Raw genomic sequence first — 110,835 nt, 5'->3', positions numbered from 1 at the left:
CGCGCCGCTCAGGTCGAAACCGAAGCCCTGCCCGAGGTCGAAGACGAATGGGACCCGTTCGAAGAAGACTGACCAACTAGCACACGGGCACCTTGTCCAAATGCTCCCGCACCCGCCACGGGCCATCGGCTGACGCCGATACCCCTGAGCGGCTTTGGGTCCGGCAGCGCGCCTTGCGCGCTGCCGGGCCCAACGGGAAGAAAGGTCTTGCCAAAGACCTTAACGACGAGCGGGAGTATCCTGACCTCTTGTGCCGCACGGTTACGCTTCGTATCTAGGCCACAAATCGAGTGACAGGAGATTACCGATGCTAAAAGGTTTAGGCGGCCTGGGTGACATGGCCAAGATGATGAAATCCGCGCAGGATCTGCAGACCAAGATGACAGACATGCAGGAAGAGCTGAACACCATCATGGTTGTCGGCGAATCCGGTGCCGGGCTGGTCAAGGCCACCGCGACCGCCAAGGGCGAGTTGAAAGGTCTGGATATCGACCCGTCGATCTTTAACGGTGACGATAAGGAAGTAGTCGAAGACCTCATCCTCGCCGCGATCAAGGACGCCCAAACCAAGGCGCAGGAACGTTCGCAGGCAGAAATGGCCAAGCTGACCGAAAGCATGGGCCTGCCCGCAGACATCAAGCTGCCGTTCTGATACACCCTCCTGACGGATCTATGGCCGGGGCGTGTTTCCCTGGCCCAATTGCGAGGGTCTCACGGTGAGTTCGAATAGCGACATCGACAATCTGATTGACCTTATGGCCAAGCTGCCCGGCCTCGGCCCTCGCTCGGCCCGCCGCGCAGTCCTGCACCTGATCCGCAAACGCGCCCTGCTGCTGACGCCGCTTTCAGACGCGATGCAGCAGGTGGCCGTCACCGCCCGTGAATGTCTGAACTGCGGCAATGTGGGCACCACCGATATCTGCGACATCTGCAATGATGAGGCCCGCGCAACCGGAGAACTGTGCGTAGTCGAAGACGTCGCAGATCTTTGGGCGATGGAGCGCGCCGGGGTCTTCAAGGGCCGCTATCACGTTCTGGGCGGCACGTTGTCGGCTTTGGACGGAGTCGGCCCGGATGAATTGCGCATCCCCCGGTTGAAGGACCGGGTTGTGGCCGAGGGTATCACCGAGATCATCCTCGCCCTGAACGCCACCGTCGATGGTCAGACCACCGCCCACTACATCGCGGATCAGTTGGAGGGGCAGGTGCGCCTGACCTCGCTGGCACAAGGTGTGCCGATTGGGGGCGAGTTGGACTATCTGGATGATGGGACGATTACGGCGGCTTTGCGGGCGAGGAAGGAAATCTGACAAAGTGTGTTCGGCATGCACTGTCAATCTACACTAGAAATTAGCTTGTGGGTAATTCAGGAAACCGCATTGACCAAGTACCCCGATCTTTTTGTCCTAAGACATGGCGAAACCGAGTGGAATACCTTGGGCAAGTTTCAAGGCCGCAAGAACTCTCCGCTAACGGAAACCGGTATCTATCAGGCGCGGCAGCAGCGGGAGATACTTGGCCGTATCCCCAACCACCCTAAACGCGTGTTCGTCAGCCCGCAGGAGCGGGCGCAACACACCGCAAGGCTGGCGATTGCACCCCAGTTTGATTTCGCAAACGATGACCGGTTAACGGAAATCGCATTTGGCCAATGGGAAGGCGCGACGCGGGAATTCATTCGGACTCAAATCGATTGCCCATACGAGTCCTATCATTGGTATTTTCGCAGCCCGGATGGCGAAAGCTTTGACGAGATCTATGAGAGGGTACAATCGTTCTTAGACGAGCAAGACGAATCCGCAATCGTGGTGACGCACGGGGTTACGTCACTGATATTGCGCGGGATTTGGCTGGGCCTTGGCATCAACGATCTGTTAAAACTTCCCAGGACCCAAGGATGTGTTTTTCGCCTGTCAAACGGCACCGAGACGATCTTGACCAAGACGGGTAGTTTGCAATGATCTTGGCGGATAAGTGTTTTTGGTGTCCTTTAGATTCAAATCTCAAATTAGCTTGAAAAACGAACAGAGTTAAATTCCACTGAGCGAAAGACTTGGAGCACATAATGACCCGCCTTCTCGCACTCACCTTAGCCGCCTTCGCCGCCACTGCCGCCCTGTCGCAGGAACTTATCGACAAAGGTTTTGTCGAAGGCTGGAACATCATGATGGACCCCAATCTTGGCAATGGGTGCCTGATACAAACCGTGTATCAGGACCTCTCGGTGGTGCGGCTAGGCTATGACGCGTTGGATAATCGCGGGTATTTCACAGTTTACAACAAGGCTTGGGGCGACATTAAACCGGGGGAACAATACCCAATCCGGTTTGAGCTGGACGGCAAGAGCTTTGATGCCACCGCCATCGGGTTCAAGCAGGATCGCGTGCCCGGCGCGACGGTGTTCTTTACGGACCGGAGTTTCGTCACCTCGATTGCGCAGAACAAGACCATGACCGTCTACAATCCAGAAGGTCAGACCGTCATGGCGATTGATCTGAAAGGCACCGCCAAAGCGCTGGATTATGCGCGCGACTGCCAGAACAAAAAACTCTAACGAATCGGATCAAACACCGCGTCTTTAGCGGTGCAATCACGGATCACGTCGCGGCCACAGGGCACCGGGTCAAGATCGCGGGACAAGCACAGGCGGACCTCTTCGATATAGCCTTGCTTGCAGGTGATGGTGATCATGTCGGGTTCAAGCGTGGGATTGGCCTTGAGAAAGGCCTCTTCCACCACCGAAGCGGGCAGTTTGACCGTCGCGTCCAGCTTGCGGAACACTTCGGGGCGCGCGACTCCTGCATAAGCCTGCCGCGACAGGGCGAAATAGTCGGGTGCACTGAGGCCCGAACAGGTGCCGTGCTTTTTCCATTGATGCCAGGCCAACCCGGATGAGCCCTGAATATCCTCCATTTCCCGCGTCATGCGGCGTGTGGGTGGCGCTTCGGACGTGCGACAGTACGAAGGCCAACCCTGATGGAATTGCGGCCAGAGACCATGCAATATCCATCCGTGATCGTGTCGTGCGTTGCACTGATCCGATCCGCGCGCATCGCCTTCGCGGGCGCACCAATTGGGCGACCAGCTGAGCGACAGGACGTAGTAGTCAAAATCGCCCGCCTTTTCGCCCTCGGCCATCGCAGCCATGGCACTTAGCACCCACAAAATCGCCCAGCGCATTCGCCTCTTCCCTTCTTTAGCTGTCGCGACTATATAGGCCCCAAGTTCCCCGACAACGGAAACCTGCCCCATAGCTTCGGGGCCGCCGAATTCCGGCGACGGGACAGATGTATTTATAGGAGACGGGCTGATGGCAAAACCGCTTATGGCCAAGGCAACCGCCGTATGGCTGGTGGACAACACCACGATCAGCTTCAAGCAGATCGCGGATTTCGTAGGCATGCACGAGCTGGAAGTGCAGGGTATTGCGGATGGTGATGTGGCTGCAGGTGTCAAAGGGTTTGACCCGATTGCCAACAACCAGCTGACTCAGGAAGAAATTGACACAGCGCAAAACAACCCGCTGCACAAGCTGAAGCTGAAATTCAATCCGGCGGCATCAGGCGAAGAGAAACGCCGTGGTCCGCGCTACACCCCGCTGTCCAAGCGTCAGGACCGTCCGAACTCGATCCTGTGGCTGGTCAAGTTCCACCCGGAACTCAGCGACGGCCAGATTGCCAAGCTGGTCGGCACCACCAAGCCGACCATCCAGTCGATCCGCGAGCGGACGCACTGGAACATCTCGAACATGCAGCCGATCGATCCGGTTGCCCTGGGTCTGTGCAAACAATCCGAACTGGATGCCATCGTGCAAAAGGCCGCGGCCAAGAAAGCAGCCGAAGGTGGCGTGATGAGCGATGATGAGCGTCGCAAACTGGTCTCGACCGAACAGTCGCTTGAGATGGATTCAGCGCCCAAGATCCCGACCGCGATCGAAGGTCTCGAGACATTCTCGTTGTCCGAGGACACCAACGAGAAGGAAGACGAAGAGCCCATCGTCGATGCGGATAGCTTCTTCAACCTGCCCAAGGGTGGTGGTGATGAAGAAGACGAAGACGATCTGCGCCCCTGAGATGCGCATGGTCCCGGCCTCGAATAGCCGGGACCCGATTTTTTGGGTGATTTGATGCTAAAGGTTCTATCCTTATTCTTCGACGCGCATCGTGCCGTTTCAATCTATGTGTTCCTGAAATCCTGGTGGTTGGCCATTACAGGTGCCGTAGTGATGATTGCAATAGTCGCTGGCTTGCTATTGCTGAATGACGACGGCAAGCACGAGCACGAGGCGTTTCTCACCGTCGCGGTTTTGTCGGCGACACCGATCAATGGCGATCTCAAGAACGGGGTCATTGCTTCGGTGCGCTTGCCGGATGGCTCAGCAGCATCAATCACCTCGACCGAAGGGCCGATTGCTCAGACAGTTGGAACCCAAGCCTGTATCGAGAAACGGGTTTTCGTTGAAAGTGGAGAGCCAAGGTATCGGTTCAAACTGCCACGATATTGCGAAGCGAGCTAGAAAAGCAAAACCGCCCGATGGCTCAACCGAGCGGTTTTTTGTTCAGATCATCTGAAACAGGATGCCTGCTACGATAGCGCCGCTGATGCCCAATCCCAGATAGGTGGCAAAGACGCGCGGTTTCACCAGTGACCACACGGCCGCCATCGCAGGTATCGAACTGACGGCGCCGGCCACCATGAACGACATCGCAGCACCCGCACTCATACCCTGCTCCATCAGACCCGCAAGAAGCGGTGGTGCGACGTAAGAGTTCAGATAGGCAGGCATTCCGACCAAGGCTGCGATGACGATTGGTACAACACCCTCACCACCAACAACGCGGGCGATCAGGTCTGCCGGAACATAGCTGACCAGCAATGCTTCGAGCACGTAGGCAAATGCCAGCCATTTGAGCAAGAACAGACCGTTATGAACGAACTCAACCCGAAAGCGCGTCCGACGGTCAGGGTCTTGCCAGAACTTCCAGACGGGTTTGTCATCTTGCTTTGGTCCGCAACCGCAGCAACCAGCGGGTTTGTATTCACGCAACGGCTGCGCAAAGGCACCTCCCTGCATCAGGGTGCGCACGGCAAACCCGCCGAACAAACCCAACGCGACAGCGGCAACCGCTTTACCAATTGCAAACGGCCAACCCAGCGCACCCGCAGTAATCAGCAACGTCGGGGGGTCGATCAACGGTGAACTGAGCCAGAATGCCATCACGGCCGACAATGGCGCACCCAGAGCCAGCAAGCCTGCGATGAATGGGATCACTTCGCAGGAACAAAATGGGGCCAGCCCGCCAAACAACGCGGCCAGAAAGATCATCCGTGTCTCGCGACCCTCAAATGCACGGGCGACCATCACTTCGGCCCCGGTTGCCTTCAGGTATGATAGCAGCAGAACAGCAAACAGGATGTACTGGCCCGTATGCGCAAGCGCTTTGGCTGCAAAACTCACAACCTCGGTCCAGTTGCCCGGATCAAGAACGGCCACCAGCGCCAGTATGACCACGATCAGAGCCCAGGGCGTTTTGATCAGGTCGATCAGGTTTCTGGCAAGTGGCTTGGGGTTTTGTGTTAGTTCAGCCATCGTTTGCGGCCTTTCCGATTTCGTCTGCGCAGCATTCACTAAGGATGAACTGCGCCAGGTTTCTCAATTCGTCAAAGCACGCGCGGTTGATCGTGCTACGCCCGATCTTCTCTTGCTCAACTACTCCGCCAGCAGCCAGAAACCGCAGATGATGCGCCAGAGTCGAGGGCGCGATTCCTGTCCTCGTCTGAATTTCTCCAACGGTCAGGCCTGCTTCCCCAGCACGAACCAAGGTCTTAAGAACCTTCAATCGGGCTTCCGAGCCCATGGCAGAGAAACCTGCGGCAGCTTCTTCCCACATCCTTTATCTCCATTAAACTAGATTTCTGGTTATTTAGTTTAATTCATATCCTGCGTCAACCGCGCATGTGCGGAAAACTCCCAACATGGTTCGCAGGGCCATAAGTCCAGATTGCCACCGCCTTAGGTCCAACCTATAACGATGCAATGGGTATTTCGGTCGACACATTCTTTTTGGAACGCAATGGGCAAGGCACCTTACAGGCGCAGCTGCAACAGCTGATCGCCGAAGGCATTCTGTCAGGACGCTTCCACGTCGGGGAAAAGCTGCCCTCGTCCCGTAAACTTGCTGCCCATTTGGGTGTCAGCCGGATTACGGTCACGCTTGCCTATACTGAACTGCTGGCCAATGATTACCTGACCGCCAAAGGCCGGTCGGGATACTATGTTTCAGAAAATGCGCCAGTGCCGCCGACCTACACGCCAGTGCGGCGCGACACCGAAGTGGTTGACTGGGATCAGGCGTTTGCCCGCCGTTTCTCGGGCGGTGATGTGCTGACAAAACCCAGCAACTGGCGTGACTACCGCTATCCCTTCATTTATGGCCAAGTCGACAGAAAGCTGTTCGATCATGCAAACTGGCGTCTCTGCGCGGTTCGGGCGTTGGGACATAAGGACTTTGATTCTCTGACCGGGGACTATGTCGATCAGGACGACCCGCTGCTGCTTGAATTCATCGCCCGGCATACTCTTCCCCGCCGTGGAATTGTAGCCCGGCCCGAAGAAATCTTGATCACCCTGGGCGCTCAGAACGCCCTTTGGCTGGCGTCTCGCATATTGCTGAACCGGAACCGTAGGGCAGCGATCGAGGACCCCTGCTATTACGCCCTGCGCGATCTTCTGATTCACTCGGAATGCAAGCTGTCTTATCTGAAGGTCGACCGGGACGGGTTGCCCCCGGAAACAATCCCTGACGATACCGACGTCATATTCACCACCCCCAGCCACCAGAGCCCGACAACCGCGACCATGCCGGTGGACCGCCGACATGCACTGCTGCGTCGTGCCCGCGAATTGGATGCCATGATCGTCGAGGATGACTATGAATTCGAAATGTCATTTCTCGGGGCCCCGTCACCGGCGCTCAGGTCAATGGATCGCGATGGGCGGGTGATCTACGTAGGCAGCTTTTCCAAGTCGCTGTTTCCGGGGCTTCGATTGGGCTACATGGTCGGGTCCGAACCCTTTATCCGTGAAGCGCGCGCCCTGCGATCTCTGGTCTTGCGTCACCCTCCTGGCCACATGCAGCGAACCGCAGCCTACTTCCTATCGCTCGGCCACTATGATGCTCAGATCCGGCGCATGTCTAAAACGCTGCAACGCCGTCGCGAAGCGATTGAGGAGGCGATTGGACAATATGGTCTGACTGTTGCTGGGCGCGGGATGCTGGGCGGATCATCGATCTGGATGCAAGCGCCGCTGCATGTAGACACCAGCAAACTGGCCCGAGACCTGCAGCGCCAAAGCGTCCATATCGAACCGGGTGAGGCATTTTTTTCAAGCCAGAACAGGCCAAAGAACTTTTATCGGCTGGGCTACTCTTCAATCTCGTCGGATCGTATCGAACCGGGAATCCAACAGATTGCTGAAGCGATCCGGCGTTCTTAAGCGCTCTGGACTTAAACCGCTACCGGTTCTGGCCCTAACGCCACAGACACCCGTACGCCAAAACCGATCAGAAAACTGGGTGCAAAACCCCCGTTCCATCCTTCTATGATCGGAGATTACGCAGATGAAGATGACCACCGAAGAAGCCTTTGTAAAAACCCTGCAGATGCATGGCATCGAACATGCGTTCGGTATCATCGGCTCGGCCATGATGCCGATCTCCGACATCTTTGGCAAAGCAGGCATCACTTTCTGGGATTGTGCCCACGAAGGGTCCGGCGGCATGATGGCCGACGGCTATACCCGCGCAACCGGCAAGATGTCGATGATGATCGCCCAGAACGGCCCCGGCATCACCAACTTTGTGACCGCCGTCAAAACTGCCTATTGGAACCACACTCCGCTGCTGCTGGTCACTCCGCAGGCCGCAAACAAGACCATGGGTCAAGGTGGTTTCCAGGAAATGGAGCAGATGCGCATGTTCGCAGACTGCGTTTGCTACCAGGAAGAGGTGCGTGACCCCAGCCGTATGGCCGAGGTTCTGAGCCGGGTGATCATGAACGCCAAGCGCGCTTCGGCACCTGCGCAGATCAACGTTCCGCGCGACTTCTTCACTCAGGTGATCGACATCGAGCTGCCTGCTGTTGTTGAGTTTGAACTGCCTTCGGGTGGTGCATCGGCCGTATCCGAAGCTGCCGCTCTGCTGTCGAACGCAAAGAACCCCGTTATCCTGAACGGTGCAGGCACCGTTCTGTCGAAAGGCGGCATCGAAGCGTCGAAAGCACTGGCCGAGCGTCTGGATGCCCCGGTCTGCGTTGGCTACCAGCACAATGACGCTTTCCCCGGTTCGCACCCACTGTTCGCTGGCCCGCTGGGCTATAACGGCTCAAAAGCCGGTATGCAGCTGATCAAGGAAGCAGACGTTGTTCTGTGCCTCGGCACCCGCCTGAACCCGTTCTCGACCCTTCCAGGTTACGGCATGGAGTACTGGCCTGCAGATGCAAAGATCATTCAGGTCGACATCAACCCCGACCGCATTGGCCTGACCAAGAAGGTCTCGGTTGGTATCGTGGGCGATGCGGCGACCGTTGCCACCAGCATCCTGAACCAACTGTCCGACACAGCCGGTGACGAAGGCCGCGACGCGCGCAAGGCGAAAATCGCCGAAACCAAATCGCGTTGGGCGCAAGAACTGACCTCGATGGATCACGAGCAGGACGATCCGGGCACCACCTGGAACGAGCGCGCTCGCGCTGCCAAGCCGGACTGGCTGAGCCCGCGCAAAGCATGGCGCGCGATCCAGTCCGCGCTGCCGAAAGAGGCGATCATCTCGTCCGACATCGGCAACAACTGCGCCATCGGCAACGCCTATCCTTCGTTTGAAGAAGGCCGCAAGTATCTGGCCCCCGGCCTGTTCGGCCCCTGTGGCTATGGTCTGCCTTCGGTCATTGGCGCGAAGATCGGCTGCCCGGATGTACCGGTTGTCGGCTTCTCTGGCGACGGTGCCTTCGGCATTGCAGTCACCGAACTGACCGCCATCGGTCGCGAAGAATGGCCCGCCATCACTCAGGTTGTGTTCCGCAACTACCAGTGGGGTGCGGAAAAGCGCAACTCGACCCTGTGGTTCGATGACAACTTCGTCGGCACCGAGCTGGACACAAAAGTGTCCTATGCCGGCATCGCCAACGCCTGTGGCCTGAAAGGCGTCATCGCGCGCACTCAGGATGAACTGACAGCGGCGCTGAGCCAGGCGATCGAGGACCAGAAGAACGGCATCACCACCCTGATCGAAGCAATGATCAACCAGGAACTGGGTGAACCCTTCCGTCGCGACGCGATGAAGAAGCCGGTTGAGGTTGCAGGTATCGACGCAAGCGACATGCGTCTGCAGCAGGTTTGAATGCTGTCAAAAACATAAGTCGGACCGGGTTCAACCGTTCCGCTTAAAGAAAAGCAGAGGAAGGGGGTGCCTGCACTCTCTTCCTCTATATGGTTGAGCCCGGTGTGCTTACGCTCCAGTGTGTTCAACACGTACAGGTACCAAGGCGATCCGCCACAGGGAGAGACAGCGTGAATCAACAACCGAACCTCAACCTATCCCCACCCGTGTCAGACGAGATCCGCCGGACTACATGCTACATGTGTGCCTGCCGCTGCGGTATCAACGTGCACATGAAGGATGGGAAGGTCGCCTATATCGAAGGCAATCGGGATCATCCGGTAAACAAGGGCGTTCTCTGCGCCAAAGGCAGCGCAGGAATCATGCAGGTGAACGCCCCGTCGCGCCTACGCGCACCGCTCAAACGCGTCGGCCCGCGTGGGTCTGGCGAGTTCGAAGAGATCAGTTGGGACGAGGCGCTCGAGATCGCTGTCGGTTGGCTAAAACCGATCCGCGAAGACAACCCTGAGAAACTGGCCTTTTTCACCGGCCGTGATCAGAGCCAGAGCTTCACCAGTTTCTGGGCACAGAATTTCGGCACCTGTAACTATGCGGCCCATGGCGGGTTCTGTTCGGTCAACATGGCAGCCGGTGGCATCTACACGATGGGCGGTGCATTCTGGGAATTCGGTCAGCCCGACTGGGATCACACCAAGCTGTTCATGCTGTTCGGCGTGGCAGAAGACCACGACAGCAACCCGATTAAAATGGGCATCGGCAAGATCAAGGCGCGCGGTGCCCGGGTGATTGGGGTAAATCCGATCCGCTCGGGCTATAACGCCGTGGCAGATGATTGGGTCGGCATCACCCCCGGTACCGATGGCCTGTTCATCTTGTCGATGATCCATGTGCTGATGAAGGCAGGCAAAATCGATCTGGATTACCTAAGTCGCTACACCAACGCGCCGGTCCTGATCAACGCATCCGACGGTCCGGAAAAGGGTCTGTTCCTGAAAGACGATGACGGCAAGCCATTGGTCATCGACCGCAATACCGGCAAGCTGACTGCTTTCGACACCCCCGGCGTCCGCCCTGACCTATCAGCGACCTACGAAAAGGACGGTGTCACTCACCGCCCCGTCTTCCACCAAATGGCAGAACGGTATCTGGCGGATGAATACGCCCCCGAGGCAATCGCAGATAAATGCGGCGTGCCGGCGACCCGCATTCGCGCGATTGCTGGCGAGTTGGCCCGTGTGGCCTTTGATGAAGCGTTCGAACTGGACCATGAATGGATCGATTTCCGGGGCGAGAAACACTCGAAGATGATTGGTCGCCCCGTCGCGATGCACTCGATGCGCGGCGTTTCAGCCCATGCCAACGGTTTCCAGACCTGCCGCGCCCTGCATGTGCTGCAGATCCTGCTTGGAACGGTCGAAGTCCCCGGCGGCTTCCGCTTCAAGCCGCCCTACCCCAAGCCAGTTGAGGCGCATCCGACTCCGCATTGTAAGGTGACGCCGAATACGCCGCTGGACGGGCCGCATCTGGGGTTTGTTCGCGGCCCCGAGCATCTGGCGCTGAAAGAAGACGGCAGCCCGGCGCGGATCGACAAAGCGTTTACATGGGAAAACCCGATGTCCAGCCACGGGCTGATGCATATGGTGATCTCGAACGCACATGCGGGCGATCCCTACAAGATCGACACGTTGTTCATGTACATGGCGAACATGTCCTGGAACTCGACCATGAACACCAAGGGTGTCATGGAGATGCTGACGGACAAGGATGAGAACGGCGACTACGTGATCCCGCATATCATCTATTCCGATGCTTATTCCTCGGAAATGGTGGCCTATGCCGACCTTATCCTGCCCGATACAACTTATCTGGAACGACACGACTGTATCTCGCTACTGGACCGCCCGATCTGCGAGGCCGAGGCAGCGGCAGACGCGATCCGCTGGCCGGTGATTGAACCCGACCGCGACGTACGCGGCTTCCAGTCGGTTCTGATTGATCTGGCCAACCGCATGGGCCTGCCCGGCTTTACCAACGATGATGGCAGCGCCAAGTGGACGGATTACGCCGACTATATCGTCAACCACGAACGCAAGCCGGGGATTGGACCGCTTGCCGGTTTCCGGGGCGAAAACGGCGACAAGGAAGGTCGTGGCGAGGTTAACCCCAACCAATTGAACCAATACATCGAGAATGGTGGCTTCTATGTCGCGCATATTCCCGAAGGTGCGGATTACTACAAACCTTGGAACACTGCCTATCAAAAATGGGCTGTGGGCATGGGTATCTATGACAGCCCACAGCCCTATCTATTCCAGCTCTATTCCGAGCCGATGCGTAAATTCCAACTGGCCGCCGAAGGCTACGGGGAACGCCAGCCCCCAGATCACCTGCGCGCGCAGATCCAAGATACAATGGACCCCTTGCCCATTTGGTACGAAATCGATCAGACCGGCAATGAAGGTTTCACCGTCAACGCTCTGACCCAGCGGCCAATGGCGATGTATCATAGTTGGGGCACACAAAACGCCTGGTTGCGTCAGCTGCATGGGCGCAACCCGCTATACGTCCCGACCAAGCTGATGCGTGAACACGGTCTGCAAGACGGCGATTGGGCCAAAGTCAGCTCTCCACATGGCGAGATCACGGTACCCGTCATGGAGATGGCTGCGCTGAACAACAATACCGTGTGGACTTGGAATGCCATCGGAAAGCGCAAAGGGGCCTGGGCCTTGCAGAAAGGCGCCCCCGAGGCCACCAAGGGTTTCCTGCTCAACCACCTGATCCACGAACTGCTGCCCCCCAAAGGTGACGGCCTGCGCTGGGCAAACTCTGATCCGATCACCGGTCAGGCCGCCTGGTTCGATCTGAAGGTAAAAATCGAAAAGGCCGCCGCTCCAAGCGATGCTGAAAGCCAGCCAGAATTCGCTCCAATCAAATCGCCGGTCGGGCAGGGGCCAAAGGATTTGGCCTGGAAGGTGGGCAAATGACCCGATCCGTTCTTCATCTGGCTATAAATATCTCGGGGTCTGGGGCAGAGCCCCAGCCCGCCCTGACCACAATCGCAGAGGCAAGGCAGTCATGACCCAGCTCCCCCAATCAACCGAACGCAAGATGGGTCTGGTCATTGATCTGGACACCTGCGTTGGCTGCCATGCCTGCGTCATTTCATGCAAAGGCTGGAACACCGAAAACTACGGCGCGCCACTGTCGGATCAGGATGCTTATGGTGCTGACCCTTCAGGCACCTTCCTGAACCGGGTGCACTCTTACGAGGTGCAACCCGCCGAAGGGCATGCCCAATTGATCCACTTCCCAAAATCCTGCCTGCATTGTGAAGACGCACCCTGCGTGACCGTCTGCCCCACTGGTGCCAGCTACAAGCGGGTTGAGGACGGAATCGTTCTGGTCAACGAAAGTGACTGCATCGGCTGCGGCCTGTGCGCGTGGTCCTGCCCCTATGGCGCACGCGAGCTGGATCAGGCCGAAGGCGTTATGAAGAAATGCACGCTTTGCGTCGATCGAATTTACAACGAGAACCTACCCGAGGTGGATCGTGTGCCCTCTTGTGTGCGCACCTGCCCGGCAGGTGCCCGGCATTTTGGCGATCTCGGCGACCCTGGCAGTGATGTCAGCAGGTTGGTCGCCGAACGTGACGGCATGGATCTAATGCCTGAAATGGGCACCAAGCCCGTCAACAAGTACCTGCCGCCCCGACCCAAGGACAAAATTGAGGAGCAGATTGACATCCTGGCCCCTCTGCTGGCCCCGGTCGCCGAAGAGCCCAAGGGTTTCCTCGGCTGGCTCGACAAGACCCTGGAGAAGCTCTGATGCACCCGGCACCTTCCGTTATCATCTTTACCACCCTGTCCGGCCTCGGATTTGGACTCTTGTTCTTCCTGGGGCTCGGCATACCTGACGTCTCGGGCTGGGTCGCGTTTGTGTTTTTCGCAATTGCCTATGGCTTGTCCGTCGGCGGTTTGCTCGCGTCGACCTTCCACCTCGGCCACCCAGAGCGCGCCTGGAAAGCCTTCACACAGTGGCGCTCAAGCTGGCTCAGCCGCGAGGGCTGGTGCGCGGTCATCGCGCTGCTCGTCATGGGGCTCTATGCAATTGGTGCGGTCTTTCTAGGCCAACGCTGGGGTGTGCTGGGCTTGATCGGGGCGGCATTCTCGCTGGCCACGGTCTTCACCACATCGATGATCTACACGCAGCTCAAGACCATCCCTCGCTGGAACATGAACCTGACACCGGCCATGTTCTTGTCGTTCAGCCTTGCAGGCGGTGCTTTGTTGGCCGGAGCGGAAGCGCTTGCCCCTTGGTTGCTGGCTATTGCCGGCGCTGTACAGCTTGCCTATTGGGCCAAGGGCGACGATGCGTTGTCCCGATCGGGAACCACGCTGGCAACCGCGACAGGGCTTGGTGAGCGAGGCGCTGTCCGCGCATTCGAACCACCTCATACAGGTACAAACTATCTGCTGCGTGAGTTTGTGCATGTGGTCGGTCGGAAGCATGCGCAGAAACTACGGATGATATCTTTTGGTCTGGCTTTTGTGCTGCCTTTACTGCTGCTTCTGATCCCCTTTGGCGGCGTTCTGATCAAGCATGTCTTTGCGCTTGTGGCGGTGTTGTCGCATCTCACCGGCGTTGCTGTTTCACGCTGGTTGTTCTTCGCGCAAGCAGAGCATGTGGTTGGGTTGTACTACGGCAAGCGTTGATGGGGGCTCTGCCCCCGTCGCGGCAAGCCGCGCCTCCCCCGAGGTATTTCTAGCCAGATGAAATTTGGATCCCGAATTAAAAAAGGGCGGCGCTCGATCTTCGAGGCCGCCCTTACGAGTCCGTATATTGATTTCAGGTTAATCCAGCATGCGCCATTGCTGCTTCGATATCGGCTTTGGTGCTGTCTTCCAGCTCGGTCAGAGGCGAGCGCACTTCGGTGCTACACAGGCCAAGTTTGCTGAGCGCGTATTTTGCGCCAACCAGACCGGGCTCGATGAAGATCGCTTCGTGCAGGGGCATCAGGCGGTCCTGATACTCCAGCGCCATTTTGTAGTCGCCATTCAGCGTTGCCTGCTGGAATTCAGCACAGAGCTTCGGAGCCACGTTTGCGGTGACCGAGATGCAGCCCACTCCGCCATGAGCATTGAAGCCCAGTGCAGTCGCGTCTTCCCCGGACAGCTGGTAGAAATCCGCACCACAGCTTGCACGCTGCTGGCTGACGCGCGCCAGATCTCCGGTCGCGTCCTTGACTCCGATGATGCGCGGCAGTTTCGCCAGCTCACCCATCGTTGCAGGAGTCATGTCGATGACCGAACGACCCGGGATATTGTAGATGATGATCGGGATATCGGCACTGTCATGCAGAGTTTGGAAATGCGCCAGCAGCCCCTTCTGGGTCGGCTTGTTGTAATAGGGGGTTACGACCAGCGCCGCATCCGCACCGATTTTTTGCGCAAACTGAACAAACCGAATTGCCTCGACAGTATTGTTGGAGCCCGCGCCTGCGATGACAGGCACGCGACCTGCTGCAGCCTTCACCACTTCGGCGATAACCGTTTCATGTTCTTCATGGCTGAGGGTCGGGCTTTCGCCGGTCGTACCAACCGGAACCAGACCGGTCGAACCTTGCTGTATTTGCCATTCCACCAGGTGTTTGAGCGTTTCCAGGTCCAACGCGCCGTTGCTGAACGGGGTGACCAGGGCTGGCATTGAGCCTTTAAACATGGAACGCTCCTTAGGTGTTTTTTGCGCACCGGTCTGTCACGATTAAGGGTTTGTGAGTTGATCCCGGCGGCGCAAGGTTTATCCTGCATGGCTGTATCCTTGGTTTGTTGGGGAATGCAAGGGATGAGACGTATTCTGTCGCTTGGAATAGCGATGATTCTGGCGCTGATGCTACAGCCGCATGCCACTCGTGCGGATGCGACGCAGGATTTGCGCGCGGGACTCTATGAGATGCGCAAGGGCGATTGGAATGCCGCGCTGCGCGTTGCAGGCCAGCGTGGATCGGTGGCGCGTGACATTATTGTCTGGCATTGGCTACGCGAAGGTTTTGGCAGCTCGGGCGATGTGCTGGTGTTTCTTGAGCGGCGCCCGGATTGGCCCGGTTTGGCCTGGCTGCGCCGTAAAAGCGAGACATCATTCACCGGGGCCGATCCGAATCGAGTTCTGAAATTCTACGAAGGGATGCCTCCGCAAACAGCAGAAGGTGCTTTGAATTATGCCGTGGCTTTGAAAAGCCAAGGCCGCAATGGTGAAGCAGAAGCCGACGTCGTAACCGCTTGGCGGACCATGCCGATGGGGTCGGGCCTGCAAAAGGATTATCTTGAGAACTTCGGGAAACTTCTGAGACCACATCACGAGGCCAGGTTGGATCGGATGTTGTGGGATGGGCATCTGGTCAGCGCCGGGCGGATGCTGCCCCTGGTCAACTCTGATCAGCGCAAACTGGCCGAGGCGCGCATTGCCCTGCAAAAGCGCGAAAACGGAGTGGACGGCAAAGTCGCCGCAGTGCCGGAATCACTGGCCAAAGACCCTGGCCTGGCATTTGATCGTTTCGTGTGGCGGGATCGCAAAGAACTGGACGACAGCGCCATTGATCTGATGTTGGCACGCTCGACCGGACCAAAATCGCTGGGTGAACCCGACAAATGGGCGGAAGGGCGACGCAGACTGGCACGTCTTGAGATGCGCACGGGAGATGCCGAACGCGCCTATGCGATTGCCGCCAATCACCACATGACCCCCGAAATGGGCTATGGCTACGCTGATTTAGAGTGGCTCTCGGGATTTCTGGCGCTGCGCAAGCTGAATGATCCGGCCACGGCGGTGCGGCATTTCCAGAATTTCTCGGAGGCGGTGCAATCGCCAATTTCGAAGGGTCGAGGTGGATATTGGCTGGGCCGCGCCTATGCGGCGCAGGGGGATGCTGACAAGGCGCACGAGGCTTATGCCGAAGGCGCGAACTATCAGACCTCGTTCTACGGGTTGCTGGCGGCGGAACAAATCGGCCGTCCGTTTGACAGCGAATTGGCCAACCCACGCCGCGCGCCGCATTGGAAACAAGCCGCATTCGCTGACTCAAGCGTGTTGGAGGCTGGATTGCTGTTGCAGCGCGCAGGAGAGGGAAACCTTTCAGAACGGTTTCTGACCCATTTGGTGGAAGGTCTCGATCAAACCCAAGCCGCTCAGCTGGGGGACCTGGTGATCGAACTGAACGAACCGCATCTGGCCGTCATGATCGCCAAGCGCGCGGCAACAACCGGTGTTGTTTTGCCTGCCGCTTATTACCCAGTGCACCCGGTCGCAGATATGGGACTTCCCATGGCGAAGGAAATGACGCTGGCAATTGCCCGACGCGAAAGTGAGTTCGATCCGGTAGTCATCAGTGGCGCAGGCGCGCGCGGTTTGATGCAGGTCATGCCCGCTACCGCCAAACTTGTGGCTCAGGATTTGGGTATTCTGGGTGGCCATAAAACCGCGCGCCTAACCTCGGACTGGCAATATAACGCAAAGCTGGGGGCGAATTATCTTGCAACGCTTGCAGAGGACTTCAACGGCAATGTCGTGATGATGGCCGCTGGATATAACGCGGGGCCAAGACGGCCGATTTCGTGGATGGAACGCTATGGCGACCCGCGCCGGGGCCAGGTGGACGTGATCGACTGGATTGAGACCATTCCTTTCAAGGAGACGCGCAACTATGTCATGCGTGTCGCCGAAAGCCTGCCGGTCTATCGCGCTCGGCTTGGGCGGCCAGCTTTACCAGTGCCATTCTCAAAGGAACTAACCGGTTCAACCCTTTCGTCGTTCGCGCCATAAGGTGAACAGGCCCGCCGCGATCACCAAAGCTGCGCCCAGAACAACCTCGGGGCGCAGGGTCTCGTGGAAGATCGTGATGCCGAGAATTGCGCTCCACATCAGATGGAAATAGGCAAAGGGTTGCACGGCGCTGGCCTCAGCCATTTCGTAGCACTTAATCAATAGCCAGTGTCCCAGAGCGCCTGCGATGCAAAGCAACCCCATCCAAAACCAATCGCTGCTGGCCATGGCTTCCCAAAACCAGACACCAACAGCAGTCATTGCGACTGCACCAGCCACCCCAGTCCAGAAAAAACTGGTCGCAGTACTGTCCCGCCGAGCCGCATACCGTGTCAGCAGGCCATAAATCGCGAACATAAACGCCGAGATCAGCGGGATCACAGCCCAAGGGTTGAACACACCGGCACCGGGCTGCAGGATGATCAACACCCCGATGCAGCCGACCCCGATGGCAGCCCAGCGACGCCAGCCGACTTTCTCACCCAGAACCGGGCCGCTGAGGGCAGCGATCAGCAGCGGATAGCTGATGAAAACGGCCTGGCTTTCAATCAAGCCCAGAATGGTAAAGCTGAAAACGGCGACACAAATTTCTGCGGCCAGTAACACACCCCGGAATATCTGGAGTCCCAACTGGCTGGTTTGCGCCGCCGCCCGCAAACCTCCGCTGGATCTCGCAGCCAGAGCAATCACGAATGCGGCAAAGAACCAGTACCGGATCATCACCACCATATACGTATTGTAGGTACCGGCCAGATGGCGCGAAATCCCATCCTGCAAAGCAAACACGATCGTCGCGCTGACCATAAGCGCTATACCGGCGTTGACGTTGTTCTTCTGGCTCATTGCTTCACCGCCCGGGTCATGTGCCGTTTACGGCCAAAGCCGGGGCTGCGGGTAACATCAAAACCTGCATCGGATAGACCCCGACGCACGAAACCCGCGGCAGTATAGGTTGCCGCTGTACCGCCTTGGATCGTGTGCTCCGCCACCTGCTGCATCAGGTCAGCCTCCCACAGCTCGGGGTTTTTTGCGGGTGAGAAGCCATCCAGAAACCACGCATCTGCCTCACCTGCCCATGTGGGCAAGGTCTGGCGCGCGTCTCCGACCATGACCTCAAGATGCAACGTGTCCAGCACGCATTTCTGCCCATTCCATGTTTCCAATAAGCGATCGGCCCACGGTGCCACCTCGGGAAAGGCCGCCAAAGCACGCGACATATCGTCAGGCGCCATCGGAAAGGCCTCGAAGCTGGTGAACCGTAAAGGTGTAGTCTGCCCTGCTGCTTCCCACGCCGACCACGCGGTCAACAGATTCAGGCCGGTGCCAAAGCCTAGTTCAGCGATGTGAAACCCCGGTACAAAGCGCGTTGGCAGATCGTTGCCTGCCAGAAACACATGCCGCGTTTCCTCTAACCCGTTCTGCAACGAGTAATAGGGGTCATCGAACCGATCCGAGACCGGGATCTGGTCTTCCGTCCAAGTAAGTTCGGCGCGCTGGTCTGCCATCGGGGAATCCTGTAGCTAAGCGGCGCGACACTGAACAACGAAAAGGGGATTGGCAATGGTCGATGTGACGGTGCGGGGCGCAGGAATATTTGGCCTCTCCATCGCCTGGACCTGCGCACGGCGCGGCGCGAAGGTTCAGATCGTCGACCCATTTGGTCCGGGCGCGGGGTCCAGTGGAGGGCTTGTTGGCGCGCTGGCCCCACATGTACCCGAAAACTGGAACACCAAAAAGGCGTTCCAGTTTGAAAGTTTAATCATGGCTGAACCGTTCTGGAAACAGGTCGAGGCCACCGGTGGTGTGTCGCCCGGCTACGCACGTCTTGGGCGTCTGCAACCCATACCAGACGCACGCGGTTTGGAGCTGGCCCAAGCGCGTGAACAAACAGCTGCAACACTCTGGCAGGGTCAGGCTAATTGGCGCGTCCGGTTTATAGATCAGATTGGTGCCTGGTGCCCACCCAGCCCGACGGGATATGTCGTCCACGATACGCTAAGCGCGCGCATGCACCCAAGGCGTGCCTGCGCAGCGCTGGTGGCCGCGCTTGCCGTAATGGGAGTAGAAGTTACCGCCGAAGCGCCCGACAAGGGACAAGTCGTACACGCCACTGGACTTGCGGGTCTGCAAGAGCTCAGCAAGGCGTTTGGCAAGACAATCGGTAACGGCGTGAAAGGACAGGCGGCGTTGCTGCGATTTGATGCGGGTGACGTACCACAGTTGTTTGCCGATGCCGTTCACATCGTGCCCCATGCCGATGGTACGTTGGCCATTGGCTCGACATCAGAACGTGAATACGACGATCCGACCAGCACAGATTCCGCTCTGGACGATGTACTGGACCGCGCCATGCGTGCCGTGCCGGTCCTGCACGGGGCGGAAGTGATCGAACGCTGGGCCGGTGTCCGCCCCCGCAGCAAAAGCCGCGCGCCGATGCTGGGCGCGCATCCCCTGCACAAAGGGCAGTTTATCGCCAATGGGGGATTCAAGATCGGTTTTGGTATGGCACCGAAGGTGGCCGAGGTCATAGCCGACTTGATGCTGGAAGGGCGCGATAGAATCCCGCAGGATTTTCTCCCCGAAGCTTCACTCTGATTGCGGTATTGCCTTGGCTGACATGCATTGTCGGCCTCCGGGTCCACGCACCCAAAACTCCTGACCGTTCCGACACAGGGTCGCCGTTTCGAAATGCATCAGCGGCGACGATGCGCGAAACGTAAACTCCGCCAGAGGCCCCATCAGATCGGTTGCGAACAACATGAGGAATTGGGCCAGCAGAGGCCCATGGACAACCAGCCCGGCATAGCCTTCCACGTCGCGTGCATAGTCAAGATCGTAATGGATCCGGTGTCCGTTAAACGTCAGCGCCGAATAGCGGAACAACAGGGTTGTATCAAATTCAACAATGCGGTGATCCAACTCATCCGTTCGAGCCATCGGAACTTTTGGAGCCGGTGCGTTTGATGAGGGATCTTCACGATAAACCAGATCCTGCCATTCGGTCACGCTCAGCGCGCCCTTTTGCCAAATCTCGTGACGTAGGGTGACAAATGCCAACGGTCCGCTACGTCCTGTCTTTGCCAAGGCGCTTTCTCTGACCGTCCGACGCTCGGCTGCGACCCCTGCCACAAAGGGCTGATGAAACTGCAGTCGCCCACCTGCCCACATGCGCCTTGGTAGTCCCATATCGGGGATCAGACCTTGGCCTACCCGAGGATGTCCATCACGCCCCAGATCGCTCGGCACATGCGGCGACCAGAAATAGAGCTGATGAAAGAAGGGAGGTAGTACTAAGCCTGCCTCAATCGTCGGTTCCCGCCCCAATGCTACCTGCAGTGCAGCCGCTCGGGCAGAATCTACGACATCGGCCTGAGTCTCTATCTGGTCTTGATCCTTCATCCGCATAACCTAGAAGTTGCGGTACAGACCGGCAAGCAAGGGGGATTAAAACCCGGCCTCTGCCCGCAGCTTCTGCATCAGGTTATGCAGCGTATGCTCGTAGCGGTCGTTAGACAGCCGCCCTTCTGCATCAAATTCATTCGAACTGTCAGCTAAATGAAGCTCGGGGCCTTGCAGAATGCGCGGCTGAAAGGGGACCATGAAGGATCGCAAGATCATTTGCGCCCGTTCCCCCCCGGCCCGGCCCGCAGCGGCGGACATGACGGCGAGCGGTTTATCCATCCATGGCTTGCCTTTCGTCCGGCTGACCCAGTCCAGCGCGTTCTTTAGAACACCCGAAGGCCCTTTGTTGTATTCCGGCGTTGATATGATCACCGCGTGGGCCTGGGCAATCTGATCGGCCAAAACCTGCACGGCTTCAGGTATGCCTTCGCCAACTTCGAGATCGCCGTCATAAAGCGGCAGATTGAGATCTGCCTCAATGAACATGCCGGGTTCGAACAGGCGTGCAGCTTCGCGCAGCAATTTACGGTTGGTCGCATCCTGCCGTAGCGAGCCGGAAAGGCCAAGAAGGATCGGTTGGGACATGGGGAAACTCCGCTTTGGTGTTTCCCCTTAGTTATCCCGAGACACCTTCGAACCAAAGGCCCGATGACGCGCAGTCATTGTGCGCGAGACGCGTGATCAGGTGTTGTCGCTGGGAACTACCACAATCTCGACCCGCCGGTTCTGGGCTTTCCCCTCGGGTGTCAGGTTCGATGCGATCGGGTTGTTTTCACCTTGCCCGACAGTAGTGATACGGGCGTAGCTGACACCATTGGCCTGCAGAATATCAGCCACCGCATTGGCGCGGCGTTCAGACAGTCCGAGGTTGTAGGACGCCTCTCCGTCACTGTCAGTATGACCGATAATCTGGACATTCGAATTCGGGTAGTTAACCAAATTCTGCCCCACCTTCACCAAATCGGCACGCAAGGCCGGGCGCACGGTGGAACTGTCGGTGTCAAAAGTGATGTCATTCGGAACCGTGACGATCAGGCGATCCCCGGCGTTGACGATCGTTATGCCGTCATTGGCCAGTTGCTGCCGCAGCTCTGCCGCCTGCCGGTCAAGCTGGTTGCCGATCACGCCACCGCCTGCAGCACCGATGGCCCCACCGGCCAACGCCCCCAACAGTGGGTCAGAGTCATTGGCAATTGCGCCCACACCAGCGCCGATCAGACCACCCAGCAACGCGCCTTGCTTGGCATTCTGGTTGGGATCGTTCTGCACGCTGAGAGTGCCCGGGTCGGTACACGCCCCCAAAAACAGGGCTGAACACAGTCCAACCGTCAGTACACATTTGGAAATCGTCATTGAATCACCTTCTGCTCACGTACCCGTTCACCGGGTTTGTTTCGTTCCGCTTAGTATAACACAGTGAGAACAAAGAGCCTCAAGCAACAATTGAGTGAAATCGGCGAATACCTGCCATTCAGGCGACCCCTTTGGAGCTATCCCAGCTGTTCTGCTCCTGCCAGATCGCGCGCAGAGGTTCCCCTTGCCCGCAGAAATGATCCTCGGTCAGTTCGCATGCCCAGATCCGATCTGTGCGGAAATGGCGAAACCCATTTCGCAGCTCGCACCACGCGGCCAGCATAGTGCATTCTATGTGGTAGATCAGGGCGACGGGCCGCACCGTGCGTTCGGTACGTTCGCCTTCCGAATTCACGTAGGTGATGCGTATTTTGCGTTCAGCCCGGATCGCTTCGCGGTAGTTTACGACCGGCACACAGCCCTTTTCCGGATCATCCATCGGCGCGCCCCAAGGCGCAACCTGAAGCCAGTCAGCTGGCGCGCGCAGGGCTTCGATCTTACGACACACCCGATCAGCGGCCTGTTGCAGGGTACTGTCACCAGTGCGGGCCAGCATCGACAGGCCCACCCACAGAGCCTCAACCTCTTCCGCATCGAAATTCAATGGCGGCAGATCATAGCCGCGCCGCATCAAGTAGCCAACACCCGCTTCGCCTTCGATTGGCGTACGCTGGGCCTGCAACGCGGCAATATCGCGGTAGACGGTGCGCACCGAAACCTCGAGCTTGGAGGCCAACGCATCGGCCGTCACGGGCGCTTCAGCAGCACGCAAGATCTGAATGATTTCGAACAGACGTGTCGATCGGCGCATCCGGGTCTCCTAAAGATCTGCTGACAACTTAGCACACCCCCCTGACAAGGTGGTGTCAGGAGTGTTGGGCGAAGATTGGGCAATTGCAATTCAGGAGAGTGACCATGCCCTACCTCGACAATCACGTCATGATGACCTTGAAACTGGATCGCTGGTCCCAAGATCACGTTTTGCGCGGATTCGAAATCGAACGTGAAATTGCTGCCGCACGGGAACGCCAAGTTATACGCCCGGTCAAACGCACCAGGCGGTTTTCGCTGGGAAACCTGAAGATGCTTTGGACCAGTAACGCTTAGAATCAGAACTCGGCTGGCGCGCGAAATTTCATCGACACCCCGCCTTCGGGATTTTTGAGGCGCAGTTCTTCCGAATGAAGCATCAACCGCGGGAAGTCGCGTGCCGCGCCATCGGCATAAAACGGATCACCCAAGATAGGATGCCCCAGCGCCTGCATATGAACCCGCAACTGGTGCGATCGTCCGGTCTTGGGAGACAGGCGAACACGCGTTGTCTCGCCCTCGAATTTAACCACGCGCCAATCCGTAACAGCAGGCTTGCCGGTGTCGTGACAGACCATCTGACGGGGGCGATTGGGCCAATCGACGATCAGCGGTAGGTCAACCGTTCCCGTTTTTGGTTCTACCCGCCCCCATACGCGCGCGACATAAGTTTTGCGGGTCTGGCGATTTTCGAACTGTAGCCCCAGATGCCGCTGGGCATGCGGCGTCTGTGCAAACACCATTACACCGGATGTATCCCGATCCAACCGATGCACCAGCAACGCTTGTGGAAACGCAACTTGCACGCGGGTTAGCAGACAATCAGCAAGATGCGCGCCCCGCCCCGGCACCGATAACAAACCCGCCGGCTTGTTAACCACGATCAATTGCGTGTCTTCAAACAGCACATCCAGAGGAGAGTTTGGGGGATCATAGGTTTCGCTCATGCGCGCTTGCCTATCTCAGGCGGCCCCCTCCCGCAACGTCGTCCTTGCGTGAGTGAAAAGGTTCAGCAACTCTTTGGTCAACAAGAGGGAAGACGGTATGCACCCGACGATCAAACGAATGCAAGAAGTGGTGGCCAAAGGCGATGAAGGCCTGATCCAAGAGTTGCTGGCCGAAGATGTGCGGTTTTCACCACCCACTTACTACAGCACCTGGACCGGGCGTGAACCTGTTGCAGCGGTTCTGGGTCATGTGGGTCAGGTGTTTTCCGAATTTCAATATCGTCGGATCATGGGCGACGGCGACGATTGGGCATTGGAGTTTCAATGCAAAGTCGGTGCCTTGGACGCCGTGGGTGTAGACTTGATCACGCTAAACGCAGACGGGCTTATTCAGGAATTTGAGGTCGTCATGCGTCCTTACAAGACCGTCGGAGCCTTGCGCGAAGCCATGATGGCACGAGTCATGAAAGATGCGCGCTTTCTAAAGTTCAAAGATGCACTGAGCTAACGGTTCCTTTGCCTGTTGCCGCCGATCAGATTCTCAGAATTCCGCTTTTGCCTGTTCTCGCCATTCAGGGGATCGCGGTAAGACGCAATGCGCAATTTCTGCCAGAACCGACTGGTCCCCGCCAAGGGCGTGCAGGGCGCGGGCCCAGACTGCGCTTGTTGATCACTGGGGACAGCTCGGCCGCTGGCGTTGGGGCGGGCACACAAGGCCAGGCACTATCCGGGCAACTGGTCGGCCAATTGGCAAAGCGTTATACTGTGGAATGGCGGCTTGAGGCGGCCACCGGGAATACCACTCAAAACACAATTGAGCAGCTGCAAGGGCTTTCCGAACAGTTTGATGTAGCCATAACGGCGCTGGGTGTGAACGACGTGACCCGAGCGGTAAGTAGACAGAGCTTTGAGGACCACCAAGCACGCCTATTGGACCTTCTGACCGGGCCGATGAAAGCCCGGCAGGTGATCGTGTCTGCGGTTCCTCAGATGGCGCGTTTTCCCGCTCTGCCTCAGCCGCTCGCCTGGTTTTTGGGGCAACAGGCTGCAAGGCTGGATCACGGCTTGCAGACGGTGGCTGCAGCATATCCGCAAGTTTCACATCTGGCGCTGAACCTGCCCGATGACCCGGCGCTCGCCGCGCCGGACGGATATCATCCAAGCCCCAAGGCCTATGCAATCTGGGCGGAACAGCTTGCCCAGCTCATTCGCTAGGCCTGAGACCGTATTTGCCGGATCATCGGGATCGAATACACAATCAACCCGGCCCAGATCAGGGGGAACGCGATCAATCTTGCCTGATCAATACGCTCTCCGAACAACGTGATCGCGGTGATAAAAATCATCGTGGGCGCGATGTACTGCAGGATACCCATCGTCGACAGACGCACCAGTTTGGCCCCATTGGCATAAAGCAGCAACGGAATTGCAGTCACCAGCCCCGCGCCCGCAAGCAGCGCAGTGTCTGACACGGCTGCTCCAAAATGCCCGGCACCACTTGTTCCAAGCCAGGTGACGTAGGCCAGGGCGGGTATCAGTAGAATCAGGACTTCCAACAAAAACCCTTGGTTGGGCCCAATTGGGAGTGAGCGCTTGAAGAACGCATAAAACCCCCAGCTGAACATTAAGCCCAAAGCCGCCCAGGGTAAGCTTCCCGCCTGAAACACTAGTACCAACACCCCCAAAGCGGCCAGCCCGACCGCAACCAACTGTGTTCGGTTCAGAGGTTCACGCAGCAATATCGCACCCAACGCAATGCTGAACAAAGGGTTGATATAATAGCCCAAAGCCGCGTCCAGCGCATGCCCCGATGAAATCGCCCAGACATAAATCGCCCAGTTGACTGAGATCAGCGCCGCTGTAATTGCCGCCATACCCAACATTTTGGGATTGCGAAGTGCAGTTTTCAGATCGCCGGTCCGCCCGAGCGCTATCAGCAGCAGCCCGGCCACCGGCACCGACCAGATCACCCGATGCGCGACTACCTCGATCGGGCCGATATGTTCCATTGCTTTCATGTAAAGCGGCAGGAAGCCCCAAAGCACATAGGCCATCACAGCCAACGCCAGCCCTTTGGGCGTATCGGTATTGTTTGGTGGTACGCGGGTGTCTGCCACAGAGAGTCTCCGACTGATACCGTGTTTCTCTACGGCAAATCAGATGGGCTTGGGAACTATCAAAACTGTGAAGCAGGGCATCAAAGTTTCTGATAGGTCGCGCGTTCTGCAGCCAACCTACATGCGAAGCGCTGTCTCACGCTCATGGATATTGTTGGCCAGATGAGCAGGTGATCCCTTGTTGATCTGGCCAAAAATACTCTCGCGCGCGTCGCCCGTTACGGACGGTGGGGCAGAGCCTACCCCTGTCGATGTTTTCTAGACTTTGACCCGCTCGGATTTCGCATCGTACATCGGTTTCAACGACGCCTCTGCCTGGACTTTCACACCACAGACATCGATCTCATAGGTCGAGGCCAGCACGTCTGCAGGCTTTTCGCCCTCGCAGGGCACATAGCCCAGACCAATGGCACCACCCAGCGTGTGACCATAATTGCCCGAGCTAAGGTAACCTACATATTCACCATCGCGCACGATTGGTTCGTTGTGGAACAACAGTGGTTCGGGATCAGTCAGTCTAAACTGGACAAGCCGGTTCTTGGGCCCGCTTTCCTTTCGGGCCATCACCGCCTCGCGACCGATGAAATCGCTGCCTTTGTCCACTTTGACGGCAAATCCCAATCCCGCGTCGACCACGTGATCCTCGCAGGTGACGTCATGACCGAAATGGCGAAAACCCTTCTCGATCCGGCAACTGTCCATCATGTGCATGCCGCAGAGTTTCAGGCCCATATCTTGTCCGGCTTCGTGCAGCGCCTCAAAAACATGACCTGCCATGTCGGACGACACATAGATCTCCCACCCAAGCTCACCCACATAGGTCACCCTGTGGGCGCGAGCGAGACCCATACCGATCTCAATCTGTTGCGCCGTGCCAAAGGGGTTGGTCCTGTTCGAGAAATCAGCGGGCGAAACCTTTTCAAGCAATGCACGTGCATTCGGCCCCATGACGGCCAAAACGCCCTCGCCAGCGGTGACATCGGTGATAACCACATTGAAGCCGCCTGCATGACGCATCATCCAGGTCTGATCCGCCAATCGGGTCGCCGCGGGGGTGACGACCAGGTAGGCGGTCTCAGTCAACCGTGTGACCGTGACATCTGCTTCGATCCCACCGCTACGGTTTAGGAATTGGGTGTAGACGATCTTGTCATTGGGCACTGAATAATCGCCGCCGCCGATATAGTTCATGAATTTCTCGGCATCCGGCCCTTCGACGCGGATTTTGCCGAAGGACGACATGTCATACATGCCTACATTTTCGCGCACGGCACGGTGTTCGGTAGCCGAATTCTCGAACCAGTTCTGCCGTTTCCAGCTGTATTGATACTCCCGTTCCTGCCCTTCGTGGGCAAACCAATTGGCGCGCTCCCACCCAGCCAATTCGCCCATCACGGCACCCTGCTCGATCAAGTGGTGGTGAAACGGTGTCCGGCGCACACCGCGCGCGGTGGCCTTTTGGCGATAGGGATAGTGGTCGGCATAAAGCAGGCCGAGCGTCTCTTTCGAACGCTCAAAGAGGTACTGCTTGTTGCCCTGAAACGGCTGCATGCGACTGATGTCAACATCGCCCAGATCGAACGGTTTCTCGCCCGAGTCCATCCACTCGGCCAGTGCCATACCAGCACCACCCGCCGACTGAATACCGATCGAGTTGAACCCCGCAGCGACCCAAACGTTATCCATCTCGGGGGCGAGTCCCAAGTGATAGGCATCATCCGGCGTAAAGGATTCGGGGCCGTTAAAGAAGGTGTGAATCCCCGCCTCGGCCAACATCGGCATCCGATTGCAGGCCGCTTCGAGTATTGGTTCAAAGTGATCGAAATCCTCTGGCAACTGGTCGAATTCGAAACTGTCGGGGATGCCGTTCATCGCCCAGGGTTTTGCATTTGGCTCAAACGCGCCCAGCAGGATTTTTCCGGCATCCTCTTTGTAGTAGGCACATTCATCCGGTACGCGCAGCACCGGCAGTTGGGTCAGCCCGTCGATCCCTTCGGTCACGATATAGAAATGTTCGCAGGCGTGAAGCGGCACGTTCACACCTGCCATCTTACCAACCTCGTGGCCCCACATGCCCGCACAGTTCACCACCATGTCGCATTCGATATGGCCCGAGGAACTGCCATCGTCCGCAATCCAGTCCACGCCGGTGACTTTACGACCCTGCTTGACGATGTCGGTGACTTTCACACGTTCTTTGACGACGCCACCGCGCTGACGCGCACCTTTAGCCAAAGCCAGAGCGATATTCGCTGGATCACCCTGCCCGTCCAAAGGCAAATAAACCGCCCCCTTGACCCCTTCGAGGTTGAGATGGGGATACAGCTCTTGCACACGATCATTGCCGATCTCTTCGACCTCAACCCCGAAAGCACGTGCCATGGCGGCCTGACGATAGATCTCTTCCTTGCGCTCTTCAGTCAGCGCCACCGTGATCGATCCGCAACGCTTGAACCCTGTGGCAACGCCAGTTTCTTCCTCAAGTGCGCCATATAGTTCCTGACTGTACTTAGCCAGCTTGGTCATGTTTGCGGTCGCGCGCAGCTGCGCAATCAGACCTGCAGCATGCCATGTGGTGCCGCTGGTCAGTTGCTTGCGCTCAAGCAGCACAACATCGGTCCACCCTTTCTTGGTAAGGTGATACGCGACCGAGCATCCGATGACGCCGCCGCCGATGATGACCACACGGGCCTTGGTGGGAAGATCAACCATCCTGATGTCTCCGCTGTCTCAGGTTTTTTGCAAAATGCCATGAAGGATCGACAAAAAAAGCGTCAAAAACGTCATCTCAATCGCGAAAATCACCTATATTCTGCACGTCTTTTTTGACGTCTCAGAACAAACGGAGTGACGCCAAAGACGCTTTTGTAAACGGATGAGAATCCGTTTGGAAAGCCGCACACCAAGCCGATTTCCCGTACGCTCATCGTTGTGTTCAAAAGCAGGTTGTTGGCTTTGGCCAAGCGCATTTCTCGGTAGAATCCGTTTGGAGTGGTTGCGAAAGTTGCCTTGAACTTGCGCTCAAGCGATCTGTTCGACACGTGTAACATGTCAACGATCTGATTGATCGGTAACGGTTCTTCGATATTCGCCTGCATCAGCTTGATACATTGATCCAGCTTTGCGTCACCTGTGGCTGTATTCCGAGCGCCCGAAAACGGCTGCATGGATGAGAAATCGCGGATGTTCTCGTGCAGCATGATATCCGCAACTGTCATCTTGGCGGCACCCGAAATGTGCCGCCCAATCACCGCCAGTGCCACATCCGTCGTTGCCTCCATTCCTGCGCAGGTGACCACTGAACCCTGTTCGGTCGCAATTGAAAGCTTGGCCTCAAACCGCGCGCCACGTTCGCGCAAGAAAGAAGCGTTTTCCCAATGGGTTGCCATATGATCAGCGCCGTTTTCGTCGATGTACCTGCTTGCCGCTTCGGCCAGCAAAAAGACCTGCGCTCCCCGGTACGTATAGTCGGGCACGACGCGACCTAAAGAAAGCTCTGGCTGATCCGGATCCGAGTTTCCGATCACAAACAGATAATCCGCATCGGGCTGCGCAGGTATGGTTTCGGTCGACACCGTCGCGCAACTGCTGCTTTCAACAGGTCCCCCCTTTCGGGACCGGTATGTGAATGTGAACGGAGGATGCGCGCATACCCGGTTGGCCAGGCGCAACACATCGACCAGCGACGCGAGCTCCAGCAACACAAAACCGGGTGCAACCAGAATATCGAAATGCTGCTGATCCCGATCTTTTCGCCGTTCAGGTTTGTTGCGGATCGACATGAGGCACACTCAAACAATTGTGTGCCCGGCCGCGCATAAACTGTCGGCAAGGGTTTTAATGTGATCGGGTCCAACTTCGCAGCAACCGCCAACAATCGTCGCGCCCTGCGCCACCCAGCCCAAGGCATGCTGCGCATAGGCGTCAGGGTCTAGGTCATGACGGCTTTCCAGAGAGTCAACCGTCGGGGCATCCTTCAAAAAACCGTCTTTGATACCAGTAAAGCCATTGGCATAAGCGCCGAACGGGCGACCCAGCTTTGCGATGATCTCCAGTGCAGCCGGAATCGCTTCCGGGCGCGCGCAGTTGATCAAAACGGCCTCGGGGGCGTAACGCGCAACAAGCGGGGCGATGTCCTCCAGCGCTTCGCCTGACCGCAATCGCGTGCCGTCATCATCCATAACCGACATTGCCAGCCAGACGGGTTTGCCGCAATTCTCGGTACCGCGAAGCGCACCTTCGGCTTCCAGAACCGAGGACACGGTTTCGATCAGGAACAGATCAACCCGGTCTGCCATCAGTTGAGCCAGCTCGGCAAATTTTTCAGCCGCATCGTCTGGGTCGGGGTTCAGATCGGGCCGGTAGCTGGCCAAAAGCGGACCAAGCGCACCAGCGATACGACCGTCAGTTCCCGCGCAAGCCTGCTCGGCCCGCGAAAGAGCAGCCTCGATCAGACGTGGCATCTGGTCTTCGATCCCCTCACGCACCAGCCGCGAGCGGTGAATGGCATAGGTATTCGTGGTGGCAATCGTCGCGCCACTGCGGAAATAGGCCTCGTGAACTTCGGTCAGCAAGTCAGGTTTGTCGATCATCACCCGCGTTGACCACAAAGGCGTGGGCTGGTCACCGCTGCGTTTCACCAGTTCCTGCCCGATCGAACCATCTAAAAGCGTAATGTCAGCCATCTACCCCCCTTTCACGGTATTAATACCAGTTTCCCGGGCAAGGTCTTGGACAGAAAATCCTCTTGCGCCTGAACAATGTCACGCAACGGGTAGGTTTTTGAGACCAAAGGCCTGATCCGACCTGCATTCACCAGCACAACAAGTCGGCCAAAGACTTCGGGAGGCTGATGGGTGCAGCCATGGATTGTGATGTCGCGCAGATAGATGTCTCGCAAATCGGTGCTGACGATGGGGCCAGCGATTGCACCTGACACCGCATAGTGCCCGCCGGGTTTCAGCGCCAGTATGAGATCGGGCCAAGCCGAGCCGCCCACCACATCGATGACGACATCGAACATATCCTTCGGCAGTTGCGCATCCCGGTCAAAGGTTGCCGACGCCCCCTGCGCTTTGACCACATCCGCCTTGGCAGCACTTGTCACCCCCCAGACCGTCGCTCCTCGTAGCGCCGCGAGCTGGACCGCGGCGAGGCCCACACCGCCTGAAGCCCCTGTAATCAGCACTGTGTGGCCTGCCGATACTCCAGCGCGAGTCAGCAGGTTTTCTGCGGTCCCAAACGCGCAGGGAATAGCGGCGATTTCCACGTCTGATAGGGGCGAGGCGGTCACATCATAGAGATCATTGCTCTCGACCAGACAGTATTGGGCAAACGCTCCGTCGATTTCTGAACCAAGCGCAATAAAACCATGCGGTCTACCTGGCCCCGGGCGTGGCAAGTTGATAGGACAAGTCACGCGTTGTCCGGGCTTGAACGCTGCCCCCGGTCCAGCCTCTTCGACAATCCCACACAGATCACCGCCTTGGATGCGGGGAAAGTGCAGCGCACCTCCCCACCCGCCGGCCTCAACCTGCTGATCTACCGCATCCGTCGATTCTGTAACATCCGACGAGTACCAGCCGATCCGCGTGTTGATGTCGGTGTTGTTCACCCCGGCAGCGGCGACGCGCACCAGAACCTGCCCTGGACCGGGGGTCGGAACGGGGACGTCTTCCCGCCATTCCAACACCTCAGGACCTCCATGGCCAGTCAGATATACGCCTTCCATCTGCCGGGTCATATCAGCGCCTTTCTGTCGTAGGGGTCAGGCCCTCAACCGTTCATTTGCAGGATCCCAGAGCGGCTGATCCTCCTGAACAACAGCACGACATTTCTGACCGTAGATTTCAACCTCTAGCTCAGTTCCCGGGACAGCCAGATCTGCGCGCACCATGCCCAGCGCGACCGAGGCACCAATGCGATACCCCCACGCACCCGATGTGGTTTCACCCACGATCTCATCACCGCTCCAGATGCAGGACATGTAAGGCGCATCGACCTCACCTGCGTCCACGATCAGAGTGACAAAGGACTTTTTAACGCCTTGCTGTTTTTCGTTCTGAATGGCTGCTTTGCCAACAAAATCCTGTGGTTTATCGAGCTTGACAAAGCGCCCCAAACCACCTTCCAGCAGAGAGTAATCTGTGCTTAGGTCGCCTTTCCACGCGCGATAGCCTTTCTCGATCCGCAGCGAATTCAACGCATACATGCCAAAGGGTTTCGCTCCGGCAGCCAGCACAGCTTCGTAGATGGCGGGCATCGCATCATTTTCAGCATGGATTTCCCAACCCAACTCACCCGCGAAAGATACACGGATCAAGAAGGCATCCTGCCCGGCCACTTTGGCGAATTGGTGGGTCAGCCACCCTTGCTGCAAATCTGCATCGGTGATGCCGGACAATACATTCCGCGTCATCGGTCCGGTCACGATCAGTGTGTCGCGCTCGGTTGTGGTTTCCCGAACGGTCACACCTTCGGGCACCGAATTGCGGATCAAATCACCATCGTGCCACTGTGCCGTGGCAGCAGTGATTAGGACGAAATTGTTCTCAGCCAGACGGATACAGGACAGCTCGGTCAAAATGCGCCCTCTTTCATCCGAGACATAGATCAGATTCATGCGCCCTGCTTTAGGGATACCTCCGGTACAGAAGCCACGCAGCCAGTCATCCGCCCCCTCGCCTTGTATCCAGAACCGCGAGAAGCCCGGCAGATCCAGCACCCCGCAGTGATCGCGCACGGCTTCGCATTCTTCTTTGACCCGTTGCTCCCAGGGGCCCGAACGTCCCCAGGTATGGGTGGCTTCCAGTGACGTGTCATCGCCGGTTTGCGCAAACCAGTTTGCGCGTTCCCAGCCGTTGTACGCGCCCATGACACCGCCCAATTCCTTGACCTTGGCGTGCACAGGCGAGACCTTCTTGTCGCGTGCGGCAGGCCATTCGTGATGTGGGAAATGCATGGCGTATTCGTTGCCGTAAACTTCCATCCCTTTCTGATTGCAATAATCCTGATCGGTGTAGTCGGTGTAACGACGCGGATCGACGGCCCACATATCCCATTCGGTGTGACCATCGACGATCCATTCGGCCAGAACTTTGCCTGCACCACCACCTTGGGCGATACCGAAAGTGAAAGTATGAGCCTCGAACGCGTTTGTCACACCCGGCATCGGGCCAATCAACGGCAGACCATCTGGCGCATAGGGGATCGGGCCATTGATGACGCGACCAACGCCCGAGGTTGCCATCAGCGGAACCCGTTCCATCGCATCGGTCACGATATCCTCGATCCGGTCCAGATCATCGTTCCACAGTTGGAAGCTGAAATCCTCGGGCATCGGGTCATCCTCGGTCATCCAGTGGCCCTTGCAATTGGGCTCATACGGGCCAAGGTTGAAGCCGTTCTTCTCCTGCCGCAGGTAGTACGAGATATCGACATCGCGCAGCAGCGGCAGCTTCTTGCCACCATTTTCTTTCGACCACGCTTCGATTTCGGGAACTTCGTCAGTCAGCAGATACTGATGGCTCATGACCATGGCCGGGACGGTTCGGCCGCCAAAGGGTTTGAACCATTCCCCTACGCGCTGCGCATAGTAACCGGCGGCGTTCACCACATAATCGCAGGCAATATCACCCTTTTCGGTATGCACGGTCCATGTGCCGTCGTCCTGCTGTGTCACACCGGTTGCCGGGCAGAATCGGATGATCTTTTGCCCCATATCCCGCGCTCCCTTGGCCAGAGCCTGAGTCAGCTGCGCCGGGTCAATGTCACCATCGGTCGGGTCATACAGAACGCCTTCAAGATCATGGGTCTCCAGGAAAGGATAGCGTTCCTTGGCCTCTTCCGGAGTCCACATCTCCATCGGGATGCCTTGATAGCGGCCCATAGACATGGCCCGTTCGAATTCCTGCATCCGCTCCTTGCTGTGCGCCAGACGAATTGACCCGGAAACGTGGTAGTTCATCGGATAGTCGACCTCGTCCGCGAGGCGCGAATACAGTTCGGTCGAATAGCGCTGCATGTTCATGATCGCCCACGAAGTCGAAAACGTCGGAACGTTACCCGCCGCGTGCCATGTCGAGCCTGCGGTCAGTTCGTTCTTTTCCAGCAGAACACAATCCGTCCAGCCCTTCTTGGCCAGATGATACAGCGATGAACAGCCCACAACGCCGCCGCCGATGATGACCACACGGGCCTTGGTTGGAAAATCACTCATGTGTTTGGTTCCCTATTAGTGTGCCCGCTGGGGCAGGTCGTCTTTGATGTCATAGTAATCGCCCTTGTCCGCAACGAAGATGTGCTGGGCGAGTTTCAACCCGGTCGGCTCATCCAATGAGCCCACGGAAATTGCGATCGTGTCCTCGTCATTGTGCTGCCAGAAGAGGAACGAGCCACAAGCGCGGCAAAATCCGCGCTTGGCAATGTCAGAGGCGCGATACCAGCCCAGCGTTTCGCTGGTGGTAAAGCTGAGATTGTCCTGTTGCGTAACGGTCGAGGCCCACAGGTGACCCGACTGTTTGCGACACTGCCCGCAATGGCAGGCATTTGGTGGCGTGAGGTCTCCGTCAACAACAAAAGCGACCGCGCCGCACAGACATGATCCGGCATGCATATCCTTACCCCCTCGCTGTCGGCGTCGAACTGGCACCCAGCAAAACGCCATAAATGATGAAACAGGTCGCCATCACGCGGCGTACCCAGATATTGAACACCGCCCCCAACGCAGCCTTGCCCATCAGCGCCCCCAGCAAGGTGAACCCGGTATAGCTGAGCGTCGTGATGACCAGTGCCGTCGGCATGATCACCGCCATCTGCTGCCAGATGGGTACATCCGGCTGCACAAATTGCGAAAACGCCGCAAGGTATCCGGCGACGCTTTTGGGGTTGATCGTGGCAACAGCCAACGCGTGAAAGTAAACATGTCTTGCCGGACGCTCTGATGCCGGAGCGGGTTTCGCTGCGTTCATCCAACCGCGAATGCCCATCCAGATCAGAAACCCGGCCCCGATCAGCTTGGCGACAAAGAAACCTGTTGGCGACGCGGCAATCAACGCAGTGATCCCCACTGCCGAGAGGATCAGGAACGCACTTGCCTGCGTTAGAATAGCCAGCACTCCCAGCATAGCTTTTGGGAATGGCAGGCTCATCCCATTTGAGATGCAATTGACCGCATTAGGCCCCGGGGTGGTAACGAACACCACCCAGAACAGGGCGAATATGGTCCAGGCCTCGAAACTCATCAGTACACCGGTGGGGCGATAACCCAGATGGCCACAGCGGGCTCATCAAAGGGGTTGGACCAAGTGTAGGGCTCGTGCTTGATCCGGAAGCTATCGCCGGGGCCGACCTGAAAGCTGCGCGAGCCGATCGTCAGTTCCAGACGGCCTGAAACCATATAGCCGACTTCCTGCGTCGGCCGGTTTGCCGGGGTCTGCATCTGAGAATGCGGCTCAAAGGTCGAATGCACCATCTCGAAATCGTCGGTCAGGTCAGGCGAAAGCAGTTCTTCGATCAACCCTTCTTCGCCAGAGCCCATCGGGCGACGGGACCCTGCCCGCACAATATACCCTTGCTCATCCACCGGCGCAGCGGAATGGGCAAACAGCATCGACATCGGCACACCCAGACATTCGGCAATCTGGCGTAGATCCGAAATCGACGGCTCGGACATGTCACGCTCGACTTGGCTGAGCCAGCCAACGGACCGATCCAATCGGTTGGCGATCTCGGTCAGAGTCAGCCCACGCGCCTTGCGCAGTGCGCGCAGATCGGCACCGAGGGATGCGCTATGAGGGGCTTGCGAATTCAAGTTGCGCTCCGAGTCTGCGTGAAATTTTCTGTTACTTTTTCACGGTGCCTCGAATCGGTGAAATTTCCAAGCATTTTTTCACTTGGTTCTGCAATTTTAGTTGGCTATGCACGGTCCATGTGGATTGCCGTAATCTATCTTTGGGTCATTAATGCCCTGACTTTGATGGCGTTTGGCTGGGATAAGCTGCGCGCGCGCCGTAGAAGGCGACGCATCCCCGAGCGGCGCTTGTTATGGTTGGCGGCACTAGGAGGCAGCTTGGCCGCGCTACTGGGGCGCTGGATCTTCGGGCACAAGACCCGCAAGCGCGGTTTCTCGGCTTGGCTATACACGATCACAGCGTTTCAGGCCGGGCTTTGCTATCTGATTATGTCCCGAGATCTTGGCGCATTTTTGCGATAGCTCGGAACCCTCTAACGCGCAAATACATCCGTTAGAATAGCACCAAGTGCAGTCGCATCATCTTTGGTAAACGCGTCGGGCTGGTCGCTGTCGATATCAAAGACAGCGATCACGTTACCATTCGCATCCCGCACTGGTAGAACCAACTCGGACCGAGTGGATGACGCACAAGCGATATGGCCGGGGAAAGCATCTACATCCGAAACCAATTGCACTTGCCCTGTACGGGCAGCCGCACCACACACACCGCGTTCAAAAGGGATTACTAGGCAGCCATGCCCCCCCTGATAAGGCCCGATCTTTAGCACTTCGGGCTCAGTTACGCGGTAAAATCCCGTCCAGTCGAATCGGTCGTCCGAGTGATGCACTTCGCATGCCACCGTAGCCATCAATGCAACCTCGTCGGTTTCACCTTCGGTCAAGGCGGCAATGGTTTTGGCGAGTGTGTCGTAGTCGGCTTTCATGTTGGTAGACCTTGCATCCGAGGAACTGCGGGCGCTGCCGCCAATTCCCCGGAGTATTTGCAAAAAGACAAAGCGTCAAACGCGTTCTATTGCTATGGCCGTCCCTTCTCCGCCGCCGATGCAGATTGCCGCGACACCGCGCTTGAGGTTCCGCTTTTCTAACGCATTCAGCAGCGTGACCATGATCCGGGCCCCAGAAGCGCCAATCGGATGGCCAAGCGCACATGCGCCGCCATTCACATTCACGATCTCACGCGACAAGCCCATTTCGTGCATGAAAGCCATGGGCACAACGGCGAAGGCTTCGTTGACCTCCCACAGATCGACATCTTCTTTTTTCCAACCGATACGATCCAACAATTTCTGCGCTGCCGGAACCGGAGCAGTTGTGAACAGCCCCGGTGCCTGCGCGTGACTGGCGTGGCCAAGAATTCGTGCGCGCACGGTCAGGCCCTGCTGTTCTGCTGCCTTTGCCGAGGCAAGCACAAGGGCGGCTGCGCCATCCGAGATCGAAGAAGAATTGGCTGCCGTAACCGTTCCATCCTTGCGAAAGGCTGGTTTCAGTGTGGGTATCTTCTCGGGCCGCGCCGATTTGGGTTGCTCATCCGCGTCCAGCACAACCTCGCCTTTACGAGTCTGAATCTTGACCTGTGTAATTTCCTGGTCGAACGCATTATTTTCCTGCGCGGACAGCGCGTTCGAAAGCGATCGCAGGGCGTATTCGTCCTGCGCCTCGCGCGTGAACTGATAGGATTCGGCACAGTCCTCGGCAAACGTGCCCATAAGCCGACCTTTGTCATAGGCGTCTTCGAGCCCGTCCAGAAACATGTGATCGACGACCTGCCCATGTCCGATCCGGGCGCCACCGCGCATCTTGGGCAGCAGATAGGGCGCGTTGGTCATGCTCTCCATCCCGCCAGCGACCATGGTCTGAGTATGGCCCAAAGCGATCTGATCAAACGCGATCATTGCGGCCTTCATGCCTGAACCGCACATTTTGTTGAGCGTTGTGGCAGGTACATCTTCTCCCAGACCGGCGGCAAACCCAGCCTGACGCGCCGGGGCCTGTCCCTGGCCGGCAGGCAGGACGCAGCCCATCAGCACCTCATCCACGGTCCGAATGCCAGCACCCTCCAGCGCTGCGCGGATAGCAGCACCGCCCAGATCAGCAGCGGCGACGCCGTCAAACATGCCCTGAAAGCCGCCCATTGGTGTACGCGCGGCACCTGCTATCACAACCTCGTTCATCCGAAATCTCCTTGAACTTTCCAGCCTATGGATACCGAATGGTAAGAATTACCGTCTAGCGTATTTCTACCATCATTTTGCATTGCCAAAGGCGGACGAACATGGGGCTCAGCAGCGAGATCACCGGCGAGACACAGATAATATCCGTTCATTGTGATCGAATTGATGCCGCAATGGCGATTCAATTCAAGGAAGATATGCGCGCGGAAACCCAAACCCATGCCAAACGGGTGGTGTTGGATTTGTCTTCTGTTGAATTCATCGATTCCAGCGGTCTGGGCGCCATTGTCGCCTCGATGAAACAATTGGAAAAAGGGCGCAGATTGGATCTGGCCGGCTTGCGCCCGATCGTTGAAAAAGTGTTCCGCCTGACCCGCATGGACACCGTGTTCAGACTGTTCAAATCGCTGGATGAGGCGATCGGCGCTGGTGCAGACTGACGATCGGCAGAGGTGGAACAGCGTGTGCTCGAATTGCAAACAAAACTGCCTGGAGGTGAGCTTTCCCGCGACACAAGTGCAGGCCAGCGCAGGGATCGCGGCGTTAAGCGCACGGCTGGCGGCGCAGGGATTGCCGGAAAGCAAAGCAGATGACGTAAGAATCGCGCTGACGGAAGCGATCAACAACGTGGTCGAACATGCCTATGCCGGGGTGGCCGCCGCTGACGTTCAAATCGATTGCTCATTATGTGCAAAGAAGCTGGTGATTCAGATCACCGATACCGGCGACCCGATGCCTGAATTGCGGATACCGAGCGGCACTCCACCATCTGTCGACACTGCTTTGCAGGACCTGCCCGAGGGCGGCTTTGGCTGGCACCTGATTCATCAACTTGCCAGCGACATACAATATGAACGCAAAAGCGGCGGGAACCTGCTCTGCTTGCGGTTCGACTTTGACGAGATGCCCTAGCAGGCATCAAATGGCCACAATAAGGCCTAGATCGAACCATTGTCGCGCCGCAAACAAAGGTCATAAGTAAGGGGTAGCTCAGATAGCTTCCCTCGGCGCCTAGCGTCACAGCCCCCACCCAGTGAGCGGCGCCGAGGACCTCCTTCCTCTGATAGCATTGGACAATTCCCAGCTGCGGCTTAGTGTCTGCGTGTTTGCAGAAGGAAAGACCCATGCGCGATTTTCACAAGACAGGACGTTCTGAAGTTTTGGCAACCGAAGGGATGTGCGCAACGTCCCATCCGTTGGCCGCCAAAATCGCGCTAGATATTCTGCAGCAGGGCGGCAATGCCATGGACGCAGCCATTGCAGGCGCGGTGCTTCTGGGAATTTGCGAGCCGCAAATGACCGGCTTGGGCGGAGATTGCTTTGTTCTGTACAATCGCGCAGGCGAGCAGACTGTTCGCGCACTAAACGGTTCGGGTCGGGCCGCGGCAGCAGCGGATGCACAGGCATTGCGGGATCGCGGTTCAAATTCGGTTCCCGAGACCAGCCCGGATGCCGTGACAATTCCCGGAGCGGTTGAGGCATTCTGCCGTTTAGCAAAAACCGAAGGTCGGCTGGGCCTGGAAGCAATCCTACAACCCGCAATCCATTATGCCGAGTCAGGTGTTCCGGTGGCTCCACGCGTTGCCTTTGATTGGAAGAACGGCGCATCCACCCTGCAAGGCGCGGCCCGTGATCATTACCTGATTGACGGCAAACCCCTGCAAACCGGGCAGGTTTTTCGCGCCCCCGGTCAGGCAGAAGTTCTTCGGCGCGTGGCCCAACACGGTCAAAAGGCATTTTATTCTGGTGAGATTGCCGATGACATGCTTGCGGCCCTTTCCGATCTAGGTGGAGTACAGACTGCGCAGGATTTCGCGGCCGTGCAAAGCGATGAAACTGTGCCCGTCAGCGGAGATTATGGCGGTGTCGAACTGGTCGAGCACCCACCGAATGGTCAGGGCGCGACGGCAATCCTGTTGCTGAATATCTTGAAGCACTTCGATCTGGCCGCAATGGACCCTTGGGGGGCTGAACGCGTACATATCGAAGCCGAGGCCAGCAAACTGGCCTACGACGCACGCAATCGTTTCATCGCCGATCCCGACCACAGCACGCGGATGGCTCATTTTCTTGCACCTGAGACAGCCGCCCAACTTGCCGCGCTGATCAATCCGAAACGCGCCATGGCTGCCGCCGCTCCCTTGACCGAGTCTGTTCACAAAGACACCGTCTATATCACCGTGGTTGACCGGGATCGCATGGCCGTTTCACTTATTTATTCGATCTACCACGGGTTCGGGTCGGGCATCGCTTCGGAAAAGTTCGGCATTTTGCTGCAGAATCGGGGTGCTGGTTTCAACCTCGAACCCGGTCATCCAAATGAGCTTGCCGGTGGAAAGCGACCAATGCACACAATCATACCGGGAATGTTGCGCGCCCAAGGCCGCATCGCGATGCCCTTTGGTGTCATGGGAGGTGCCTATCAACCAACCGGACACGCGCGGTTAGTGTCAAATCTCACGGATTTCGACATAGAGCTGCAGGAAGCCATCGATGCGCCTCGGGCATTTGCAGATGGGGGTGTTCTGAAAATTGAGCGAGGCTATTCCGATGCCGTTCTGCAACAATTATCAGATATGGGGCACACTGTCCAAATACCGGAAACGTCTCTGGGTGGTGCGCAAGCCATTCGAATCTGTTCAAACGGAGTTCTGGAAGGTGCTAGCGATCCCCGTAAAGATGGTTGCGCATTAGGCTACTGACACACGCCATTATGACGGACATATTCAGTTCAACTGAAAGTGCAGCGGATAAGATCCATCCTGAAACGGGCCGAACATGTTGGGGATATCGGGATGGTCTACCGGCTCACCCGATTGGTCCTCAACCAGATTTTGTTCTGAAACATAAGCGACATAGAAGGATTGATCATTCTCAGCCAGCAAATGATAGAACGGCTGATCCTTCAGCGGGCGACTGTCTTCAGGAATGGCCTGATACCATTCCTCCGAGTTCGAGAATTCCGGATCGACATCAAAAATAACCCCTCGAAAAGGGTGTCTACGGTGTCGAACCACCTGTCCCAGGCGGTACTTGGCTTGTGTCTTTAGCATTGTTTCGGCCCCCAAAGCATTTAGTACATCTTTTCGGGCAGAAAAGCCAACCAATGAGCTGAAATTCGGGGAAACAGTCTGTGAACCTACTCCTAACAGTGTTCGAAATCGTTGCCCCAGTGTTCCTTCTGGCCGGGATCGGGTTTGCGTGGGTCAAGCTCGGGTTCGAGTATCGGCTGCAATTTGTCACGCGGTTTGCGGTGACGCTTGCAGTGCCCAGCCTGATCTTCGTAGCTTTGACGCAAACCGACATTCCTGGCGATGAATTGACCGTTTTCACGCTCGCTGCGATTGCATCACATGTTGCTTTGGCGGTGGTTTTCTGGGTCTTTGTACGTGCCTCAGGGCTTGAGCAGCGGACCTATCTGTCACCTCTTATCTTCGGTAACACTGGGAATCTGGGCCTGCCTTTGTGCATCTTTGCCTTTGGGCAGGCTGGGTTGGGTTTCGCGGTGATCTTTTTGGCCGTTACCGCTCTGCTTTCTTTTACCTACGGTATCTATCTGGTCGCGGGGCGCGGCGCCTTTGGCAAGGTTCTGCGCGAGCCGATGGTCTGGGCCACGCTGCTGGGGGCATTGTTTCTGTGGCGTGGATGGCAGACGCCACTGTTTCTAACCAACACGCTGGAACTGTTGGGCCAGATGGCGGTGCCTATGATGCTGATCACCCTTGGGGTCGCGATTGCACGCCTGACAACACAGAAGCTGCAACAGGCTATATGGTTGTCCTTGCTGAAACTCGCGGTGTGCTTCGGGTTGGGCTGGGCTCTTGCCATCAGTTTTGGACTGGGTCCTGTAGCCTTCGGAGTTCTGGTTTTGCAAATGTGTGCGCCGGTCGCCGTCACCTCATACCTGCTGGCAGAGCGGTTTGATGTGGATTCCGACGCGGTTGCAGGCATGGTCATGGTCTCGACAGTATTGTCGGTCGCCGCATTACCGATAATTCTCGCTATTATTCTGTAACGATTGTGATTTCCTCAGAGCTCAATCTGCGCTAGAATAAAGAAAAAAGGCACGAGGCACATGAGCAGAATTCTTTTCGTACTCTTCGGGGTGCTGCTTTTGGCATCCTGTGGTGGCGGGTCCAAACAGCCACCGAGCAGACTGAATGACGCGTGCAGCATTGCGCGCGAAAAACCCGATTATATCAAGGCTTTCAAAAGCACCGAGCGCAAATGGGGTGTCCCCGTTCACGTTCAGATGGCCACGATTTACCAAGAAAGCCGTTATCGCGCAGATGCGCGCACACCGCACAAATACGTGCTGGGCGTCATCCCGATGGGTCGCCAAAGCAGTGCTTACGGCTATGGTCAGGCACTTGATGGCACGTGGGAGCAGTATCAACGCGAAACCGGCAAACGCCGCGCCAAGCGGGATCGCATCCGTGATGCGTCGGATTTCATTGGCTGGTACATGAACAAAAGCTATGAGCGGAACGGGATTCATCCCACCGACGCGCGTAACCAATACCTGGCCTATCACGAAGGGCAAACCGGCTACGCGCGCGGCAGCTACAACAGCAAATCTTGGCTGTTGAACGTTGCGAATGATGTAGACGCCCGAGCGCAACTGTATCAGGCGCAGCTGGCGAACTGCCGTTACTAAACAAACCCTGTCAGGTCAGCGATCGTCTGACCTGATACGGGTTTTGCTTGAAAACACGCTGGAATCGAGGTTTCCGCCTTCAGTCAACGGCCCCAGCAGTACGGTCGTTTGACTTCCAGCGTTATCGTGGATCACCCATTTGCGCAGCTCAACCGGATTGGATGTAAACATTAACTCGATCCGCCCGCTTTCCGGGTTCTTGGGGTCCTGAGCCGTCACAACCGTGGCGGTCCCGTCAAAATCGTGCCCAACAACCATATTGGCTTGCCCCAGATTGACATTCCGCGCCAACACCAGTGACAGCGGTGTGCGTTTCAGCGGGTACTGTTCGGGCGGCTGATTGGATTTCGGGTCAAAGATCTGCACCGTCCCCGACCGCGCCAGAACTACCGCGCTGTTGGGCGGATCATATTCGAACCGCATTTTTCCGGGCCGCTCGAGCCACAGCTTACCGGTGCTAAGCGATCCGTCATCATTCACCTGCGTGAATGTGGTCTGAACCGTCTTCATCTGGTTCAGGTAGTTAGAGATTTGCGACAGTGGCAGCTTTTCAGCCGCCCACGCGGCGGGCGCAGCCAGTGTCAGAGCAAGGGCAAAAGCAATCTGTTTCATAGGACCCAGATAGGCGTTCTGCCCTTGTTATTAAATATCTTACTGCTCGGGGACGAGGATTTCGCGTTTTCCAACGTGATTTGCCCCGGAAACAACGCCTTCGTCCTCCATCTGCTCAACAAGCCGCGCAGCTTTGTTGTAGCCAATGGCAAGTTTTCGCTGAATGTAGGACGTCGAGCATTTGCGATCTTTGATCACAATCGCCACTGCCTGGTCGTAAAGGGCGTCTTCTCCGTTCGTGTTGCCACCCGTGTTCAGGCCCAGAACAGCGTCGATATTGTCAGCCTTTTCCTCGGCCGGGCCATCTACCACGCCACTCATGTAGGCCGGCGGACCGAACTGTTTCAGGTGGTTGACGATTTCTTCGACCTCTTCATCCGAGACAAACGGACCGTGACAACGGGTGATCTTCGCCCCGCCCGCCATATACAGCATGTCGCCCTGCCCCAGAAGTTGTTCGGCACCCATCTCGCCCAAAATGGTGCGACTGTCGACTTTCGAAGTCACCTGGAACGAAATCCGGGTCGGGAAGTTCGCCTTGATCGTCCCGGTGATCACATCAACAGAGGGGCGCTGAGTGGCCATGATCAGGTGAATGCCCGAAGCCCGCGCCATCTGCGCCAGACGCTGGATGCAGGCCTCGATCTCCTTGCCCGCGACCATCATCAGGTCGGCCATTTCGTCGACGATCACAACGATATAAGGCATTGCTTCGGGCGCGAATTCTTCGGTCTCGAACATTGGCTCGCCGGTTTCATCGTCAAAGCCGGTCTGGACCGTGCGGCTGAACATCTCGCCCTTGGACAGCGCATCCTTCACGCGGCCATTGTAGCCCGCGATATTGCGCACGCCCATTTTGGACATTTTGCGATAGCGATCCTCCATCTCGCCCACGACCCATTTCAGGGCCACAACCGCCTTTTTCGGGTCGGTCACAACGGGCGAGAGCAGGTGCGGGATACCGTCATAGACCGACAGTTCCAACATCTTGGGGTCGATCATGATCAGGCGGCACTCATCCGGCGTTAGCTTATAAAGCAGCGACAGGATCATCGTATTGATTGCCACCGACTTACCGGAACCAGTCGTACCAGCGATCAAGAGGTGAGGCATTTTTGCCAAGTTCGCCACCACGGACTCACCGCCGATATCCTTGCCCAACGCCAAGGGCAGCGCATGATTACCATCGCCGAAATCGCGACTGGCGAGGATTTCGCGCAGCACCACCATCTCACGGTTTTCATTGGGCAGTTCAATGCCAATAACCGAGCGCCCCGGTAGAGTTGAAACCCGCGCGGACAAAGCCGACATTGAGCGCGCGATATCGTCGGCCAAACCAATCACACGGCTGGCTTTTAAACCCGGTGCAGGCTCCAATTCGTACATGGTCACAACCGGACCGGGGCGGACGCTGACGATCTCACCCTTGACGCCGTAGTCATCCAGCACGTTTTCCAGCATCCGCGCATTTTCCTCGAGCGCCTCATCGCTTAGGTGATGGCGTTGGATGCTTGCAGGGTTGGACAGAAGGCCCAGCGGTGGCAGTTCGAAGTCGGAATGCCGTTCCTCGAAAGAAAGTGTCGGCTGTGCTTCGGCTTGCGCCCTGCGCGAAGGCGGAGGAGTGCGTCGGACCGGTTGAGCTACTACAGGTTTACGCGGCTCAGCAACGGGAATCTTGACAGCCTGTCGCGGTTGGAGCGCGGGTTCGGAGGCATCATCAAACACGGCCTCATCATCATAGGCCGGTTCGGAAACATAGTCCTGCTGCATCCAATTATCAGCCTCGGAGTGAGCCGCCAGCGTCTCAACATCAGATCCTGCTGTCAGCGGTGGTTCGGGTGGCAAACCTGCAGAGGTCATCGGGGGTTCGGGCGGCAACTCGTCTGCCGCGCCAGAGTTCAAAATCAACGGGTCCGGTCCCCTGCCCCGCCCTTTGGTCAATGGCAAGTTGGGATCGGGTTCGGGCGTTAGCACACCAGCGGCCACTTTACGATTGCGCACAGCGGCGGAAATCTTGGACCGGATGCGATCCTCACCCGGCATGTCGTAATACCCTTCGACCGCAACGTTTTCGACCAACTCAGGCTCGGGCATTGGGTCAGGACGACGGATCAGGGAAGGCATTCGAGCCAGAAGGCCTGTCTTGGCGACAGGTTCCTGCGCTTCAATCTCAGGGTCTTCAAAGACCGGATCAGCGTAGGCCAGGTCGTCGTCAAAATCCGCCTGAACCGGAACTGCACGTTCGGCCTTGCGCTCGGCCCATTGGGCCTTCCGGTCCCGTGCTGCCCGCGCTGTCGCCGATGCCCCGCGTCCCAGCGCGTTCATCAACAGATCATAGGCCATGACCAGTCCCAACAGAAACGCCCGGAAGCCATTGCGAACGTCCGCTTTGCCGAAACCCAACACAAATACACCCAGAGCCAGCATACCGACCGCCATCGCCAGCGACATCAGCTTGACCAGGAAATGCGATGAGATCGGCAACAACGTCAAAATCGCGCCCATCACTGTATCGCCGAATAGACCGCCCAAGCCATAGCTGTGCGTCGCCCGCCATTCGGCACCCGGCACCAGAGTCGCTGCATAGACAGCCAGAACGGCGATCCAGATCGGCGCAAAAATCAGGCGGGCAATGGCACGGTCTTCACCTAAATGACCTGCAAATCGAACGCCCCAAGTGATCAGCACCAAGGCGACACCCAAGCTGCCCCAACCCACGATCATAAACAACGGCGCGGCAATCGAGGCCCCAATGCGCCCCATCCAGTTTTGCACGGGCGCATCGGTCGAAACCATCCAGTTTGGATCATCGGGCGTATAGGACCAGATCATCGCTGCAGCGGCCAACCCCAACAGGATCAAAGCGATCCCGATCAGTTCTTTGCTACGCCGTTCAATGGCGGCTTGCGTGTTGCTGTCCAGCAGCGGGTCACGGTTTCGCGCGTTATATGATGCCATTTTGCCCTCGTACCTCACGAATAGATGCAGTCGCGGAGTGTAATCAGCCCGCGCTTCATCTCTGTTTTTGGGGCCACCATCGCGACCCGGATAAATTGCTCGCCCGGGTTTTGCCCCGGATCACCTTGAGAAAGATATGCACCCGGCAGAACCCGTACGCCGGTTTCCTGCCAAAGCTTCAATGCGGTTTCTTCGCCGTTTTCGACGGGTAGCCACAGGAAGAACCCGGCCTCGGGCGGCATGTAGCCTTGTACGCCTGCGAAAACCTCATCCGCGACGGCGTATTTCTCCTGATACAGCGCGCGGTTTTCCTGCACATGCGCTTCATCCGCCCAAACCTTGGCGGCGGCAGCCTGCAGCGGGGCGGGCAAAGGGGCACCCGCATAGCTGCGCAACAGTTTGACACGGCTGATTGTTTCAGGTCCACCTGCGATCAGCCCCGACCGCAACCCGGCCAAGTTCGACCGCTTGGACAGAGAGTTGAACAGCGTGACACGTTCGGGGTCAGCACCCAGTTCCTGCGCACCGGTCAGCGCGCCAACCGGCGCAGCGTCGCGGTAGATTTCGGAATAGCATTCATCGGCAAAGATGCGGAAATCGTACTTTTCAGCCAATTGAATCAGCTCAACCCAGTAATCGCGCGAGGCGACCGCCCCCTGAGGGTTCGCGGGCGAGCAGATATAGGCTACAGCAGTACGGTTCAGAACCTCTTCGGGCAGGCCTGCATAGTCTGGCAAATGACCAGTGGCAGCGGTTGCCGGCACGAAATATGGCTGCGCACCGACCGAAATCGAGGCAACCATGTAGACTTGATAGAAGGGGTTCGGGCACAGAATGATCGGTTGCTGCCCATTTTTCTGTTCGGGGCAGAGCGCCATTGCAGCGTTATAAAGACCCTCGCGCGTACCGTTCAGTGCCATCACATTGGCATCTGCATCCATCGACACACCATAGCGGCGGTTGATCCAACCCGTGATCGCTGCGCGCAATTCAGGTGAGCCTTCGTTCGGGGGATAGCCCTGAAACCCGGCGGCGTTTTCCATGATCACGTCAGTCACCCAAGAAGGGAAATCATGCTTGGGCTCGCCAATGGTCATGTGAACGACTTCACCACCCGGCTGATGATGATCCAACAGGGCGCGTAGACGCGGAAATGCGTATTCCGGTAGGTTCGAAAACCGCTCGGGGAAATTCATGATACTGCCTCAATTTCGGGGTCATTTTGCGCCCCGTTTTATGGCAGATTACAGATCGACCCGGGCTTCGTCCAGACAAAGAGGTGCCGAATCAGGGGATTGTGGCATTCAGGTCAAAGCGCTTTCGGCTGCTGACCCGAGCCGTAACAAGGCCTCTTCCGACCCCGGATAGCCCAACATCATCAGCCCGCAACCGGGTGTTCCCGTGGGCAAAGTCAGTGCCGCAAGCCCCATCAGATTGCCGATCCGGGTGTTGCGGAGAGCCAAGAGATTTTCGGTAACATAGTAGTCATGATCATTCATCAACCGGTCGAGATTGGGCGGTAGGATCGGGGCCGTCGGCGCAAGCACGGCGTCAAAGCCCGCAGTGGCCGCATCCCAAGCCTGTCGACAAGCGGTTAGTTTCGACCAAGCGGCCACGTAATCGGGGCCGGAATAGGCCTTGCCCATTCGGAACCGTTCAAGGATTTCGGGATACATCGCCTCGGGGTTCGCTTCGATCACATCACGCCACAAGCCGTAGGCTTCGGTTGTATAAAGCACGCCCGACAGGCTCATCGCTTCGTTCAGCTCAGGCACGTCAAGCGGAACGATCTCGGCCCCGGCCTCTTTCAGGCGCGCCAGCGCATCATCATAGGCGTTGGCTGGAGCTTCGCGCAGATCGTCCTTGGCGACGTTCTGTAAATCAGCAAAGCGGCGACCGCTCAATGACGCCCCGCGCAGGTCAGCCGGGGCGGTGCCCTCAAGCGCGGCAAGCATATGTGCGGCGTCCTCAACTGATCGCGCCAGCGGCCCAACGGTATCGAATTTCAGACACAGCGGCACGACGCCCTCAAGGCTAACGCGCCCCGCCGTGGTTTTCAGCCCCACCAGATCGTTCCAGGCCGAGGGAATCCGCACCGATCCACCCGTGTCCGAGCCAACGCCGCCTGCAGCAAGCCCCCAAGCCACCGAAGCTCCTGCACCTGAAGATGAGCCGCCCGGCACTGCGTCTTCGTCATTCACGCATGGAGGCGTAGCCGTCACAGGGTTTAGACCCAAACCCGAGAACGCCAATTCGCTCATATGCGTTTTACCCAGACAGACCGTACCCATCGCGGTCGCGTTCCGCACCACCTGCGCATCGGATTCGGGCACGCGGCCTTCCAACAGGGCCGAACCGGCCTCGGTCCCTACGCCTGCCGTGTCAAACAGGTCTTTCCAGCTGATCGGGACGCCATCCAACAAAGACCGCCGCAGGCCAAGCTTGGCCCGCTCTTGCGCCGCAAGGGCCTCGGCGCGGGCGCGATCGTGGGTCACCCGGGCATAGATCCGATCGCGATGTGGATGGGCGTCAATCGCGCTGAGATAAGTTTCTGTCAGTTCAACCGGATCGATCTGCCCCATTCCGATACCACGGCCCAAATCACATGCCGTCATGGTCAGCCAGTCTTGCATCCGGTCCCCTCCCGAGTAATTCCGTGATCGGACGGTAGCGACAGGACCGCACATGGACAATCCCGAAAGGGCGCGCATATTGCAGCACATGGAACACAGATCCGATATCCTGATCGTTGGTGGTGGCCTGAACGGCCCTGCCCTTGCGCTGGCGCTGGCCCAGACCGGGCATTCAGTCGTGGTTGTTGACGCTCTGGCAGAGAAAGTGCGCAAGAATGCGGCCTTCGACGGGCGCGCTTATGCGCTTGCATTGGCGTCGCAACGTCTGCTCGACGCGATAGGCGTTTGGAAAAAGGTGGAAAAGCACGCCCAGCCTATGCTGGAGATCAAAGTAACGGATGGTCATGCCGGTGCCGGACCTTCCCCGTTCTTTATGCATTTCGACCATGCCGAGATCGAAGAAGGCCCGATGGGCTATATGGTCGAAGATCGCCACCTGCGGCGGGCTTTTCTGGAGGCCATGACCGAACAAGACGGGATTACCGAAATCAGCGGCAAAACGGTCGTGTCTCAGGACATCTCGGCAAACGGGGCAACACTTACACTGGATGACGGGTCCACCTTGTCCGGCAGCCTTCTGGTGGGTTGCGATGGCCGCCGCAGCGGGACCGCTATGCGCGCCGGAATCAAGCGAACCGGCTGGGACTATGGCCAGACCGCTCTGGTCTGCGCCATTGAACACGAGCTACCGCATCACGGTATCGCCCATCAGTTCTTCATGCCCCCCGGCCCGTTGGCGATTCTGCCGCTGACCGGGAACCGCAGTTCCATCGTCTGGAGCGAACGCACTGATACGTCCGCGCAGATCAATGCGCTGCCCGAGGCAGATTACCTACAAGTTCTGCGCCCGCGCTTTGGTGATTTCCTGGGGGATATCCGCCTGCAGGGTGACCGGTTCACATACCCGTTGAACCTGACCATCGCCAATTCCTTCATCTCGGACCGGTTGGCTTTGGTCGGAGACGCCGCCCATGGCATGCACCCCATCGCCGGGCAAGGCCTGAACGCAGGTCTGCGTGATGTAGGTGCATTGGCCGAGGTTCTGACCCTTGCGGGACGACGTGGCGAGGATATCGGATCAACGCTTGTGCTGGAGCGCTATCAAGAGTGGCGCCGGTTCGACACAGCCTCGCTTGCGATGGCGACTGATGTGTTCAACAAGCTGTTTTCGAACGATAATCCCCTGCTCCGCATAGGTCGGGATATTGGAATGGGTATCGTCGGATCGCTGCCCGGGCTGCGCCGAGGTTTCGTGCGCGAGGCTGCAGGTCTGACCGGAGACCTGCCGAAACTGCTGCAGGGACACCCGATCTAGTCCAGCTCTCGGGCCTCATCCACTAGCATCACTGGAATACCGTTGCGGATTGGAAAGGCCAGAGCGGCGGCTTTTGACACCAGCTCTTGCCGTTCGGCATCATAGTGCAGCGTCGTGTGGGTCTGCGGACAAATCAACGCCTCAAGCATATGGCGGTCAAAGGCGTGTTCGGTATCGCTCATTGCAGTTTTTCCTCATTCGATCCGCCGCGCATGGCGAATTCAATTAATGTCACCAAAGTTTCGCGCCGGGTGCGTAAGCAAGGGGCCTCAAGCAAAGCCTGCTTTTCCTCCGGGTCAAATTCCAGCATCATGGACAGGGAATTGACCAAAAGCTCATCATCGGCATCTTTCATTGTGTCCCAATCGGTGGACAACTGACGGGACGAAAAAAACCGTTCCAACAGCCGCAGGAACCTGTTCCGATCAAAACCGTCATCTACCTCGGCCTTGCCCAGATCACGGTCAAACCCGTCCCAAGACACCGAAACCCGGCGATACGGGGTGAAACTGTCCAACTCTGATTTGACCCTGAACCGAGAGATTCCCGTCAGCGTAATCAGATACCTGCCGTCTTCGGTCTCGGAAAACTGGGTGACCCGTCCAGCGCATCCAATCTGGTGCAACTTAGTTTCGTCCCCCTGACAGGTATTCGGTTGCACCATCCCGATCAGGCGTTCTTGCGTTTTCAGCGCGTCGTCCAGCATCTGTAGGTAGCGCGGCTCAAAAATATGCAGCGGCAGGCGAGACCGTGGCAGCAGCAGCGCTCCGGGCAAAGGGAAAACGGATACCGTTTCCGGCAAATCGGCAGGATGCATCATGTACCCGAGTTTAGTTCTGATCGGGGATTAGGCAAATATCATCGAGCTGAGCTTGCGCCGCCCGTTCAGAACAATCGGGTCATTGGGCTTGAGCGCATCGAAAATTGTGAAGAGCTGCGCCTTTGCTGCCCCATCATTCCACTCGCGATCGCGGCGGAACAATTCCAACAGTTGAGCCACTGCCTCTTCGACATCGCCATTGGCATGCAGGGCCTGCGCCAGATCGAAACGGGCTTGATGGTTGTCTGGCTCGGCCTCAACTGTTGCAGTCAACTCACCTACCGGACCAGCATCTGCAGCCTGCTTGGCCAATTCCAGTTGCGCATGGGCCGCTTCAACCTCGGGTGAAGTGGAAATCTCGGCAGGCGCACCATTGAGGATCGCCTCAGCCTGATCCAGATCCCCCGATGCGATATGCGCGCGCACCAACCCGCCATAAGCGGCGGCGTGATTGGGGTCTTCACCCAGTATGGCGGCAAAAGTCTGTGCCGCGTCTACAGCGGCCCCCTCGGTCAACATTTCTTCGGCAGCCTGCACAGCATCATCCAGTTGACCACCCGGGCTTTCACCGCCCGCAGCTTCGATCACACGATCGATAAAGGCCTTGATCTCGGACCCTGGCAAAGCGCCCTGAAACCCGTCGATCGGTTGGCCTTTGTGAAATGCATAGACCATCGGAATCGACTGGATGCGCAGTTGTCCTGCAATCATCTGCGCTTCGTCCACGTTGATCTTGACCATCTTGACCGCACCCTTGGCAGCGGTCACGGCCTCTTCCAACGCCGGGCCCAGCGTTTTGCAGGGGCCGCACCAAGGCGCCCAGAAGTCAACGATGATCGGCGTCTCTTGTGAGGCTTCGACCACATCGGCCATGAAGGTGGCCTCGGTCCCGTCTTTAATCAGATCAGTGGCTTGGGGGCTGCCTGCGCCGTTCAGAAGGTCCATGGCTTATACTCTCTGGTTCGAACTTGCGCCCTATATGCAGCCCAATGCGGCAGAAACCAAGGGGAGAGTTCGGCGAATTTGCTTCGGTCAGACGTCAAACGTGGCAAATACCGGGGCGTGATCACTGGGTTTTTCCCATCCGCGCGCGTCGCGCAGAATGCGGCTGGAATGACCCGCGTTCGAGATATCGGGCGTAGCCCACACATGATCCAGCCTGCGTCCCTTGTCGGCGGCATCCCAATCTCGTGCCCGATAAGACCACCAGCTGTATAGCTGGCCCTCGGGAATATCCTGCCGGGTGATATCGACCCAGCCACCTGCATCCTGAGTCTCGGCCAGCGTTTCAACCTCGATCGGCGTATGTGAAACCACCTTCAGCAACTGCTTGTGCGACCAGACATCATCTTCGCGGGGCGCAATATTCAGATCGCCCACCAGAATGGACTTTTTCGGCTTTTCCGCACGGAACCAATCGCGCATGTCAGCGAGGTAATCCAGCTTTTGGCCAAACTTTTCGTTCACTTCGCGATCCGGCACATCGCCCCCGGCGGGGACATAGAAATTATGAATGGTCACGCCATTCTCCAACCGCCCCGCAATGTGTCGCGCATGACCCAGACCCGCGAAATCCTTATCCCCTACTTCCTCAAGCGGAAGGCGCGACAGTATGGCGACGCCGTTATACCCCTTCTGGCCCCGCGCAATCATATGCGTATAGCCCAGCTCGGCGAACCCTTCGGTCGGGATTTTGTCGACCGGCGATTTGCATTCCTGTAGACACAGCACATCCGGTGCCTCTTCCTGCAGCAATTTCAGAACGATAGGCTCGCGCAGGCGGACCGAATTGATGTTCCATGTGGCAAGGGTGAAGGGCATATCCGGGGGTTCCTTTGTCGAAGTTGCCGCAGGTTAGCGCGGCGCTAAGCGAGGTGCCATCGAAAAACAAAGCAATGTTGCCTGACCCGGCGGTTACGGAAACTTGCAAAGTTTCCGGTCCGATTTCATTGAATGAAATCGGATGCCCGGTGCCGATATCGCCCTGCACGATACAGTTGCACCTTACAAAAAAAGCCGGGCCATCAGGCCCGGCAGTCCAACAGGGAGGTGCATGTCATAACCCGGACATGCGCGGGTTGGGAGTAATCTAAAGATACCTACAGAGTATCACTTTGATCCAAGTCAATCCACCATTAGTCAAGCAACAAGGCGATATCCGCCCGATTCTGTGACCAAAAGGCGCGCATTCGACGGGTCGGGTTCAATCTTCTGACGCAGACGATAGATATGGGTTTCAAGCGTGTGCGTTGTAACGCCTGCGTTGTAACCCCAGACCTCATGCAAAAGAACATCACGTGCAACGACGCCGTCAGTTGATCGATAGAGGAACTTGAGAATGTTAGTCTCTTTCTCGGTCAGGCGGATCTTGCGATCATCTTCGGTCATCAGCATCTTCATGGCCGGTTTGAAGGTGTAGGGCCCCAGAACAAAGACCGCATCCTCGGATTGTTCATGCTGGCGCAGTTGGGCCCGAATCCGGGCCAGAAGAACCGGAAATTTAAAAGGCTTGCTGACATAATCATTAGCGCCAGCATCAAGGCCCAGGATCGTGTCAGCATCGCTGTCGTGCCCAGTCAGCATCAGCACCGGGCTTTTGACGCCCTGCTTGCGCATCAGGCGACACAGCTCACGGCCATCGGTATCCGGCAGGCCGACATCCAGAATCACCAGATCGTAAATTGCTTCGCGCGCGCGTTCCATTGCCGACGCGCCATCGGACGCCTCGAACACGTCAAAGTCTTCGGTCATGACAAGTTGCTCGCTGAGCGCTTCGCGCAGGTCTTCGTCGTCATCCACCAGCAGGATTTTCTTGAGCTGAGCCATGTACGGTCCTCCTAAGCCTTTTCCATCACTTGCGTATGAAGAATGCAATCAGCAAGATTTACTGCAGTCGTCTCACGCCCTCGTGTCTGACGCCGAGGAAATGTTTCACATTTTCCAGTGATCGGGGTAGGACAGGGTCTGATCGTTTCAAGGTAAACTGCATGAGTCTCACTCCCGACATCACCGAATTGCTGGCACGGGCGCGGGCTGACCTGCGTATGGGTGTTCCCGTTGTTCTGACCGACGAACTGGGATTTGGAGTACTCGCATTTGCCACCGAGACCCTGAGCCCGCAAAGGTTGGCCGATTTGCGCGGCTTGGGCGGGGATCCCGTTGTCGCCATAACGGTTCGGCGCGCTGAAACACTTAAAGCGCGCGCATATGACGGCGATCTTGCTCGCGTCATGATCCCGGCGGATGCTGGGCTGAGCTGGGTGCAGGCGGTGGCCGACCCGTCCGATGATCTAAACGCCCCGATGAAGGGCCCGCTGATGACCGAACGGCAAGGCAGCGCAAATCTGCACCGGATCGCTATTGCGCTGGCCAAGTCGGCGCACTTGCTTCCGGCCGCCGTCGTCGCCCCAATTCAAGACGGGCGCGAATTTGCGGCAGATCATGGTCTGACCTGCATTGACCATGCCCGGGCCGCGCCACATCTGACAGATCGCAGCGCTCTGCACCCTGTCGTCGCCGCACGCCTGCCGATGGAAGTGTCGGAGGCCGGGCGCCTACATGTATTCCGCCCCGAAGATGGTGGAGAGGAACACTATGCGGTTGAAATCGGTCGCCCCGACCGCGACAAGCCCGTCCTCGCGCGGCTGCATTCGGCCTGTTTCACGGGCGATCTCATGGGCAGCCTGAAATGTGACTGTGGCCCGCAACTGCGCGGGGCCTTGGCCCAGATGGGGGACGAGGGTGCAGGTGTCCTGCTCTATCTGAATCAGGAAGGACGTGGGATCGGGCTCGCCAACAAAATGCGCGCCTATTTTCTTCAGGATCAGGGATTTGACACAGTCGAGGCCAATCACCGGCTTGGATTCGAAGACGATGAACGGGATTTCAGGCTCGGCTCGGATATCCTGAAATCGCTGGGCTTCAATTCGGTCCGTCTACTGACCAACAACCCTGCAAAAATCGCGATGATGGAACGCACAGGTATCGCCGTCACCGAACGGGTTCCGTTGAAAGTAGGTGAAACAGATTTCAACCGCGCGTATCTGGCGACCAAAGCTGCAAAGTCAGGCCACCTGCTGTGACACCAAGCGATCTGGTTCTTACACCACGTGGCATTCGGTTTCTCGGGCAGCTGTTCCCCTGCGCGATCGGCAAAGGGGGCTTGAGCCCAACCAAGCAGGAAGGTGACGGAACAACACCAACAGGTGTGCATCACATTGTGGGTATGCTCTATCGCTCAGACCGAATGCCACGGCCGGCGCATTGGGCACGACCGATCGGACCGCGCGATTTATGGTCAGACGACGTAGAGGACGATGCGTATAACCATTTGGTGCGGGCGCCTCATGATTTCAGTCACGAAAAACTGCGTCGCCCAGATCCGCTTTATGACCTGATCTTGATAACCGATTGGAACTATCCCAATTCAGAACCCAGTCGGGGATCGGCCATCTTCCTGCATCAATGGCGACGCCCACGGTTTCCGACCGAAGGCTGCATCGCATTCAGGCGCGATCACCTACGTTGGATTGCCCAAAAAATCACGCCGGGCACACGGCTGATCATCCCTGAGGCTTAACCCGCGCCCCGAAAATGGCAGACCCAACACGGACGTGTGTGGCACCCAAGGCGATTGCCGATTCAAAATCACTGCTCATTCCCATCGACAAACCCTCCAGCCCATTCCGCTCTGCGATTTTTGCCAATAACGCGAAGTGCAACGCGGGTTCTTCTTCAACCGGTGGAATGCACATCAAACCTCGGACGGGCAGGTCCAGGCTGCGGCACTCAGCAATGAACGCATCAGCATCTTGTGGAAGAGTACCGGCTTTCTGATCCTCTTCGCCTGTGTTGATCTGTATAAAAAGATCAGGGCACTTACCCATCTCTTGCGCCAATCGCGCCAATGTTTTGGCGAGCTTTGGTCGATCAACTGAATGGATGGCATTGCAAAGCTCAATCGCCTGCCGTGCCTTGTTTGTTTGCAATGGACCGATCAGATGCAGATCGATGTCCGGAAAACTCTCGCGAAATGCAGGCCATTTGCCAGCGGCTTCCTGCACACGGTTTTCTCCGAAACACCGGTGGCCCTGCTTCAATACGGCTTCGACCCGGTCGTTAGGTTGCACCTTGGAAACCGCGATTAATTGCACCGAGCCTTCGGCGCGTCCTGCCGCAGATTCAGCTTTGGCTATTCGATCGGTGATTTCTTGCAGCGACATGGGTCCCTCATTCTGCGTTTGCAGCAGCAAAACACCATGTGGCGGCAAAAGAAAAGGGCAGGTCCGAAGACCTGCCCTTGAACCTTGTGGTTCAGACCAACTTAGAAGTTGAACTGAGCACCAAAGTCGGCACGCAGCTGGCTGTCGCCGTCGCCACGCTTCTGGTTGCCGATACCACCGCGCAGCGATGCACCGCCACCCAGGTCGTAGATGGCACCGATGCCGTACTGCTGCAGATCGTCGTCTGCCGAACCGTCACCGTAAGCGAAGGTCAGAGTGGTTGCCGCGCCCAGGTTGTAGGCTGCCGACAGACCGTATGCGGTGCCGTTGCGGTCATCGTTTGCAACGTCATCGTCTGCGACGAACAGAGTACCGGAGAAGTCACCGAATTCTGCACCCAGGGTCAGAACGGTCAGGCTCTGCTTGTCGGCGTCGCCCAGACCGCTGGTCTGACCGTAGGCCAGAGCGGCAGTCACGTTACCGAAGGTGTAGGTCGCGCTGATGTCCCAGCGGTCTGCATCATCAGTGTCCGCACCCGCAACAGCTTCGTCAGCAAATGTGCGCTGGTCATACGACGCGCCGAAGGCGAAGTCGCCAACTGCGTACTGGAAGAACACAGCGTTTGCGCCCGAACCGGTCGACGAGTACGCCAGGAAGTCATAGTCGACGCCCGAGTACTGACCAATGAAGCTTTCCAGGCCAGGCTCGTTACCGTAGTAGTTTGCCAAGTTGTCGAACGAACCGGCTACGTTACCGGCGTCAACACGCAGACCACCGAAGATGACCGAGAAGCGTGCGCCGTTCAGGCCAGCGGAGTTTGCTTCGCCGTTGCCGGCATCTTCGTCTGCCTGCAGACGAACACGGCCTTCAAAGCGAACGCCACCGTCAGTTTCAACGATTCCGTCGATGTTCAGACGGAAGCGCGAGACCAGGATGGTTTCGTCGGTTTCTACGCCGGTCGCTTCACCACCACCAATTGCGTCAACGGTACCTGTACGGTCTTCCAGGTATCCCAGACCAAAGCGGCCGTAACCGCTGAACTTTACTTCGGCCGCTGCAACACTTGCGGTTGCAATCAGTGCGGTCGTTGCGAAGAGAACTTTTTTCATCTTGTTTCCCTCGGTTTCAAAGATTTTCTACTCGACACATGCAAAGCACGCGTCTCAGCACGGACACCGTTTCGCTTTTTTTGCCCCCGTTGCGCAAGCTTGGCATAAACGCAAAGACGTCATTCGGCCCAAATTGGTGCAAGGATGCCACAGTCGAATTCAACGGATCGTGCGGTTCGCGCGAGTCGATCATAAAAGAATAGGGTTGTTGCTGTACGGGTCCTTGTCTAGGAGTATCACTCGACAGAGCAAAACAAGTGACACGGGACCTTCCAACGATGCGCCGTATTACGATTCCAGGTTTGATCATGGTAACGGCTGCCTTATCAGCCTGCGGAGGGCCACCGCCTGGCGATGCAAGTGTGTTGACCGCTGATGGCAGCTCGACAGAGGAACGCGAACTGAATGACCCGAATCGTTCGACGATCTGGGACGTATTCGGCCCGAACACCTCAGAGCAGGTCACTCAGGTAAATCGCTATCTGTGGGCCGCATCGCTGGATGTACTGAATTTCTTGCCGATCCAAGAGGTCGATCCGTTTACCGGAGTGATCGTAACGGGTTATGGCACACCGCCCGGCGGCGGGCGTTCCTATCGCGCGACAGTTCACATCAGTGATCCCGCTTTGGAAGCGCGTTCTTTGTCCGTAGCTCTTCAGACCAGTGGCGGTTCTCCGGTCAGTGCTGCAACGTCGCGCGCCGTCGAAGATGCGATCCTGTCTCGCGCGCGTCAGCTACGCATTGCGGACAACAAGTTCTAGAAACCCGACAAAAATCACACTATTACCACGCCGGGTTCCTACCCGGCGTTTTCATTCACGAAGGACCGCATGATGTCGCGCTACTCGGCCAACGAAATCGAAGCAAAATGGCAGGAGGCCTGGGACAAGGCCGGAATCTTCACCGCCAATCACAAGGCGGATAAGCCGAAATACTATGTGCTTGAGATGTTCCCCTACCCGTCTGGCCGTATCCACATGGGGCATGTACGCAACTACACGATGGGTGATGTGATCGCCCGCCACAAGCTCGCAACCGGTCATAACGTGCTGCACCCGATGGGCTGGGACGCGTTCGGGATGCCTGCGGAAAACGCCGCAATGGCCAGCGGCGGCCACCCCAAAGATTGGACCTACGGCAATATCGCCGACATGCGCGGACAGATGAAGCCGCTGGGCCTGTCGATCGACTGGTCTCGTGAATTCGCCACCTGTGATCCGGAATACTACGGCCAGCAGCAGGCTTTGTTCCTGGATATGCTCGAGGCCGGTCTGGTTTATCGCAAGAACGCCGTGGTGAACTGGGACCCAGTCGATATGACCGTTTTGGCCAATGAACAGGTAGAAAACGGCCGTGGCTGGCGTTCAGGCGCCTTGGTTGAGCGTCGCGAGTTGACTCAGTGGTTTTTCAAGATTTCCGATTATTCCGAGGAACTGCTCGACGCGCTGGATACGCTGGATAACTGGCCCGCCAAGGTACGCCTGATGCAAGAGAACTGGATCGGCAAGTCCCGTGGCCTGCAATTCGGGTTCGAACGCACCGATGGAGGTGAGCCGATCACCGTCTACACAACACGGCCCGATACGCTGATGGGCGCGTCGTTTGTTGGCATCTCGCCCGATCATCCGATTGCCAAGCAGCTTGAGGCAGAAAACCCGAAAGTCGCTGAATTCGTTGCCGAATGCCGCAAGGGCGGCACCACCGAAGAGGCGATCGAAACCGCCGAAAAGCTGGGTTATGACACCGGCATACGTGTAAAACATCCACTCGACCCCAGCTGGGAGCTGCCGGTCTGGATCGCCAACTTTATCCTGATGGACTATGGCACCGGCGCCATCTTTGCCTGCCCAGCTCATGATCAACGCGACCTCGATTTCTGTCGCAAATACGGCCTGCCTGTGGTCGATACATTCTTTGCACTGGATGATGACACTCCAGTCGACAAAATCGCGTTTGTTCCACCGAAAACCGAAAAAGTACGCTGGGTGAATCATTTTGCGGGTCTCACCGAGGCAACGGGTGACGAGGCCATCAATGCCACCGTTGATTTCGCCGAAAAGGCCGGTTGGGGTGAAGGTGTTACCAAATACCGCCTGCGCGATTGGGGGCTCAGCCGCCAACGCTATTGGGGCTGCCCGATTCCTGTTGTGCATTGTGATCAATGCGGCACGGTCCCCGAGAAGAAAGATAATCTGCCGATCGAGCTGCCTTATGATGACGGCAACGGCAAACCCATAGATTTTTCGATCCCCGGCAACCCGCTGGACCGCCACCCCAGCTGGCGCGACACCCCTTGCCCTTCCTGCGGCGCTCCAGCCAAGCGGGAAACTGACACGATGGACACGTTTGTCGATTCGTCGTGGTACTTCGCCCGTTTCACCGCTCCACGCGCGGAAACGCCCACCGATCTAGCCGAAGCCGAGTATTGGATGAATGTCGACCAATATATCGGTGGGATTGAGCATGCGATTCTGCACCTGCTCTATTCGCGCTTCTTCGCGCGGGCGATGAACATCACTGGTCATTTGCCGAAGAAAGCGATTGAGCCGTTCAACGCGCTGTTCACTCAAGGCATGGTGACTCATGAAATCTATCAAACACGCGACGCCAACGGTCGCCCGGTCTATCACCTGCCCGAAGACGTGACCGACGGCAAGCTGACCGACGGCACCGAGGTTGAAATCATCCCCTCAGCCAAAATGTCCAAGTCGAAAAAGAACGTCGTCGATCCGGTCAGCATCATCTCGGCCTTTGGTGCGGATACTGCGCGCTGGTTTGTTCTGTCCGACTCCCCACCTGAGCGCGACGTGGAATGGACCGCGTCGGGCGCCGAAGCCGCGTTCAAACATCTCAGCCGCGTGCACCGCATCGCCGCAGAAATCGCAGAATCGGACTTGCCGGCCACAGCAGATGACGAAACGCTGCTACGTGAGATGCACAAAGCCATTCATGACGTATCGGGCGGGGTCGAATCCTTTGGCTTTAACGCATCTATCGCAAAGCTTTATGCATTCACCAACACGCTTGCCAAATCCAAAGCGGGCTCTGCAGTCAAGCGCGAGGCAGCCAAGACACTAGCGCAGCTGATGTCGCCGATGACGCCACACTTGTCCGAAGAACTTTGGCAGATGCTGGGCGGCGAAGGCCTGGTTGCAACCGCGCCTTGGCCCATCGCGGATGAGACCATGCTGATCGATGACACCATAACCCTGCCGATTCAGATCAACGGCAAGCGTCGGGCCGAGATCAGCGTAGCCAAAGATCTGGATAAAGCAGAGGTTGAAAAAATCGCCCTCAGCACCGAAGCTGTGCAAAAGGCGCTGGATGGCGCTGCACCGAAGAAAGTGATCGTTGTTCCGGGCCGGATCGTTAATGTCGTCGTTTGATCGTAGAACCCTGTTATTGATGCCGCTGGCGCTCGCCGCTTGCGGGTTCGAGCCGGTTTATGCGCCCGGAGGATCAGGCTCGGCCTTGGATGGCAAGGTCGAGGTGTCAGCGCCGAATACCGTTGAAAGCTTTCTGCTTGTCCAGAATCTGGAACGCAAATTAGGTCGAAGCGCGACCTCGGGCAACGAATACAAGCTGGATGTGGGGGTTTCGACGGTCACCCGCAGGGCCTCGATCACCACAGCAAATGAAACCAATCGCTACACCATCGACGGGAACGCGACTTACGCGCTGAAATCCAACGCAACCGGGCAAATCATTGCCTCGGGCAACGTTACCGAGTTTGTCGGTTATTCTGCTGCAGGCTCGACCGTGTCTACACTGGCAGATGAACGCGACGCGACCGAGCGCTTGATGGTGATTCTGGCCGATCAGATCGTAAATCGCCTTTACGCCACACCGGGCCTGTCCTCATGAAGTTGAGCCCGCGCGAGGCTGATGGGTATTTTGCCAAGCCGGACGCGGACAAAGCCGGGCTGTTGATCTACGGGGCGGACGCGATGCGCGTTGCTCTAAAGCGTCAGCAAGTTCTGGCGGCTTTGTTGGGATCCGGCGCTGAAGAGGAAATGCGCCTGACCCGCATTCCCGGAAGCGATCTACGCAGCGATCCGACCCTGTTGCTGGACGCGGTCAAGGCTGTCGGATTTTTCCCCGGTCCCCGCGCGGTGTTTGTTGAAGACGCCACCGATGTCGCAGCGCCTGCGATTCTCACAGCCCTTGAAGACTGGGATCATGGTGATGCACAGATCATCGTAACGGCCGGGCAGCTCAAACCCAGCTCGAAAATCCGCAAAGCATTCGAAGCGAACCCTGCCGCATACGCTGTTGGCATCTACGATGACCCGCCCTCGCGCGCCGAGGTGGAGCGCATTCTGGCGCAAGCCGGATTGAAGAATATTCCGCGCGATTCGATGTCGGCGCTAAGCGAACTTGCAATGGCGCTCAGCCCTGGTGATTTCACTCAATCAGTTGAGAAACTGTCGCTTTACAAACGCGGTGACGCCGGTGAACTGACGATTGAAGACATTGAAGCCTGTGCGCCGCGGTCGACCGAGGCGGCGCTGGATGATGTATTGAACGTCGTTGCCGAGGGCCGGGCACAGGAAATCGGCCCCCTTATCCGACGCCTTCAGGCGCAGGGCACCAACGGGGTCACCTTGTGTATTGGGGCGACGCGGCATTTCCGAACGCTCTATGCCTGCGCATCCGACCCTGGAGGCGCGGCGCAGGGAATCGGCAAGCTGCGCCCTCCGGTCTATGGCAAACGACGTGACCGGATCCTGAGGCAAGCTCAGGGATGGGGGGCGCCCAAGCTGCAGACCGCTTTAACCGTCCTTACAGATACGGACCTATCCTTGCGCTCGGCAGGTCAAACCGCACCTGCGATGGCACTGGTAGAGCGTGCAATGATCCGACTGGCGATGCTGGCCCGATCGGGTTAAGGCCTAGCGCGCCAACCACGTTGCCGCCGACTGACCGGCCCAACGTCCCGTCGCCAGACAGGCGGTCAGAAGATAACCACCGGTCGGGGCTTCCCAATCCAGCATCTCGCCCGCGCAAAAAACGCCCGGACATGCTGTCAGCATCAAACCGCTGTCCACGGCACCCAATGCTACCCCGCCAGCGGTTGAGATCGCCTCATCCATCGGGCGTAGCCCAGCATACCTGATGGGCAGGTTTTTCAGCGCACCGATCCATTGCGTTTGCTTCAATGCGCGGCCCTTAGTCATTTCGTGGAACAAAGCGACCTTTTGCGGAGACAGACGCAGACCATTCTTCAACCAATGCGAAAGCGTTGCCTTTGATTTCTTCGCGTCCAATCGCGCCTGCATCCCTTCAGCCGTCACATCCGGGACCAGATCAACAAACAGCGGCGCCCCCATCCGCAGCGCAGGGGTCAGGGCATACATACCGCCACCTTCCAGGCCTTTTGCGGAAATAGTGGCCTCACCACGGCTATCCAGATCGCCCGCCATCCACCGCACCGACTTGAGCGCCGCGCCAAAATGTGGCTGCATATAGGGGCTCCAATCGACTGACAGAGCGGCGTTAGCCGGTGCAAACGGTGTTAGATCAACTCCGCTGTCCGCAAGCCACTGGGCCCAAGCCCCATCCGAACCCAACCGCGCCCAGCTGGCGCCCCCTAATGCAAAAACCGTCGCGTCGGGCGAGCAAAACTGCATGCCATCTGGCGTCTCAAAAGCCAACGCGCCACCTTGCCATCCCAGCCAGCGCCAGCGTGTCCTGATCTGAACACCGGCCTGATCCAATCTGGCCAGCCAAGCCCGCAGCAAGGGTGAGGCCTTCATGACTTTCGGAAACACGCGCCCGGTAGAGCCCGTGAACATCTCTTGCCCAAGATCACCGGCCCAAGCCTTCACCGCCTGTGCGTCAAACGCTTGTATCATCGGATGCAACCAATCCTTTGCATCCCCGTATGCGCCCATAAGCATGTCAAAAGGCTCATCCTTGGTCAGGTTCAGGCCGGACTTCCCCGCCATCAGGAATTTACGCGCGACAGACGGCTTGGCTTCGGCCACTACAACCTCGTGCCCGGCGGCGGCAAGCTGTTCGGCGGCCATTAGCCCCGCTGGTCCTGCCCCGATAACCATGGATTGCGCCATTGTGTCCCTCTTGCCCTGTACACGCATCAGCGCGAAGTTAGGTCATGGCAAATTCCGATCCGATCTGCCCGCTCTGCAACCGTCCGATCCCCGAAGGTGGTGGAAGCCTGCACCATCTGATCCCAAAGCTTAAGGGAGGCAAGGGCGGGCCCACCGTTTTATTGCATCAGATATGCCACAAAGAGATCCACGCGACACTGACCGAGGCCGAACTGGCGCGTGACTTCCACACTGTCGATGCACTGCGCAAACATCCGAGGCTTGAGAAGTTTCTGATGTGGGTGCGCAAACGCCCGCCGGGGTTTCGCTCAAAAGTGCCTGGCAAACGACGCGGGCGATGATCAGGCAGGAAGCCAGGGATCACCGAATGCATCCTTTTTCGGGTCAGCCAGCCCTTCAATTTCGATCCCAAGATAGTCCGGCACCGGTGCAAACCGGGCATTTGGGATGTGTTGGTATTCCAACGTGGTATATGGGCGCTTCCACAGCCATTCGCGATTCTCAACCGCCCAGAGATCGGGGTTGGGAGGCTCCTCTGCGGTGAACGCATAGAAATGCAGATCGAACCCGTGAGGTTCGACATCCTGCAGAGACAGCAAAGACAGTCCCATGGATCGGCAAAACGCATCTTCGGCGACAATATCGCCGGTTCGCAAAGTGATCTGGCCGATACAGGCCTTCGCGAAGGGGGCGTCCGGGCTTGTAGCATCAACCGGTCGGTTGCCCTCGAAATCCTGCTGCAGCAGTTCAATGGCAAACCCTTCGGGGTCATTCAGATGGCACATATAGCCGATATCCAGAAACTGCCGCGGCGCGCTGACCGGGATACCCTTCTGGCGCAGGTGTTCTGCGGCAAGATCAACATCCGGCAACGTGATCCCGATCTTCCAATACCGCTGCCCCGGATCATGGCGGTAGCCCCCGCCGCCCGGCATCAGCAACAGATCGGCATCCTGACCGGAATATCCAAGACGACGATTGGCGCCTTCAACCCTGACAGACATGCCAAGCGCATCACGATAAAACGCCGCCAAAGCATCCGGGTCCGCCACCCGCAATCGGAGCGCGGCCAACCTCATGGGCACAATCCGGCTATGCCCGCAGCAACCGACGGATCTGCGGACAGGCTGTCGGCTACAAGTTCTTGTGCAGTTGGTATCAAATGTTCGGGCTCAACCACCCGATCAACCAGCCCAAAGCTATAAGCTTCTTCTGCAGAAATCTTCTGTCCCGCCATCAGTATGAGTCGGGTTCTGGCCGGACCGATCAACTCTGCCATCCGCTTGGGATCCGAGGGCTGCGGCAAGAATCCCAGCTTCATTACCGGGTAAAAGAACTTGGCCGAGGGCACTGCGATACGCAGGTCACAGGCCAGCACCATACCGTTGGCTCCACCGGCCAAAGTGCCGTTGAGCGCGGCCACCGTCAGGCAGGGCAAGGCGGCAATGGCACCCGACAACCTCTCCCAAAGATCGGAGGTCGCAAGGCCCGCCCGCGCTTCTTCAAGATCGGCGCCCGCACTGAAGACCCGGCCCGCCCCCGTCAGGATCAATGCACGTGCCTCGGTCGCCGCCTCTGCGATGCGAACCAATTCGCTTAGCATCGCTGAGGTCAGCGCATTGGCCTTGTCCGGATTGTTCAACGTGACGGTCCACAACCCATCATCCTGTGTCAGTTCGATCACGTCAGCCCGACCCTTTTTCGGATGTCTTCGTTGCGCAGCGATATCTCGGTCCCCAAGAACTCATCCGCATCTGCCGAGCACATCCACATCAACGCCCGCGCGGGCCAGTCTGCGGGGATGTGATCGTCCCAATCCAGCTGACTTACTGGATTGATTCCGCTGGCCTTGATCACCCGCTGCATATCTGTGGCCACAGTTCCCGGGGACAGGCCCATTGCGCGAATACCGTGATGCGCCTCTTCCAGATGCAGGCATTCGGTCAGCATCTTGGCCCCGGCTTTTGATGCGCAATAGTGGCTCCAGGCTTCGACCGGATTCGACGCGGCACCGGACGAGACTGTCAGAACGGTCCCGCCGCCTGCTGCCCGCATGATGGGCAGGACGGCACGCATTCCGTAAAAGACACCTTTCAGGTTGATGTCGATTGCTTGGCTCCAGGCCCGGGTGTCGGCATTCGACAGATGAAAGATCGGATCAATGACGCCCGCGTTCCCGATTAGCACATCCAGCTTGCCGAACCGGTCGATGCAATCGGCAACTGTCTGTTCAACCTGGGAAAAATCGCTGACGTCGCAGGCCAGCGCCATGGCGTTTTCACCCAATGCCGCAGCCAGAGCGTCAATCTGATCGCGGCTGCGGGCGACCAAGGCCACATTGGCCCCAGCTGCGGCAAAAACGCGCCCGGCTTCCGCTCCGATGCCTCGGCTTGCCCCTGTGATCAGTACCGTTTTCCCTTGCATATGCATCGTTTAAATCCCTGCATTTGAAATTGTCTTAACTCGTACCCTGCAAATGGGGAATTGGTCCACCCCTTCCCCCTTGACGCTGGCCGCTACAGGCACGACCATGCCGGCAAATTGATCAAGAAGGGTTCTCTTATGACTGTTTTCCTTCGCCGTAGCTGCGGTGCAGCTTTGGCCTACGCTGTTGCAACCAACGGCGCCTTTGCAGATGTTACCGCCAATGATGTCTGGGCCGATTGGCAGGCTTATCTGGGCGGCATGGGCTATGACGTCACTGGCGATCAGAGCGTTTCCGGCAACGTCACCACCATCGCGAACATGACGATGGCCATGGCCATTCCGGACACCGAAGGCACCTTCGACATGGTCATCCCCGAGATGACGTTGACCGAAAATGGCGACGGTACAGTCAATATCGGCTTTCCTGCCAGCTTCCCGATGACAATTTCGGGTGAAGCCGAGGGCGAGACATTTTCGGCTGATCTGATGTACGCTCACGACGCCTTGGAAATGGTCGTTTCGGGTACCCCCGAAAACATGACATATGACTATACGGCGAACAGCCTGACTCTGTCGATGGACTCGATGGAGTTTGATGGCGAAACCGTATCCAGCGACATGTTTGCCTTGAACGTTCAGATGAACGAAATCGCAGGCACATCGCAGATGCAGATCGGCGAGATGCGCGATATCGCGCAGCAGTTCACGGCCAGCAGCCTGTCCTATGATGTGGCCTTCAACGAGCCCGAAAGTGAAGACACGGGCCGGATCAGCGGTAAATTAGATGGTTTGAAATTTGATGGCGATACAATCATTCCACCCGGTATGGATGTCGCCAACATTGAAGACATCTACAAGGCCGGGTTCGCCGCTTCAGGTACATTCACATACGCCTCGGGCAGCACCGAAATGGCAGGCACTGCCGAGGGTGAGCCATTCTCGCTCAGCAGCAGTTCCGAAGGAGGCAGCTTTACCGGCAGCATCGATGCACAGCGCCTTGTCTACGATCTTGCGCAGAACAGCACCAAACTAGCCGTCACCACGTCGGATCTGCCTTTTCCAATCGAAATCGCGATGGCAAATGCAGGGCTGAAATTCGAGCTTCCGGTGCAGGCCTCGGAAGAAATCCAGCCATTTGGGTTTGGCATGAACCTGACGGATTTCACCATGTCCGACGTGTTGTGGAGCATGTTCGACCCTGCTAGTGCGCTGCCGCGCGATCCGGCGACCATCGCGTTGGATGCAACCGGCACCGCCAAAGTTCTGGTCGATTTCATGGACCCGGAAGCCGTCGAAGAGCTTGAGACATCTGATATCGTTCCGGGCGAACTGCATTCGCTGAAGATCAACAAGCTTCTCGTATCATTGGTCGGAGCCCAATTGAGCGGTGATGGCGACTTTGCGTTCGACAACTCCAACACGGAAGAGTTTGATGGACTGCCTGCCCCGTCGGGTGTCGCCAACTTGAAACTTGTTGGGGCCAACGCTCTGCTGGACAAGCTGATCGGCATGGGCTTTGTGTCGGAAAACGACGCGCTGGGCGCGCGTATGATGATGGGTCTGATGGCTGTTCCGGGCGAAGAACCGGACACGTTGAACTCGAAAATCGAGTTTACCGAGGATGGACAGATCCTGGCCAACGGTCAGCGTATCAAGTGACAAACAAATCGGGAAAGGCCGCTGCGCTGGCCTTTCCCGCCCGAGGCACATAAAGCCAGTGGGCTGCAGGCCTTGCGGGACAGGCTATCCGAGGCTAGGTCCAGAACAACAAGACCGGAGGCCTCATGACGCGAACACCTCAAACAATCAGTGAAGAGCTGCTGAATGCAGCCCGCAAGGCAGGTGCCGAGGCAGCGGATGCCATAGTAATTGATGGCTCATCCGTTTCTGTGGAGGTACGTAGTGGTGCATTGGAACATGCCGAACGCTCGGAAGCGACCGATCTAGGGCTGCGGGTCTTCCTTGGCAAACAGCAGGCAATCGTATCCAGTTCGGATAGTCGCCCCGATACGCTTACCGCGATGGCCGAGCGCGCCGTGGCCATGGCACGGGAAGCGCCGGAAGATCCGTTCACCGGCTTGGCCGCGCCTGACCAATTGGTCGCCAACTGTAATATCGACGCGCTGGAGCTGTTTGACCCAGCCCCTGAACCCAGCGCTGAAGCTCTGATGCAGGATGCGCTGGCGGCAGAGGCAGCAGCGCTGGACGTTGCGGGAGTCTCACAGGTGTCCGACGCTGCGGCCGCCTATGGTACCCACCGGGTCCATCTTGCCGCAACAAACGGCTTTTCGGATGGCTACATGCGCAGCAGCCGTTCAACCTCATGCGTCGCCATTTCCGGCGAAGGGACGGGAATGGAGCGTGACTATGACGGTGACAGCCGGACTTTTCAGTCTGACCTGCGCAGCCCCGCCGAGATTGGTCGCACGGCTGGTGAACGTGCGGTTCAGATCGTGGGAGCACGCAAGCCCCAGACCGGCAGTTTTCCGGTGGTGTTCGACGAACGGATTTCATCATCCCTGATCGGCCATCTTCTGGCCGCCAGCAATGGCGCGGCGATAGCCCGCGGGGCCTCGTGGCTGAAGGAAAGCCTTGGGCAACAGGTTCTACCGGCACATTTGTCTTTGATTGAAGACCCGCATCGCCCGCGCATTTCGGGCTCGCGCCCGTTCGATGCCGAAGGGCTGGCAACACGGCGCAGGGCGATCGTTGAAGATGGCGTACTGACCGGCTGGACGTTAGACCTGTCCAGCGCCCGCAAATTGGGAATGACCTCGACCGGCAACGCAGCGCGCGGCGTATCCGGGCCGCCGTCGCCCAGCAACTGGAACCTGAGCCTGACGCAAGGCGAGAAGACCCGCGCCGAGTTGTTGCGCGACATGGGTACCGGGCTTTTGGTCACTTCGATGATCGGATCGACCATCAATCCGAATACCGGCGACTATTCACGCGGCGCTTTGGGATTTTGGGTTGAGAACGGCGAGATCACCCATCCCGTCAACGAGTGTACCATCGCTGGCAATCTTCGCGACATGCTGATGCGAATCATTCCGGCAAACGATGCGCGGCCTTACCTATCGCGCGTTGTACCCTCGCTGTTGATCGAAGGGATGACACTTGCCGGCAACTGACCTGCCCCTGCTGATTGACGCTGCGCTTGAGGCCGGAAAGATCGCCACGCGCTATTCGGGTCCTGATGCCCAGCGCTGGGATAAACCCGAAGGCGCAGGCCCGGTGACCGAGGCCGATCTGGCCGTCAACGCGATGCTAGAACGTGATCTGCAGGCGGCCCGCCCGGATTATGGCTGGCTGAGCGAAGAAACCGAGGATTCACCCGATCGTCTGGCCCGTGATCGGGTCTTCGTCATCGATCCCATCGACGGCACCCGCAGTTTTGCCGAGGGGTCGCGCACATGGGCCCATTCGCTGGCCGTAACCGAGAACGGTGAGGTCACGGCAGCCGTCATCTACCTGCCCTTACGTGATCTGCTGTATGCGGCTGCAAAAGGGCAAGGTGCAACGTTGAATGGCACTGCCATCCAAGTGTCAGGGCAAGCGCACCTGCCCGAAGCCGAGATTTTGGCGGCAAAACCCAATCTAGATCCGCGCCACTGGCAATCCGGTGCTGCACCTGACTTTCGCCGTGTATACCGCCCGTCTCTGGCCTATCGGATGGCGCTGGTTGCGCAGGGACGGTTTGACGGGATGCTGACGTTGCGACCCAGTTGGGAATGGGATATCGCCGCCGGAGATCTGATCCTGCGCGAGGCAGGCGGGCTCTGTACCGATCGTTTGGGGCAACCTCTGCGCTTCAACAATACCCACCCGCGCCTGAACGGCGTGGTGGCGGCAGGTTCAGCGGTGCATTCGGACCTTCAGACCCGACTTAACCCGAATGGGGCCGGAATTCCGGCATGAGCAAGCCGCGATCTCTGAGCCTTGCGGCCTATCGAGTCCTGTCCTGGGGCGTCCCGCAAAGCACGGGTCACCCCGAGATTGCGCGCCCGGAAGGTGAACTTCTGTGGGTCCATGTCAGTACACCCGATCGGTTGCGGGCCGTCGACAATATTTGCTGTCGGCTGCTGTCTGTGCGACCAGAACTTTCGCTGTTGCTGACCGCCCCACCCGATGTTGATCTGAAGGACTGGGAAGATTGCGATACCCCGATCACAATGCTGCCCGCCGAGCATACCGGCGCGGCGCGCACGTTCTTGGATCACTGGCGCCCTGATATGGGGCTGTGGTTTGGCGGTGGGCTGATGCCCAATGTCATAACACGCGCACAGGAGCGGGGCATTCCGCTAATTTTGCTTGAGGCTGTGGTCGACGTGAAAACCGCAAGGGGTGGACGTTGGCTACCTGATATCACGCGATACACGCTGGATTGCTTTACAGCGATACTTGCGCCCAATGATGACAGCGCACGCCAAATCCGACGCCTGGGAGTGAACTCGGCAAAAATCTCGGTCGCGCCACCACTTCATATCAGCCCCAACCCAGAGCCCTGGCCCGAAGATGAATTGATCGAGACCACTCACACAATGGCCGGGCGCCCAGTTTGGCTGGCCGCATGGGTTCAGGACAAGGAATTCATCTCGGTTCTGACGGCCCATCGTCAGGCCTTGCGGATGCTGCCACGTCTGGCTTTGGTCCTGCATGTGGCGGATATGTCCGAGGCATCGCCCCTGTTTAAACGCCTCGAAGCGATGGACCTTCGATGCGCCAACTGGGATGAAGGCCATCCAATCGAAGACACCACACAAGTGATTCTAACAGCCGAGCCCGAGGATCTGGGCCTTTGGCATCGTGTATCCGCAGTTACCTTCATGGGAAGTTCACTGGAACGCGGGGCGCGGGGGCACGACCCTCTGACCGCAATCGCCTTGGGATCTGCGGTAATCCATGGGCCTCATGTCAGCAAGCATCGCAGTCTCTATGACAGATTGGGGCAGGCAAAAGCCGCGTTGAAGATACGAACCGCAACAGAGTTGGGCGATGGCGTTGTCGAATTGTTGGCACCTGACCGCACAGCAGACATGGCATTGGCCGGATGGCGGATTGTCACCGAAGGGGCTCCACAGGCGGACCAACTGATCGATATGGTACAGGATACACTGGACCGGCGAGGGCGTGACGATGCGGGCACCTGACTTCTGGAACTCAGCCCCTGATCGGTTGGATCTGCGCGCCAGGCTGTTGGCGCCACTTGGTCGCCTCTATGCCGCTGCAACCGCCCGTCGCGTGGCGAGCGGGCAAGGCATCTCGCCGGGCGTACCGGTTATCTGCGTTGGCAACCTGAATGCCGGTGGCACAGGGAAGACACCGACGGTGATCTGGGTTTTGGAATATTTGAGGGATACCTGGCATCAACCTCATGTCGTGACCAAAGGCCATGGTGGCTCGCTGGAAGGCCCGGTGCAGGTCGACCCGCGCAAACACACAGCGGCTCAGGTCGGGGACGAACCCCTGTTGCTCGCCGCGTTTGCCGAGGTCTGGGTCGCCAAAGATCGTGCAGCGGGCGCGCAGGCAGCCGCAGCGGCAGGGGCAACCGCGATCGTGCTGGACGACGGTTTTCAGAACCCCGCAGTTGCCAAGGATTTTTCCATCATCGTGGTGGATGCGCAGCGCGGATTTGGCAATGGCCTTTGCCTGCCTGCTGGTCCACTGCGAGAGCCTGTGGCCGTTGGATTGAAACGTGCCGATCTCGTGTTGTCGCTTGGGGACGCCGCAGCGCAGTCAACATTTTCAGAAAGATGGGAACCTGCCCTGACGGTCCCACACGCCACCGGCGAGGTGTGTCCGCTCCAAACCGGAATGGACTGGAACAATACACCCGTTCTGGCCTTTGCGGGCATAGGCTATCCGGACAAGTTCTTTGGAACTCTGCGACAGCAAGGCGCTAAACTGCTGCGGGCCGAGGCACTGGATGATCACCAACCACTGACTTCAGCGCTGATGACGCGGCTTGAGAACGAGGCCAAAGCACTGGGCGCGCAACTGGTGACAACCGAGAAAGACGCCGTGCGCCTGCCCGCCACATTCCGCAGCAAAGTTCTGACCCTACCGGTTCGGTTGCAAATCAATCAGGATGACAAAGTCAAAGAGTTGTTGGCGAAGGCCGCGCCTTCACCTTAGGCAGATGGCCAGCCCAAAACAGGCTGACCATTCAGGATTTAGCTGCCAAGCTCGGCTTCGATCAGCGTCTTGAAGTCGTCATAAGGCTGATTTTCAACCTTCTTCCCATTCACGACGAAAGTAGGCGTCGCCTGAATTCCATCGCGTTCGGCATTTTCCTGATACCAGGCCACCAGTGTCTGCGCGCGGGTACCGTCCTGCAGGCAAGCCTCAAGCTGATCATTGTCTATGCCAGCGAGACGCCCGATCTTGCGCAGTTCATCAACGATCTCGGCAGGACCTCCGGCCCGAGTCCATTCCGACTGGCCTTCATACAGCAGGTCGGTGATGCCAAAGAACTTTTCAGGTCCTGCACAGCGCGCGACCATCGAGGCCCACAGGCCATAGCGGTCGAAATACACCTCACGGTAAGTGAACTTTACCTTGCCGGTATCGATGAAGTCCTTTTTGAGCTGCTTGTACGCGCCCTGATGGAAATTCGCGCAATGCGGGCAGGTGTACGATGCATATTCGATGATCTCGACTGGCGCGTCTTCGGCCCCCTGCACCATCTCGACGATGGTCGAGGTGTCCAAATCCGCCTCTTGCGCCTCAGCAGCACCAACAAGCGGGTTCGAAGGGATCGTGTTACTCGACGTTGTCAGCCAATAGCCGCCAGCGGCCACGGCGACAGCCGCACATATTACGGTTGCAATCCGGCTCATTCATCAGCCCTTTCTTAGCGTTTCTGTCTGGATAAAACGTTGCGGCCCAAACGTTCAAGGGCCGCGCGCAAATCTTCATCATCAACCGCGCGCGACACATTGTCGGCCTCAGCTGCGATTTCTGGTGAAACAACCGGTTTCGTCTGTTTCGGTTTGTGATCGAAACTCGCCTGCCCCTCAGCAAATCCGGAAGGCGCGGTCTGGGTGATACGCACTCGATTGATCGCGTTGTAACCATAGACCGCATTCACTTTGTCGCGCAGCTGTTCTTTCTGCATCTCCAGCATTGGCGCCTGCGGCCCGGTTGTCAGCACCGTCAGTGTCGCGCCAAAGCCACCCTTGGCGTATCCCACATTCACCGGCCGGGCGATCGACGCGATGTCCTGGCCCACAATCTCGGCCCAATGGGTCAAAAGGCGCGAGACGGCAAATCCCCGGCTTTCCCCGGCCTGCCTGATCCGGTCGTTCAGCAAAGTGGCGGTGCGCTTGAACCCGCGGGTCGAGGAACGTCTGCGTTGCATCTGGTTTCCAACTCCTGCGTCGCTATTGTAATAGGCTGATACCCGGACGCCAGCGAAACCCGACAGAGAGTTACATAAAACTTGCGTGACTGCACCGAATCTGACCTGAGCAATACGCTGCTGGATTGGTACGACCGCCACGCACGTGAAATGCCTTGGCGTATCGGCCCGGCAGCGCGTACCGCTGGCGTAGCACCAGACCCCTACCGCGTCTGGCTATCCGAAGTGATGCTGCAACAAACGACCGTTGCCGCTGTTCGCGACTATTTTGTTCGTTTCACCACGCGCTGGCCAACCGTCGAAGCCCTTGCCAATGCGCAAGATGATCAGGTCATGGGGGAATGGGCTGGCCTGGGCTACTACGCCCGCGCCCGCAACCTTCTGAAATGCGCGCGGGTGGTTGCGTCCGCGCATAACGGGCAGTTTCCCGACAATTACGATGCACTACTGGAACTGCCGGGCGTTGGCCCCTATACGGCGGCGGCCATAGCAGCCATCGCATTTGATCGGCCCGAAACTGTCCTGGACGGCAATGTCGAACGGGTCATGGCAAGGCTCTATGATATTCACGAACCCCTGCCCGCCTCAAAACCCCTGTTAAAGAAAAAAGCCGCGGCATTGACCCCGCAGCACCGACCCGGAGATTACGCGCAGGCTGTCATGGATTTGGGTGCAACGATCTGTACTCCAAAATCTCCGACCTGCGGCATTTGCCCCCTGCATGCGGCCTGTCTGGCGCGGAAGGCGGGGACGCAGGTGGAACTGCCGCAAAAAACGCCCAAGAAGCCCAAACCCACCCGGCTGGGCCACATCTACATCGCCCAACGCGGCGATGGTGCTCTGCTGTTGGAACGCCGCCCCGACAAGGGTCTGCTGGGCGGAATGTTGGGCTGGCCTGGCTCGGACTGGTCCGAAACACCGCTGGAAAGCCCTCCGTTCCCGGCGCGATGGCACGAAATCCCCGGTGAAGTGAGACACACCTTCACCCACTTTCACCTGATCCTGCGTATTTGGACAACCGAATTGCCAGACGGTTGCGATCCGAACGGTCTGACAGTCATGGACAAACACCAATTCAGGCCCAGCGACCTGCCCGCGGTTATGCGCAAGGCTTTTGACCTCTGGCGCGGCCAATAGACTGCTGGGCAAAGCCCAGTGCGCGGTCTACGGTGCCGCCAACGTTTCGGAGCCTCAACATGATCGCATCTGACACCCTGTCTCGCTGGCAATCCGCCCTTCCCTTTTGGGTCTCATATCTCCTGATCCCACTGATCTGGATGACCACTACGGCAGGCGGATGGTGGGTCCTGCTTGTACCGCTTTCGACATGGTGGGTCTTTGCGGTGCTTGACCGGCTGACCGGCCTAAACCTTGAAAACGCCGACCCGGACACGCCAGATGCGGGGCTGCAATGGTATATCTGGCTGACCAAAGCCTGGGCACCTGTGCAATTCCTCACGCTCTATGGGCTGATCTGGTACACTACCCGAGCCGTAGATATGAGCTCGGTCGAAAAAATCGGCGTGTTCCTCGGCATGGGCGTCCTTTCCGGAACGATCGGGATCAACTACAGCCACGAGCTGATGCATCAGAAAGGCAAACTGGAACGCTGGCTGGGCGATTTCCTGTTGTCGATGGTCCTTTATTCCCATTTCCGGTCCGAGCACCTGCTGGTTCACCACCGCTACGTCGGAACTCCGCGTGATCCGGTAACCGCTCGCTACAACGAAGGTTTCCACCGGTTCTATCCGCGCGTTCTGCGCCAAAGCCTCATCTCAGCCTTTCGCGCCGAGCGGGAAAAACTGGCCCGCAAAGACCGCCCGTGGACCGACCCGGCAAACCCGTTCTGGCGCTATTGGAGCCTGCAAGGAGCCATGCTGCTGCTAGCATTTCTGATCGGCGGATGGGCAGGGCTAGGCCTGTTTTTGGTACAGGCCGGCACCGCGATCTGGCAGCTTGAACTTGTTAACTATGTCGAGCACTACGGGCTGACGCGCAAATATCTGGGCGATGGCAAATATGAGCATGTGCACCCGCGCCATTCCTGGAACGCGTCACAAAAGGCCTCAAACTGGCTGTTGATCAATCTGCAACGCCACTCGGATCACCACTACAAGCCCAACCGCCGCTTCCCATTGCTTCAACACCATACGCAGGACGCAGCGCCGCAACTGCCTCATGGATATCCGGTCATGACCCTTGCCGCGATGATCCCGCCCTTGTGGCGGCGTATCATGAATCCGAGGGTCCGCGCTTGGCGGCGTCAATACTATCCCGAAATCACCAACTGGAAGCCTTACAACAAAGCGCGCAACCCTGCCCCTCGCACCTGACTGCATCGCGCACCAGCGCGCTGCCCGGCCCAACGGGAAGGATCACATCTTTGATCCGGTGCTGACAGGCGGGAGCCCTGGTTGCTACAGCACCCAGACATCCATCGGGGCTGTAACACCGCGAACAGGCTGGTCCGAGTGCTGTGCAAACCCGGTCATCATGTCTTGCGCATTTGGCGTCTCGCTTAGAGCCTGAGACCGCAATGCATCGCTGACAATGATGCGCGCTTGAAAATCGCGCGTCAGGGCCTCTAGCTTCGCAGCAACATTCACCGCATCGCCGATCACTGCAAATTCCAGCCGGTTTGCACCGATATCCCCCAGTACGACCGAGCCATAATGAACCCCGACCCCGATCCGAATCTCTGGCTCACCCGCGCGCTTGCGCTCCAAATTCCAACGGTCGATCATCTCGACCATGGACCGCGCGCATGCCAGCGCATTGCTTGCATCCAGCTCTCCGGGTACGGGGGTTCCAAACGTGGCCATCAGCCCATCGCCCAAGTATTTGTCGAGTGTTCCGTGATGGCGAAACACCTCGGTCTCCATTCGGGCGTGGAAACCACGCAAAACTTCAATAACCTCATATGGATCACGGCCAGCCGAGAACTTGGTGAAGCCAACAATGTCGATAAATAGAACCGCGATATCCTCTTTGCGGACCTGCTTCAGAGGTTCGTCGTTCTGGCTCAGCTCATCCACCACATTCGGCGAAAAGTATCGAGACAGATTCGCGCGTTCACGTTCAAGCCCAGCATTGGACATCAGCAAGCGATTGAGGCGGCGCATCGACACCCCAAGCGTCACTGCGACCATGACAAAAACGATCACCTGCTGGATGCGTAGGGTTGGCATGAAACTGTTGGGATCCATGAACTCAGCCACATCCGGGTAGCCTGACAAAGCCTCGGCCACACGCTCGCTAATCCCAGGGATCGGGGTGGCGACCCACCAAGCGATCACCCATCCAGCCGTCCACATCATCGCCGTCCACGAACCGATCGCAATGACAGTGCGCCAGGAATAGGCAAGCGTCCCTGCTGCCAGGATAATGAAGAAATACTGAAAATTGTCGAACCGATACTGCATCGCCAGTGGTCGCACATCGTCGCTGAACGGGTTAGGCACAATCATCCCCAGCGTCATGATCAGCAGATCGACGAAGATCAAAAGCAACTCGGTCCGGGATTGCCCCACACGACCCGCGCGTTGGATCAGCCAACCATTGGCGCAGATCAGAAGCAGGATGAAATGGTACCATAGGACCTCCCACTGGGGATTCAGATAGATCAGCAAAAGCCCGGTCAACGCCATCGCGATCCAGCGTGCACGAACAGCCAGTTCAAGCCCCTCTCGCTTGTGTCGTTCCAGTGCCGCCTCGGTATATTTGTTGTCCAGATCGAAGTTGTCCGGTTGCGTAACAAAGAACCGGCTAAGGCGGGATTGACTGGCGGTGGTCTCGGTCATTGCCTTTATCTCCCAAAAAGGGCTGTCAGGGGCTGCCCTATGCAATCATCTCACAGGCAAAAACAAAAGACCCCGCCGGTAACGGCGGGGCAAGGCGTAGTGCCTTGTGTCAGGCCACAGGCACCGGCGGTATTCAGTTATGCAATTCGGCCCTGATCTGCTGACGCAACACGTCGATGGGCACGGTTTTGCCATCGCGTTTGAAGCACCAATAGGTCCAGCCGTTACAAGACGGTGCATTTTCCAGATGCGCGCCAACCTGATGGATCGAACCTTTGACGTTCTGCCCTACCAGAGTCCCGTCGGCGCGGACCTTGGCTTTATGGCGTTGGTTCATCGAATACAGTTCCTCACCCGGGCGCAGCATACCGCGTTCGACCAATTGGCCGAAGGGCACGCGCGGCTCAGCGCGCTTGCTAGCGCTGACTTCCAACGCTTCGCGGTCAAACTTACGGACCTTTGAGATACGCTTTTCAGCCACCTTGCGATAACTTTCTTCGCGCTCAATCCCAATGAACTCACGCCCCAGCATTTTCGCTACAGCACCTGTGGTGCCCGTGCCAAAGAACGGATCCAGCACCACGTCACCGGGATTGGTCGAACCAATCAACACGCGATGCAGCAGTGATTCCGGTTTCTGCGTCGGATGCGCCTTGTCGCCGTTTTCGTCCTTGAGCCGTTCATGCCCGGTGCAGATCGGCAGTACCCAATCGCTGCGCATCTGCACACCTTCGTTCAGCGCTTTCAGTGCTTCGTAGTTAAACGTGTATTTGGCCCCTTCGCGCTTGGACGCCCAGATCATTGTTTCATGCGCATTGGTAAACCGCTTGCCACGGAAGTTTGGCATCGGGTTGGATTTACGCCACACAACGTCGTTCAGAATCCAATAACCCGCATCCTGCAGGGCGGAACCCACGCGGAAAATGTTGTGATAAGACCCAATCACCCAGATCGCACCATTGGGCTTCAGCAGACGATGCGCAGCCTTCAACCATTCCCGCGTGAACTGGTCATAAGCCCCAAAGCTGCTGAACTGATCCCAGTGATCATCGACCGCATCGACCTGAGAATTATCGGGCCTGTGCAATTGACCTTTCAACTGTAAATTATACGGGGGGTCCGCAAAAATCAGGTCAATCGACGCCTCGGGCAGACTGTTCATCGCCTCGATGCAGTCACCGGATAGAATCGTGTTTAAAGGGAGCGCGGCTGCGCCCTTTGTCTTGATTGTGGTCATATCACTGCCTCAGTTCCACGGCGCTTTTGCGCTCATTTGGTTGAGACAAGGATGAGTCAAAGATGATTCGCCGTCAATTTCTTTTTTGAATCAGCGACTTACGATTTACTCTTGATACAAGATATTGTGGACCGGTTTGAACGAACGTCTATGGTGTGGGGTCACGCCAAGATTTTGCAACGCCTCGCGGTGCTGTTTTGTCGGATATCCGGCATTCGCCTCCCACCCATAGCCGGGATGCTGTTGCGCCAAATCCACCATCAGCCGATCACGCCAGATTTTTGCAATGATCGACGCTGCCGAAATCGACACCGACCGTGCGTCGCCCTTCACCACCGCCTGCGAGGGTAATTTCATACCGCGCGGGATCATGTTGCCATCAATCAGCAAGAAATCCGGAGCCGGGTCCAGCGCAGCTACCGCGCGTACCATCGCCAGATGCGAGGCGCGCAGGATGTTATGCTCATCGATCTCTGCAACCGTGGCTTCGGCCACCGCGACCTCTGCCCGGTCGCGCAATATCTCATCCAAACCGCCGCGACGCTTGGCCGTCAGTTTTTTTGAATCGTTCAACCCAGCGGGAATGTCATCCGGGTTCAAAATAACCGCTGCGGCTACAACCGGGCCGGCCAGCGGACCGCGCCCAACCTCATCCACCCCGGCAATTCGGGTATATCCGCGTGCCAGCAAAGCCCGTTCGAGTTCATAATCAGGTGTCGTCATACCCTTGGCAAATCGCGTTTCGTAGCGCTTCGCAAGAAAAAAGAGAGGGCAGCTTGCGCCACCCTCTCCCGCGCGGCGCTTCTATGGCGCCACTCCTGCTCGAAACCTGTTACTGGTAAACGACACGGTATCCTTTCTGGCGCAGGCAGGCGGGTTCGTATGCCCGTTTTACCTTTTTACCATTCCAGAAACCAACCTTGCATTGGTGTGGCAGGCTATCGGCATGTTTATAGTACTTCTTCAGGCAATTCGGCCCAAGCAGCGGACGCTTGTTCGAATAGGCATTGAACGTGCGCAGGCAACGCTGTGGTAGGTCATAACGGGCCACGCGCTTTGGCAACGGGCGTACAGCATGTTTTTTCTTGGCCTTCTTCGCCTTGGCTTCAGCCTGCTTGTGACGCTTGCGGCGCTCTGCCTCTTCGTCGCGCTTTTTCTCCTGATGATAGTGGTTGACCGCAGCACCTATGAGCGCGATCGCAGCCAATCCGCCGAGAATATCTCGGGTATCTGCCGCCCGTGCCTGCGACGCCGAGATCCCCGTGATGGCGACGGCGGTTGCTATGATCAGAGCGATAAATTTCCGGTGCATGATGCGTGTCCTTTCGGATAATGGGCAGGCCGGTTACCGACCGCGGAATTGATAACCTGACACTGCGACCACCCCGTTCAGACAAGCAATAACGGCATACTGTTATTCAATATCAGCACCACAAACCCCCTGAGGTTATTGAATATCCACCCAACCCATGCGCAGGATGCAGCCCATGAAACAGATCCTCTCTTCTCTGGCTCTGACGGCCCTGATATCGGTTGGGTCGCAAGCCATCGCGGCAGATTGCTATGCCGACTACAAGGCCAAGCAGGACAATCCCTTACGCCTGCACTATGGCGTCATGCAGGTCTCAAGCTGCGATAAAGGCTCGGCCCGGAAAGAAGTCGCCAAGCGGCTGAAATCAAACGGCTGGACCCTGCTGAACGTGATGACCGTTTTCGAGGCGGGTGGATTGGATCAAAGGAAGGCCAATGCCGGAAAATACTATCTCCGTTACTGAGGCGCGTCGTTCGGGGGTTCGGCTGGTTGGTCTGGGGATTGCGGCAATCGTCGCGATCCTGGTGACTGCAGCGGTTTTCCTGTTCTGGACGCTACCGGACGCAAATGCCTTCAACGCGCGGGTTGAACGGCTGTTTGTCGAGGCTGACCTGACCTCGCAATCGGAAATCCGTCTGCTCGAGATTCTGGCGCAATCGGGCACCGCCTTTGCCGATACGCTATCCAGCTATCGAATGGTCATCTTCGTGCTGTTGGTCTTTGCCAGCGCCATGCTGATCACCGCGCTTGTTTTTCTGGTCATGCTGGTTCTGCTGAACCGCCGCATGGCCCAGATTGAGCGGACGGGGATCCAGGTAACATCCCTGCTGATCAGCCGTGAAGAGAATACCGTTTATCTCAACAACATGGATTTTAAGTTGACCCCCGCCGCGATGGAAACGCTTTCGGTTCTGGCTGAATCCCGCTTGGATGACGAGGTCCTGTCGGGTGCCCAGATTGAAGCGATGATCTCGGGCAGAAACGCTGCAGATTGCGATGAGGCCGCCGGGGCAACCCGGATCAAACGCCTGCGCGACGCTTTGGGAAATCAGATGGTCAGTGAGCTGCTGGTGAAGAACATCGCCAAGAAGGGCTATATGCTATCGATTGAGAAAGACGTTATTCAAATGGTCTGAGGATGCCATTGCAGTAAAATCTACGTGCGCATCTTGGAATTCTCGCCCTCAAGACCCATGATATAAGGGCTTGGCCAAGGGAGGTTGCAGATGAACGTCCATGCCACACCGAATGTCAAAGGCTATGGGATATCAGTTGAGCCGCTGCAGGGACGGATCGCGATCTACCGTGGTGATATACTGCTGGCCGAAAGCCACAACGCCAAAGTGATGTACGAAACGCGGCTACCTCCCGCGATCTATGTTCCGCGCGAAGACCTGTGCGTCGAGCTCAGCCCTGAGACCGAATTGCAGACGTTCTGCCCCTTCAAGGGTACCGCAACCTATCACGACATTAGCCTACCGGAAGAGCGCCTTACGAACTCGATTTGGGCTTATGAAGACGCCTTCCCTGAAAGCGCGGCCATTCAGGGCCATATTGGATTCATGCCGGATACCGCGACGCGGATCGACCTCGGCGACAACCAACTGCGTCAACCCGACGATGGCAATATCAGCGGCCCCCTGATCGATTGGCTGATGCGCGGTGCGTCCGAAATTAACACTCCTGATGCCTTTACAAAAACGCTGGCCGAGAAAATGCTGGAACATGGCATCGCTATTCAACGCCTAAGCATTCTGGTCTGGTCGCTGCATCCGCTGATCGCAGGCAAACACTATATCTGGGAGAAAGACTCGGCTGAGATTTCGACCCACACTCCGACCTATGAAATTCATGATCACCCTGCCTTTACCAATAGCCCTCTGCGTCACGTTTCAAACGGGTTGGGTGGTGTCCGCCAGCGCCTGAACAACGACAATCCGCATAACAGCTTTCCGATCATCGAAGACCTGCGCGCAAAAGGGGCCACCGATTACGTTGCCATGCCACTGCCTTTCTCGGATGGGCGGACGAATGTCCTGACCCTGACTTGCGATCATCCCGATGGGTTCACGACCGAGAACCTGGGTCTGGTTTTTGAATGCTCTACTGTCATCGCGCGGTTCTACGAGGTCTTCATGCAGCGCGAAAACGCGCAGGTTCTGCTGGAAACCTATGTAGGCAAGCGCAGCGGTGCGCGCGTTCTGGGGGGCGAGATTCGCCGCGGTGATGGCGATGACATAGATGCGGCGATCATGTTTTGCGATCTTCGAAATTCAACCGCATTGGAAGAAAAACTGGGGCGTGATGACTATATCGAGCTACTGAATGCGTTTTTTGAGACAGTTTCAGGGATCGTGCACGACCATGACGGAGAAGTTCTGAAGTTCATCGGCGACGCTGTTCTTGCCGTCTTCCCGGCGGGTGACGATGCCGCCAAAGCCCGATCCAGCGCGCAGCTTTCGGCAACAGAGATCGTCGAAAAACTGGGTGAATTGCGCAGTGACGGAAGTGATCATGATTTCGACTGCTCGATTGGTGTCGCCTATGGCCGCGTCACCTATGGCAATGTGGGCTCGCGCGAACGGTTGGACTTTACCGTGATCGGTCAGGCCGCCAATGTCGCTGCCAGATTGGGCGAATATGGCAAAACCGTCGGACATAGAATTGTTGTCTCGCAAGATATCGAACCTGTTTGCAAACAGGCGATCCCTTTAGGGGCGATCAAGCTGCACAACGTCTCGCAACCGATCAAATCATTTGCCCTGCAAACCTCAGCCGATGCCTGATTTGGCAGTTCACTTCGCAAGAGTTGAACCTCAAATTGTGCCACCCACTATCTCGGATCGGTCAACCTATGGCCTTGCACGAGATACCGTACACACCGTGTCTAGTTGACATCAATGTTTCAAAAACCACCGCCCAGCAGGATCAGAGCCGTCTGCGCAGGTGAGATCGTCTGTTGGATTTGATTGATCTGATTGCGGGCCAGATACGTGTCGGTCAGCTTTTCGATTGCCTCACTTTCAGTGAACTGCGCCAGATCGGATGAACCCGTAATACGCTGCAATCGATCTTTGAAAACCTCAAGCTGCTTGTCGATATCCAGTTGCGCAAATGCTGCAGGCAGCCGCAATGCCGTTTCCATCATATTGCGCAAGGGAGGCAGCCCCATCAGATCAAACCACCTTCTGTCCTCACTGCCACCCTGGCCAGCCAGATCGCGCAATGCATGCTGGGTGTACAACGCGATACGCATCGATTCATCTGCTTCGCCAACCGAGATTTCAAATCGCGCAATCAAGTTGTCGTCAGCGATCTTTTCCATGGCGTCCACCAATCCGGTCTTGCGCACATCGCCGGGACCAAGTCCAAAGGCATTGGCAAAATCACGGTACCTGCCGTCGGCCAGCCTGTTCGCAAGCGCATCGTCAGCCTGCGTTCCATCGGACAAGATTTTTTGGACAAAATACCGATTGTCGAGATCACTTTCCAAGCCAAACGCACCCAATGCCACCTGCAACAACCGTCGGTCCGAAACCAGATCCTCGGCCGTCTGGACCTTGCCGATATTGTCTAGAAAATACCTTGAGTCCCGTTCATTGATCCCCGAGGCAGAATAGCTTTGAAGCTGCGCATCATAGGTACGCTGCAAAAAGCGCCAGCCAACCAGACCACCTGAAGGTATGACCGGCTGGAAGGTCACTGCTGATACGCCATCAGACGTTCTTCGCGCGGCAACAGTGAACGCAAGGCCTTTAAACACTTATAGTATTGCTCTGCCACCAATGCTTCAGTTGCGTTGGCAAGGACCCGGCGACTGTCGGCATCCGTGAAAACCTGGCTCAGCTCTTCCACGCGCCGCAGAAGTTGCTGGCGCGCCTGCTCAGGTTCGGTATCGCCTGACAGAACCAACTGCGCGGCATAGCAGACACGGCGTACCGGCGTGTTGACCTCTTCCGGGTGAATGGCATCGCGCAGGCGCAGGACATTTGCCTGAGGTGTCATGATCGAAAACCGACTGCGTCGATCCCCGTTTTCGATTACAACACCATTGATCAGAACCCGTTCCTTTGGGGCAAGTTTCAGGACCAGACCCCCCATCAGTTGCCCCTCATTTGACGTAGCCCGCGCAACACGGCCATGTTGATCTCAAGCAGCGGCTCAACGGTCGCCTTGTTCGCCAGCACCTGGCTGCTGTGTTGTTCGGTAAACTCAGCCAAATAGAAAATCCGCGCCCGCAGATTGCTCGGCAGCCCGTTATCCGCATCCGCCACATCGGTTGCCAGCACAGTCCACAGCCGGCGATTTTCGTGCAAGGCTTGAACGAACCCTCCGAAATCAGCCGCTTTCCGCGTGGAAGCAGCCTTCAACCGATGTGTAATCCTGGAAATCGCCTCATACTCTGTATCCCGAGGTGTTCGCGTCGGTGCAGCAGATTGCGCATAAGCGCGGTGAGCAAGCGTTTGCGGTGTCACTTGAAATCCTTCCAATTGTCCTTCAGCGGGCGATTAAGTCCGGGGCACAGCGTGCGTGCCCCGGATCAGTTCCAAAGTTAGCGGAACAGCGACAGGATGGACTGTGGCGCCTGGTTCGCGATCGATAGCGATTGGGTTGCCAGCTGTTGCTGGACCTGCAACGCTTGCAGTCGCGCCGAGGTTTCTTCCATGTCAGCGTCAACCAACGAGCCGATACCGGATTTGAACGAGTCAGACAGGTTCGAGATGAACTCTTTCTGGGTCTCGATCCGACCCTGCGCCGAACCAAAAGCCGCCGAGGCATCAATCGCAGTATCGATGAGGCCTTCGATCGCGCCAAGCGCTGCGGATGCGCCGGCAGAAGTCGACACATCAATCGAGGCCAGAGCGCCTAGACCGCCAGAGTTCGCATTGGCATATTGACCGCTGATCTGCAGCGAATCCGACCCTTCGTTGGTGATATCGAGTTGCGCAGCATTCGTACCCGGATCATAGACGACCGAAACATTGGCATCCGAAGCTTCGATGGCAGCTTTTAGCCCCGCAGCGATGATCTCTTCGGGCGCGTTGCCTGCGGCGATATCCTCAGCCCGGACTGTATAAGACGCGACATCGTCGCCCAGTCGGACCGTGAAAGTATCACCAGCGGACAATGTGCCCGGATCAGCGATCACGATGCTTCCATCATCATCGCTTCCGCCGTTTCCATCCAACGAAAATCCGAATGCGTCGGCCGTATCCGCAGTGACCCCGTCAGTTCCAGTGAACACGTCGGCAGCAGTGTAACCACCTGTCGACAGGTTTTGCGCCGATACACTAATGGAAGACGCTGTCACGTTGCCTGCATTGTCTCGATCCAAAGAGGACAGAATGCTTGCGCCAGCCCCACCGTTCACCAGATTGAGGCCATTGAACTGGGCAGCGCCGACAACCGATTCGATCTGATCCCTGAGCGCGGCCACATCGGTGTTGATCTTAGCACGATCAACGTTGTCTTCTTGTGCCGCAACGATCTTGCCTTTCATCTGGTTCAGCAGATCCGTCACAGTTTCTGAGGCGTTTCGTGCAACTGCGACAGTGGATTCACCCAAGGCCAGGCTGTCCTTGATCGCATTGAAGCCGTTGACGTCTGATTCCATCACCTTTGAGATGGCCCAGACAGCCGAGTTATCCTTGGCTGTAGCCACATCCTTGCCGGTCGAGATCGCGTTTTGCGTCTGCGCGAGGTTCTTGTTGACCGATTTGAGAGTTTGCAGCGCAACCATTGCGCCATTGTTCGTCAGAATGCTTGACATATTTGTCATCCTCTTAGCGTTCGGGCGCGTTTGACGCCCATGTTGGACCCACCAAACCGGCAGGCATTCTGTCGTTCTGACCTGTGCGTCGTGCCTTGTGGCCTTCGCGCCACCCGTTGTTTCAGGTGCATCGCCACATTTGCCCCCGATCTCCTAACGGAGTGCTAAGACGGGCAAATCCGAAATCTCGGATTTGAATCAAACCTGATGCTATGCCCGTTTTTCCAGCTTTGCCCGCGATCGCAAGGCAAACCCACTACGCTGCCCCGAGGCGTCATAAGTGCTGAACTCCTGCCGGACCTGTTTCAGTTCCGCCATTCGGTCCGCCACAGCCCGAATACCCTCGGCCGCACTGTTCAAAAGGGCTTGGTTGCGCACGACCTTCTTCTGGATCCGGATCAGATCATCGCTTTCCAACACCTGCAGATCATTTATTGCACCGATCAAGTTCTCTTTTTCAGGCACCAATCGATCCAGATCGGTCAAATCCCCCTGGACCAGCGCTGTGCGCTCCAGATCCAAAAGGTCTTCCAGTGCATGAATCGGATCTTTATTCATCGGACTTCTCCATCATTGCATTGAACAAAATTTCCGAAAGGCCGATTCCACCCGCCTTTGCCATTTGCTGTGCCTGCTGTTGCACCAGAAACGAAGCAAACTGATCTTCGCCTGCACCACCGCCAAAGGAACTTCGTGCTTGGCCGAGTCCTGCTGACTTGAGCATTTCAGCCAGAAAAGCGGCCTCCAGCTCAACAGAGGCGGCTTTCAGCTTCTGTGGAATCTGGGCGGAGTGCATGGTCGCACTGGTAGATGTAATCGTCATCGGATTCTCCGAAAATTGCTATGAACTTTCTCGATCAAAGGGGAAAGCGGTTAAAATAAACGTAACTTCCTGTGGGCACAGTGCCGGCCAGATCAAAGAAACCCCGGAGCGAAAAATGACCAACCCGCTGACGATCATGTCGCCTGCATCTGCCACGGGTGACAAACCGGGGGCATCTCAGGGTAAAGAGCGTGATACCAAAGGTGGGTTTGCCTTTGAGGAAGTGCTTAATGAGGATGTCGAACAAAATGAATTGAAGGATGTTGATCCGTTTGTGGCTGATTCAAACCTGCCACCCGAACAATCAGAAATTCCATCTGTTTCTACGGCAGATTCAACTGAGACAATCAAACCCGACGAACTAGAGCGCGCCCAACTGCAGGTGGCTGCGCAAGAGGTCGCAAATGCGCCGAAACACCAAGCGGATTTTGCCGTCGGTGAGACGAACCATGTTGCCGCTCCGCCCAGCCCGGTACAGCAAATTTCGCAGTTGGCCCCTGAAAATTCAACGCTAAGACAAAATACAGGCTCGCCCGAAGCGGCTGTCCCAAGGCCTGACGCAAACGTGCTTCGAGCGCCAACCCAAGTTCCGATCCATGATGTTAGCGGAAATGGATATCTACACCAAATGCCGGCCTCACACGCGCTAAATGCTAGCTTTGTTGGGGATACTTTTTCGAAACTAGAACCGCCAAGTCCTGAAACAGAGGTGCCACTCGTCGCACGCGCAGTTGAGCCTGTAGAGGCTCGAATAACCCAGCAAACTGTCATTTCTGCCGCCTTGAAACCGCAGACAACAGCTTGGAATCTCAACCGGGCTCCGGGCGATGCTATTGCTGAAACGGCGATCAGCGCGGAAGTTGATGACCTTTTTGCCGTCAAAGATACTGCGGTGGGCCACACGATACGCGACACGACGCAAGCGATGCCCGTCGCCGCAGCCCGCGCGGAAACGGCACGCACGATTGCGGGGCAACTGGCCGCTTCGATTTCGACCCGACCAAATACCGGTGGCGTTGAAATAGCCCTGAACCCCGAAGAGCTTGGGCGCGTATCAATCACGCTCAACGGTCGAGAAGACGGGTTTCATCTATCGATCGCGGCCGAACGGCCCGAAACACTGGACCTGATGCGGCGACACATTGCGATCCTGTCGGCTGAGTTCGAAAAGCTGGGTTATGGGGATCTGTCGCTTGATCTTAGCATGTCCGGGGACTCGTCCCGGCATGGTGACCCATCAGAGCCTGACCCTTCCTCAGAAACGGTCGAAATGGTTCGCGACGCGGACCATAAGGCACCCACACTTTCGGCTGGCCCTGAAAGGGGCCTTGATATGAGGCTTTAATTGATGATTTCAGCGACCAATTCAGTGACCGCAACGGGTGCAAATCCCGGCGCAAACAACAATTCGGAACGCTCGGCACTGACGTCAGATTTCGAGACCTTTCTGCGCATGCTGACCGTGCAGGCGCGCAATCAGGATCCGCTTGAACCTCTGGATTCCTCCGAATATGCCTCTCAGCTGGCGCAGTTCTCGATGGTCGAACAACAAGTCAAAGCCAATGAGCTTCTGTCTGGCCTCGCGCTGACAATGGGGGCAGTCGATCTTAATCAGCTCACCGGGTGGGTTGGGATGAATGTCAAAACCGATGCACCGTTTCGCTTTGTAGATCAGCCTGTTCCGATTTTTGCTCAGGCCGAACCCACTGCCGACCGGGCCGAGTTGGTCATCCGCAATGACCAGGGCACCATTGTCGATCGCATCCCTGTGCCTACTGATAAGGCCGAATTCGAGTGGGCCGGGGTCAGCAGTGCCGGTGATCCCTTTCCCGCTGGCAGTTACTCAGCCACATTGGAGAGCTTCAAAAGAGGTGAGTTACTAACCAGCACGCCCGCATCTGCCTTCGGTCGGGTGGTAGAGGCACAGGTCAGTGAAGGTGGCATCATCCTGAAACTGGAGAGCGGTGCAGAGGTGTCCGCCGAAATGGTCACGCAAATCCGCACGGGTGCTTGATCTAGAAGGCAAGGCGGGCCAAAGCTTGGTGCATCGCGACTCGCCCCCTAAACCGGTATCTCTCCTGTCTGATCATCACCAACCTCCCCCGGGTCTTGTTGCCCAGCTCAGCACCCAAGGTTTGATCCGCCACGACGTGACCTTCGAGGTGTTGTACGGTGGGCGGACCAATCATGTCTGGAAGGTTTTGTCCGGCAATAGTGATGCCGTTCTGAAGTTATACAGCACCGGGTTTCAGAACCCCTTGTTTCGCAACGATGCCCGGCTTGAGTCAGAATGTCTGCGCACGCTCAACAGCTTTGGCTTCGTGCCCAATTTACGTGCCACGGGTTCCTTTGGAGACGATAGCTGGGTCTACTATGACCACGCACCGGGCGTCCCTTGGCAGGACGATGTTTCGGGCGTGGCCCATCTGCTCGGAAGGTTGCACCAAATTCCGGTCAATCTGGACCTCCCTAACGGCTGCAATGGCAGCGAAGATCTGGAACAGCACGCGTGTCAAATTCTGGCTGATTGCCACGCGGAAGAGCGGCGATCGTTGCTTGCAAAAAAACCTCAGGCCCAAGTACCGCCATTATCCGCGCGGTGCTTGATCCATGGCGATCCGGTCGCGGGAAACATCCTGCAATCGAAAAATGGGCTGACGCTGATCGATTGGCAATGCCCGGCCTTCGGTGACCCATGTGAAGACTTGGCGATATTCCTTTCACCTGCGATGCAGCAACTCTATCGTGGCGCGCCCTTGTCCGAGGCCGAAGAGACGCTGTTTCTTAAGGCCTACGACCAACCCGATATCACCGAACGCTATCTGTCATTGAGGCCTTGGTTTGCCTGGCGCATGGCCGCTTATTGTCTTTGGCGGGCCGAAAACGGTGCGGCTGATTATGCCATTGGGTATGAGTTGGAAGTTGAGGCCTTATAGGTCCGCCAGACCCAGATACGCATAGGCTGGCGGCATGACAGCGCGACGCCAACGGCCAAAAGGAAACCGCCCCGGCGCACCCGCAATAGGGGACGGAATGTCTGCGGATTGCCCCAGCACCAGTCGCGCCAAAGCACGTCCGCAATAGGTTCCCATCGCCACACCATTGCCGTGGTAAGCAAACCCTGCATACATCCCCGGATGCTCAGGAACCGGTCCAACAAAGGGCACGAGGTTGCGGGCAAGGCAAACCAAGCCGGACCACGTATGTGTGACATCGACACTGTTCCAGGCGGGGAATAGCCCCTTGAAATCCCTGAAAGCTTTTTGCCGAATGCGCGTCTCAGCCCCAGGGGATGAAAGCAGCCCCCCTCGTGTCCCAAACAGAAATCGTCGATTGGGCATCAATCGGAAATAGTGCAGCAAATTACGCGTGTCATAGGCCATCTGATCCGACGTCCAGCCTTGCGCCTGCAGCTCGACATCAGTCAGAGGCCGCGTCACAATAACCGTTGACTGTGCAGGCATATAACGCGCGGCCAACCAGGGCGGCAGATCCTCGCTTGAGTAGCCATTTGTGCACACCAGAACCTTCGAAGCACGAACGTGACCCGCAGGCGAGGTCAGCACGAATCCCGAGGCGGCCTGTTTGATCTGCGTGATCGGGCTGTTCTGGAACAGAGTTGCGCCCTTTGCCTGGGCGGCGCCAGCCAAACCGAACAGATACTTTCGGGGGTTCAGGGCAAAGCCAATTGGCGTTGTATAGCCACCGAAAAACGCCCCACCCAGCCCGAGGCCCTGCAGATCGTCAATCTCATGTAATTGTCCGGCCGGATCGGCCGACCGGCGCAATCGTTCCATCGCGCGCCGTGAATGGGCCAGTTGAGTTTCACCCTTGGAATGCGTTTCGGCGTCGATTTGGTTATCACGCAGAAGGTCAGCAACCAGTGAAACGGCGTCTTCTTCCGCTTGGTAATAGGCCTGCGTTGCCACCTGACCATAGCGACGGGTCAGACCAGCCTTGCTGAGCTTTGACCCGCCCAGACAACAAAAGCCCCCGTTTCGACCGGACGCCCCCCAGCCCGGTGTTTCCGCCTCGAACACAGCGACCGAAACCCCTGCCTCGGACAGATGCAATGCGGCGGACAAGCCGGTAAACCCGCCCCCGATGACGGCGACATCAACGCTGATATCGTCTTCGAGCTTTGGCCAAGCAGGGGTCGCGATCGTCTCATCCCACCAACACCCCGCGCGTGGCGCGGGGCCGTAGGCATAATCAGGAAATATACGCCTCATTCAGCGCTTGCCGCGGCCAACTCATCCTGTTTCTGCCTAACCATCGCCCGCTTGGTCACCAGGGACGCGGTAATAACGCCCACCGTGACAACCGCGATCATTAATGTTGACAGCGCATTGATCTCGGGACTGACGCCCAAACGCACAGCCGAGAAAATCTTGATCGGCAAGGTGGTGGCAGAAGGCCCGGATGTAAACGAAGCAATCACTAGGTCATCCAGCGACAGGGTGAAAGCCAGCAGCCATCCTGAAATCACCGCCGGAGCGATGATCGGCAGGGTGACCAAGCGAAACGCCTGCGCAGGAGAGCAGCCCAGGTCCAGTGCGGCCTCTTCCAACGACCGATCAAAGGTCACAAGACGCGAGGATACGACGACCGAGACAAAACACATCGAAAACGTCGTGTGCGCCAGAACGATGGTCAAGATCCCCCGGTCCAATCCGATGCCAATGAACAACAACAGCAGCGACAGACCCGTGATCACTTCGGGCATCACGAGCGGGGCATAGATCATCCCGGAAAACAGTGTTCGCCCAAAGAACCGCCCACCGCGTACCAGAACATAGGCCGCTGCGGTGCCCAGAATCGTGGCCAGCGTTGATGAGAATACGGCAACGCGCAGCGTGACCCAGGCTGCATCAAGAAAGGCTTCGTTCTGCATCAACTCGCCGTACCATTTGGTCGAAAAACCGGCCCAAACGGTGACAAGCTTGCTTTCGTTGAAGCTGAAGATGATCAGGATGATCATCGGGATATACAGAAAGGCAAATCCCAGCGTCAGTGAGACAGTGTTGAACCAGCTCAGCCTGTTCATTGTTCTGCCTCCGTCTGCTTTTGCTGGTTGCGCTGGAACAGCACAATCGGGATCACGAGGATGAGCAACAGAACCACGGCCACCGCGCTGGCGACGGGCCAATCGCGGTTCGAAAAGAACTCTTCCCACAACACCTTGCCGATCATCAAAGTCCCCGATCCACCCAGAAGCGACGGGATCACGAACTCGCCAATCACCGGGATCATCACTAGGAAGCAGCCCGCGATGATACCCGGGCGGGACAGCGGGATCGTGATCAACCAGAAAGCCTGCATACGCGAACACCCAAGGTCTTCTGCGGCTTCGATCAGCGAACCGTCCATCCGTTCAAGAGACGAATAGATCGGCAGGATCATAAACGGCAAATAGGTGTAGACGATACCGATATAGACTGCGGTATTCGTGTTCAGAATGGTCAACGGGGTCGAGATGATGCCCGTCCACAGCAGCAACTGGTTCAGATAGCCTTCGTTGCTGAGAATCCCCATCCATGCGTAGACACGGATCAGGAACGAGGTCCAGAACGGCAGGATAACCAGCATCATGAATGTCGGCCGCCACTCTTCAGGCGCGCGCGCCATCGCATAGGCGATCGGATACCCGACAATCAGCGTCAACACCGTTGAGATCAGCGCGATCTTTAAGCTGGACAGATAGGCCTTCCAGTACAGATCATCCTCGGTCAGCCAGACAAAGTTTTCCAGATCAAGCTGGCTGAAGAAATCCTTGATACCCGCCCAACCTTCGGACAGGTCCAGCGTCGGAGTATAGGGTGGAATGGCAAGTGCGGTGTCTGAAAGCGATATCTTCAGGACGATGAAGAACGGCACCATGAACAGCGCCAGCAGCCAGACATACGGGACAGCAATAAGAAAAGCGCGGCGCATCAGTTTTCCAGCAGAACTGCGGCAGTCGCTGTCCAGGACAGCCAAACCGGGTCTTCCCAGGTGAACGAGCGGCGCGAGATGCGGCGGGTATTCGCTGTTTGCGCTTTGATAATCGTGCCGTTTGGCAGTTCGACATGATAGGTCGACAAGTTGCCCAGATAGGCGATGTCATGCACCTTGCCTTGAATGGCGTTGATCGCATCGACCGGGCGCTCGGCAGAGATCGCGACCTTTTCAGGCCGGATCGCCAGATGACAGCTCTGACCATTGGACAGTTGGGTCGCGGAAGACGCCGCTAACGGGGGTTGCCCTTCTGCCCACTCGATCTGATAGCTTTCGTCGCCTGCTGCGGTAGCGCGTCCCTCAATGATATTCACATCCCCAATGAAATCAGCAACATAAACCGAGTTTGGCGTCTCATAGATGCGATCTGGAGTTGCCACTTGCATCAGTTTGCCCTGATCCATCACGGCCACTCGGCTGGCAACGGTCATCGCCTCTTCCTGATCGTGCGTCACGATGACAAAGGTCGTGCCGGTTTTTTCCTGAATGTCCATCAACTCGAACTGAGTATCCTGACGGAGTTTCTTATCCAAAGCGCCCAAAGGTTCGTCGAGCAATAGCAGTTTTGGTGCTTTGGCCAATGACCGGGCCAGCGCAACGCGTTGGCGTTGACCACCCGAGATCTGGTGCGGCTTGCGGCGTGCGAACTGTTCCAGCCGGGTTAGGCGCAGCATCTCATCGACCCGCTCTTCCAGATCACGTTTGGGCATGTTGTCCCGGCGCAGGCCAAAGGCGATGTTGTCCCAGATGCTGAGATGAGGAAACAGCGCATACGACTGAAACATCATGTTTACCGCCCGTTTGTTGGGCGGGATCGGGTCGATATCCTGTCCACCCAGAAGGATGTGACCATCGGTAGGGGTTTCGAATCCGGCCAGCATCCGCATCATCGTGGTCTTGCCGCAGCCCGACGGGCCGAGCAGCGCAAAGAACTCACGCTCGTAGATATCCAGTGAAAGATTGTCGATTGCGGTGAATGCGCCAAAACGCTTGGTGACGTTCTGGAACTGGATCAAGGGTTTCGCCTGCGGGTCATCCCACGGCGCAAAGACTTCAGAATTCAAGGCGGCCCCCGTTTATCGGTCAGGATAAAAATGGCGCAAGGCAGTGGGCCCGCCTTGCGCTATGATCAGATCAGGTGCCTGATTTCACTTTGGTCCAGAGACGTGTCACCACTCGCTGGGTCTTTGCCGGATAAGGTGTGGTGATGTAGAGGTTCTGCATGGTCGCATCATCCGGATAGATCGCCGGATCACCGATCACGTCCTCTTCAAGAAACTCCTGCGAGGCCTTGTTGCCGTTGGCGTAGTACACATAGTTCGACGCCGCAGCCATGTTGTTGGCATCCAGGATAAAGTTCAGGAACTGGTGCGCGCCTTCGGGGTTTGGTGCGTCGACCGGAATAGCCATCTGGTCAAACCACATCAGCGAGCCTTCCGCAAAGGGATGGTATTCAATTTCCACGCCGTTATCCGCTTCCGCCGCACGGTCGCGTGCCTGCAAGATGTCGCCCGACCAGCCGACAGCAACGCAGATATCACCATTGGCGAGCGCATTGATGTATTCCGAACTATGGAATTTCTGAACATACGGGCGCACACTGGTCAGAATCTCTTCGGTTTTCCCAATTACGTCTGTGTCGTGGCTGTCAGGGTCTTCGCCGATATACTGCAGCACCATCGGAATGATCTCAGACGGTGCGTCCAGGAAATGCACCCCACACGAGGCCAGCTTTTCCATGTTCTCGGGCTTGAGCACCAGATCCATGCTGTTAAGCGCAACATCGTCGCCCAGCACTTCTTTGACCTTGCCGACATTCAACCCGATACCTGTCGTGCCCCACATATAGTTGATCGAGTAGGCGTTGTTGGGGTCATACCCTGCAGTTCGTTCCTGGATCACATCCCATAGGTTGCCTGCATTCGACAGCTTGGCGGCATCCAGTTCCTGGAATGCGCCGGCCTGGATCTGGCGTTGTAGGAACGTGCCTGAAGGCACAACCACATCATAGCCTGACCCACCGGCCAGCATTTTTGTTTCCAGAACCTCGTTGCTGTCGAACACATCGTAGATCAGGGTTAGCCCTGTTTCTTCTTCGAATTTGCTCAGCAGATCTTCGTCAATGTAGTCGGACCAGTTATAGACGCGCACTTCTTCAGCAAACGCGGCCGAAGTCCCCAATGCGACGATCGCTGTCATCCCCAGCGTTTTCAGTTTCATATTTTTCTCCCTGCAACTGTGCGGCCATTTTGACCTTTTTTTGGATTTGATCAAGTTTTGCGTTTCACGACGGTTTCACCTATGGTCGGAATAGGTGAAGATTCTGGCAAGACAGAAACACTTGGATTGGGGCAAACCTTTTGGATTTGATCAAAAATAAAGCAGATACACCTCCGGTAGATGAAGAAAAACGCCCAGCGCACGAACAGGTCTATCGGACACTGAAATCCCAGATTCTGTTTGGCGATCTCGTGCCCGGGCAGCCGGTCACGATCCAGGGACTGACTGATTCGCTTGGTGTCGGCATGACTCCGGTGCGCGAGGCGATACGCCGTCTGATTTCCGACGGCGCGCTCATTTTTCAGGGCAATCGTCGCGTGAGCGTCCCGCTGCTTTCAGCCAACGACATCGAGCAGATGATTTTTGCAAGAATTTCAATAGAAACAGAGCTTTCCAGGCGATCCACAAAGAACATATCTATAACCGAGATCGACTATCTTGAGCAGCTGGATCAACGATTGGACAATATGATCGCGGATGGAGATGTAGGGGGTTACCTGCGTTTGAACCACGCCTTTCACCAATCTCTGTATTCCCATGCGGACGCTCCGATACTTGTTGATTTAGCCGAACGGCTATGGCTGCGATTCGGCCCTTCGTTGCGCATCGTTTGCGGTCGCTTCGGCACTCAAAGCCTGCCCGACAGACACAAAGACATTATTGCCGCGCTACGTGAGCGAGATGCAGAAAAGGCCGCGTTAGCAACAGCGCAGGACATTGAGCAGGGTATGGGAATGATGGGCGATGCTTTGCCAAGCACCTAGAAACCAGCGATTCGATTGACAGCATAAAATTTGATCATATTCTATCTGGCAACGACGCTTGCTGGAGAATCCGAGATGTCCACCATCACCAATCACATGCCCACTGCCGAATTGCAGGCGCTGGACGCAGCACACCATCTGCATCCTTTTTCAACCAATGAGTCGCTGGCAGACGAAGGTGTCAGGGTCATCACCCGTGCCAAGGGCGTCTATCTGACCGATAGCGAAGGTCATGAAATTCTGGATGGTATGGCCGGATTGTGGTGCGTGAATATCGGATATGGCCGCGACGAGCTGGCCGATGCAGCCGCACGTCAAATGCGCGAGCTGCCGTACTATAATACTTTCTTCAAGACGACCCATACGCCCGCCATTGCGCTGGCTGCAAAACTGGCTGAGCTTGCGCCAGGTGATCTGAACCATGTCTTCTTTGCCGGAAGCGGGTCCGAGGCCAACGACACCAACATCCGTCTAGTGCGCACCTATTGGGCCGAAAAAGGTCAGCCGGACAAGAACATCATCATCAGCCGCAAGAATGCCTATCACGGTTCTTCTGTTGGATCGGCGTCGTTGGGTGGCATGGCAGGAATGCATGCGCAGGGCGGCATTCCAATCCCGAATGTCCACCATATCAACCAGCCGAACTGGTGGGCGGAAGGCGGCGATATGAGCCCCGAGGAATTCGGCCTTGCCCGCGCGCGCGAGCTGGAAGAAGCCATTCAGGAACTGGGCGAAGATCGCGTCGCTGCCTTCATCGCCGAACCTGTGCAGGGCGCAGGCGGCGTGATAATCGCACCCGACACATATTGGCCTGAAATTCAGCGCATCTGCGACAAGTACGATATACTGCTGATCGCGGATGAGGTGATCTGCGGGTTTGGCCGAACCGGCAACTGGTTTGGCTCGCAAACCGTCGGGATCAAACCGCATATCATGACAATCGCCAAGGGCCTTAGCTCAGGCTATGCACCTATTGGCGGATCGATCGTCTGCGACGAAGTCGCCCGTGTCATCAGCGCCACCGAGTTCAACCATGGCTACACCTATTCCGGCCACCCTGTTGCCGCAGCAGTTGCGCTCGAAAATCTGCGCATCCTCGAAGAAGAAAACGTCGTCGATCATGTGCGCAACGTGGCCGCGCCCTATATGAAAAAAAAATGGGACGCATTGGTCGAGCATGCGCTGGTCGGGGAGGCAAAGATCGCGGGCTTGATGGGGTCCATCGCATTGACGCCTGAAAAGGCAAGCCGAGCCAAGTTCGCATCAGATCCCGGCACGATCGGATATATCTGCCGCGAACATTGCTTCAAAAACAATCTGATCATGCGTCATGTGGACGACCGCCTGGTCATCTCTCCGCCGTTGGTCATTACCACGGCCGAAATCGACGAGATGTTCGTGCGCATTCAAAAATCGTTGGATGATGCGTTGGTTGAAATCAACGAAAAAGGTCTGATGAAGCCTGCGTCTTGATCATTAGATCATGGGCGACCCAATTGGGTCGCCCTGATTATCAGCGCATCCTTTCCAAGAGGCCGAGCGACGGGTATCCATCCGGGATCAACCCCTGAGCAACCTGAAAGGCGCGCACCGCGTTAATCGTATTTGGCCCGGTGCGCCCATCGATCCCTTGTGTATCGAAGCCCGCCTGAGTCAGCCGACGCTGTAGTTCTTTCTTTTCAGTAAAGCTCAATACGCGATCGCCACGCGGCCAATCGGCCTCAAACGGAGAGCCTCCTGCAAGCCGGTCGGACAGATGCCCGATGCCGATCACATAGGCATCGGCGCCGTTGTAGGCCTCGATCACTTTGAAATTATTGAAGATCATCAGGGCGACACCCCGACCACCCGCCGGTAACAAGATTGCTGCTTGCCCGTGATCGGGCACTGCCTTGCCCGAGTAAGCAAGAACCCCTCGGGCCGCCCATTCCGACGGCATCAGAGTGAAATCTCGCCGCGCGTTGGCGTAGTCAAAGTCGGATGGTAGTTGCACTTCAACCCCCCAAGGTTGGCCTTTGGTCCATCCATGTTTTGCCAAATAGGAAGCGGCTGATGCTAAGGCATCAGTTGGATTATCGGACCAGATCTCGCGACGCCCATCTCCATCGAAATCAACCGCGTAATCAAGAAACGAGGTCGGCATGAACTGTGTATGCCCCATCGCCCCAGCCCAACTGCCAACCATATTCTTAGGGTCGACATCCCCTGCCTGCAGTATCTGCAACGCGGCGATCAGCTGTTCCTCAAAAAAGCTTGCTCGTCGAGCATCAAAGGCCAAAGTCGCCAGCGACCGAATGGTTTGCTTGCTTCCTCGGTAGGTGCCGAACGAAGTCTCAAGACCCCAGATCGCGGTCACAACCTCTTTTTCGACGCCGTACTGGGCTTCGATCCGGGTCAAAGTCTCGCGGTGCTTGTCTAGTCCAACGCGACCGTTGGAAATCCGCGTTTTTGAAACCGCTCCATCCAGATATTCCCAGATCGGTTTGGAAAACTCCGCCTGATTGCGATCGCGTTTGATGATGTCACTGTCATAGGTCACCCCAGCCAACGCCCGATCCAGCGTATTGACCGAGATGCCCTGCTCTTGCGCCCGCTTGCGAAATGCCCCCAGCCAAGCCTGAAATCGGGCATTCCCGTCTGCCGATACACGTTGCACCTCGACCTTAGGCCGCAGCACGGGCCGTACCGAGACCGTCACATCCGCCGAGGCCAGTTGCACATTGTCGACCATAGGTCGGGCCAGAGGCCGTATCGAATTTTCTGTTGTATCCGCCTGCACGATGGATGCCCATAATGCGGCGGTCATAACGCCACCTACACACTTACGCATTCCGTTTTATCCTGATTACTGCTCAGAGCCGATGATAGCGCACAATCGGAATTTCTCAAAACGCAGAACGTCAGGTTTCCTGATCCTGTTCCTCACGTTCCGCGCGAATACGGGCAATGGCGTCACGCAATAGCGATACGCGATTGGGTCGGAAGCTATCCTCGGTCACATCCATGCCCTGCATACGATCCAGCCGAAACACTCGGAAATCCTGACGCAGGTGGCACCAACTCAGCAATACGCTGGCACGGTCCATATAGACGATGCTCAGCGGATTGACCCGACGACGGGTGTCTGCGCCTTTGGCATCGGTATAGGCGAACTCGATCACGCGTTCATCCCACGCGGCTTGGCGTAAAATGGCAACGTCAATTGTTGGCACGGCTGGCCTGTCAAATCGCGTGGCGGTCAGAACAGCATGGCTCAGCCGATGCGACTGGCGCTGCGGCAACCGGCCCTGCAGCTTGCGTAGGGCCGCGCTTGCAGCATCCGACAGCGCCGGGTCTCCGATCAATTGCACCTCGCGCAAGCCCAACACCAGCGCTTCGAGCTCGTCATTGGTGAAACCCAACGGCGGTAGGGTCGCATCCTCGATTAGGGTGAACCCGAACCCGGCCTCTCCGTCGATTATCGCCCCGAGGCCACGCAATGCATCGATATCCCGGTGCACTGTGCGCGGCGAAACGCCTAAATCCTGCGCCAATTGAACCGACGTTCTGGGCGAGGGGCCAGATCGTAGGGCCTGCATCAACTGAAAAAGACGGGCGGTGCGGGACATAGTATAGTCTACTCTAAGCCTAATGTCAGAATCTGTCATCAGTCCGGCGTACCCATCAGGCGTCCCAACTATGGAGCTGATGATGCTGACCCTTCTCACCTACCCCTCCGCCTTTGGCCTGTTCAGCGCCAGCCCATTCTGCGTGAAAACGGCCCTGATGCTTCAAAGCGCGGGCCTGCGCTGGCAACGGTCCGATCTGCTGGACCCACGCAAGATGCCACACCAGAAGCTGCCGGTTCTGCGCACGCCTGAACGTCTGATTCCGGACAGCGACCTGATCCGCGACTGGATTGAGGCTCAGGGGGCCGATTTCGATGCTGGCCTGACTGACCTGCAAAAAGCCCAGTCCCGCGCACTGGTCCGCATGGCCGAGGAACACCTTTACTTTCATGTCGTGCAGGACCGTTGGGCCAATGATGAGGTTTGGCCAATCCTGCGCGATACATTCTTTACCGTCATTCCCGCACTGATCCGCAAGCCGGTTTCGAATTCGATCCGGAAATCCGTTCTCAAGGGGCTCGCGTTTCAAGGTGTATCCCGCTTTTCGCCCGTCGAACGACAAGACCGGCTGGAGCGCGACTTTGAGGCGATCTCGGCCTATCTTTGGCAATCGCCCTACCTGATGGGAGAGAAACCTACCTCGGCGGACATGAGCGTTGGTCCAATGCTGGCGGCGATGCGCGCGACACCATCAGACACCCCCCTGACCCGTCGGATTAAACAAGATAAGCTGCTCAACAGCTATATCGACCGAATGGAGCAGGCGATCCCGCTATCATGACAGCCTTTGAGAACAAAAAAGTCGCTGCAGCCTATGAGGCGCTACCGGAAGAGACGCGCAATGGGGCACTAGCGCTGCGCGAGTTGATCTTCGAAACTGCGGCCTCGCTGCCACGCGCTCAGCCTCTGGAAGAAGCGTTGCGGTGGGGCCAGCCCGCCTATCTGGCGCCCAAAGGCTCGACGATTCGTTTGGGCGGACACAAGGCGGCTTGCTTTGCGCTGTTCGTACACTGCCAAAGCCGACTGATGGGGGATTTTACCTCCGCCTTTCCTGGCGAGGATCGGATCGACGGCAATCGCGCGATTCTGTTCGACCGGCCCGATCAGATTGATCCTACGCGCCATGGCTGGCTGATTGCGCGCGCGCTTACTTATCACCTCTGACGGCGTTTGCGTTCGACTTTGCGCTTGATCTTGTCCTTCTTGCGCTTGGTGCTGGCGGCCTTGCGCCGCGTTCCGCGCTTGGCGGGGCCACGGCCGCGCGGCAGCGCCTGATCATCGATGGACAACAACTCCAATTCCAATCCGCCCGTCACCGGCGTCGCCTCGGTCAACCGCACCGTGACACGCTGGCCAATGGCGATGATCAGCCCGGTGTCCGAGCCCATCAGCGTCCCGGCCTCTCGGTCGAAATGGAAAAACTCTCGCCCCAGCGAACGCACTGGAACCAGACCGTCCGCTCCGGTCTCGTCCATCTTCACGAAGGCACCGAACCGGGCAATACCGCTGATCCGGCCAGAAAACTCATTGCCGACCCTCTCGCTGAGATAGGCCGCCAGATAGCGATCAGTCGTATCGCGCTCGGCCATCATCGAGCGGCGCTCGGTATCCGAGATATGGGTTGCCGTTTCTTCCAACCGTGCAATCTCATCCTCGGTCAAACCGTCCTTGCCCCAGCCATGGGCTGAGATCAGCGCGCGATGCACGATCAGATCAGCATAGCGCCGGATGGGAGAAGTGAAATGCGCATAGTTCCGCAGAGCCAGTCCAAAATGGCCGAAATTTTCGGGGTTGTAATAGGCCTGCGCCATCGACCGCAGGGTCGTCAGGTTGATCAGTTCCGCATCCTCGGTACCAGCAGCAGCGTTTAGCAGCGCGTTCAAATGTCGGGTCTGCAATACCTGTCCTTTGGCGAGATTTAGTCCCGCCGCCTGCGCCGTCTCTCTCAGGCTTTCCAGCTTTTCAGGCGCGGGCTCTTCGTGGACGCGGAACAGTAGCGGGCGGCGTTTGGCGATCAGGGTCTCGGCAGCGGCGACATTGGCGAGGATCATGAACTCCTCGATCAGCTTATGCGCATCCAGCCGGTCACGGAACGCGACGCTGGTCACCTCACCCGCATCGCTGAGTACGATTTTGCGCTCAGGCAGGTCCAGTTCCAACGGCTGCCGCACGGTACGTGCCTTTTTCAGCGCAGCATAGGCGGCGTAAAGCGGATTCAGTACCGTATCCAACAGCGGCCCGGTGCGGTCGTTCGGGTTGCCGTCGATGGCCTCCTGCACCTCGGTATAATTCAGCGAGGCGGCAGAGCGCATCAGGCCGCGCACGAACCGGTGGCCGATCTTGTTGCCTTCGGCATCAATCTGCATCCGAACCGCGATACAAGCGCGCGGGACGCCTTCGTGCAGGGAGCATAGATCGCCGGACAGGCGATCCGGCAGCATCGGCACTACGCGGTCCGGGAAGTAACTGGAGTTGCCTCGCTTGCGTGCCTCGCGATCCAGAGCCGTACCGGGTTTCACATAGGCGGCGACGTCAGCGATGGCGACCCAAATCACATGGCCACCCGGGTTCTTGGGATCGTCATCGGCATGGGCATAGCAGGCGTCGTCGTGGTCCCGTGCATCCGCAGGATCGATGGTCAGCAACGGCATATCCCGCAGGTCTTCACGCCCTTTCAGTCCAACGGGTTTGGCCTTGTCGGCTTCTTCGATCACCTTGTCCGGGAAGTCGTCGGGAATACCGTGTTGGTGGATGGCGATCAATGAGACAGCCTTGGGCGCGGTCGGATCGCCGAGCCGTTCAACAATACGCGCACGCGGCAGACCCATGCGGTTCTTGGGTCCGGCCTGTTCGGCCTCAACCAACTCACCATCCTTGGCCCCCAGAACGGCCCCGTCCGCGACCAGCCATTCTGTCTGACCAGCCTTGTCGATGGGCACGATCCGCCCGCCTTCGGCCCCTTTGCGGAAAATGCCGACGATCTTGCGCGGGTTGGTGCCGATGCGGCGGATCAAGCGGGCTTCGTAATTGTGATCTTCCTCATGCACCACGGTCAGGCGGGCCAGAATGCGGTCACCCTCACCCAGCGCCGGATCGCTGGCACGCGTTACGAGCAGAACGATGGGCTCGACCCCCTCTCCGTGCCATTCCAACGGGCGCGCAAACAGGTCGCCATCTACGTTCGGGGCCTTCACCTGCAACACGCTGACCGGCGGCAGACGATCCGGATCGCGATAGCTGCGGTTGCGTTTTTCCAGATGGCCGTCGGCCTCAAGTTCTTTCAGGATACGCTTCAGATCGATCCGATCCGCGCCTTTGATGCCAAAAGCCTTGGCGATATCACGTTTCGAGGTCAGGGTAGGGTTCGCCGAGATCCAGTCGAGGACCTCTTGCTTGGTCGGAATGCGTGTCATGAGTTTGGCCTAGCACGGGCATGCGACCGCGTCATGGTCAAAAAGCGGTGCCTCATGTCAGCCGTGCAGATCGGCCACGGTATCCACATCGCGCAGATTATCCAGCAACGCTACTCGGCACCCGCGAACCGAATTCAGTGTGTCTTCCAACGCGTGTTCCGTTGACCAGCGCACATCGCGGAATAACCCTGAGGGCAGCGCCCCATAGCGCTGCGAACCGACCAGCCAATAGCCGCCATCCGGGGCGGGCCCGAACACCATCTCAGCCCGGCCCAACGCGCGAAAGGCCCGCGCAATGTGACCCCGTGTGATGCCCGGAATATCCGCACCGATCAGGCACACCGGGCCATCGGGAGCACCGCGCAACATCCGCCCCATGCGGTCGCCCAGATCTCCGCGCCCCTGAGGCTTCCGGGGTAAATCAACAGGCCAGACCCGACTGTTCATTCCCTCCCTATCCGGAGAGACCGCCAGTACAATCTGCCAGCGCGGATCACGCAGATGCCGGATCAGAGATCGCGTTTGATGCCGAAACCACCAAGCAGCCCCAACCATGCCGATATCGCGCCCCAAACGGGTCTTGACCCGCCCTGGACGTGGCTCTTTCACCATGATGACCAGCGTTTTCTGCATGGATCAGGCGAAGTAGTCCATCAGAATACGGGTGTAGATCGCCTTGAGTTGATGAATTTGCGCCATTTCGACACATTCATCGACCTGATGCATGGTGTGCCCGACCAGACCAAACTCGACCACCGGGCAATGATCTTTGATGAAGCGGGCATCCGAGGTCCCGCCGGTGGTCGAAAGCGCGGGGCGGATATTGGTTTCTGCCTTAACAGCATGAGCTACCAGATCAGACAATGCCCCCGGAGGGGTCAGAAAGCTTTCACCCGAAATCTTGATCCGGGTCTCGACATCGACGCCAAACGCCTCGGCAACGGTGTCTGCCTCGGATTGCAACCAATCGCTCAAACTGGCCCCGGAATGCAGGTCATTGAACCGGATGTTCACTGTCCCAGAACATTGCGCCGGGATCACATTTGTCGCCGAATTACCGGTGTCGATCGTGACAACTGCCAAGGTCGAGGCGTCAAAGTGATCGGTCCCCTGATCCAGTTCTTGGCTGGCCAGCCGATCCATCAGCCGCGCCATCGCGGGCACCGGGTTCTTTGCCCGATGCGGATAGGCCGAATGCCCCTGCACTCCGGTCACAGTGAACCACGCAGTCATCGAACCGCGCCGGCCGATCTTCATCATTTCGCCCATCGTGTTCGGGCAAGTGGGTTCGCCCACCAGACAAACCGACATCCGCTCATCCGTTGCGGCCATGTGATCCAGTAAAGCAACAGTGCCATCCAGTGCGTCGCCTTCTTCATCACCTGTGATCATCAGGATCACCGCCCCATCCGGGGGCGTGTCACGCACAAAATCGATAGCCGCTGCCGCAAATGCTGCCACGCCCGATTTCATATCCGTCGCACCCCTGCCGTACATCACCCCGTCCCGGACCTCAGCGCCGAAAGGGGGCATGGTCCAGGCCGCCTCATCCCCTACCGGAACTACATCCGTATGCCCGTTAAAGCCAAAGCTGCATGCATGACCCTTCTGCCCCCATCGGGCGAAGAGGTTGCAGATTCCACCACGATCTACGCGAGTGCAATAAAATCCGGCCTCCTCCAGCACTTGCTGCAGCAAGACCAAAGCCCCGCCTTCATCGGGTGTGACCGATGGGCAACGGATCAGATTTGCTGTCAGCTCAACTGGATCGGTCATATTGGGCCTCTTGTCCTTAGGGGTGCCTGTGTTCGCGCACAGATTCAACGAATTGCCCGGATTGCCAACCCCGAATAGTCGAATTCCGAGACCGAATGCCCAAGCGGCTTGATTTTGCACCCCAACAAAACATGAGCGTTGACCCAGCGGCTGCCTTGCCGCGCTGCCCTTAAGTGCGTTAGAGGGCCGCGAAACAGGTGATTCCACATGAAGCGTGTCTTCTTCGCATTGATCTGCCTGACTTTCGCGACTCTTGCGCAGCAAAGCCAGGCCCAGTCTCTTACGGTTACAACGGTAACCCGTCCTCCGTTCTCATTTGTCGAGGACGGTGCCCAGACTGGTTTCTCGATGGATCTTCTGGCGGCACTGTCTGAATCACTCGGCTGGGAATACTCGGTCAACCGCGTCGAGACATTTGGAGAAATGTTGGGCGCGGTTCAGGATGGTTCTGCCGATCTGGCGATCGCGAATATATCGATCACCGCCTTGCGGGAAACCCGAATGGATTTCACGCAACCGATATTTGAGGCCGGATTACAGATCATGGTCCCGTCAGAGGCCGCTCGCCAGCCATCGCTGTTGCACGCTTTGCTGTCTCGGGAATTGTTCATCGCCATCGGGCTGGCCTTTGCGATCCTGCTTGGTGGCGGCATGCTGATGTGGAGTTTTGAGAAACGCGCGCAGCCCTACTTTGATCGCAAATTGAATGAGGCGTGGTTCCCCTCGTTCTGGTGGGCCCTCAACCTGGTGGTGAACGGTGGCTTTGAAGAGCGGATGCCGCGCACCCCGTTTGGCCGCCTGTTGGGTGTAGTACTGGTGGTGTCATCCCTATTCATCGTCTCCGTTTTCACGGCCCGGATCACCTCGGTGATGACGGTGGACGCAATCACCGGCAGCGTCAATTCGGTCAACGACCTTTACGGCAAACAGGTCGGGACGATTTCCGATTCAACCGCCGCCAGTTTTCTGAACCGGCGCGAGATCGACTATACCGGCTATGGCGATCTGCAGGACATGCTGAACGCGTTTGAGAATAAGGATTTGGATGCGGTCGTTTTCGACGCTCCGATCCTGTCCTATTATGCAAGCCACGAAGGGCGCAGAATGGCGACAATGACCGGGGGCATCTTCCTGCGTGAAAACTATGGGATCGCATTTCCAACCGGATCGCCATTGGTCGAAGACGTCAATCAGGCGCTGCTGTCCCTGCGCGAAGACGGCACCTATGACGAAATCTATCGCAAGTGGTTCGGGGTAAGAAACTAAGCAGTTTCCTCGTCGCCGAAGAATGGTGTCATCTGTGCCACGATAACCGCGTTTTCATCCAGCGCCCGTTGCATCAATGCCCGCTCATCCGGATCGATATCATGCCCTTGCGCCTCACGCTCGGCCAGGGTGCCATAGCCGGTGACATCCAGCGGTGCAGTATCGGCCTGCTTCAGGATCGCTACTGTCTCACGCACGGCTTCGGCCTCGTCCACGCCGCTGGCAAAACACATCAACGCCGCCCCGGTCGCGCCTTCGGGCAGGCCGTCGCCATCTTTGCGACCGATCTGAACCAACAACGTATAGACTTGCTGGCGCGAAGGTTTTTTCTGCTTTTCCATAGTGCCCGCAATACGCTGGCCCGATGGCACGGTCAACTCAGTCGCAGGTGCTGTCGTATAGGTGGTCCAATAGCATCTGCGCTGCCACGCGCTGCGTGTCGCGCCATTCCGCCCGGGGTCGCAATGGCATCACAGCATCCGTATTGAAATAAATTGCGGACATACCCGCTGCCACGGCTTGGACCCCTTGCATATTGGCAGCAGGCACTTCGTTCATGATTTCAGCAGCGATCCTTGCCTCGAAGTCATAGACAAACCCAAGCAAGGGTTCTCGCAAATCCGCGTGTCTTTCTGAGGCTGCGACCAAAGCGGCAAACACCGCAGCACTTTCCGAAGAATAGGTGCCGCGTCCGAACAAAGTGTCCAGCATCGCTGCAACCCGATCAGTGCACGGCAGAGTGTCGAAGAGCGCCTCAACCTGATCCGCGAAGACTTTCAGGACGTGATCCAGCAGCTTGCGAACCATCTCATCCCGGTTGCCCAGATAGTGGCGCAGCAATGGCCGCCCGACGCCTGCCTCTTCTGATATGCGCGCCAGGGTCGAGCCATCCAGCCCGTACCGCGCGACACAACGCATAAATGCGTTCAGGATTTGCTCGGATCTGGCGTCTTTCATACTGGGACGGGGCATCAGAATCCGTTCGCAACTGGTGGAAAAACATCCGCCAGAACGTAGAGAACGCCCAAACCGATCCACAAACCCGTCAGCGACCAGAACAGTGCCGGATCTGTCGCGCGGTTTATCGGTTCGATCAAGAAGGCCTGCCCCGAGCGCACCGCCAAGAGCCCCCAAAATATGAACAACAGACCCCAAAGGCCGTAATACCCGGCGAAGGTCGAGACAAGAAGCGCCGCCAGAATTAGCAGTGTCATCCACCTTTGATTCCTCAGGGTTTGAATAAAAGTCATCCTGCCTCCAAGCGGGTTCAGAAAAATCTTAAGGTGAAATCTGGACATTCGAAGGTTTATTGTCAATATTGATGATTATCATTTTTGACAATAAACGGACTCGACAATGCCGCCTGACGCACTTCCGGATCAACCCAAGCAACAACTGCCGCGTGAGGCATATGTCTCTGACAGTTGGTATGAGGCCGAACAGAAAACCCTGTTCAGCAAGTGCTGGAGTTTTGCCGGCGTGACTATGGATTTCACCGAGCCTGGCGATTTCAGGACGATTCAGGCCGGGGCTTACGCTCTGATTGTCATAAGGGACGCAAATGGCGACTTGCGCGCCTTCCACAACCAATGCCGCCATCGCGGAACCGAGTTGTTGGAAGGTTGCGGCAACGCAGGCAAGACCATTGTCTGCCCTTATCACAACTGGGTCTACAATCTGGATGGCGCATTGCGCGGAGTACCAGCCCAGCGCGAGTGCTTTCCGGATCTGGACAAGAAGGCAACCGCGTTGTTCGGTGCCTCAGTCGGTGTCTTCCGCAACCTTGTTTTTGTTCACCCAGAACCGGATCAGAGCTTTGACGCGTGGCTTGGCGATCTGGCTCAAATACCTTGGCCTCATGATCTGGCATCAAGCGAGCTACAAGAAAACCCCGACGACGTGGTCTATGAGATCAACTGCAATTGGAAGGTCTTCTTTGAAAATGCAATCGACGGCTATCATCTGGCCTATCTGCACAAAGACACGTTGGGCGGGCCATCCCATGACAAGAATCTATGGGAGGTTTTTGGCCAAAACATGGTTTGGTGGTCGACCGAGCGCGAAGGCGTCAAACATCGTATCCCTCAGTTTGTTGAAAACTCGGCCAAAGGGTCCGGCCTGAAAACGGTACGGAATGCAGACACGCCGGGCTATGGCGGGGTCTACATGCTGTTTCCGACCACGATCCTGACGCCAAACCCCTGGGGGTTTTCGATATCGACCATGGAACCGGTCGACGCCAACACAACACTTCTGCGGGTCAGAAACTGGTCGCCTAAAGGCTGGTTCACCTATACGCATCGCGCGGCGGACATACCCGGATACGACCCAGAATCCGGTCGGATCAAATCCTCTCACTGGACCCAGCACCCACTGGAGACGGGGGATTTTCAGACCGAGGATGTCTGGGTGTGCGAAAAGATGCAGCGCGCCCTTCAATCGCCCCGATATCAAGTCGGCCCTCTGGCCAAAGGGGCCGGAGGTGAGGCGGCGATTGATTTCTTTCAGCAAACAGTGCTGGAGTTCATGCCAAAATAAGAAAGGCCGCAGAGCATGCACTCTGCGGCCTATTCAGACTGAAACGACGGGATCAGTCGCGCAGTAGCTCATTGATCCCGGTTTTCGAACGGGTCTTTTCATCGACGCGCTTCACGATGACCGCGCAATACAGGCTTACATTGTTCTTGGACGGCATCGAACCCGCAACAACCACCGAATAGGGCGGAACCTCGCCATACATGACTTCACCGGTTTCGCGGTCCACGATCTTGGTGGATTTACCGATGAACACGCCCATGCCCAGAACCGAACCCTCGCGGACGATGCAGCCTTCGACCACTTCTGAACGCGCACCGATAAAGCAGTTGTCCTCGATAATGGTCGGACCGGCCTGCATCGGCTCCAGTACGCCTCCAATGCCGACGCCGCCCGACAAGTGCACGTTCTTGCCGATCTGCGCGCAGGAACCAACGGTGGCCCAGGTATCAACCATCGTGCCTTCATCGACATAAGCGCCAAGGTTCACGAACGAGGGCATCAGCACCACACCAGGTGCGACATAGGCCGACTTGCGGACCACACAGTTTGGCACGGCGCGGAACCCTGCCGCGCGCCACTGGTTCTCTCCCCAGCCGGCGAACTTGCTGTCGACCTTATCCCACCAGCCGCCGTCTTGCGGGCCTCCGGTCTGGATTTCCATGTCCTTGATGCGAAACCCCAACAGAACTGCTTTTTTCGCCCACTGGTTCACGTGCCAATCACCACTGTCGAGCTTTTCAGCCACCCGCAGCGAACCGCTGTCCAGCGCGCTCAGCGTGTCTTCGATTGCTTCTCGTTGCTCGCCGGTGGTCGCAGGGGTGATTGTGTCACGTACTTCCCAGGCGGCTTCGATGGCGGCTTCCAGTTGCGCATTGGACATGGGGCGTCTCCCTAGAGAATCTGTTCACGTTGATGTGGCCTATACGCAAGCGAGACCCATGGCGCAATGCGACGCGGATACCTCGGTTTGCGTCAATCATCGGTAAGTGCGCTGAGTGCGGCAAACATATCCCGGTCATTTTGGGTTCCGGCATTGGGTGCGGTCAGCAACACATCGCCGTAGAAAACCGAATTTGCACCAGCCAGAAAGCACAAAGCCTGCTCGGCAGTTGAAAAATCCAACCGCCCTGCGGACATACGCACCCGTGTTTGCGGCATGGTGATCCGCGCGGTCGCAACCATGCGCACCAGATCAAAAATGCCCACCTTTTCTAGATGCGCCAGCGGCGTGCCTTTGATCGGGATCAGCGCGTTTATCGGTACGCTTTCGGGATGCGGGTCAAAATTCGCAAGGACCTGCAACAGCGAGGCACGATCCCGCAGGCTTTCACCCATACCGATAATGCCGCCGCAGCACAGATCAATGCCTTCGTCCCGGCAATAGCTGAGGGTCTCAAGACGATCCTGATAAGTACGAGTTCCAATAATCTCGCCATAGAATTCCGGCGAAGTATCCAGGTTATGATTGTACGCCGTAAGTCCCGCCTCCGCCAATCGTTTGGCCTGATGTGGCTTGAGCATGCCTAGGGTGACGCAAGCCTCCATGTCCAGATCGCGCACGCCCCGCACCATGTCCAGCACATTGTCGAATTCTTCGCCGTCGCGCACCTGACGCCATGCAGCACCCATGCAAAACCGTTCAGCCCCCGCATCACGCGCCCGTTTGGCAAGCGAGATGACATGCGCAGGGTTCATGAGCTTTTCCTTGGTCAGCTCGACCTCGCGATGATGGGCGGATTGCGGGCAATAGGCGCAATCCTCGGGACAGCTTCCGGTTTTTATCGACAGCAGGCTGGCTTTTTGGATGTCGTTTGGATCATGATACGTCCGGTGAATTACATTTGCGCGACCTACCAGATCCAACAGTGGGAGGCGCATCAGCGCCTCCACTTCATCCACGGTCCAATCGCTGCGGATATCTTGCCCGGTATCAAGCATCTGGCTGCGGCCCACGGATTTTCTGCATCAGACCCGTCGGCAGGCCAATCACGAGAACGGCTGCCAATGCAATCTTCACGAGATCACCCAGAATGAAAGGGCTGAAACCGTAAACCAGAACCTTGTCTGCAGGCACGAACTGAGCCAACCAACCCAGACCCAGCGCATAGATCACCGCAAGTCCAGCCAGCATCGCCGGAACCAGAAACAGTTTGCGCAGATTGTCCGCGGCCCATCCAACCATTACCGAGGCGACCACGAAACCCAGCAAATAACCTCCGGTTCCGCCCATCATATAGGCCAGCCCGATGCCTTTTTCGGGCGTTCCGGCAAACACCGGCAAACCCACTGCCCCGGCAACCATGTAACCGATCACGGTTGCAGAACCGAGACGCAGCCCAAATGCCGCGGCGATAGCCATGACAGCGGCGACTTGAAGGGTCATGGGCACAGGCCAAAATGGCACCTGGACTTTTGCACTGGCGGTCAAAAGAAGAATACCCAACGCGACACGAAGGATCTGACCCGCAGGGGTTATTACTCCGGCGGCCGGGAGGGTGGATTGCAGAGTGGCTTTCATCGTCATTCTCTTTTTATAGATAATATTACATAGATTCGGAATTGATCATCATTTTTATCTATTAAAAATCAAGTCAAATCTTCTGAGGAGGCACAGATCGTCGTTTCAATGGCAGAAAGTATCAACTGGCACGACGGATATGGCGCACAAGTATCGAGTTTGCGGCGGAAACGTCTTTTCTCTTCAGCGCCTGAATGATCGCAGCGTGATCCGTATCGACGCGCTGCACCCATTTGGGCCGCCAATGTGCAAACAGGTGCCTGGCACTGGCGATGTGCAGGTCATCGACAGAATGCAAAAGGCGGGGCAACCCGCATGGTGTCAGGATGGCACGATGAAACACCCTGTTCCGCGCCTCCCACTGAGGCATGCTCTCTGCCTCATCACACGCCTTTCGTGCATCATCAGCGGCCTTCAGAGCAGATGGGGTCATGTTTTGCACGGAATACTGCATTGCCAGCGTTTCCAGCGCGACACGCATTTCGATCACCTCACGCACTTCGGCAGGGTCCAACGCGGTGACGCGCATGCCCTTTCGCGGCTCGCTTTTGGCCAATCCATGCGCCTCAAGCCGCAGCAGTGCTTCGCGCACCGGCACATGGCTGGTCTCAAAGTCGCGCGCGATATGGTCCTGACGCAGCTTTTCACCGGCAGGAAGATCGCCGGTGATGATTTTCTGGCTCAGGGCATTATAGATTGTGTCGGCAATGGTCGCGGTCATGAATTATAGATAAAATCCATGAACAACATCTACAAGCCGTATTCTCAACCTGTTAGCG

118 protein-coding genes (2 of these 118 running past the window's edge) are annotated in these 110,835 nt (G+C 57.3%); 50 read left to right on the top strand and 68 right to left on the bottom strand.

Going from position 1 to position 110,835, the window contains the following annotated elements:
* The 5 genes from ACR0DE_RS03660 to ACR0DE_RS03640 all read left to right on the top strand — a co-directional run.
* On the top strand, positions 1–72 hold the end of the coding sequence (locus ACR0DE_RS03660) for a DNA polymerase III subunit gamma/tau (RefSeq protein ID WP_480751896.1). It extends 1,689 nt beyond the left edge of the window; only the last 72 of its 1,761 coding nucleotides appear in the window; its start codon lies beyond the left edge, outside the window; its stop codon occupies positions 70–72.
* A 235-nt stretch (positions 73–307) separates the two neighbouring features.
* Complete coding sequence (locus tag ACR0DE_RS03655) at positions 308–652, top strand: YbaB/EbfC family nucleoid-associated protein (RefSeq protein WP_170398693.1); 345 nt, start codon at positions 308–310, stop codon at positions 650–652.
* Between the two features lie 64 nt (positions 653–716).
* The gene (gene recR / locus ACR0DE_RS03650) at positions 717–1,310 is read left to right on the top strand and encodes a recombination mediator RecR (protein ID WP_170609198.1); all 594 of its coding nucleotides are present in this window, start codon (positions 717–719) and stop codon (positions 1,308–1,310) included.
* Between the two features lie 69 nt (positions 1,311–1,379).
* On the top strand, positions 1,380–1,961 hold the full coding sequence (locus ACR0DE_RS03645; RefSeq protein WP_170398699.1) for a histidine phosphatase family protein: 582 nt from the start codon (positions 1,380–1,382) through the stop codon (positions 1,959–1,961).
* A 104-nt stretch (positions 1,962–2,065) separates the two neighbouring features.
* Entirely contained in the window at positions 2,066–2,554 is a 489-nt protein-coding gene (locus ACR0DE_RS03640; RefSeq protein WP_170406567.1) for a hypothetical protein, read from the top strand.
* Here ACR0DE_RS03640 and ACR0DE_RS03635 read toward each other — a convergent pair.
* The gene (locus ACR0DE_RS03635) at positions 2,551–3,180 is read right to left on the bottom strand and encodes a ribonuclease T2 (protein ID WP_170406570.1); all 630 of its coding nucleotides are present in this window, start codon (positions 3,178–3,180) and stop codon (positions 2,551–2,553) included. The genes ACR0DE_RS03640 and ACR0DE_RS03635 overlap by 4 nt on opposite strands.
* 130 nt (positions 3,181–3,310) lie before the next feature.
* On the opposite strand from ACR0DE_RS03635, the gene ACR0DE_RS03630 reads away from it, so the two are divergent.
* Positions 3,311–4,072 carry a DUF1013 domain-containing protein gene (locus ACR0DE_RS03630; RefSeq protein ID WP_170398707.1) on the top strand — a complete coding sequence of 254 codons (762 nt, stop codon included), beginning with the start codon at positions 3,311–3,313 and terminating at the stop codon, positions 4,070–4,072.
* Positions 4,073–4,126: 54 nt separating this feature from the next.
* Positions 4,127–4,516 (top strand): hypothetical protein, encoded by a 390-nt coding sequence (locus ACR0DE_RS03625; protein ID WP_170398710.1) that lies wholly within the window; start codon positions 4,127–4,129, stop codon positions 4,514–4,516.
* A 42-nt stretch (positions 4,517–4,558) separates the two neighbouring features.
* Here the strand turns inward: ACR0DE_RS03625 and ACR0DE_RS03620 are convergent, their stop codons facing one another.
* Entirely contained in the window at positions 4,559–5,590 is a 1,032-nt protein-coding gene (locus tag ACR0DE_RS03620) for a permease (protein WP_480751890.1), read from the bottom strand.
* The gene (locus tag ACR0DE_RS03615) at positions 5,583–5,891 is read right to left on the bottom strand and encodes an ArsR/SmtB family transcription factor (RefSeq protein WP_170398716.1); all 309 of its coding nucleotides are present in this window, start codon (positions 5,889–5,891) and stop codon (positions 5,583–5,585) included. Before ACR0DE_RS03615 ends, ACR0DE_RS03620 begins: the two co-directional genes overlap by 8 nt.
* 146 nt (positions 5,892–6,037) lie before the next feature.
* Between ACR0DE_RS03615 and pdxR the strand changes: the two genes are divergently transcribed.
* The 5 genes from pdxR to ACR0DE_RS03590 all read left to right on the top strand — a co-directional run bounded on the left by pdxR (position 6,038) and on the right by ACR0DE_RS03590 (position 14,113).
* Positions 6,038–7,498: a MocR-like pyridoxine biosynthesis transcription factor PdxR gene (gene pdxR / locus ACR0DE_RS03610; RefSeq protein ID WP_170398719.1), complete on the top strand. Its 1,461-nt coding sequence runs from the start codon at positions 6,038–6,040 to the stop codon at positions 7,496–7,498.
* A 124-nt stretch (positions 7,499–7,622) separates the two neighbouring features.
* Positions 7,623–9,398 (top strand): sulfoacetaldehyde acetyltransferase, encoded by a 1,776-nt coding sequence (xsc, locus tag ACR0DE_RS03605; protein WP_170398722.1) that lies wholly within the window; start codon positions 7,623–7,625, stop codon positions 9,396–9,398.
* 170 nt (positions 9,399–9,568) lie between these two features.
* Entirely contained in the window at positions 9,569–12,385 is a 2,817-nt protein-coding gene (locus ACR0DE_RS03600; protein WP_480751886.1) for a molybdopterin oxidoreductase family protein, read from the top strand.
* A 91-nt stretch (positions 12,386–12,476) separates the two neighbouring features.
* Positions 12,477–13,226 (top strand): 4Fe-4S dicluster domain-containing protein, encoded by a 750-nt coding sequence (locus ACR0DE_RS03595; RefSeq protein WP_170596827.1) that lies wholly within the window; start codon positions 12,477–12,479, stop codon positions 13,224–13,226.
* Positions 13,226–14,113 carry a dimethyl sulfoxide reductase anchor subunit family protein gene (locus ACR0DE_RS03590; RefSeq protein WP_480751881.1) on the top strand — a complete coding sequence of 296 codons (888 nt, stop codon included), beginning with the start codon at positions 13,226–13,228 and terminating at the stop codon, positions 14,111–14,113. Before ACR0DE_RS03595 ends, ACR0DE_RS03590 begins: the two co-directional genes overlap by 1 nt.
* 133 nt (positions 14,114–14,246) lie before the next feature.
* Here the strand turns inward: ACR0DE_RS03590 and dapA are convergent, their stop codons facing one another.
* The gene (dapA, locus tag ACR0DE_RS03585; protein WP_480751878.1) at positions 14,247–15,119 is read right to left on the bottom strand and encodes a 4-hydroxy-tetrahydrodipicolinate synthase; all 873 of its coding nucleotides are present in this window, start codon (positions 15,117–15,119) and stop codon (positions 14,247–14,249) included.
* Positions 15,120–15,242: 123 nt separating this feature from the next.
* Here dapA and ACR0DE_RS03580 point away from each other — a divergent pair, with 123 nt between their 5' ends.
* Entirely contained in the window at positions 15,243–17,216 is a 1,974-nt protein-coding gene (locus ACR0DE_RS03580; RefSeq protein WP_480751876.1) for a transglycosylase SLT domain-containing protein, read from the top strand.
* On the opposite strand, the gene ACR0DE_RS03575 is transcribed toward ACR0DE_RS03580, so the two are convergent.
* Both ACR0DE_RS03575 and mnmC2 read right to left on the bottom strand, forming a co-directional pair.
* A complete protein-coding gene (locus ACR0DE_RS03575; RefSeq protein ID WP_480751874.1) occupies positions 17,190–18,059 on the bottom strand; it encodes a DMT family transporter in 870 nt (289 codons plus the stop codon). The genes ACR0DE_RS03580 and ACR0DE_RS03575 overlap by 27 nt on opposite strands.
* Complete coding sequence (gene mnmC2, locus ACR0DE_RS03570) at positions 18,056–18,721, bottom strand: tRNA (5-methylaminomethyl-2-thiouridine)(34)-methyltransferase MnmC2 (protein ID WP_480751872.1); 666 nt, start codon at positions 18,719–18,721, stop codon at positions 18,056–18,058. Before mnmC2 ends, ACR0DE_RS03575 begins: the two co-directional genes overlap by 4 nt.
* Before the next feature lie 55 nt (positions 18,722–18,776).
* On the opposite strand from mnmC2, the gene ACR0DE_RS03565 reads away from it, so the two are divergent.
* Entirely contained in the window at positions 18,777–19,811 is a 1,035-nt protein-coding gene (locus tag ACR0DE_RS03565) for an NAD(P)/FAD-dependent oxidoreductase (RefSeq protein WP_480751870.1), read from the top strand.
* Here ACR0DE_RS03565 and ACR0DE_RS03560 read toward each other — a convergent pair.
* The 4 genes from ACR0DE_RS03560 to ACR0DE_RS03545 all read right to left on the bottom strand — a co-directional run bounded on the left by ACR0DE_RS03560 (position 19,803) and on the right by ACR0DE_RS03545 (position 22,782).
* Positions 19,803–20,615, bottom strand: a complete 813-nt coding sequence (locus ACR0DE_RS03560; RefSeq protein ID WP_480751868.1) for an HTD2 family dehydratase — start codon at positions 20,613–20,615, stop codon at positions 19,803–19,805. The two genes, ACR0DE_RS03565 and ACR0DE_RS03560, sit on opposite strands and share 9 nt — an antisense overlap.
* 45 nt (positions 20,616–20,660) lie before the next feature.
* On the bottom strand, positions 20,661–21,203 hold the full coding sequence (locus tag ACR0DE_RS03555; protein ID WP_480751866.1) for an NADPH-dependent FMN reductase: 543 nt from the start codon (positions 21,201–21,203) through the stop codon (positions 20,661–20,663).
* 96 nt (positions 21,204–21,299) lie between these two features.
* On the bottom strand, positions 21,300–21,971 hold the full coding sequence (locus ACR0DE_RS03550; RefSeq protein WP_170398755.1) for a YiaD family glycine zipper/OmpA-like lipoprotein: 672 nt from the start codon (positions 21,969–21,971) through the stop codon (positions 21,300–21,302).
* Between the two features lie 118 nt (positions 21,972–22,089).
* A complete protein-coding gene (locus ACR0DE_RS03545) occupies positions 22,090–22,782 on the bottom strand; it encodes a helix-turn-helix transcriptional regulator (protein ID WP_480751864.1) in 693 nt (230 codons plus the stop codon).
* A 104-nt stretch (positions 22,783–22,886) separates the two neighbouring features.
* Between ACR0DE_RS03545 and ACR0DE_RS03540 the strand changes: the two genes are divergently transcribed.
* Positions 22,887–23,078 (top strand): hypothetical protein, encoded by a 192-nt coding sequence (locus ACR0DE_RS03540; RefSeq protein WP_170398761.1) that lies wholly within the window; start codon positions 22,887–22,889, stop codon positions 23,076–23,078.
* 2 nt (positions 23,079–23,080) lie between these two features.
* Here the strand turns inward: ACR0DE_RS03540 and ACR0DE_RS03535 are convergent, their stop codons facing one another.
* On the bottom strand, positions 23,081–23,728 hold the full coding sequence (locus ACR0DE_RS03535) for an RluA family pseudouridine synthase (protein WP_170406617.1): 648 nt from the start codon (positions 23,726–23,728) through the stop codon (positions 23,081–23,083).
* Positions 23,729–23,825: 97 nt separating this feature from the next.
* Here ACR0DE_RS03535 and ACR0DE_RS03530 point away from each other — a divergent pair, with 97 nt between their 5' ends.
* Together ACR0DE_RS03530 and ACR0DE_RS03525 are read left to right on the top strand one after the other, a co-directional pair.
* A complete protein-coding gene (locus ACR0DE_RS03530) occupies positions 23,826–24,236 on the top strand; it encodes a nuclear transport factor 2 family protein (RefSeq protein WP_170398766.1) in 411 nt (136 codons plus the stop codon).
* Between the two features lie 47 nt (positions 24,237–24,283).
* Positions 24,284–24,943: an SGNH/GDSL hydrolase family protein gene (locus tag ACR0DE_RS03525; protein ID WP_170801474.1), complete on the top strand. Its 660-nt coding sequence runs from the start codon at positions 24,284–24,286 to the stop codon at positions 24,941–24,943.
* On the opposite strand, the gene rarD is transcribed toward ACR0DE_RS03525, so the two are convergent.
* The 9 genes from rarD to ACR0DE_RS03480 all read right to left on the bottom strand — a co-directional run bounded on the left by rarD (position 24,940) and on the right by ACR0DE_RS03480 (position 35,656).
* A complete protein-coding gene (gene rarD / locus ACR0DE_RS03520; RefSeq protein ID WP_170406626.1) occupies positions 24,940–25,845 on the bottom strand; it encodes an EamA family transporter RarD in 906 nt (301 codons plus the stop codon). The two genes, ACR0DE_RS03525 and rarD, sit on opposite strands and share 4 nt — an antisense overlap.
* A gap of 258 nt (positions 25,846–26,103) precedes the next feature.
* Positions 26,104–28,557, bottom strand: a complete 2,454-nt coding sequence (locus ACR0DE_RS03515; protein ID WP_480751860.1) for a GcvT family protein — start codon at positions 28,555–28,557, stop codon at positions 26,104–26,106.
* Between the two features lie 89 nt (positions 28,558–28,646).
* The gene (locus tag ACR0DE_RS03510; protein WP_170406633.1) at positions 28,647–29,627 is read right to left on the bottom strand and encodes a GlxA family transcriptional regulator; all 981 of its coding nucleotides are present in this window, start codon (positions 29,625–29,627) and stop codon (positions 28,647–28,649) included.
* 9 nt (positions 29,628–29,636) lie between these two features.
* Positions 29,637–30,530, bottom strand: a complete 894-nt coding sequence (locus ACR0DE_RS03505; RefSeq protein ID WP_480751858.1) for a homocysteine S-methyltransferase family protein — start codon at positions 30,528–30,530, stop codon at positions 29,637–29,639.
* An 11-nt stretch (positions 30,531–30,541) separates the two neighbouring features.
* Positions 30,542–31,588, bottom strand: a complete 1,047-nt coding sequence (locus ACR0DE_RS03500; protein ID WP_170398782.1) for an alcohol dehydrogenase family protein — start codon at positions 31,586–31,588, stop codon at positions 30,542–30,544.
* Positions 31,589–31,612: 24 nt separating this feature from the next.
* Entirely contained in the window at positions 31,613–34,063 is a 2,451-nt protein-coding gene (locus ACR0DE_RS03495) for a GcvT family protein (RefSeq protein WP_170398785.1), read from the bottom strand.
* Positions 34,064–34,078: 15 nt separating this feature from the next.
* The gene (locus ACR0DE_RS03490; protein ID WP_170562354.1) at positions 34,079–34,459 is read right to left on the bottom strand and encodes a GFA family protein; all 381 of its coding nucleotides are present in this window, start codon (positions 34,457–34,459) and stop codon (positions 34,079–34,081) included.
* A gap of 4 nt (positions 34,460–34,463) precedes the next feature.
* Positions 34,464–35,087, bottom strand: coding sequence for a LysE family translocator (locus tag ACR0DE_RS03485; protein ID WP_480751855.1), 624 nt, complete (start codon positions 35,085–35,087; stop codon positions 34,464–34,466).
* Entirely contained in the window at positions 35,087–35,656 is a 570-nt protein-coding gene (locus ACR0DE_RS03480) for an XRE family transcriptional regulator (RefSeq protein WP_170425828.1), read from the bottom strand. Before ACR0DE_RS03480 ends, ACR0DE_RS03485 begins: the two co-directional genes overlap by 1 nt.
* 117 nt (positions 35,657–35,773) lie before the next feature.
* Here ACR0DE_RS03480 and ACR0DE_RS03475 point away from each other — a divergent pair, with 117 nt between their 5' ends.
* Positions 35,774–36,058, top strand: coding sequence for a DUF1294 domain-containing protein (locus tag ACR0DE_RS03475; RefSeq protein WP_480751853.1), 285 nt, complete (start codon positions 35,774–35,776; stop codon positions 36,056–36,058).
* Positions 36,059–36,069: 11 nt separating this feature from the next.
* On the opposite strand, the gene ACR0DE_RS03470 is transcribed toward ACR0DE_RS03475, so the two are convergent.
* Both ACR0DE_RS03470 and ACR0DE_RS03465 read right to left on the bottom strand, forming a co-directional pair.
* On the bottom strand, positions 36,070–36,522 hold the full coding sequence (locus ACR0DE_RS03470; protein ID WP_170406656.1) for a GAF domain-containing protein: 453 nt from the start codon (positions 36,520–36,522) through the stop codon (positions 36,070–36,072).
* A gap of 75 nt (positions 36,523–36,597) precedes the next feature.
* Entirely contained in the window at positions 36,598–37,770 is a 1,173-nt protein-coding gene (locus ACR0DE_RS03465; RefSeq protein ID WP_480562309.1) for a thiolase family protein, read from the bottom strand.
* A 101-nt stretch (positions 37,771–37,871) separates the two neighbouring features.
* Here ACR0DE_RS03465 and ACR0DE_RS03460 point away from each other — a divergent pair, with 101 nt between their 5' ends.
* The 3 genes from ACR0DE_RS03460 (at position 37,872) to ggt (ending at position 40,472) form a co-directional block, all read left to right on the top strand.
* The gene (locus ACR0DE_RS03460) at positions 37,872–38,210 is read left to right on the top strand and encodes an STAS domain-containing protein (protein ID WP_170398809.1); all 339 of its coding nucleotides are present in this window, start codon (positions 37,872–37,874) and stop codon (positions 38,208–38,210) included.
* Positions 38,211–38,265: 55 nt separating this feature from the next.
* Complete coding sequence (locus tag ACR0DE_RS03455; protein WP_370644320.1) at positions 38,266–38,682, top strand: ATP-binding protein; 417 nt, start codon at positions 38,266–38,268, stop codon at positions 38,680–38,682.
* A 212-nt stretch (positions 38,683–38,894) separates the two neighbouring features.
* Complete coding sequence (gene ggt, locus ACR0DE_RS03450; protein WP_480751848.1) at positions 38,895–40,472, top strand: gamma-glutamyltransferase; 1,578 nt, start codon at positions 38,895–38,897, stop codon at positions 40,470–40,472.
* Positions 40,473–40,496: 24 nt separating this feature from the next.
* Here the strand turns inward: ggt and hspQ are convergent, their stop codons facing one another.
* A complete protein-coding gene (gene hspQ, locus ACR0DE_RS03445) occupies positions 40,497–40,823 on the bottom strand; it encodes a heat shock protein HspQ (protein WP_170398818.1) in 327 nt (108 codons plus the stop codon).
* Between the two features lie 80 nt (positions 40,824–40,903).
* On the opposite strand from hspQ, the gene ACR0DE_RS03440 reads away from it, so the two are divergent.
* Both ACR0DE_RS03440 and ACR0DE_RS03435 read left to right on the top strand, forming a co-directional pair.
* Positions 40,904–41,785, top strand: a complete 882-nt coding sequence (locus ACR0DE_RS03440; RefSeq protein WP_480751846.1) for an AEC family transporter — start codon at positions 40,904–40,906, stop codon at positions 41,783–41,785.
* A 60-nt stretch (positions 41,786–41,845) separates the two neighbouring features.
* Positions 41,846–42,427 (top strand): transglycosylase SLT domain-containing protein, encoded by a 582-nt coding sequence (locus ACR0DE_RS03435; protein WP_170425842.1) that lies wholly within the window; start codon positions 41,846–41,848, stop codon positions 42,425–42,427.
* 15 nt (positions 42,428–42,442) lie between these two features.
* On the opposite strand, the gene ACR0DE_RS03430 is transcribed toward ACR0DE_RS03435, so the two are convergent.
* From ACR0DE_RS03430 to ACR0DE_RS03415, 4 genes are all read right to left on the bottom strand, one after another.
* Positions 42,443–43,039, bottom strand: a complete 597-nt coding sequence (locus tag ACR0DE_RS03430) for a LolA family protein (RefSeq protein WP_170398828.1) — start codon at positions 43,037–43,039, stop codon at positions 42,443–42,445.
* Between the two features lie 39 nt (positions 43,040–43,078).
* The gene (locus ACR0DE_RS03425) at positions 43,079–45,997 is read right to left on the bottom strand and encodes a DNA translocase FtsK (protein ID WP_480751844.1); all 2,919 of its coding nucleotides are present in this window, start codon (positions 45,995–45,997) and stop codon (positions 43,079–43,081) included.
* Between the two features lie 14 nt (positions 45,998–46,011).
* Positions 46,012–47,193: an aminotransferase class I/II-fold pyridoxal phosphate-dependent enzyme gene (locus ACR0DE_RS03420; protein ID WP_480751842.1), complete on the bottom strand. Its 1,182-nt coding sequence runs from the start codon at positions 47,191–47,193 to the stop codon at positions 46,012–46,014.
* Between the two features lie 108 nt (positions 47,194–47,301).
* Positions 47,302–48,630 (bottom strand): amidase, encoded by a 1,329-nt coding sequence (locus ACR0DE_RS03415; protein WP_480751840.1) that lies wholly within the window; start codon positions 48,628–48,630, stop codon positions 47,302–47,304.
* 52 nt (positions 48,631–48,682) lie between these two features.
* Here ACR0DE_RS03415 and ACR0DE_RS03410 point away from each other — a divergent pair, with 52 nt between their 5' ends.
* Positions 48,683–49,945, top strand: coding sequence for an FAD-dependent monooxygenase (locus ACR0DE_RS03410; protein WP_480751838.1), 1,263 nt, complete (start codon positions 48,683–48,685; stop codon positions 49,943–49,945).
* On the opposite strand, the gene ACR0DE_RS03405 is transcribed toward ACR0DE_RS03410, so the two are convergent.
* The 5 genes from ACR0DE_RS03405 to ACR0DE_RS03385 all read right to left on the bottom strand — a co-directional run bounded on the left by ACR0DE_RS03405 (position 49,942) and on the right by ACR0DE_RS03385 (position 53,591).
* Entirely contained in the window at positions 49,942–50,127 is a 186-nt protein-coding gene (locus ACR0DE_RS03405; RefSeq protein WP_170398842.1) for a Trm112 family protein, read from the bottom strand. The genes ACR0DE_RS03410 and ACR0DE_RS03405 overlap by 4 nt on opposite strands.
* The gene (locus ACR0DE_RS03400) at positions 50,124–50,765 is read right to left on the bottom strand and encodes an LON peptidase substrate-binding domain-containing protein (protein WP_170398861.1); all 642 of its coding nucleotides are present in this window, start codon (positions 50,763–50,765) and stop codon (positions 50,124–50,126) included. The genes ACR0DE_RS03405 and ACR0DE_RS03400 overlap by 4 nt, the downstream gene beginning before the upstream one ends.
* A 27-nt stretch (positions 50,766–50,792) precedes the next feature.
* Positions 50,793–51,710 carry a thioredoxin family protein gene (locus ACR0DE_RS03395; RefSeq protein WP_170398864.1) on the bottom strand — a complete coding sequence of 306 codons (918 nt, stop codon included), beginning with the start codon at positions 51,708–51,710 and terminating at the stop codon, positions 50,793–50,795.
* 87 nt (positions 51,711–51,797) lie between these two features.
* Positions 51,798–52,586, bottom strand: a complete 789-nt coding sequence (locus ACR0DE_RS03390; RefSeq protein ID WP_170596801.1) for an exodeoxyribonuclease III — start codon at positions 52,584–52,586, stop codon at positions 51,798–51,800.
* A gap of 318 nt (positions 52,587–52,904) precedes the next feature.
* Positions 52,905–53,591 carry a response regulator transcription factor gene (locus ACR0DE_RS03385; protein WP_170398869.1) on the bottom strand — a complete coding sequence of 229 codons (687 nt, stop codon included), beginning with the start codon at positions 53,589–53,591 and terminating at the stop codon, positions 52,905–52,907.
* Between the two features lie 161 nt (positions 53,592–53,752).
* Between ACR0DE_RS03385 and ribA the strand changes: the two genes are divergently transcribed.
* Positions 53,753–54,847 (top strand): GTP cyclohydrolase II, encoded by a 1,095-nt coding sequence (ribA, locus tag ACR0DE_RS03380; protein WP_170425856.1) that lies wholly within the window; start codon positions 53,753–53,755, stop codon positions 54,845–54,847.
* Positions 54,844–55,344 (top strand): L,D-transpeptidase family protein, encoded by a 501-nt coding sequence (locus tag ACR0DE_RS03375; protein WP_480751836.1) that lies wholly within the window; start codon positions 54,844–54,846, stop codon positions 55,342–55,344. Before ribA ends, ACR0DE_RS03375 begins: the two co-directional genes overlap by 4 nt.
* On the opposite strand, the gene ACR0DE_RS03370 is transcribed toward ACR0DE_RS03375, so the two are convergent.
* Positions 55,328–55,987, bottom strand: coding sequence for a YggS family pyridoxal phosphate-dependent enzyme (locus tag ACR0DE_RS03370; RefSeq protein WP_480751833.1), 660 nt, complete (start codon positions 55,985–55,987; stop codon positions 55,328–55,330). The two genes, ACR0DE_RS03375 and ACR0DE_RS03370, sit on opposite strands and share 17 nt — an antisense overlap.
* A 101-nt stretch (positions 55,988–56,088) precedes the next feature.
* Positions 56,089–57,096, bottom strand: a complete 1,008-nt coding sequence (locus ACR0DE_RS03365; protein WP_170398881.1) for a porin — start codon at positions 57,094–57,096, stop codon at positions 56,089–56,091.
* Between the two features lie 278 nt (positions 57,097–57,374).
* On the opposite strand from ACR0DE_RS03365, the gene ACR0DE_RS03360 reads away from it, so the two are divergent.
* The 4 genes from ACR0DE_RS03360 to holA all read left to right on the top strand — a co-directional run bounded on the left by ACR0DE_RS03360 (position 57,375) and on the right by holA (position 61,985).
* Positions 57,375–57,857, top strand: coding sequence for a DUF3576 domain-containing protein (locus tag ACR0DE_RS03360; protein WP_170398884.1), 483 nt, complete (start codon positions 57,375–57,377; stop codon positions 57,855–57,857).
* Positions 57,858–57,929: 72 nt separating this feature from the next.
* Complete coding sequence (leuS, locus tag ACR0DE_RS03355; protein ID WP_480751830.1) at positions 57,930–60,482, top strand: leucine--tRNA ligase; 2,553 nt, start codon at positions 57,930–57,932, stop codon at positions 60,480–60,482.
* The gene (lptE, locus tag ACR0DE_RS03350) at positions 60,469–60,960 is read left to right on the top strand and encodes an LPS assembly lipoprotein LptE (protein WP_480751828.1); all 492 of its coding nucleotides are present in this window, start codon (positions 60,469–60,471) and stop codon (positions 60,958–60,960) included. The genes leuS and lptE overlap by 14 nt, the downstream gene beginning before the upstream one ends.
* A complete protein-coding gene (gene holA / locus ACR0DE_RS03345; protein ID WP_170398893.1) occupies positions 60,957–61,985 on the top strand; it encodes a DNA polymerase III subunit delta in 1,029 nt (342 codons plus the stop codon). The genes lptE and holA overlap by 4 nt, the downstream gene beginning before the upstream one ends.
* Positions 61,986–61,988: 3 nt before the next feature.
* On the opposite strand, the gene ACR0DE_RS03340 is transcribed toward holA, so the two are convergent.
* Positions 61,989–63,167: a TIGR03862 family flavoprotein gene (locus ACR0DE_RS03340; protein ID WP_480751827.1), complete on the bottom strand. Its 1,179-nt coding sequence runs from the start codon at positions 63,165–63,167 to the stop codon at positions 61,989–61,991.
* Positions 63,168–63,211: 44 nt separating this feature from the next.
* Between ACR0DE_RS03340 and ACR0DE_RS03335 the strand changes: the two genes are divergently transcribed.
* Entirely contained in the window at positions 63,212–63,508 is a 297-nt protein-coding gene (locus tag ACR0DE_RS03335) for an HNH endonuclease (RefSeq protein WP_170398899.1), read from the top strand.
* Here ACR0DE_RS03335 and ACR0DE_RS03330 read toward each other — a convergent pair whose 3' ends face one another.
* The 3 genes from ACR0DE_RS03330 to ACR0DE_RS03320 are packed head-to-tail and all read right to left on the bottom strand — an operon-like array spanning position 63,509 to position 65,597.
* Positions 63,509–64,246: a VOC family protein gene (locus ACR0DE_RS03330; protein ID WP_480705868.1), complete on the bottom strand. Its 738-nt coding sequence runs from the start codon at positions 64,244–64,246 to the stop codon at positions 63,509–63,511.
* Entirely contained in the window at positions 64,243–64,851 is a 609-nt protein-coding gene (locus ACR0DE_RS03325; protein ID WP_170406713.1) for an enoyl-CoA hydratase/isomerase family protein, read from the bottom strand. Before ACR0DE_RS03325 ends, ACR0DE_RS03330 begins: the two co-directional genes overlap by 4 nt.
* Positions 64,848–65,597, bottom strand: a complete 750-nt coding sequence (locus tag ACR0DE_RS03320; RefSeq protein WP_170398908.1) for an SDR family oxidoreductase — start codon at positions 65,595–65,597, stop codon at positions 64,848–64,850. The genes ACR0DE_RS03325 and ACR0DE_RS03320 overlap by 4 nt, the downstream gene beginning before the upstream one ends.
* Positions 65,598–65,729: 132 nt before the next feature.
* Here ACR0DE_RS03320 and ACR0DE_RS03315 point away from each other — a divergent pair, with 132 nt between their 5' ends.
* The 5 genes from ACR0DE_RS03315 to lpxK all read left to right on the top strand — a co-directional run bounded on the left by ACR0DE_RS03315 (position 65,730) and on the right by lpxK (position 71,729).
* A complete protein-coding gene (locus tag ACR0DE_RS03315) occupies positions 65,730–67,253 on the top strand; it encodes a DUF2125 domain-containing protein (RefSeq protein ID WP_170398911.1) in 1,524 nt (507 codons plus the stop codon).
* A 125-nt stretch (positions 67,254–67,378) separates the two neighbouring features.
* Positions 67,379–68,725, top strand: coding sequence for a TldD/PmbA family protein (locus tag ACR0DE_RS03310; protein WP_480751824.1), 1,347 nt, complete (start codon positions 67,379–67,381; stop codon positions 68,723–68,725).
* Positions 68,712–69,512 (top strand): 3'(2'),5'-bisphosphate nucleotidase CysQ, encoded by an 801-nt coding sequence (locus tag ACR0DE_RS03305; protein WP_170406723.1) that lies wholly within the window; start codon positions 68,712–68,714, stop codon positions 69,510–69,512. Before ACR0DE_RS03310 ends, ACR0DE_RS03305 begins: the two co-directional genes overlap by 14 nt.
* Positions 69,509–70,744, top strand: coding sequence for a 3-deoxy-D-manno-octulosonic acid transferase (locus tag ACR0DE_RS03300; protein ID WP_480751821.1), 1,236 nt, complete (start codon positions 69,509–69,511; stop codon positions 70,742–70,744). Before ACR0DE_RS03305 ends, ACR0DE_RS03300 begins: the two co-directional genes overlap by 4 nt.
* The gene (gene lpxK / locus ACR0DE_RS03295) at positions 70,731–71,729 is read left to right on the top strand and encodes a tetraacyldisaccharide 4'-kinase (RefSeq protein WP_170398923.1); all 999 of its coding nucleotides are present in this window, start codon (positions 70,731–70,733) and stop codon (positions 71,727–71,729) included. Before ACR0DE_RS03300 ends, lpxK begins: the two co-directional genes overlap by 14 nt.
* Before the next feature lie 38 nt (positions 71,730–71,767).
* On the opposite strand, the gene ACR0DE_RS03290 is transcribed toward lpxK, so the two are convergent.
* Together ACR0DE_RS03290 and ACR0DE_RS03285 are read right to left on the bottom strand one after the other, a co-directional pair.
* Positions 71,768–72,433 carry a DsbA family protein gene (locus tag ACR0DE_RS03290; RefSeq protein ID WP_170398926.1) on the bottom strand — a complete coding sequence of 222 codons (666 nt, stop codon included), beginning with the start codon at positions 72,431–72,433 and terminating at the stop codon, positions 71,768–71,770.
* A 14-nt stretch (positions 72,434–72,447) separates the two neighbouring features.
* Complete coding sequence (locus ACR0DE_RS03285; RefSeq protein WP_480751819.1) at positions 72,448–72,954, bottom strand: DUF721 domain-containing protein; 507 nt, start codon at positions 72,952–72,954, stop codon at positions 72,448–72,450.
* Positions 72,955–73,035: 81 nt separating this feature from the next.
* On the opposite strand from ACR0DE_RS03285, the gene mutY reads away from it, so the two are divergent.
* Both mutY and ACR0DE_RS03275 read left to right on the top strand, forming a co-directional pair.
* A complete protein-coding gene (mutY, locus tag ACR0DE_RS03280) occupies positions 73,036–74,091 on the top strand; it encodes an A/G-specific adenine glycosylase (protein WP_480751816.1) in 1,056 nt (351 codons plus the stop codon).
* Positions 74,092–74,150: 59 nt separating this feature from the next.
* The gene (locus tag ACR0DE_RS03275; protein ID WP_480751813.1) at positions 74,151–75,287 is read left to right on the top strand and encodes an alkane 1-monooxygenase; all 1,137 of its coding nucleotides are present in this window, start codon (positions 74,151–74,153) and stop codon (positions 75,285–75,287) included.
* A gap of 84 nt (positions 75,288–75,371) precedes the next feature.
* Here the strand turns inward: ACR0DE_RS03275 and ACR0DE_RS03270 are convergent, their stop codons facing one another.
* The 4 genes from ACR0DE_RS03270 to ACR0DE_RS03255 all read right to left on the bottom strand — a co-directional run bounded on the left by ACR0DE_RS03270 (position 75,372) and on the right by ACR0DE_RS03255 (position 79,303).
* A complete protein-coding gene (locus ACR0DE_RS03270; protein ID WP_170398937.1) occupies positions 75,372–76,754 on the bottom strand; it encodes an adenylate/guanylate cyclase domain-containing protein in 1,383 nt (460 codons plus the stop codon).
* A 133-nt stretch (positions 76,755–76,887) separates the two neighbouring features.
* Complete coding sequence (locus ACR0DE_RS03265; RefSeq protein ID WP_170406740.1) at positions 76,888–77,991, bottom strand: site-specific DNA-methyltransferase; 1,104 nt, start codon at positions 77,989–77,991, stop codon at positions 76,888–76,890.
* 105 nt (positions 77,992–78,096) lie between these two features.
* A complete protein-coding gene (locus ACR0DE_RS03260; RefSeq protein WP_480751810.1) occupies positions 78,097–78,714 on the bottom strand; it encodes a ribonuclease HII in 618 nt (205 codons plus the stop codon).
* A 109-nt stretch (positions 78,715–78,823) separates the two neighbouring features.
* On the bottom strand, positions 78,824–79,303 hold the full coding sequence (locus ACR0DE_RS03255; protein ID WP_170425883.1) for a hypothetical protein: 480 nt from the start codon (positions 79,301–79,303) through the stop codon (positions 78,824–78,826).
* Between the two features lie 175 nt (positions 79,304–79,478).
* On the opposite strand from ACR0DE_RS03255, the gene ACR0DE_RS03250 reads away from it, so the two are divergent.
* The 3 genes from ACR0DE_RS03250 to ACR0DE_RS03240 all read left to right on the top strand — a co-directional run bounded on the left by ACR0DE_RS03250 (position 79,479) and on the right by ACR0DE_RS03240 (position 82,089).
* On the top strand, positions 79,479–79,766 hold the full coding sequence (locus ACR0DE_RS03250; protein ID WP_170398948.1) for a hypothetical protein: 288 nt from the start codon (positions 79,479–79,481) through the stop codon (positions 79,764–79,766).
* Positions 79,738–80,439: a winged helix-turn-helix domain-containing protein gene (locus ACR0DE_RS03245; RefSeq protein ID WP_170398951.1), complete on the top strand. Its 702-nt coding sequence runs from the start codon at positions 79,738–79,740 to the stop codon at positions 80,437–80,439. The genes ACR0DE_RS03250 and ACR0DE_RS03245 overlap by 29 nt, the downstream gene beginning before the upstream one ends.
* A 90-nt stretch (positions 80,440–80,529) precedes the next feature.
* Complete coding sequence (locus tag ACR0DE_RS03240; RefSeq protein WP_170398954.1) at positions 80,530–82,089, top strand: DUF427 domain-containing protein; 1,560 nt, start codon at positions 80,530–80,532, stop codon at positions 82,087–82,089.
* Positions 82,090–82,208: 119 nt separating this feature from the next.
* Here the strand turns inward: ACR0DE_RS03240 and ACR0DE_RS03235 are convergent, their stop codons facing one another.
* From ACR0DE_RS03235 to ACR0DE_RS03210, 6 genes are all read right to left on the bottom strand, one after another.
* Positions 82,209–83,006 carry a DUF1217 domain-containing protein gene (locus ACR0DE_RS03235; RefSeq protein WP_480751806.1) on the bottom strand — a complete coding sequence of 266 codons (798 nt, stop codon included), beginning with the start codon at positions 83,004–83,006 and terminating at the stop codon, positions 82,209–82,211.
* Positions 83,003–83,404 (bottom strand): flagellar biosynthesis repressor FlbT, encoded by a 402-nt coding sequence (flbT, locus tag ACR0DE_RS03230; protein WP_170398959.1) that lies wholly within the window; start codon positions 83,402–83,404, stop codon positions 83,003–83,005. The genes ACR0DE_RS03235 and flbT overlap by 4 nt, the downstream gene beginning before the upstream one ends.
* Positions 83,404–83,778, bottom strand: a complete 375-nt coding sequence (flaF, locus tag ACR0DE_RS03225) for a flagellar biosynthesis regulator FlaF (protein WP_170398962.1) — start codon at positions 83,776–83,778, stop codon at positions 83,404–83,406. Before flaF ends, flbT begins: the two co-directional genes overlap by 1 nt.
* A 77-nt stretch (positions 83,779–83,855) precedes the next feature.
* Positions 83,856–85,073, bottom strand: coding sequence for a flagellin N-terminal helical domain-containing protein (locus ACR0DE_RS03220; RefSeq protein ID WP_170406757.1), 1,218 nt, complete (start codon positions 85,071–85,073; stop codon positions 83,856–83,858).
* Positions 85,074–85,283: 210 nt separating this feature from the next.
* Entirely contained in the window at positions 85,284–85,631 is a 348-nt protein-coding gene (locus ACR0DE_RS03215) for a flagellar biosynthesis protein FlgN (protein WP_170425894.1), read from the bottom strand.
* Positions 85,624–85,896: a rod-binding protein gene (locus tag ACR0DE_RS03210; protein WP_170425896.1), complete on the bottom strand. Its 273-nt coding sequence runs from the start codon at positions 85,894–85,896 to the stop codon at positions 85,624–85,626. The genes ACR0DE_RS03215 and ACR0DE_RS03210 overlap by 8 nt, the downstream gene beginning before the upstream one ends.
* A 115-nt stretch (positions 85,897–86,011) precedes the next feature.
* Here ACR0DE_RS03210 and ACR0DE_RS03205 point away from each other — a divergent pair, with 115 nt between their 5' ends.
* The 3 genes from ACR0DE_RS03205 to ACR0DE_RS03195 all read left to right on the top strand — a co-directional run bounded on the left by ACR0DE_RS03205 (position 86,012) and on the right by ACR0DE_RS03195 (position 88,832).
* Positions 86,012–87,241 carry a flagellar hook-length control protein FliK gene (locus tag ACR0DE_RS03205; RefSeq protein ID WP_480751798.1) on the top strand — a complete coding sequence of 410 codons (1,230 nt, stop codon included), beginning with the start codon at positions 86,012–86,014 and terminating at the stop codon, positions 87,239–87,241.
* Between the two features lie 3 nt (positions 87,242–87,244).
* Complete coding sequence (locus tag ACR0DE_RS03200) at positions 87,245–87,910, top strand: flagellar hook capping FlgD N-terminal domain-containing protein (protein ID WP_170508939.1); 666 nt, start codon at positions 87,245–87,247, stop codon at positions 87,908–87,910.
* A gap of 121 nt (positions 87,911–88,031) precedes the next feature.
* A complete protein-coding gene (locus tag ACR0DE_RS03195; RefSeq protein WP_480751795.1) occupies positions 88,032–88,832 on the top strand; it encodes a phosphotransferase family protein in 801 nt (266 codons plus the stop codon).
* Here ACR0DE_RS03195 and ACR0DE_RS03190 read toward each other — a convergent pair.
* The 5 genes from ACR0DE_RS03190 to ACR0DE_RS03170 all read right to left on the bottom strand — a co-directional run bounded on the left by ACR0DE_RS03190 (position 88,827) and on the right by ACR0DE_RS03170 (position 94,113).
* Complete coding sequence (locus tag ACR0DE_RS03190; protein ID WP_480751792.1) at positions 88,827–90,128, bottom strand: NAD(P)/FAD-dependent oxidoreductase; 1,302 nt, start codon at positions 90,126–90,128, stop codon at positions 88,827–88,829. The two genes, ACR0DE_RS03195 and ACR0DE_RS03190, sit on opposite strands and share 6 nt — an antisense overlap.
* Entirely contained in the window at positions 90,125–90,943 is an 819-nt protein-coding gene (locus ACR0DE_RS03185) for an ABC transporter permease (protein WP_170398984.1), read from the bottom strand. The genes ACR0DE_RS03190 and ACR0DE_RS03185 overlap by 4 nt, the downstream gene beginning before the upstream one ends.
* A complete protein-coding gene (locus tag ACR0DE_RS03180; RefSeq protein WP_480751788.1) occupies positions 90,940–91,830 on the bottom strand; it encodes an ABC transporter permease subunit in 891 nt (296 codons plus the stop codon). The genes ACR0DE_RS03185 and ACR0DE_RS03180 overlap by 4 nt, the downstream gene beginning before the upstream one ends.
* Positions 91,830–92,957, bottom strand: a complete 1,128-nt coding sequence (locus ACR0DE_RS03175; protein WP_170425908.1) for an ABC transporter ATP-binding protein — start codon at positions 92,955–92,957, stop codon at positions 91,830–91,832. The genes ACR0DE_RS03180 and ACR0DE_RS03175 overlap by 1 nt, the downstream gene beginning before the upstream one ends.
* A gap of 70 nt (positions 92,958–93,027) precedes the next feature.
* Positions 93,028–94,113, bottom strand: a complete 1,086-nt coding sequence (locus tag ACR0DE_RS03170; protein WP_170398992.1) for a polyamine ABC transporter substrate-binding protein — start codon at positions 94,111–94,113, stop codon at positions 93,028–93,030.
* Between the two features lie 140 nt (positions 94,114–94,253).
* Between ACR0DE_RS03170 and ACR0DE_RS03165 the strand changes: the two genes are divergently transcribed.
* Together ACR0DE_RS03165 and ACR0DE_RS03160 are read left to right on the top strand one after the other, a co-directional pair.
* Positions 94,254–94,937: a GntR family transcriptional regulator gene (locus tag ACR0DE_RS03165; RefSeq protein ID WP_170406782.1), complete on the top strand. Its 684-nt coding sequence runs from the start codon at positions 94,254–94,256 to the stop codon at positions 94,935–94,937.
* 75 nt (positions 94,938–95,012) lie between these two features.
* Positions 95,013–96,410, top strand: coding sequence for an aspartate aminotransferase family protein (locus ACR0DE_RS03160; RefSeq protein WP_170562267.1), 1,398 nt, complete (start codon positions 95,013–95,015; stop codon positions 96,408–96,410).
* A 40-nt stretch (positions 96,411–96,450) separates the two neighbouring features.
* Here ACR0DE_RS03160 and ACR0DE_RS03155 read toward each other — a convergent pair whose 3' ends face one another.
* Positions 96,451–97,767, bottom strand: a complete 1,317-nt coding sequence (locus ACR0DE_RS03155) for a lytic murein transglycosylase (protein WP_170818396.1) — start codon at positions 97,765–97,767, stop codon at positions 96,451–96,453.
* Between the two features lie 70 nt (positions 97,768–97,837).
* Positions 97,838–98,545: a helix-turn-helix transcriptional regulator gene (locus ACR0DE_RS03150; RefSeq protein WP_170663276.1), complete on the bottom strand. Its 708-nt coding sequence runs from the start codon at positions 98,543–98,545 to the stop codon at positions 97,838–97,840.
* A gap of 82 nt (positions 98,546–98,627) precedes the next feature.
* On the opposite strand from ACR0DE_RS03150, the gene ACR0DE_RS03145 reads away from it, so the two are divergent.
* Together ACR0DE_RS03145 and ACR0DE_RS03140 are read left to right on the top strand one after the other, a co-directional pair.
* The gene (locus ACR0DE_RS03145; protein ID WP_480751783.1) at positions 98,628–99,326 is read left to right on the top strand and encodes a glutathione S-transferase family protein; all 699 of its coding nucleotides are present in this window, start codon (positions 98,628–98,630) and stop codon (positions 99,324–99,326) included.
* Positions 99,323–99,709, top strand: a complete 387-nt coding sequence (locus ACR0DE_RS03140) for a DUF1801 domain-containing protein (RefSeq protein WP_170508952.1) — start codon at positions 99,323–99,325, stop codon at positions 99,707–99,709. Before ACR0DE_RS03145 ends, ACR0DE_RS03140 begins: the two co-directional genes overlap by 4 nt.
* On the opposite strand, the gene rnr is transcribed toward ACR0DE_RS03140, so the two are convergent.
* From rnr to dapE, 3 genes are read right to left on the bottom strand one after another with little or no spacing between them, the layout of a single operon-like run.
* Positions 99,700–101,958 carry a ribonuclease R gene (gene rnr, locus ACR0DE_RS03135; RefSeq protein ID WP_480751780.1) on the bottom strand — a complete coding sequence of 753 codons (2,259 nt, stop codon included), beginning with the start codon at positions 101,956–101,958 and terminating at the stop codon, positions 99,700–99,702. The two genes, ACR0DE_RS03140 and rnr, sit on opposite strands and share 10 nt — an antisense overlap.
* A 57-nt stretch (positions 101,959–102,015) precedes the next feature.
* A complete protein-coding gene (locus tag ACR0DE_RS03130; protein WP_480751777.1) occupies positions 102,016–102,591 on the bottom strand; it encodes a TIGR04282 family arsenosugar biosynthesis glycosyltransferase in 576 nt (191 codons plus the stop codon).
* Between the two features lie 3 nt (positions 102,592–102,594).
* Positions 102,595–103,734, bottom strand: a complete 1,140-nt coding sequence (gene dapE, locus ACR0DE_RS03125) for a succinyl-diaminopimelate desuccinylase (RefSeq protein WP_480751775.1) — start codon at positions 103,732–103,734, stop codon at positions 102,595–102,597.
* Between the two features lie 207 nt (positions 103,735–103,941).
* Here dapE and ACR0DE_RS03120 point away from each other — a divergent pair, with 207 nt between their 5' ends.
* Positions 103,942–105,000 carry a transporter substrate-binding domain-containing protein gene (locus tag ACR0DE_RS03120; RefSeq protein WP_170406807.1) on the top strand — a complete coding sequence of 353 codons (1,059 nt, stop codon included), beginning with the start codon at positions 103,942–103,944 and terminating at the stop codon, positions 104,998–105,000.
* Here the strand turns inward: ACR0DE_RS03120 and ACR0DE_RS03115 are convergent.
* From ACR0DE_RS03115 to ACR0DE_RS03105, 3 genes are read right to left on the bottom strand one after another with little or no spacing between them, the layout of a single operon-like run.
* The gene (locus ACR0DE_RS03115; protein ID WP_170399025.1) at positions 104,997–105,341 is read right to left on the bottom strand and encodes a hypothetical protein; all 345 of its coding nucleotides are present in this window, start codon (positions 105,339–105,341) and stop codon (positions 104,997–104,999) included. The genes ACR0DE_RS03120 and ACR0DE_RS03115 overlap by 4 nt on opposite strands.
* Before the next feature lie 37 nt (positions 105,342–105,378).
* A complete protein-coding gene (locus tag ACR0DE_RS03110) occupies positions 105,379–105,972 on the bottom strand; it encodes a TetR/AcrR family transcriptional regulator (RefSeq protein WP_480751772.1) in 594 nt (197 codons plus the stop codon).
* The gene (locus tag ACR0DE_RS03105) at positions 105,972–106,214 is read right to left on the bottom strand and encodes a hypothetical protein (RefSeq protein ID WP_255611946.1); all 243 of its coding nucleotides are present in this window, start codon (positions 106,212–106,214) and stop codon (positions 105,972–105,974) included. Before ACR0DE_RS03105 ends, ACR0DE_RS03110 begins: the two co-directional genes overlap by 1 nt.
* A 142-nt stretch (positions 106,215–106,356) precedes the next feature.
* Here ACR0DE_RS03105 and ACR0DE_RS03100 point away from each other — a divergent pair, with 142 nt between their 5' ends.
* Positions 106,357–107,538, top strand: a complete 1,182-nt coding sequence (locus ACR0DE_RS03100) for an aromatic ring-hydroxylating oxygenase subunit alpha (protein ID WP_170663288.1) — start codon at positions 106,357–106,359, stop codon at positions 107,536–107,538.
* A gap of 52 nt (positions 107,539–107,590) precedes the next feature.
* Here ACR0DE_RS03100 and dapD read toward each other — a convergent pair whose 3' ends face one another.
* From dapD to ACR0DE_RS03075, 5 genes are all read right to left on the bottom strand, one after another.
* Positions 107,591–108,418 (bottom strand): 2,3,4,5-tetrahydropyridine-2,6-dicarboxylate N-succinyltransferase, encoded by an 828-nt coding sequence (gene dapD / locus ACR0DE_RS03095; RefSeq protein ID WP_170399035.1) that lies wholly within the window; start codon positions 108,416–108,418, stop codon positions 107,591–107,593.
* A 92-nt stretch (positions 108,419–108,510) separates the two neighbouring features.
* Positions 108,511–109,476: a biotin synthase BioB gene (gene bioB, locus ACR0DE_RS03090; RefSeq protein ID WP_480752564.1), complete on the bottom strand. Its 966-nt coding sequence runs from the start codon at positions 109,474–109,476 to the stop codon at positions 108,511–108,513.
* The gene (locus ACR0DE_RS03085) at positions 109,469–110,056 is read right to left on the bottom strand and encodes a biotin transporter BioY (protein ID WP_170508974.1); all 588 of its coding nucleotides are present in this window, start codon (positions 110,054–110,056) and stop codon (positions 109,469–109,471) included. The genes bioB and ACR0DE_RS03085 overlap by 8 nt, the downstream gene beginning before the upstream one ends.
* Before the next feature lie 121 nt (positions 110,057–110,177).
* Entirely contained in the window at positions 110,178–110,777 is a 600-nt protein-coding gene (locus tag ACR0DE_RS03080; protein WP_480751769.1) for a GntR family transcriptional regulator, read from the bottom strand.
* A gap of 44 nt (positions 110,778–110,821) precedes the next feature.
* Positions 110,822–110,835: the final stretch of a threonine/serine dehydratase gene (locus tag ACR0DE_RS03075; protein WP_480751767.1), read on the bottom strand. It continues 898 nt past the right edge of the window; the window shows 14 of its 912 coding nt (coding positions 899–912); the start codon falls outside the window, past its right edge; it ends in the stop codon at positions 110,822–110,824.

This window comes from Ruegeria sp. C10, from assembly GCF_056537805.1.
The sequence above is the reverse complement of the archived record's forward strand: the minus strand, read 5'-3'. Positions and strand labels throughout refer to the sequence as shown.

What these genes read in the sequence shown, in the direction of transcription:
- ACR0DE_RS03655 (WP_170398693.1), top strand. Translation starts at nt 308, where the DNA reads ATGCTAAAAGGTTTAGGCGGCCTGGGTGACATGGCCAAGATGATGAAA.
- ACR0DE_RS03640 (WP_170406567.1), top strand. Translation starts at nt 2,066, where the DNA reads ATGACCCGCCTTCTCGCACTCACCTTAGCCGCCTTCGCCGCCACTGCC.
- ACR0DE_RS03635 (WP_170406570.1), bottom strand. Translation starts at nt 3,180, where the DNA reads ATGCGCTGGGCGATTTTGTGGGTGCTAAGTGCCATGGCTGCGATGGCC.
- ACR0DE_RS03630 (WP_170398707.1), top strand. Translation starts at nt 3,311, where the DNA reads ATGGCAAAACCGCTTATGGCCAAGGCAACCGCCGTATGGCTGGTGGAC.
- ACR0DE_RS03625 (WP_170398710.1), top strand. Translation starts at nt 4,127, where the DNA reads ATGCTAAAGGTTCTATCCTTATTCTTCGACGCGCATCGTGCCGTTTCA.
- ACR0DE_RS03620 (WP_480751890.1), bottom strand. Translation starts at nt 5,590, where the DNA reads ATGGCTGAACTAACACAAAACCCCAAGCCACTTGCCAGAAACCTGATC.
- ACR0DE_RS03615 (WP_170398716.1), bottom strand. Translation starts at nt 5,891, where the DNA reads ATGTGGGAAGAAGCTGCCGCAGGTTTCTCTGCCATGGGCTCGGAAGCC.
- pdxR (WP_170398719.1), top strand. Translation starts at nt 6,038, where the DNA reads ATGGGTATTTCGGTCGACACATTCTTTTTGGAACGCAATGGGCAAGGC.
- xsc (WP_170398722.1), top strand. Translation starts at nt 7,623, where the DNA reads ATGAAGATGACCACCGAAGAAGCCTTTGTAAAAACCCTGCAGATGCAT.
- ACR0DE_RS03595 (WP_170596827.1), top strand. Translation starts at nt 12,477, where the DNA reads ATGACCCAGCTCCCCCAATCAACCGAACGCAAGATGGGTCTGGTCATT.
- ACR0DE_RS03590 (WP_480751881.1), top strand. Translation starts at nt 13,226, where the DNA reads ATGCACCCGGCACCTTCCGTTATCATCTTTACCACCCTGTCCGGCCTC.
- dapA (WP_480751878.1), bottom strand. Translation starts at nt 15,119, where the DNA reads ATGTTTAAAGGCTCAATGCCAGCCCTGGTCACCCCGTTCAGCAACGGC.
- ACR0DE_RS03580 (WP_480751876.1), top strand. Translation starts at nt 15,243, where the DNA reads ATGAGACGTATTCTGTCGCTTGGAATAGCGATGATTCTGGCGCTGATG.
- ACR0DE_RS03575 (WP_480751874.1), bottom strand. Translation starts at nt 18,059, where the DNA reads ATGAGCCAGAAGAACAACGTCAACGCCGGTATAGCGCTTATGGTCAGC.
- mnmC2 (WP_480751872.1), bottom strand. Translation starts at nt 18,721, where the DNA reads ATGGCAGACCAGCGCGCCGAACTTACTTGGACGGAAGACCAGATCCCG.
- ACR0DE_RS03565 (WP_480751870.1), top strand. Translation starts at nt 18,777, where the DNA reads ATGGTCGATGTGACGGTGCGGGGCGCAGGAATATTTGGCCTCTCCATC.
- ACR0DE_RS03560 (WP_480751868.1), bottom strand. Translation starts at nt 20,615, where the DNA reads ATGAAGGATCAAGACCAGATAGAGACTCAGGCCGATGTCGTAGATTCT.
- ACR0DE_RS03555 (WP_480751866.1), bottom strand. Translation starts at nt 21,203, where the DNA reads ATGTCCCAACCGATCCTTCTTGGCCTTTCCGGCTCGCTACGGCAGGAT.
- ACR0DE_RS03550 (WP_170398755.1), bottom strand. Translation starts at nt 21,971, where the DNA reads ATGACGATTTCCAAATGTGTACTGACGGTTGGACTGTGTTCAGCCCTG.
- ACR0DE_RS03545 (WP_480751864.1), bottom strand. Translation starts at nt 22,782, where the DNA reads ATGCGCCGATCGACACGTCTGTTCGAAATCATTCAGATCTTGCGTGCT.
- ACR0DE_RS03540 (WP_170398761.1), top strand. Translation starts at nt 22,887, where the DNA reads ATGCCCTACCTCGACAATCACGTCATGATGACCTTGAAACTGGATCGC.
- ACR0DE_RS03535 (WP_170406617.1), bottom strand. Translation starts at nt 23,728, where the DNA reads ATGAGCGAAACCTATGATCCCCCAAACTCTCCTCTGGATGTGCTGTTT.
- ACR0DE_RS03530 (WP_170398766.1), top strand. Translation starts at nt 23,826, where the DNA reads ATGCACCCGACGATCAAACGAATGCAAGAAGTGGTGGCCAAAGGCGAT.
- ACR0DE_RS03515 (WP_480751860.1), bottom strand. Translation starts at nt 28,557, where the DNA reads ATGGTTGATCTTCCCACCAAGGCCCGTGTGGTCATCATCGGCGGCGGC.
- ACR0DE_RS03510 (WP_170406633.1), bottom strand. Translation starts at nt 29,627, where the DNA reads ATGTCGATCCGCAACAAACCTGAACGGCGAAAAGATCGGGATCAGCAG.
- ACR0DE_RS03505 (WP_480751858.1), bottom strand. Translation starts at nt 30,530, where the DNA reads ATGGCTGACATTACGCTTTTAGATGGTTCGATCGGGCAGGAACTGGTG.
- ACR0DE_RS03500 (WP_170398782.1), bottom strand. Translation starts at nt 31,588, where the DNA reads ATGACCCGGCAGATGGAAGGCGTATATCTGACTGGCCATGGAGGTCCT.
- ACR0DE_RS03495 (WP_170398785.1), bottom strand. Translation starts at nt 34,063, where the DNA reads ATGAGTGATTTTCCAACCAAGGCCCGTGTGGTCATCATCGGCGGCGGC.
- ACR0DE_RS03490 (WP_170562354.1), bottom strand. Translation starts at nt 34,459, where the DNA reads ATGCATGCCGGATCATGTCTGTGCGGCGCGGTCGCTTTTGTTGTTGAC.
- ACR0DE_RS03485 (WP_480751855.1), bottom strand. Translation starts at nt 35,087, where the DNA reads ATGAGTTTCGAGGCCTGGACCATATTCGCCCTGTTCTGGGTGGTGTTC.
- ACR0DE_RS03475 (WP_480751853.1), top strand. Translation starts at nt 35,774, where the DNA reads ATGTGGATTGCCGTAATCTATCTTTGGGTCATTAATGCCCTGACTTTG.
- ACR0DE_RS03470 (WP_170406656.1), bottom strand. Translation starts at nt 36,522, where the DNA reads ATGAAAGCCGACTACGACACACTCGCCAAAACCATTGCCGCCTTGACC.
- ACR0DE_RS03465 (WP_480562309.1), bottom strand. Translation starts at nt 37,770, where the DNA reads ATGAACGAGGTTGTGATAGCAGGTGCCGCGCGTACACCAATGGGCGGC.
- ACR0DE_RS03460 (WP_170398809.1), top strand. Translation starts at nt 37,872, where the DNA reads ATGGGGCTCAGCAGCGAGATCACCGGCGAGACACAGATAATATCCGTT.
- ggt (WP_480751848.1), top strand. Translation starts at nt 38,895, where the DNA reads ATGCGCGATTTTCACAAGACAGGACGTTCTGAAGTTTTGGCAACCGAA.
- hspQ (WP_170398818.1), bottom strand. Translation starts at nt 40,823, where the DNA reads ATGCTAAAGACACAAGCCAAGTACCGCCTGGGACAGGTGGTTCGACAC.
- ACR0DE_RS03435 (WP_170425842.1), top strand. Translation starts at nt 41,846, where the DNA reads ATGAGCAGAATTCTTTTCGTACTCTTCGGGGTGCTGCTTTTGGCATCC.
- ACR0DE_RS03430 (WP_170398828.1), bottom strand. Translation starts at nt 43,039, where the DNA reads ATGAAACAGATTGCTTTTGCCCTTGCTCTGACACTGGCTGCGCCCGCC.
- ACR0DE_RS03425 (WP_480751844.1), bottom strand. Translation starts at nt 45,997, where the DNA reads ATGGCATCATATAACGCGCGAAACCGTGACCCGCTGCTGGACAGCAAC.
- ACR0DE_RS03420 (WP_480751842.1), bottom strand. Translation starts at nt 47,193, where the DNA reads ATGAATTTCCCCGAGCGGTTTTCGAACCTACCGGAATACGCATTTCCG.
- ACR0DE_RS03415 (WP_480751840.1), bottom strand. Translation starts at nt 48,630, where the DNA reads ATGCAAGACTGGCTGACCATGACGGCATGTGATTTGGGCCGTGGTATC.
- ACR0DE_RS03410 (WP_480751838.1), top strand. Translation starts at nt 48,683, where the DNA reads ATGGACAATCCCGAAAGGGCGCGCATATTGCAGCACATGGAACACAGA.
- ACR0DE_RS03405 (WP_170398842.1), bottom strand. Translation starts at nt 50,127, where the DNA reads ATGAGCGATACCGAACACGCCTTTGACCGCCATATGCTTGAGGCGTTG.
- ACR0DE_RS03400 (WP_170398861.1), bottom strand. Translation starts at nt 50,765, where the DNA reads ATGATGCATCCTGCCGATTTGCCGGAAACGGTATCCGTTTTCCCTTTG.
- ACR0DE_RS03395 (WP_170398864.1), bottom strand. Translation starts at nt 51,710, where the DNA reads ATGGACCTTCTGAACGGCGCAGGCAGCCCCCAAGCCACTGATCTGATT.
- ACR0DE_RS03390 (WP_170596801.1), bottom strand. Translation starts at nt 52,586, where the DNA reads ATGCCCTTCACCCTTGCCACATGGAACATCAATTCGGTCCGCCTGCGC.
- ACR0DE_RS03385 (WP_170398869.1), bottom strand. Translation starts at nt 53,591, where the DNA reads ATGGCTCAGCTCAAGAAAATCCTGCTGGTGGATGACGACGAAGACCTG.
- ribA (WP_170425856.1), top strand. Translation starts at nt 53,753, where the DNA reads ATGAGTCTCACTCCCGACATCACCGAATTGCTGGCACGGGCGCGGGCT.
- ACR0DE_RS03370 (WP_480751833.1), bottom strand. Translation starts at nt 55,987, where the DNA reads ATGTCGCTGCAAGAAATCACCGATCGAATAGCCAAAGCTGAATCTGCG.
- ACR0DE_RS03365 (WP_170398881.1), bottom strand. Translation starts at nt 57,096, where the DNA reads ATGAAAAAAGTTCTCTTCGCAACGACCGCACTGATTGCAACCGCAAGT.
- ACR0DE_RS03360 (WP_170398884.1), top strand. Translation starts at nt 57,375, where the DNA reads ATGCGCCGTATTACGATTCCAGGTTTGATCATGGTAACGGCTGCCTTA.
- leuS (WP_480751830.1), top strand. Translation starts at nt 57,930, where the DNA reads ATGTCGCGCTACTCGGCCAACGAAATCGAAGCAAAATGGCAGGAGGCC.
- lptE (WP_480751828.1), top strand. Translation starts at nt 60,469, where the DNA reads ATGTCGTCGTTTGATCGTAGAACCCTGTTATTGATGCCGCTGGCGCTC.
- holA (WP_170398893.1), top strand. Translation starts at nt 60,957, where the DNA reads ATGAAGTTGAGCCCGCGCGAGGCTGATGGGTATTTTGCCAAGCCGGAC.
- ACR0DE_RS03340 (WP_480751827.1), bottom strand. Translation starts at nt 63,167, where the DNA reads ATGGCGCAATCCATGGTTATCGGGGCAGGACCAGCGGGGCTAATGGCC.
- ACR0DE_RS03335 (WP_170398899.1), top strand. Translation starts at nt 63,212, where the DNA reads ATGGCAAATTCCGATCCGATCTGCCCGCTCTGCAACCGTCCGATCCCC.
- ACR0DE_RS03330 (WP_480705868.1), bottom strand. Translation starts at nt 64,246, where the DNA reads ATGAGGTTGGCCGCGCTCCGATTGCGGGTGGCGGACCCGGATGCTTTG.
- ACR0DE_RS03320 (WP_170398908.1), bottom strand. Translation starts at nt 65,597, where the DNA reads ATGCATATGCAAGGGAAAACGGTACTGATCACAGGGGCAAGCCGAGGC.
- ACR0DE_RS03315 (WP_170398911.1), top strand. Translation starts at nt 65,730, where the DNA reads ATGACTGTTTTCCTTCGCCGTAGCTGCGGTGCAGCTTTGGCCTACGCT.
- ACR0DE_RS03310 (WP_480751824.1), top strand. Translation starts at nt 67,379, where the DNA reads ATGACGCGAACACCTCAAACAATCAGTGAAGAGCTGCTGAATGCAGCC.
- ACR0DE_RS03300 (WP_480751821.1), top strand. Translation starts at nt 69,509, where the DNA reads ATGAGCAAGCCGCGATCTCTGAGCCTTGCGGCCTATCGAGTCCTGTCC.
- lpxK (WP_170398923.1), top strand. Translation starts at nt 70,731, where the DNA reads ATGCGGGCACCTGACTTCTGGAACTCAGCCCCTGATCGGTTGGATCTG.
- ACR0DE_RS03290 (WP_170398926.1), bottom strand. Translation starts at nt 72,433, where the DNA reads ATGAGCCGGATTGCAACCGTAATATGTGCGGCTGTCGCCGTGGCCGCT.
- ACR0DE_RS03285 (WP_480751819.1), bottom strand. Translation starts at nt 72,954, where the DNA reads ATGCAACGCAGACGTTCCTCGACCCGCGGGTTCAAGCGCACCGCCACT.
- ACR0DE_RS03275 (WP_480751813.1), top strand. Translation starts at nt 74,151, where the DNA reads ATGATCGCATCTGACACCCTGTCTCGCTGGCAATCCGCCCTTCCCTTT.
- ACR0DE_RS03270 (WP_170398937.1), bottom strand. Translation starts at nt 76,754, where the DNA reads ATGACCGAGACCACCGCCAGTCAATCCCGCCTTAGCCGGTTCTTTGTT.
- ACR0DE_RS03265 (WP_170406740.1), bottom strand. Translation starts at nt 77,991, where the DNA reads ATGACCACAATCAAGACAAAGGGCGCAGCCGCGCTCCCTTTAAACACG.
- ACR0DE_RS03260 (WP_480751810.1), bottom strand. Translation starts at nt 78,714, where the DNA reads ATGACGACACCTGATTATGAACTCGAACGGGCTTTGCTGGCACGCGGA.
- ACR0DE_RS03255 (WP_170425883.1), bottom strand. Translation starts at nt 79,303, where the DNA reads ATGCACCGGAAATTTATCGCTCTGATCATAGCAACCGCCGTCGCCATC.
- ACR0DE_RS03250 (WP_170398948.1), top strand. Translation starts at nt 79,479, where the DNA reads ATGAAACAGATCCTCTCTTCTCTGGCTCTGACGGCCCTGATATCGGTT.
- ACR0DE_RS03245 (WP_170398951.1), top strand. Translation starts at nt 79,738, where the DNA reads ATGCCGGAAAATACTATCTCCGTTACTGAGGCGCGTCGTTCGGGGGTT.
- ACR0DE_RS03240 (WP_170398954.1), top strand. Translation starts at nt 80,530, where the DNA reads ATGAACGTCCATGCCACACCGAATGTCAAAGGCTATGGGATATCAGTT.
- flbT (WP_170398959.1), bottom strand. Translation starts at nt 83,404, where the DNA reads ATGGGGGGTCTGGTCCTGAAACTTGCCCCAAAGGAACGGGTTCTGATC.
- ACR0DE_RS03220 (WP_170406757.1), bottom strand. Translation starts at nt 85,073, where the DNA reads ATGTCAAGCATTCTGACGAACAATGGCGCAATGGTTGCGCTGCAAACT.
- ACR0DE_RS03215 (WP_170425894.1), bottom strand. Translation starts at nt 85,631, where the DNA reads ATGAATAAAGATCCGATTCATGCACTGGAAGACCTTTTGGATCTGGAG.
- ACR0DE_RS03210 (WP_170425896.1), bottom strand. Translation starts at nt 85,896, where the DNA reads ATGACGATTACATCTACCAGTGCGACCATGCACTCCGCCCAGATTCCA.
- ACR0DE_RS03205 (WP_480751798.1), top strand. Translation starts at nt 86,012, where the DNA reads ATGACCAACCCGCTGACGATCATGTCGCCTGCATCTGCCACGGGTGAC.
- ACR0DE_RS03200 (WP_170508939.1), top strand. Translation starts at nt 87,245, where the DNA reads ATGATTTCAGCGACCAATTCAGTGACCGCAACGGGTGCAAATCCCGGC.
- ACR0DE_RS03190 (WP_480751792.1), bottom strand. Translation starts at nt 90,128, where the DNA reads ATGAGGCGTATATTTCCTGATTATGCCTACGGCCCCGCGCCACGCGCG.
- ACR0DE_RS03185 (WP_170398984.1), bottom strand. Translation starts at nt 90,943, where the DNA reads ATGAACAGGCTGAGCTGGTTCAACACTGTCTCACTGACGCTGGGATTT.
- ACR0DE_RS03180 (WP_480751788.1), bottom strand. Translation starts at nt 91,830, where the DNA reads ATGCGCCGCGCTTTTCTTATTGCTGTCCCGTATGTCTGGCTGCTGGCG.
- ACR0DE_RS03170 (WP_170398992.1), bottom strand. Translation starts at nt 94,113, where the DNA reads ATGAAACTGAAAACGCTGGGGATGACAGCGATCGTCGCATTGGGGACT.
- ACR0DE_RS03160 (WP_170562267.1), top strand. Translation starts at nt 95,013, where the DNA reads ATGTCCACCATCACCAATCACATGCCCACTGCCGAATTGCAGGCGCTG.
- ACR0DE_RS03155 (WP_170818396.1), bottom strand. Translation starts at nt 97,767, where the DNA reads ATGCGTAAGTGTGTAGGTGGCGTTATGACCGCCGCATTATGGGCATCC.
- ACR0DE_RS03150 (WP_170663276.1), bottom strand. Translation starts at nt 98,545, where the DNA reads ATGTCCCGCACCGCCCGTCTTTTTCAGTTGATGCAGGCCCTACGATCT.
- ACR0DE_RS03145 (WP_480751783.1), top strand. Translation starts at nt 98,628, where the DNA reads ATGCTGACCCTTCTCACCTACCCCTCCGCCTTTGGCCTGTTCAGCGCC.
- ACR0DE_RS03140 (WP_170508952.1), top strand. Translation starts at nt 99,323, where the DNA reads ATGACAGCCTTTGAGAACAAAAAAGTCGCTGCAGCCTATGAGGCGCTA.
- rnr (WP_480751780.1), bottom strand. Translation starts at nt 101,958, where the DNA reads ATGACACGCATTCCGACCAAGCAAGAGGTCCTCGACTGGATCTCGGCG.
- ACR0DE_RS03130 (WP_480751777.1), bottom strand. Translation starts at nt 102,591, where the DNA reads ATGCAGAAAACGCTGGTCATCATGGTGAAAGAGCCACGTCCAGGGCGG.
- dapE (WP_480751775.1), bottom strand. Translation starts at nt 103,734, where the DNA reads ATGACCGATCCAGTTGAGCTGACAGCAAATCTGATCCGTTGCCCATCG.
- ACR0DE_RS03120 (WP_170406807.1), top strand. Translation starts at nt 103,942, where the DNA reads ATGAAGCGTGTCTTCTTCGCATTGATCTGCCTGACTTTCGCGACTCTT.
- ACR0DE_RS03115 (WP_170399025.1), bottom strand. Translation starts at nt 105,341, where the DNA reads ATGGAAAAGCAGAAAAAACCTTCGCGCCAGCAAGTCTATACGTTGTTG.
- ACR0DE_RS03110 (WP_480751772.1), bottom strand. Translation starts at nt 105,972, where the DNA reads ATGCCCCGTCCCAGTATGAAAGACGCCAGATCCGAGCAAATCCTGAAC.
- ACR0DE_RS03105 (WP_255611946.1), bottom strand. Translation starts at nt 106,214, where the DNA reads ATGACACTGCTAATTCTGGCGGCGCTTCTTGTCTCGACCTTCGCCGGG.
- ACR0DE_RS03100 (WP_170663288.1), top strand. Translation starts at nt 106,357, where the DNA reads ATGCCGCCTGACGCACTTCCGGATCAACCCAAGCAACAACTGCCGCGT.
- dapD (WP_170399035.1), bottom strand. Translation starts at nt 108,418, where the DNA reads ATGTCCAATGCGCAACTGGAAGCCGCCATCGAAGCCGCCTGGGAAGTA.
- bioB (WP_480752564.1), bottom strand. Translation starts at nt 109,476, where the DNA reads ATGCTTGATACCGGGCAAGATATCCGCAGCGATTGGACCGTGGATGAA.
- ACR0DE_RS03085 (WP_170508974.1), bottom strand. Translation starts at nt 110,056, where the DNA reads ATGAAAGCCACTCTGCAATCCACCCTCCCGGCCGCCGGAGTAATAACC.
- ACR0DE_RS03080 (WP_480751769.1), bottom strand. Translation starts at nt 110,777, where the DNA reads ATGACCGCGACCATTGCCGACACAATCTATAATGCCCTGAGCCAGAAA.